A 111,341-nucleotide genomic window follows, 5' to 3' on the forward strand; every position below is an offset into this window, starting at 1 on the left:
GATCGACGATCTGAGCGCCGTTTCGGGGAAAGTGTCGGAAGAGCTGTTCTCGACCGCCATGTACGCGCTGCTGTTCGCGATGATCGCCATCTCGATCTACATCTGGGTGCGCTTCGAATGGCAGTTCGGCGTCGGCGCGCTGTTCGCGCTGTTCCACGACGTCGTGCTGACGGTCGGCATGTTCGCGCTGTTCCAGTTCGAATTCGATCTCAAGATCATCGCCGCGATCCTCACCATCATCGGCTATTCGCTGAACGACACGATCGTCATCTACGACCGTATCCGCGAAAACCTGAAGAAGTACCGCAAGATGCCGGTGCCCGAGCTGCTCGACCTGTCGGTCAACGAGACGCTGTCGCGCACGGTCATGACGTCCGTCACGCTGCTCGCCGTGCTGGTGGCGCTGCTGCTGCTGGGACCCGCCAGCCTGTTCGGCTTCACCGCGGCGATCACGCTGGGCATCTTCGTCGGCACCTACAGCTCGGTCTACATGGCTGCGCCGATCCTGATCTGGCTCGGCGTAACCTCCGACAGCTTCGTGCCCACGGAAAGCGCCGCCGACCGGCAGGAACGCGTCGCCAAGGGCGAGGCCTGAGCCGAGGGGCTAAGGCTTCAGGAGGCGGTCGTAGTACTCCGCCAAGGTTGCTGCGTGGGACTGCCAGCTGAAGCGTTCGGTCGTTGCTGCGACGGCTGAGGGCTGGGGCGGGTCGGCGAGGAGCGCGGCGACGGCGCCGGCGATCGCTTGCGGATCGCGGGGCACGATGCGGCCGGCGATGTCCGACGTGACGAGTTCCCGCGCTCCGCCGGCGTCTGTGATGACCAGTGGGCAGCCGCAGGCGAGTGCCTCTACCCAGGCGTTCGCCAGGCCTTCGCTGGAGGAGGGCAGGACCATCGCGTCGCTGGCCGAGAGGACGACCGGCAGCAGCGTGTGATCGAGCGAGCCGAGGAAGTGGACCCGTCCGGCCACTCCCAGCGAAGCGGCCAGGGCGGCCAGCTTCGCCCGGTCCGCTCCGGTGCCGACGAGCAGCAGCCGTGCGCCGGGCAGGTGGGGCAGGGCGCGGATGACGAGTTCCTGGCCTTTGCGGGGGATCAGCGCGCCGACAGTGGCCAGCAGCGGCATGCCGGCGGGCAGATCGATGCCGAGGTGCCGCGCCAGCCGCCGGCGGCTTTCCGCACGGTCGAGCGGGCGGAACAAGTCGCGGTCCAGGCCGGTGTAGTGGATGGCGATCTTCTCGCCCGGGAGGCCGAGGGCCGTCATGTCGTCGGCCAGGGCGCGGGAGACCGCCAGCACTCCCGCCGCTTCGTTGGCCGCATGGCGCATCTGCCGGCGGGGATAAGCGCGTTTGCCAAAGTAGGAGATATCCGCGCCGCGCGCCTTGATGGCGAAGGGCAGGCCGAGAGCGCCGGCGATGCGGGCCGCCGCCGGCCCGTCGGGGTAGAAGAACTGCGCGTCCACGAGGTCGAACGGCGCTTCGGCGTGAAGCCGGCGGGCGAGGGGCAGCACCGCGCGGGCGATCAGGCGCGGGTTGAAGCGGCCGCCGACCTTCGGGATAAGGGAGAAGCGCGGGCGGTGCACGGTAACGCCGTGCTCTGTTCCGTCGACGGCTGCAGCAGCGAGCGCCCTGTACCGGCCGAAGGCGACCGGCGGGACGCCGATGGGGTTGACGACCGTGACCTGCCAGTCGCCGCGCGCTGCCAGCGCCTCCAGGCTGCGCGCGACGAATGTGCCGAAGCGCGGCGTGTGGGGGTTGGGGTAGAGCGTCGCCAGCGACAGCAGGCGCTTCACAGCCGGCGGACCAGCATTTCCGCCACTGCCAGCCACTGCGGCTTGTCGACCACGACCTGCCGCTGTCCGGCGCCGGGGGGCAGCAGGCCGACCAGCGTGCCCTGGCGATCGATCAGCCGGCCGAAGGCGAAGCGTCCGCCGCTGCGGGGCACGAGCACGTCGCGGTTGACGATCTTCGGCGCCTCTTCTGGATCGACCTGCCGCAGCCACAGCTGGTCGCCCGCGCGGTATTCGCCCTGCGCGGCGTCGATCGTGACGCAGACGAGCCGGGCGCCAGCGTCGAGCTGGGTCGGCAGGATGGCGTCGCGCGGATTGGGGAGGGCTTCCGGGCCGCTTTCGGTGAGCCGGGCGACGATCTGCGGCTGGGCCGAGTCGTTGCCCCGCAGCAGGGTCTCCGGCTCGACGCGGAGCGCGGCCGCGATGCGGTTCATCCAGTCGAGCGAGAGATTGCGCATGCCGGTTTCGAGGCGGCCGATCGTCTGCGCGGTGGTCGGCGGATCGCAGGCGGCGCCGACTTCCGCCAGGGTCATCCCCTTCTCTTTGCGCACGTCGCGAATACGATTGATCACGCATTTTCCCCTATAACCAAAACGGTAAAAAGTTCTTTCCTATTCGAACCGTGATTGTCAAGAGCTGCTGTCGCGAATCGCAGGAGAACGGAAATGCACAGGGAACTGGCGGAACGTGAATTGACCAGCGAAGGGCCTCGCCGGGGCGAAGGAACCGGCCCGCGGAGGCGGAGCGTGACCGTCAACCTGGCGGAGTCGCCGATCGCCTGGCTCCACGCCCGGGGCCACCTGGACGAGCGCCTGTTCGACGCCGGCGAGCGGCTGCGCGCCGACTACGAGCATGCCGGGATCGCGCCCGGGGTGACGATGCGCTGGGAGCCGGTGCGGATCCGCGGGAGCGCGAGCTCGGGCCTTTCGCCTCCGGAGCGCCAAATCGCCGCCCGGCAACGCTTCGACGGGGCGATCCGGGCGGCGGGGAAGGGGCTGGAGGACATCCTCTGGCGCGTGGTCTGCGCCGGCGAGACGCTGGCCGGCGCGGAGAGGGCGCTTTCCTGGCCGACCCGAAGCGGCAAGCTGGTGCTCCGGCTGGCGCTGGAGCGCGTGGCGGATTTCTATCGGATCCGGTGACGGGTTGGTGTGGGGGCGCGGTTGTTTTTCACGCGGAGACGCGGAGACGCGGAGTGTTTTGCGCTTGCGGAGGCGGCTTGGCCTGGACGAACGGTGGAGCCAGGCCTCGCCCCCTCCGTCAGCCCTGCGGGCTGCCACCTCCCCCAGGGGGGAGGATTTTTTGGGCACGCAAAGGCGCTAAGGCGCGAAGGGAGCTTCGTCGTCCTCCAACACTCCATCGTCACCCTGAACTTGGTTCAGGGTCCATCCCGCCGCCGCGGAGGTGCCTGCGGGCTGGGCATGGGCGAGCCGCTGGTGCCCGCCGGCAGGGGCAGGTCGAGCCCGAGAAATGGATGCTGAAACGAGTTCAGCATGACGGAAGTGGAACCAGAGGCTCCCCCGGAGGGGGAGGATTTGGAGGAGTTAGCCTTAGCCTCGGCCGGCGCTGTCTCTAGCGGAGAGTTCGCGGCCGGTGCGCCAGGTTTGCACGAGGAACACCGCCAGCATGATCGCGGCGCAAGTGGAGACGAAGAAGTCGAAGCCGCTGAAGCCGGGCACGAGCTTGGCGCCGGGGGCATCGAAGTACATCGTAACGGTCAGGCCGATCAGCAGCAGGCGCATCTCGGTCGGGCCGGCGCCGAGGTGGGAGAGCGGGAAATCGCCGTTGACCTTCGCGATCAAGAAAGTGTGGACCGCCAGCAGCAGGTATGCGGCGACGGCGAACAGCGCCACGTCGACGCGCACGAAAGGGCTAGCGCCGATCCCGGCGAGGATCAGCAGGATGGCCAGACCGTCGCAGCTGTGGTCGATGAAGTAGCCGTAGCGCGGCCGCTCGATGGCCCGGTAGCGGGCGAGGCTGCCGTCGAGGGAATCGCCGAACCAGTGGCCGACGTAGCCGGCGACCGCCAGCCACAGCCAGTCGCGATCGGCGTTGCTCAGAGCATAAGCGAGGAAGACCACCGCGGCCGAGACGAGCGCCAGGAGGGTGAGCTGGTCGGGCGTGGTCCAGCGCGGCATTCGCCGGCACAACCAGTCGAGCAGGCGGCGTTCGCCCCTGGTGAGCACGGTCTGCTGGATTCGCCTTACGGTGGGCGCTGCCCGAGGGTGACTCATCTACCGCTCATCGCTTGCCGGCCGGCCTACGGCAAGGGATTATTGCAGTTTCGTGTCAGCCCTCGACCTGTTCGGCGAGCTCCAGCCAGCGCTCTTCGGCCGCCTCCTTCTCCGCCCGGGCGGTCTCGATGCCCTTGCTGATGGTGGCGAATTTCTGCGGATCGCGGGTGAACAGGTCGGGGTCGGAGAGGATCTCCTCGCCGCGCGCGATCGCCGCCTCGAGCTCCTCGATGCGGGCCGGGAGCAGTTCGTAGTCGCGCTGGTCCTTGTAGGAGAGCTTGACCTTGCCCGCCCCGCTGGCGGGAGGGGGCTGAGGGGTGGGCGTGTTCTTGGGCCCACCCCCGGCCCCTCCCGCAGGCGGGAGGGGGGATTTGCTCTTCTCGGGGCGTAGCCGCAGCCGCTCCGCGCGCTTGGCCTGCCAGTCCTCGTATCCGCCGGCGACGATGTCCACCACGCCGCTGCCGTCGAGGCCGAGCGTCACGGTGACCGTGCGGTCGAGGAAGTCGCGGTCGTGGCTGACGATCAGCACGGTGCCGTCGTAATCGGCGACGACTTCCTGCAGCAGGTCGAGCGTTTCGAGATCGAGATCGTTGGTCGGCTCGTCCAGCACGAGGAGGTTGGAGGTGCGGGCGAATTCGCGCGCCAGCAGCAGGCGCGAGCGTTCGCCGCCCGAGAGCGTGCCGACTTTGGTATCGACCAGGCCCGGATCGAACAGGAAGTCCTTGAGATAGCCTTGGACGTGCTTGCGCACGCCGCGCACGTCGATCCAGTCGCCGCCTTCGGCGAGAATGTCGCGCACCGTCTTGCCGGGCTGCATCAGCGAGCGCTGCTGGTCGATCATCACGCCGGACAGGGTCTTGGCCAGCGTGACTTTGCCTTCGTCGGGCTCCAGCTCTCCGGTGAGCAGCTTGAGCAGCGTGGTCTTGCCGGCGCCGTTCGAACCGACGATGCCGATCCGGTCCCCGCGCTGCACCCGCAGCGAGAAGTCGCGAATGATCGTGCGGTACTCGACTCCCTCTCCCGTTCGTCCTGAGCTTGTCGAAGGGCGGGCGTCGCGCGGGGTTCGTGGTTCGACAGGCTCACCACGAACGGCTTGGGGTTCACCAGGAACGGCTTCGGGCTCACCACGAACGGCTTGGGGTTCACCAGGAACGGCTTCGGGCTCACCACGAACGGTGAGGGGGAAGCGCTTGGTGACGTGCTCGGCGACGATGACCGACTTGGTCTTGCTGTCGTCGCTGGCGATGGCGAGCTTGGCGGTGCCGCCGGGGGTGAGCATGGCCGCGCGCTGGGCGCGCATCTCGTAGAGCTTCTCCAGCCGTCCCTGGTTGCGCTTGCGCCGTGCGGTGACGCCGCGTTCGAGCCAGTGCGCCTCGAGCTTGAGGCGGGCGTCGAGCCGTTCCGCCGCGCGGGCCTCTTCGGCATAGACCTGCTCTTCCCACGCCTCGTAGCCGCCGAAGCCGATCTCCTTGCGCCGCAGCGAGCCGCGGTCGAGCCACAGCGTCGCGCGGGTTAGGCGCTTGAGGAAGGTGCGGTCGTGGCTGATCGCCAGGAAGGCGCCGTTGAAGCGCTGCAGCCAGCTTTCGAGCCACTCGATCGCGGAAAGGTCGAGGTGGTTGGTCGGTTCGTCCAGCAGCAGCAGGTCGGGGTCCATGGCCAGGGCACGGGCGAGGGCGGCCCGGCGCCGCTCGCCGCCGCTGGCGCTGTCGGCCGGGCGGGCCATGTCGATTCCGAGCTGGCCGGCGATCGCCTCGACATCGTGCGCGGCGGGAGCGCCGGGGCCATGGAGGGCGTAATCCATCAGGGTGTCGTAGCCGCTGAAGAACGGATCCTGCTCCAGGATCACGATCCGCGTGCCGGGCTGGATCGAGCGGCGGCCCTTGTCCGCCTCGATCTGGTCGGCGATCAGCTTGAACAGCGTGGTCTTGCCCGCGCCGTTGCGGCCGATCAGGGCGAGCCGGTCGCGCGGGGCGATGTGCAAGTCGAGGTCGCGAAACAGCCAGCGGCCGCCTTGCTGCAGGCCCAGGCCTTCCCAGGAGAGGATCGGTGCTTCCGCCATGGCGCGCCGCCTAGCCGCTGGTGTAAGGCGGAACAAGCCGGTTCACCGGGGCGTCATCGGCCCGGGCGCACCCGGTGCCTCGAAGGAGATGGTCCTATGATCCGTTACGCTCTTCCGCTGCTTCTTATCACGGCGCTCACCAGCCCCGCCGCCGCCGCCGAAATCCAGATCGCCGCGACCGGCCCGGTCGTGGAGCTCACGATCAACGAGAACGTGGAGGCCGAGCCGGATATCGCCACCGTCAGCGCCGGGGTGACCACTCAGGCCCGCACCGCGGTGGAGGCGATGCGCACCAACGCCAGGGCGATGACCGCCGTGGTCGACCGGATCAAGCAGCTCGGCGTGGCGGAGCGCGACATCCAGACCAGCGGGATCAATCTCGGCGCGATGTACGATTACGACCAGCCGAACCAGCGCCAGGTGTTCCGCGGCTACCAGGCCTCCAACCGAGTCAGCGTGAAGCTGCGCGACATCCAGCGGACCGGCGAAGTGCTCGACGCGCTGGTCGCCGCCGGAGCGACCGACCTCGGCGGACCGGACTGGTCGATCGACGACGATACCGCCGCCCGCGCCCAGGCGCGCCGTGCGGCGATGGAGAAGGCCCAGGCCCAGGCGCTCGATTATGCGCGCATGGCCGGTTACGCGAACGTGCGCCTGCTGGAGATCAACGAGTCGATGATCTCCTCCCGGCCGATGCCGATGGTCGCGCAGATGGCGAGGGCGGAAGCGGCGGACGCCTCCACCCCGGTGCAGCCCGGGATGGTCCAGGCGGGGGTAGTCGTCACCGTGAAGTACGAGCTGACACGCTAGCTGAACCGATGTCGGCGTGCCTATTCACAACTTGTTCAATGCGCGGGGGCTAGGCATCATCGAATGATGAGCAAGCCGTTCTTCTCCGTAGTCGCCGGTGCGGCGTTGGCCTTGGGCCTCGCCGCGCCCGCGCTCGCCGAACAGAGCCGCGGCGACCAGGCCAGCGCGCGCAAGGAGATGCGCGCCGGCAACGTGAAGACCCTGCGGGAAATCGAGCGCATCGTCGTCCCGCAGATCGAGCGACGCGGCAACGTGGAATACCTCACGCCCGAGTGGGACGAGGTCGCCCGCGCCTATCGCCTGAAATTCATCGACAACGCCCAGGGACAGGTTATCTGGGTCGATGTCGATGCCAGAACCGCCCGTATTCTGCGGGTTTCGAAATAGCGCATGGGAAACACCCCGGCTGTTGACGCGTTTATGAACAAGGCCCAGTTACGGGTCGCGTCACAGCAGGGGACCCGTGAATGCGCATCTTAATCGTCGAAGACGAGCCGACTCTCGGCCAGCAGCTCAAGGGCACGCTGGAGCAGACCGGCTATGCGGTGGACCTTTCCACCGACGGCGAAGACGGCCATTTCCTCGGCGCCACCGAAGACTACGACGCGGTGATCCTCGACCTCGGCCTGCCCGAGATCGACGGGCTCACCGTGCTGGGCATGTGGCGCAAGGAAGGGCGCAATTTCCCCGTCCTCGTGCTCACCGCGCGCGACAGCTGGTCCGACAAAGTGGCCGGGCTCGACGCCGGGGCCGACGATTATCTCGCCAAGCCGTTCCAGACCGAAGAGCTGATCGCCCGCCTGCGTGCGCTGATCCGCCGCGCTTCGGGCAACGCCAGTTCCGAACTGATCGCCGGGGACGTGCGGCTGGACACGCGTTCCGGCCGGGTCACCCGCGCCGGGGAGCCGGTCAAGCTGACCGCGCAGGAATACAAGCTGCTGAGCTACCTGATGCACCACAAGGGCAAGGTGGTCAGCCGCACCGAACTGATCGAACACATCTACGATCAGGATTTCGACCGCGATTCGAACACGATCGAGGTTTTCGTGACCCGGATTCGCAAGAAGCTGGGCGCCAATGTCATCACCACCATCCGTGGCCTCGGTTATAGCCTCGACGACCCCGACGAAGCCCCGCGCGAGTAACGCCTCGCCCGATGGCGCCGGCCAGGCTGTAACGCCCGGCGGGGCGGCGGACGAGCAGGCGTTGGGCGCCGGGCCGGGCACGCCGCACACCGGCAGCCTGGCGCGGCGCATGATCCTGATCGCTGCGGGATGGATCTCCATCCTGCTGCTGGTCGGCGGCGTGGCGCTGGACCGCACGCTCACCTCGCTCGTCACGCGCCAGTTCGACGAACAGCTCGGCTATGTGCTCACGGCGATGATCGGCTCGGCCGAGATCGGGCCGGAGGGCGAAGTCTATTTCAACCGCCCGCTGGGCGACCAGCGGTTCCTGGAGCCGAACAGCGGCTTTTACTGGCAGATCAGCGCCGAAGGGCAGGAGGACTGGCCTTCGCGCTCGCTGTGGGACCGGCGGCTGGAGCCGAGCGAGGAGCCGGCGGGTTCGGAGCCGAAGCACTACGATTCCGACCAGTTCGAGGACGAGCCGCTGCGCGTGGCCGAACGGACGATCCGCCTGCCGGGCAGCGATACCGAATGGCGCTTCCTGGTCGCCGGGTCGCGCAAGGAGCTGGACGAGCAGATCGAGGAGCAGCGGTCGATCCTCGCCTGGTCCTTCGCCGTGCTGGGGATCGGCCTGTTCCTGATCGCCATTCTGCAGACCTGGTACGGCCTTAGCCCGCTGCGCCGCATCCGCAAGGCGATCGCCCGCATCCGGACGACCGGGCGGGCGCGCGTGACGGACCCGCTGCCGCTGGAAGTCCAGCCGATGGTCGAGGAGCTGAACGCGCTGCTGGCCCACTCGGAAAAGCAGGCCGAGGAGGCGCGCACCCATGCCGGCAACCTGGCTCATGCCCTGAAGACCCCGCTGACCGTGCTGACCAACGCCGCCCATGCCCATTCGCCCGATCTCGATGAGACCGTCCTGCGCGAAGCGTCGGTTATGCGCCGCCAGGTCGATCACCACCTTGCGAGAGCACGCGCCGCCGGGCGCCGTGCCACCGGGCTCGCCCGGGCCGACGTGATGGAGAGCGCCGAGGCCGTCGAGCGAGCGGTCGGGCGGCTCTATCCGGACGTACGCTTCGATCTCGACGGAACGGGCCGCCCGCGGGTCGCGCTCGAGCGGCAGGACCTCGACGAGATCCTCGGCAACCTGATCGAGAACGCGGCCAAGTACGGCGGCGGCAGCGTGTTCGTCACCGTCGATCCGGAACCGGGTGCGGAGCTGTGCACGATCTGGATCGAGGACGACGGCGCGGGGATATCCGAGGCCGATCGCCCGCGCATCTTCTCGCGCGGCGCGCGGCTGGATACAGAGAAGCCCGGCACCGGGCTCGGCCTGGCCATCGTGCGCGACGTGGTGGAAATCTACGGGGGTGCGGTGGAGCTCGACGAGAGCGAGGACCTCGGCGGACTTCTGGTGCGGCTCAAGCTGCCGAGGGCGAACGCGCCCTGACCAACGAAGGTTCAGCGTGGGTTTAGGCCGGTTGTGTTAACCGTTTGGTCAACAACAACTTTGCTGCCGGAGAGTCGCCATGCCTGCCACCCTGTTCCGCCCCGCCGCGCTGCTGGCGGCGACTTTGGCGCTCGGCGCCTGTTCCACTTACGGCAACGGCTATGGCGGCGTCTCGATCGGCTACGGCGGCTATGGTGGGTACGACCGCTACGGCTACGATCGCTATGACCGTTACGGCTACTATCCGTACTACGGCTGGTACGACGGGTTCTACTACCCGGGCACCGGGTATTACCTCTACGACCGCTACGGCAGCCGTTATCGCTGGGACGACCGTCACCGGCACTACTGGGAGTCCCGCCGGGGCCGGCGCGACGTTCGCGACAACTGGAGCGGTTATCGCCAGGAGGCGCCCCGCGAAGGCAACCGCGGATGGCGCCGCGATCCGCGCGATATGAGTCGCGACCGCGATCGCCGAACCCAGAGCATGGGCCAGGCCCGTTCGGAAGCCCTGCGGTCGCGCAGCGAGAGCCGGCGCGAGGCGCAGGCTCAGCGGCGCGAGAACCGCAGCGAGCGCGCTGAAGAACGGCGGGAGAACCGCGGCTGGCGGACCGAGCCGCGCGACTGAGCGGGGCTAAAGCCTAGCCGGCCTGGGCCCGCTGGTGGTGGCGGATCACTTCCTCGATCACGAAGCGGATGAACTTCTCGCTGAATTCGGGATCGAGATCCGCCTCTTCGGCAAGGTTGCGCAGGCGCTTGATCTGGCGCTCTTCCCGCGCAGGGTCGGCGGGCGGCATGGCCATCTTGGCCTTGTACTCGCCGACGGCCTGGGTGATCCGGAAACGCTCCGCCAGCATGTGAATCAGAGCGGCGTCGATGTTGTCGATGCTCTTCCTGTAGGAGGCGAGCACCTCGTCGGAATCGCGTCGGTTTTGCGGGTCTTGTGGTTGAGTGGCCATATGCGAAGAACGGTAGCATCTATTCCGCGCTTGCCAACCGCGCCGTGCGCACCTTAGGGCCGCGGCATGAGCGCCGAGGTCATTCCGCTGCCCAAAAGAGGCGAGGGCAAGGAGCCGTCCCTGGCTCCGATCCTCAATCTTACCGCCACGGCGATGAATTCCGTCAATGCGATCATCCTCGATCGCATGCAGAGCGAAATCCCGCTGATCCCTTCGCTCGCCGGCCACCTGATTGCGGGCGGCGGCAAGCGCATGCGCCCCATGCTGACGCTCGCCGGCGGGGAACTGGTGGGATACAACGGCACGCGCCACCACAAGCTTTCGGCCGCGGTCGAGTTCATCCACACCGCCACTCTGCTGCACGATGACGTCGTCGACGGGTCCGAGCAACGCCGCGGCAAGTCCGCCGCCAACATCGTGTTCGGCAACCCGGCGACGGTGCTGGTGGGCGATTTCCTGTTCGCCCGCGCTTTCGAGCTGATGGTCGAGGACGGGAGCCTGAAGGTGCTGAAGATCCTCAGCTCCGCGAGCGCGATCATCGCCCAAGGCGAAGTCGACCAGCTGACCGCCCAGCGCAAGATCGAGACCAGCGAGGAACGCTACCTCCACATCATCGGCGCGAAGACTGCCGCACTGTTCGCCGCCGCCAGCCGCATTGCCGCCGTTGTCGCCGAATGTTCCGACGCAGAGGAGAAAGCTCTCGACGATTACGGACGCAATCTCGGCATCGCTTTCCAGCTCGTCGACGATGCGATCGATTACGACACGGGCACCGCCGACATGGGCAAGGACCGTGGCGATGACTTCCGCGAAGGCAAGATGACTCTGCCGGTGATCCTCGCCTATGCTCGCGGCTCGGAGGAGGAGCGGCGCTTCTGGCAGGACGCCATCGCCGGCTTCCGCACCGAGGACGAGGACCTGGCCCACGCGGTGGAGCTGATCCGCAGGCACGGAGCGATCGAAGCCACCCGCGAACGCGCCCGCCACTTCGCCCAGCGTGCCTGCGACGCGCTGTCGATCTTCCCCGACGGAAGGGCGCGACAGGCCATGGTCGAAGCGGCGCAGTTCGCGGTGAGCCGGGGTTATTGACCGGGTCCAAAGCTCGTTACCCCGAACTTGTTTCAGGGTCCATGGTGCCTCACAGACCGACCCTCACCAGGAGGCGAGATGGATGCTGAAACGAGTTCAGCATGACGATTTTGGTATGCATGAGCTTTCCAATCCCCCGTCACCCTGAACTTGTTTCAGGGTCCATGGTGCCTCACAGACCGACCCTCACCAGGAGGCGAGATGGATGCTGAAACGAGTTCAGCATGACGGGTTTGGTGTGCATGACCAGGGTTGGTGCGGGGTGAGGGTTTGAATTGAGCGAACTTCCCATCCATGCCGTCCTGCCGGACCTGCTGGCCGCGTTGCGCGCGCGGACGGGGGCGGTGCTGGTCGCGCCGCCGGGGGCCGGCAAGACCACCGCCGTCGCACCGGCGCTGCTGGACGAGCCGTGGTGTACAGGCACGGTGATCCTCACCAGTCCGCGCCGGGTCGCCGCGCGCGCGGCGGCGGAGCGGATGGCGGAGCTACTGGGGGAGAAAGTCGGGGAGCGGGTCGGTTACCTGACCCGTCTGGACAGCAGGCAATCGGCCGCGACGCGCATCCTGGTGGTCACAGAAGCGATCTTCGTCAGCCGCATTCTCGGCGATCAGGAACTGACCGGCGTGTCCGCGGTGCTGTTTGACGAGGCGCACGAGCGGCACCTGGACAGCGACCTCGGCCTGGCGCTGGCGCTTGAAAGCCAGGCGGTGCTGCGCGAGGATCTGCGCATCTGCGTGATGTCCGCGACGATCGACGGGGCGCGTTTCGCCGGCCTGATGGGCGAGGGCACGCCGGTGATCGAAAGCGAGGGCAGGGCCCACCCGCTGCGGATCGAATGGCTCGGCAGCCGTCCCGAGCTGCGCACCGGCGAGGCCGTGGCCGGCGCGGTGCTGCAGGCCTGGCGGGAAGAGCAGGGCGATGTTCTCGCCTTCCTTCCTGGCGTCGGGGAGATCGAGCGTGCCCGTGAGCGGCTGGAGGAGCGGTTGACGGACGTGCCGATCCTGCCGCTGCACGGCCAGGTCGAGCCTAGCGCCCAGCGTGCGGCGATCCGGCGCGATCCGCAGGGACGGCGGCGGATCGTACTGGCGACCGCCATCGCCGAGACTTCGATCACGCTTGAGGGTGTCTCGGTGGTGGTGGATGCGGGCCTTTCCCGCCGGGCCGAGTTCGATCTTGCCGCTGGCGTCACCCACCTCGTGACCCATCGGGCGAGCCAGGCGGCGGCGGCGCAGCGGGCCGGGCGCGCCGCGCGGCAGGGGCCGGGCGTGGCTTACCGCTTGTGGGAGGAAGCGGCGCATCCGGGGCGCGAGCGGTTCGATCCGCCGGAGATGCTCACCAGCGACCTCGCGCCGCTGGTCCTAGCGCTGGCGCAATGGGGCGTGGCCGATCCGCTCACGCTGCCGTGGCTCGATCCGCCCCCTGCCGCTGCCCTGTCCGCTGCCCGGGCACGCCTGGCAGCGCTCGGCGCGCTCGACGGGGAAGGGCGCATCACAGAACAGGGTCGCCGCATTGCCGCGCTGCCGATGGCGCCGTGGCAGGCGGCGATGGTGCTCTACGGCGCAGAGCACGGAGCGGCGGACCGCGCGGCCAGGCTGGCGCTCCTGCTGCAGGAACGCGGCCTCGGCGGGCGCGGCGAGGACCTGGCGCAGCGGCTCTCGCGCTGGGACGGCGATCGCTCGGCGCGGGCGGAGGCGAGCCGCAAGCTGGCGCAGGGCTGGGCGAAGCGGGCCCAATCCCTTGCAACCACCCCTCCCGTTCGCCCTGAGCTTGTCGAAGGGCGAGCGTCGCGCGAGGTTCGTGGTTCGACAGGCTCACCACGAACGGAGGGCGGGGTGCCTTTGGGCGTGCTCCTCGCAATGGCTCTCCCCGACAACATCGCGCGCCGGCGCGATCCTTCCGGGGAAAGCTGGATCAGCGCAGGAGGGCGCGGATACGTCCTCGACCCCACCTCGCCGCTGGCCATCGCCGAATGGCTCGCGATCGGCGACGCGCAAGGGCAGGCGAAAGGCGCGCGGATCACGGCGGCGGTGGCTCTGGCGACGCCCGAAGTCGAACAGTGGCTCTCCGAACGCATCGAGCGCCGCAGCGTGCTGCGCTGGACCGGGGAGCGGGTCGAAGCACGCCTGGAGCGGCGGATCGGGGCTATTACCCTGGCGAGCGGGCCCGATCCGCAGCCGGACACCGATGCAGTCACGGCTCTGCTTCTGGACAAGGCTGTGGAGAACCTTGCGGATATCCTGCCGACAGATCTTCTCGCCCGCGCCCGCTTCGCCGAGATCGCGGCGCTCTCGCCCGAGGAGCTGGCGGCGGAGGCGGACCAGTGGCTCGCTCCGCTCCTACACGGCCGCCGCGACCTCGCCGTGCCGAAGGGGCAGTTCGTCGATGCGCTACTCGGGCGGCTCGACTGGGATGCGCGGCAAAGGCTCGACAAAGTGGCCCCGCGCGAGTTCGTTACCCCCGCAGGCACGCACCATCCTGTCGATTATTCCGGCCCCGATGCTCCGGCGGTCGAAGTTCGCGTGCAGGCGCTGTTCGGGCTCGAACGCCACCCGATGATCGGCGACACGCCGCTGCTGCTCCGGCTCACCAGCCCCGCCGGGCGGCCGATCCAGTCGACCCGCGATCTGCCGGGCTTCTGGCGCGGAAGCTGGCGCGATGTCGCCAAGGAGATGAAGGGCCGCTACCCCCGCCACCGCTGGCCCGAGGAACCCTGGGCCGAGAAGCCCAGTTTGAAGACCAAGAACGCGTTTCACCGCACTTGATTCTTGCGGCGATCCGAACGAAAGGCAGCGCCATGCAGGCCCGTATCTACAAGCGCCCGAAGAACGCCATGCAGTCCGGCAAGGCGCACACCGACCAGTGGATCCTCGACTTCGTGCCGGCCGAGGCGAAGAAGCCCGACCCGCTGATGGGCTGGGCCGGCAGTGGCGACACGCGCTCGCAAGTCCAGCTCAAGTTCGCGACGTGCGAGGATGCGCAGGCCTATGCGGCGAAGTACGGCATCGATGCGATCGTCCACCAGCCGCCGCCGCGGAAGCTCAAACTGCAGGCTTACGCCGACAACTTCCGCTAAGGGTTCTTGCGCTCGCAGGGGTGCGCGTCTTTCCCTTGCAATCACGCGGCCAGCCAGCCATATGCGCGGCGGGAGTCGGGTGGACGTTCGCGTCCGCCAACCTGGTCAGGTCCGGAAGGAAGCAGCCACAACGGATGGCAGCGGGTCGCCCGGCTCCTTTTCTCCACACCATTGTTGCCATGACATTCGCGGGCTGAGCCCCTAACTTGCCCGCCATGATCGATTCAGGCGACATGTTCGGCGAGGGCGCGCCGCCGGAGGGCGACGAGGACGAGGCCCAGCCAAGCGCAGCGGAGCTCGAGGAGGCAGGCCAGGCGGCGATGTTCGGCGGTCCGGCCCTCACGGCGCCGGAGGCCCCGAAGCCGGTGGCGGCGACACCTTACCGCGTGCTTGCCCGCAAGTACCGGCCGCAGACCTTCTCCCAGCTCATCGGGCAGGACGCGATGGTGCGGACGCTGGCCAACGCGATCACCCGCGACCGGCTGGCCCATGCGTTCCTGATGACCGGCGTGCGCGGAGTCGGCAAGACGTCGACCGCCCGCCTGATCGCCAAGGCGCTCAACTGCGTCGGCCCGGATGGGCAGGGCGGCCCGACGATAGACCCTTGCGGCGTGTGCGAGCCATGCACGGCCATCGCCGAAGGCCGCCACATCGACGTCATCGAGATGGACGCGGCCAGCCACACCGGCGTGGATGACGTGCGCGAGATCATCGAGGCAGTGCGCTATGCGGCGGTCAGCGCGCGCTACAAGATCTACATCATCGACGAAGTCCACATGCTCAGCCGCAACGCGTTCAACGCGCTGCTCAAGACGCTGGAAGAGCCGCCGGCCCATGTGAAGTTCCTGTTCGCCACGACCGAGGTCGACAAGCTGCCGGTCACCGTGCTCAGCCGGACCCAGCGTTTCGACCTCAAGCGCATCCCCACCGGGCTGCTGCAGCAGCACTTCGCCAGCGTCTGCCGGATGGAAGAGATCGAAGCGGAGGAAGAGGCGCTGCACATGATCGCCGCCGCCGCGGAAGGCTCGGTGCGCGACGGGCTGTCGATCCTCGACCAGGCGATCGCCCATGCGGACATGGAGACCGGCGGGCGGATCACGGCCGAGCGGGTGCGTGACATGCTCGGGCTGTCGGACAAGGGCGCGCAGCGGCGCCTGTTCGCGGCCCTGCTGGAAGGCGATCCGAAGGCGGTTCTCGCCGACGTGGACCGGCAGTATGCGCTCGGCGTGGAGCCGCTCGCGCTGATGCGCGGGATGATGGACCTGGCCCATCGGATCACCGTCACCCAGATCGGCGGCAACGCGGCCGACGCGGCGACGCTGGAGGAGCGGGAGGCGCTCGAGGCCTGGGCGGGCAAGCTCACCGCCGGGCAGCTCCACCGCCTGTGGCAACTGCTGCTCAAGGGCTACGACGAAGTGCGCGAAGCGCCCGACCCGCTGATCGCCGCGCAGATGGCGCTGCTGCGGGTGCTCCACGCTGCCGACATGCCCGATCCGGGCACGCTGGCGAAGAAGCTGGAGGAGATGGCGGCGAACGGCCTTGCCGCCGGCGCTGGTTCCGGCGCGAACGGCGCGGCTGGTCCGACGGCCCAGGCGCCGGCGGTCGACTGGGAGCGGCTGGTCGGCCAGGTGGACCGCTCTGGTGCGCTGCGCGTGGCGCAGACGATGCGCGACTGGGTGCGGGTGATCGAGCTCGCCCCCGGCAAGTTGACCTATTCGCTCGCGCCCGGTCTGGCCGACGATCCCGGCCCGGAACTGCGCGATGCGCTGCTGAAGGCGACCGGAGAGCGTTGGCAGGTGATGCGTGGCGAGGGCGACGGCCGGCCGACGCTGCGCGAGATCGCGGAGGCCGAGAAGGCCGCCGAGGATGCCCGCATCCGCAGCGCGCCGCTCGTAGAAGCCGCCTTCGCCGTTTTCCCTGGCGCCGAACTGGTCGACGAGGCCGAGGTGGCGCAGGCAGACCGCACCTGGAACAAGAGAGCTTGAGGACGATCCGATGGACATGGAACAAATGATGAAGGCCGCGCAGGAAGCGGCGGCGAACATCCAGAAGCAGATGGGCGAGGCCCAGGCCAAGCTCGACGCGGTTGAGGTCGAGGGCACCGCCGGCGGCGGGCTCGTGAAGATCCGCTGCACGGCCAAGGGCCGCATCCTCGGCGTTGCGATCGACGACAGCCTGATGGAGCCGAGCGAAAAGCAGATGCTCGAGGACCTCGTCACCGCCGCGTTCAACGACGCGCGGACCAAGGCCGATCAGGCGGCCAATGCGGAGATGCAGAAGGTCCAGCAGGGCATGGGCCTGCCGCCGGGCTTCAACTTCCCGGGGATGGGCTGAGGCGATTTCCACGCTCGGCTGACTGGCGCGCAATCAATCCTGCGGACGGCAGCACTCGCTTAACCACTCCTGGTCTAACCGGGGAGGCAAGGGGGCTTTCGGCGTGAACACGGCAACAGAGAGAGAACGCGCGCATCCAAGGACCAGCATGTTCGTGCTGGCGACCATGAGTGCGCCCGCAGTTTCGGGTTCGGTCAAGATCAGGAACATGTCGCTGCACGGCGCACTGATCGAAGGCGACGCGCTGCCTGGCGTCGGCGAGTCCTTGCGGCTGCGGCGCGGGGAGCTGACCGTGGCGGGGCGGATCGTCTGGCGCAATGCCGGCCGGGCCGGGCTGCGGTTCGAACAGGATGTGGAGGTCAGCCGCTGGCTGCCCACGGGCGGCAGCGGACAGCCGCAGGTCGACCGCACCTTTCACGACCTGAAATCCGGCACGGCCGAACCCGCGCCCCAGACCGCTGCGGAATTCAAGGCGCCGCCCGCTGGCCCCGGGGATGCGCTGAAGGTGGCAGACGCGCTCGACGCGCTGGCCGACGCGCTGTCCGAGGATGCGGGGGTGGTGGCCAGTCACGCGTCGAGGCTGCAGGCCCTGGACATCGCGTCCCAGCTCCTGCGCCGCTTCGCCGCCACGGGGCCCTGACACCGCGGCCGTTTGCGGCCCCTGGGGCCCTGCGGTCGCGCAAGTCCTGGGAGCCGATTTGCGATTGCGCGCGGCCGATGGTATTCGTTGCGACGGGAACCAATTCCGTTTGGCGGGGTTGATTGGCTCCTTGGGGAACCTTGGACAATCGCCTGTGCGACGTGGCCGTTTCGGCCCATCATCCTGGGGGCGCATGGGAGCATCAGTGGGGGCATGGCTACCAATCAGACTATCCCGACGCCGCATCAGCTGAGCGAATACGAGGCACTGATGGCCGCCGGACCCGGGGTCCTGTCCGCGATCCCGGGTGCGGTGTACTTGTGCGACGCAGAAGGCTCGCTGGTCCGCTACAATGCCGAGGCGGAAGCCCTGTGGGGCCGAACGCCCGCACTCGACAAGCGGGAGCGATTCTGCGGCTCGCACAAGCTCTACCTCATCGACGGCACCCCGCTACCGCACGAGAGCTGCCCGATGGCCGACGCGGTTCATGAAGGCCGCGAGACCCGCAATGCGGAAGTGGTCATCGAACGGCCGGACGGCACCAGGATGGTCGCGCTGGTCAACATCCGCGCGCTGCGCGGGCACGACGGGCGCATCCAGGGCGCCATCAACTGCTTCCAGGACATCACCGAACGCAAGCAGCTCCAAGACGAGCTGATGCGCAAGAACCGTGACCTGGAGGACTTCTTCGAGAACGGCGCGGTGGGCCTGCACATCGTCAGCGGCGAGGGCACGATCCTGCGCGCCAATCGCGCCGAACTGGAGCTGCTGGGCTACTCCGCCGACGAGTACGTTGGCAGGCACATCGCAGATTTCCATGCCGACGCCCCGGTGATCGACGACATCCTTCGCCGTCTGTCGGGCGGTGACAGGCTCGATCGCTATCCGGCCCGGCTGCGCGCCAAGGACGGCTCCATCCGCGAGGTGCTGATCACCTCCAACAGCCGGATGGAGGACGGCGCGTTCGTGAACACCCGCTGCTTCACGATCGACGTGACTGATTGGCGGAAGGCGGAGCAGGCCCAGCGCGAAAGCGACGAGCGCCTGGCCGCGACGTACGAGGCCGCACCGGTGGGGATCGCGGAAGTCGACGAGCAGGGCCGCTATGTCCGCGTCAACGATGCGTTCTGCAACATCCTCGGCCGCACGCGCGAGGAGACGCTTGCCAGCGGCATCATCGAGATCACCCACCCCGACGACCGCGCCCGCGAGACCGAACAGTACCAGAGCCAGGTCCGGGGCGAGATCGACAGCTACTCGATCGAGAAGCGCGCGATCCGCGCCGACGGCTCGATCGCTCATCTCGAGGTGTCGAGCTCGTCGGTTCGCGACGAGAATGGGCGGTTCCGCTTCGGCGTCCGGGTGATGCAGGACGTGACCGAGCGGAAGCGCATGCAGGAGGCGATCCGCGCCAACGAGCGCCGCCTGAGCGAGCTGCTCCAGGCCTTGCCGGCGGCGATCTACACGACCGACGCGGAAGGCCGCATCTCCTTCTACAACCAGGCGGCGGCGGACCTCGCCGGGCACGAGCCCAAGTTGGGCAGCGACGAATGGTGCGTCACCTGGAAGCTGTTCCGGCCGGACGGGACTCCGCTGCCCCACGACGAGTGCCCGATGGCGGTGGCGCTGAGGGAGAACCGCGAGGTTCGCGGGGAGGAAGCGATCGCCGAACGGCCTGATGGAACGCGAACCCCGTTCATCCCTTACCCGACGCCCCTGCGGGATGCCGATGGCCGCCTCGTCGGCGCGATCAACATGCTGGTCGACATCACCGACCGAAAGGCCGCCGAAGCGCGGCAGAAGGTCCTGATCGACGAGCTCAACCACCGGGTGAAGAACACCCTGGCCACCGTGCAGTCCCTGGCGCGGCAGACTGCGCGGCACGCGCGCGATGTCGGGGATTTCCGCGAGACTTTCGAGGCGCGGCTGCTGGCCCTGGCCAGGGCGCACGACCTGCTGACCGAGCGCAACTGGATGAGCGCTCCGCTCGAGAAGCTGCTCGACGACATCGTCGCGCCTTACAGCGGCGGAGGAGAGAGGCTGCGGCTGACTGGTCCGCATGTCGAACTCAACCCGCGAGCGGCGCTGTCGATGACCCTTGTGCTGAGCGAACTGGCGACGAACGCGGCCAAGTACGGCGCGCTGAGCAAGCATTCCGGCGTCCTGGCGGTGAACTGGAGCCTGGCCGGCGGCGCGGAGGGCGTGCTGGAACTGGACTGGCGGGAACTGGGCGGCCCACTGGTGGAAGCGCCGGAGCAGCACGGCTTCGGCACCAGGCTGATCGAGCGGTGCGTTCGCCGCGATCTGGAGGGGCACCTGGACCTGGACTTCGCCCAGACCGGCGTCGAGTGCCGGATCGCCATACCGCTGCGGGTGCTTGCCCCGGATGCCTGAAATTGCCGGCACGCGCGTTCTGATTGTCGAGGACGAGGGGATGGTGGCGATGCTCCTCGAAGAGATGCTCCAGGACCTCGGCTGCGTTGTCGCGGCTTCGGTGGCGACAGTGGCCCGCGCCGAAGAGGCGGTTCGTTCCACCGCGGTCGATGTCGCGCTGCTGGACCTGAACCTTGCCGGCGAAACGACGGTCGATTTCGCGCGCGAACTCACCCGGCAGCCGATCCCGATCGTGTTCAGCACCGGCTACGGCAGCAACGGCGTGCCCGCCGATCTCCGCGACCGGCCGATCCTGGCGAAGCCGTTCGAGCCGGGGGATCTGAAGCAGGCGATCGAATGCGTGCTGAAGGTGGCGGGCTGAACCACGCGGGCGGCCGCAAGGCCATCCACAAGGAATCCATGTTCGCCGTTGCGGGCGCGCGCGGCGGTTCCCATATTCCCATCCAAGAAGCCGCGTTGCACCCGTTTCGGCGTGCATGCGTTATGATGGACGGATGCAGACTTTCATGACTCAATTTCCCCTTCTTCCCCTGCGCGACGTGGTCGTCTTCCCCGGCCAGGTCGTGCCGCTGTTCGTGGGCCGCGACAAGTCGGTGAGCGCGCTGGAAGCGGCGATGGCGGGCAACAAGGACATCTTCCTGCTGGCCCAGCTCGATCCCGCCTGCGACGATCCGGTGCGCGAGGACCTCTACGACATCGGCGTGGTCGCCCAGGTGCTGCAGCTGCTCAAGCTGCCTGACGGCACCGTGCGCGTGCTGGTCGAAGGCCAGTCCCGCGCCCGCCTGCAGGATATCGCCGAGCAGGACGGCTATGTCGTCGCCGAGACCGAGCTGATCGAGGAAGAGAGCGTTTCCGGCACGCACATCGCGGCCATGATGCGCAGCGCGCTGGAGCAGTTCGCCGACTACGCCAAGCACAACAAGAAGCTGCCGGACGACGTCGACAGCGACCTCGGCGCGATCGACGACGCGGGGCGCCTGGCCGATGCCATCGCCGCCGCGCTGACGGCGAAAGTCGCCACCAAGCAGTCGCTGCTGACCGAGACCGACCCGCTGAAGCGCCTGGAAATGGTGTTCTCGGTGATGGAGGGCGAGCTGTCCGTGCTCCAGGTCGAGCGCAAGATCCGCGGCCGCGTGAAGCGCCAGATGGAGAAGACCCAGCGCGAGTATTATCTCAACGAACAGCTGAAGGCGATCCAGAACGAACTCGGCGGCGAGGAGGGCGAGGGCGACGAGCTCGCCGAGCTGCAGGAGAAGATCGAGACGCTGAAGCTCTCCAAGGAGGCCAAGGCCAAGGCCACCGCGGAGCTCAAGAAGCTGCGCTCGATGCAGCCGATGAGCGCCGAGGCGACCGTCATCCGCAACTACCTGGACGTGCTGCTCGGCCTGCCCTGGGGCAAGAAGTCCAAGCTCAAGAAGGACATCGCCAAGGCGCAGGAGATCCTCGACCAGGATCACTACGCGCTCGACAAGGTCAAGGACCGGATCGTCGAATACCTTGCCGTGCAGGCGCGGACCAACAAGCTGAAGGGGCCGATCCTGTGCCTCGTCGGCCCGCCCGGCGTGGGCAAGACCAGCCTCGGCAAGTCGATCGCCCGCGCGACCGGGCGCGAGTTCATCCGCCAGTCGCTCGGCGGCGTGCGCGACGAGGCCGAGATCCGCGGCCACCGGCGCACTTACATCGGCTCGCTGCCGGGCAAGGTCGTTACCAACTTGCGCAAAGCGGGGACCAGCAACCCGCTGTTCCTGCTCGACGAGATCGACAAGCTGGGCCAGGATTTCCGCGGCGATCCGGCTTCGGCTCTGCTCGAAGTGCTCGATCCGGAGCAGAACTCGAAGTTCCAGGACCATTACCTGGAGCTCGACATCGACCTGTCGGACGTGATGTTCGTCACCACGGCCAACACTCTCAACCTGCCGCAGCCGCTGCTCGATCGGATGGAGATCATCCGGCTCGAAGGCTATACCGAGGACGAGAAGGTCGAGATCGCCCAGCGCCACCTGATCGCCAAGCAGATCGAGGCGCACGGGCTGAAGGAAGGCGAGTTCGAGCTGACCGAGGACGGGTTGCGCGACCTGATCCGCTACTACACCCGCGAGGCGGGCGTGCGTACTCTGGAGCGTGAGATCGCCCGGCTGGCGCGCAAGTCGCTGCGCCAGATCCTCGAGAAGAAGGTCGAAAGCGTCGTCATCACGCCGGAAAACCTCGGCGACTTCGCCGGCGTGCGCAAGTACCGCCACGACATGAGCGAAGAGGAAGCGCAAGTCGGCGCGGTCACCGGCCTGGCCTGGACCGAAGTCGGCGGCCAGCTGCTGACGATCGAGAGCGTCACCACCCCGGGCAAGGGCGAGGTCAAGACCACCGGCACGCTCGGCAACGTGATGAACGAGAGCATCGCCGCGGCCTTCAGCTTCGTGAAGGCGCGGGCGCCGGCCTATGGCATCAAGCCGTCGATCTTCCAGCGCAAGAACGTCCACATCCACTTGCCCGAAGGGGCGGTGCCGAAGGACGGCCCGAGCGCGGGCGTCGGCATGGTCACCTCGATCGTCTCGACCCTCACCGGCATTCCGGTGCGCCCGGACGTGGCGATGACCGGCGAGGTCACGCTGCGCGGCCGGGTGCTGCCGATCGGCGGGCTGAAGGAGAAGCTGCTGGCGGCGCTTCGCGGCGGCATCAAGAAGGTGCTGATCCCGGAGGAGAACCAGAAGGATCTCGCCGAGATTCCGGACAACGTCAAACAAGGCCTTGAGATCGTGGCGGTGAGCCATGTCGACCAGGTTCTCGAGCACGCGCTCACCTCGGTGCCGACGGCGATCGAATGGACGGAGGCGGACGACATCGCCAGCCAGCCCGTTCCGGCGCCCGCCGCGCCCGGCAACGGACCGACTGCGCACTGAGCAGGCGCAGCAACAGTGCTGCGCCGCAGCGACTCGCGATGGTTGCTGCATGGTTACCCGGCCGTTAGCCATATCGCCGCCGGAGCTCGTGCTCCGGCGGCGGCGAATTTGCCTCCGGATCGGCTGGAAAGCGCGGAATTGCGCGGCTTTTGGCTTTGACAGCGCAGGGAAAAGTCGCTCAACTCCGCGCCAATCGCGAGGCGATTCCACACCCGATCCGGACAATCACAACTGAGGGGGATTCTCGGAGTATGAACAAGAACGAATTGATCGGCGCAGTCGCCGACGCGAGCGGGCTGTCGCGCAGCGATGCCACCAAGGCGGTGGAAGGCGTGTTCGACACGATCACCAGCGCGCTGTCGAAGGGCGACGAAGTGCGCCTGGTCGGCTTCGGCACTTTCTCGGTCGCCAAGCGCAAGGCCTCCACGGGCCGCAACCCGCGCACCGGCGAACCGATGACGATCAAGGCCTCGACCCAGCCCAAGTTCAAGGCCGGCAAGGGCCTGAAGGATTCGGTGAACTGATCTCGCGCGGCCGGCCTCCCGCCGGCCCCTGATCGCAAAAGGGCCGCTCCGCAACCGCGGGGCGGCCCTTTCCCTATGGGGCGGAAGAACCCGATCCTCCCCGGAACGGGGAGGGGGACCGCCCGCGAAGCGGGTGGTGGAGGGGGCTCGCCGCACGCGCTGCGCCAGGAGGCGGGCCCCCTCCGTCAGCCCTGCGGGCTGCCACCTCCCCGTCCCGGGGAGGATCTTTGTCAGACTGGCATCCAAATCCTCCCCGGAACGGGGAGGGGGACCGCCCGCGAAGCGCGTGGTGGAGGGGGCTGGCCGCACGCGCTGCGCCAGGAGGCGGGCCCCCTCCGTCACCGGCCTGCGGCCGGCGCCACCTCCCCGTCCCGGGGAGGATTTTGGCCTCGCACTACCCCTTCAGCAATCGGTGCCAGCGGTCGGACCAGCTGCGCTGCGGGGGCCATTCTTCGTCGGCCGGCTTGATGCGCAGCAAGGCGAGCCGGTTGAAGCCGCTGCGGATGCCTTCGATCGTGACCGGGTGATCGACGTACTTCCGCAGGTGGCAGCTCGGTTCCAGCTCCCATTCCCCGCCGCCGAATACGGCGACGACGAAGCGCCCGCCTTCCCGCCGCCTGATGATCCCTGTTACGACATGCGATGTTCCGAGCGGCATTCCCGCACTCCCCGGAAGCCGATGGCGGTGCGCCCCCGCTGTTCGACTTCACACCATGAGCCCTGGTGATCGGGGAGGTAGTAAACCGAGGTAAGTCGGCCCTGCGGCCTTTAGGCCCGAGAGCCCTGGACATACGCCGCAGGCTCCCCGACCATAGGTCACGGAGTGTGGCGCTGTTACGGTCAGCACCAACCGCTTACCTCGGGGTTACTACACCCCCAGAGCCGTGCGTGGCGGCCCCACAGCCTGTATGGAAGCTTTCGGGCGCTTACTCAACGGCCAGATTTGGGGGCCCCTAATCCTCCCCGGCACGGGGAGGTGGCAGCGCGAAGCGCTGACGGAGGGGGCCCGCGGCCTGGTTCGACCGTTCGTCCAGGCCAAGGGCCCCCTCCACCACGCGCTGCGCGCGCGGTCCCCCTCCCCGTCCCGGGGAGGATTTATCTCAGCGCCTCACCCAATCCTCCCCGGAACGGGGAGGGGGACCGCCGATGGCGGTGGAGGGGGTTGGCCTGGAGGAACCGTCGAGCCAGGCCATGCCCCCACCGTCATCGCTGCGCGATGCCACCTCCCCCAGAGGGGGAGGATCTTTGTCAGACTGGCATCCAAATCCTCCCCGGAACGGGGAGGGGGACCGCCGAAGGCGGTGGAGGGGGGCTGGCCTGGACGTACCGTGGAGCCGGGCCGGGCCCCCTCCGTCAGCCGCTACGCGGCTGCCACCTCCCCCAGAGGGGGGATCGGAAGTCGAGGTAGGAGTCAGCCGGATCTGGTCGCCACGGCGTAGAGTGCGATGGCGGCGGCGTTGGAGACGTTGAGGCTTTCCATCGCTTCGCCGATGGGCAGCCGCGCGAGGGCGTCGCAGTGCCCGGCGATGTTGTGGCGCAAGCCTTCGCCTTCGGCGCCGAGCACCAGCGCGATCGGGCCGGCGGGAAGGGCTTCGGCGAACTTGGCGTCCGCTTCGCCGGCCAGGCCGATTCGCCAGTATCCGGCTTCGGCCATCTCCTCCAGCGCGCGGGCCAGGTTGACCACCCGAACCCACGGCACGATCTCCAGCGCGCCCGAAGCGGACTTGGCGACGACGCCGCTCTCCGGCGGGGCATGGCGGTCTTGCGTGACGATCGCGGCCGCGCCGAAAGCCGCCGCCGAACGCAGGATCGCGCCGACGTTGTGCGGATCGGTGACCTGGTCGAGCACCACGACCGGCCGGTCGGCCTCGCCGTTCAGCACTTCGTCGAGGTAGACGTCGGGCAGGGGATCGCACTCCAGCACCAGCCCCTGGTGCGGCGCGTCGCGGGCGACGAGCCGGCCGAGATCGGCGACTTCCGCGTATTCGATGGGAAAACCTTCCGGCAGCTCTCCATCAAGCGAGGCCACGCCCTCCCGCGTGGCCCACAGCTTGCGGTGCTGGCGGAGCGGGTTCTTCAGCGCCGCTTCGACCGCGTGGCGGCCCCACAGCCGCACCTGGCCATGCGTCGCCCGGCCGGAGCCGCGTCCGCCCTGCATGCGCCCGGCGCGTCCGCGCAAACCCTTTTTACTGCTACTTTTTGCCATGACACTCCTTGTTCGGCCCCTCCCTGCCAGCGGCACCATTGACAGGCAAGCGCCGCTTCGCCATGGACCCCCGCACTCGGCCGGAGCCCTTGCGACAAGGGCTGCAATCGGACGGTTTCGACCGTCGCCGGCACCAGGGTGGACAGGTGGCCGAGTGGTTAAAGGCAGCAGACTGTAAATCTGCCCGCGCAAGCGTACGCTGGTTCGAATCCAGCCCTGTCCACCACCGCCCTTCCCGGAGCGGCCCGCCGAAACCCGTAGAAACCGCAGAACTCCTAGGGTAACGTGCCCGTGCAGGCCCGCCTGTACCCGCCGCTTATCGCCTGCAGCCAGGCCGAAGTGTGGGGGAAGTGTGGGGGAAGATGGGCTTTCCCCCACATTCTGATTCCCCGGTGTGGGGGAGAAAAGTGTGGGGGAAGATTATGGGCAAACTGACCGCGGTGGCCGTGAAGGCGGCTCTGGCGAATCCAGGGACCTACCAAGATGGCGATGGGCTGTTCCTGAAAGTGGACAAGCGGGGTGGCGCTTCCTGGACTTTACGACTCCAGCGCGACAGCAAACGGCAGGACATCGGACTCGGGTCCGCCAAGCTGCTGACATTGGCCGAGGCCCGTGAGAGAGCCGGGAGCCTGCGCAAGGCGGTGAAGGTCGAACGCCGCGATGTCCTGACGGAGCGGAAGGACGAAGCTGCCGCTAAAGTGACGTTCCGCGAAGCCGCCCTCCAGTATCATGCCGAGAACGAGGCAGGGTGGAAGAGCGCCGTCTACACCCGCCAGTGGCTTGCCGGCCTGGAGAACTATGCCTTCCCCAAGCTGGGCAACCAGCCGACCGGCAGCATCACGGCGGCGGACATTATCGCGGTCCTGGCTCCGATCTGGCAGGAGATCCCCGAAACGGCGCGCCAGGTCCGTAATCGGATCTGTGCGGTGCTGGACTATGCCCATGCGAAGGGCTGGCGCTCCACCGAGGCTCCCTCGGGCAGCGGCAGCCTCAAAGCGGGCCGCGGGCTGCCCCGGCAGGTCAAAGCCCGGGAGAACCGGAAAGCCATGCCGTACGTGGCCGTTCCCAGCTTCCTCACAGCATTGCGCCGCAAACCCTCTTATGGAAAGCTGGCGCTCGAGCTGCTCGTCCTCACCGGGACACGCAGCCAGGAGGTGAGGCTGGCGACATGGGACGAGTTCGACCTCGAAGCTCGGCTGTGGACGATCCCGGCCGAACACATGAAGCGCAGCAAGGCCCACATCGTGCCCCTGTCCGATGCAGCCCTGGCGGTGCTCGCGAAAGCGGCGGCCTTGAAGCGGGAAGGGGCCGTCCAGGTCTTCCCCGGCGCAGCCGGCGGTCCGATGTCCGACATGACGCTGCTGAAGGTCCTGCGCGACATGAGCGAGCCCTACCACGTCCACGGGTTCCGTTCGGCCCTAACGGACTGGGCGGCGAACGAGGGGCACCCAGATGCCGTCGTAGAGGCGGCCTTGGCGCACAAGACGCCCGACGCAGTGCAGGCCGCCTATCGCCGCACAACCTATCTCGGCACCCCGGACCAGCCGGGCCAGCGGGTGAGGCTGATGGCGGAATGGGGACGCTACTGCAGCGCTGCTGCTGCTGACAGCGCAACGATCGTGCCGATCGGAAAGGGGAGGGGAGGGAAATGAGTGAGACACTAGAATTGCCAAGTGAGCCCGGCGACTTCGCCGATCAGGAAGCGGCGGCGCGGACACTCGCCGACGGGAAATGGATCAGTGCCAGCGAAGCACTTGATATGGTCTCGCAAGGACGGCGAGACGAAGGAGAACCAGGAGATGCAATCTGCTTCCGTGCGGAAAACGGGGAAGTTCGCGCAAGGGCGCGGCGGTGGATAACAATCGAGAATGGCCGCACGTACGAGTGGCTCGACGAGTTGATCCCGCGCGACTTCTGGTGCGATCGCGACATGAGGAAAGACTGGTCACTCGGGGACTTCAAAAGCACGATCTACCTCGAGGGGGCCGAATTTGAGGTCACGGCGCTAGGCGTCACTTTCGAGCTGTCGGACATCGAAGCCATCTCTGGAGCACTCACATCCGGGCGCTCTTTGACGGTGAGCAAGCGGGGGCGGCCAAAAGGCAGCGGCGGTCACGGTGCAGTGGACGCCATCATTGTCGAAAAAATGCGGCAGTATTTATCCAACAATCCCGGCAAGACGGTCTACTCCACAGCGGGGCTATTCGCCGGCCAGGCCGCCGGGGGTGGCTGCTTCGAAACGAAGCAACGGCGGTTATGTGCTGCCTACAAGAAGGCGTTCCCCAGCTAGCCGGCTTTTCCTGACAATAGTCGTCATTTTTTGACGATGACCAGGCATGCTCCTGCACGCAAGATTCCGCCACGGCTCGTGCAATCCCGTGCCAGCCGTGACGGAGTATCCCTCGATGGAGCCTATCCTCTGTTCACAAGCCGAAGCCGGAAAGATGCTGGCGATCGGCAAAACCAAGCTGGGCGAACTCATCGCCCAAGGAGAACTTGAATCTGTCCGCATCGGCTCGCGCCGGCTCGTTAAGATCGCGAGCATTAGGCAGCTGGCCGGCTTCGATCACGCTCGGCAGGGAGAGGCGGAATGACTGCCCCCACATCGCCAGCCGCGCAGGTCGCATCTGTCGCATCGTTCTTCCGCATGCACCTCCCTCGCACCGGGCACATCTGCATCGCCAACCATGCCGATGGCAGGTTCTCTCCCTCCTTCTGCTCTGACGCCGAGAAAGCCGCGGCGCGTGCCATCACGCTCGATGCGGGGCGGCGGGGGCAGGTCTACTTCGGGTGCGCCGTTTATGCTGATCCGGCTTCCGGTCGGAAAGGTCACAACGTGGCCGCGGCTCGCTCCCTCTGGCTCGATATCGATACGCGAGAGTGGAAGGACGACGCTCCTTACGCTGACAGACCGGCAGCCAAGCTCGCTCTCGCCAAGTTCTGCTGCGAGATCGGACTGCCTGACCCAACGGTCGTCGACTCCGGCAACGGCTTGCATGTCTATTGGCCTTTGGACCGTGACCTGAAGCCGGCAGAGTGGCGGGGGCTGGCTCAGTTGCTCAAGCTGGCAACCCTCAGGTCGGGCTTGGTGATCGTGCCGGATAGGCTTCTTTGCACCGCGGGTGAACTACGCTGTCATGCTGCCTCCGGCATCGCCCTGATCGTGCTTGGGCTACGGGATCTACCTGTTCCTGCTGCCGAGGTTACGACGAAAGCAGAGACGTCAGCGGATCGCGGCGCGCAATCTTCGGGAGCTTGTCACTCGAGATTGCTGATCGGGCGTGCTTAGCGAAAGATCAGACCTCGTCGTCAGGCATGAGCAAGTCGATATGCGGCACCTCGAGCGCCTGAGCCAACTCAAAGAGCGTTATCACCGTCGGGTTGCGCCGCCCGCGCTCAAGGCTGCTGAGATACTGCTGGCTGAAGCCGGAGCGTTCGGCAACCTCCTCCTGCGTCAGACCCTTCTCGCGCCGCAGACGAGCGACATTTCTCCCCACGAGCTTGCGCATATCCATGGACTGCGCGTCGCAGTTTACACATTTTAAGTTTATCAACTTTAGTATGTTCTGAGCGGTCAGGTGACTGTGCGGACGAATGGATCGCGAGCGTCTCACTCTCGTGATCGTGTGAACAGGTGTTTGGTCTCGCGATCTGGTGCTCGCAGGTTTAATCAAGAGGAGGTTTCATGGCGATTGACGGTCACGACTCACAGTCTTTCCACCAAGGGTTCAACGCGGCAGCCTTCGTCGAGCTCTGCACTCTCGCATACCTAGAGGTAATATCTGGAGCGGTCTTTGTCGTGCTTACGCTGGTCCTTGTTGGGGTTTATGTCAGCCGACATAGATAGCGACGCACCATGCCGCGATGGCAGTCGCTCAGCCATCGGAAATCGCCGAGCCGCAGTCATGCGTTGCAACTGAGCATCCGCGCCGCACCTGTTGCGCAGGGATCTCTGCCAGATGTCTCGCAACTGACGGTTCGGTGACGGCCGATTACCTTCGTGTCTTGGTGGTAGGGGTAGCGCCTTCCGCCGCGACGTCGCCGCCCTGACGACCGACCTGCCTCCTGTGCGAGCAGCGGAGACGTGATCAGAGCATCCGGGGACGCCAAAATCGTGTTTCTTGGATAGTCCCTCAGGAAAAATTGGCGAAAATTTTTTGAGGCACCATGAAAGCGCCCCATGCGTTCGCTCGAGCTCCCCCATGGCACCCGCTCCAGGGCAAAGAATTCTTCCTTAAGTGCCGCCCGCCCGCTCAGATACACACCCGACCTTCGGTCCGCGCTGACCACAGGAGAGGGCGCGTCAACACCGATGCCTTCGGGCACTACAGAAATGTGGGAGGAAATGGGGGGGAGACAAAACCCGACTCCAGATCTCATAACTGAAACAGCCAGCTAGGCTGAAAGTTCGATACAAGCCCTGCCACCACCGGTGCCCCACCCAAGCGAGCATCGCGCTCGGCCCGAGGCGGCATCCCCCAAAAGCATAGGCGCTTCCGCGTTCCGGAGCGGCATGATATGCATCTGTCGACGGGCAGATGGGGATCAGGCGTGACACTCTCGTTCGGCAGCGAAGCTCTCGATTTTGCGGCGAGACGTCTGCGTATGCTGCCGTACCCGAGAGGCTGAGCGGTGTTCTTCGCCCACTTCCGCGATGGCGAGGGCTGCAAGTCCTACATCGTCGGTTGCGAGGAGACCTGCGCGGCGGCGATCATCGATCCGGCGCTCGACCTGGTCGATCGCTATGTCGGGGAGATCGGCAAGCACGGGCTGCGCGTCCGCTACCTCATCGACACGCATACCCACGCCGATCACTTTTCGGGTGCGCAGGCGCTGCGCAAGGCGTTCGGCGCACCGATCGTGATGCACCGATACTCGCCGGCTCCCTATGTGGACCTGCATGTGGAGGACGGGCATTCCCTGCCGCTGGGTTCAATGCGCATGCACATCCTGCACACGCCCGGCCATACACTCGACTCGATGGCCGTCCAGGTCGAGGACCGGGTCTTCACCGGCGACACCCTGCTGATCGGCGGCACCGGCCGCAGCGACTTGCCGAGCGGCGATCCCGATCAGTTGTACGACAGTTTGTTCGGCAGGCTTCTCGCGCTGCCGGACGCCACGCTGGTGTATCCCGCGCACGACTACAAAGGGCGCGAGAGCTCGACGATCGGGGAAGAGCGCCGCTCCAATCCGCGGCTGGCGAAGACCGAGCGGGCCGACTTCGTGGCGCTGATGACCAGCCTCAATCTTTCGGCGCCGACGCATCTCACCGAAGCGCTGCGCACCAACATGTCCGGCGGGAAGACGGTGCGCCAGCTCCTGGCCGAAGCCGGCGCGCGCGTGCCGTTCATGTCGATGGAGGAGCTTCGGCGCCGGCTCGCGGCCCGGGCCAACGACTTCGTCATCCTCGATGTTCGCGAGCGGGAGGCTTACGCCGAAGGGCACGTCGCGGGCGCCGTTCACCTTCCACGGGGGCAGCTCGAACTGCGGGTCAATCAAGTGTTGCCGGACCCGGGCGTGGAGATCCTCACGATCTGCGAGTTCGGCAAGATCTCGACACTCGCCGCGGCCACCTTGCGCGAGCTGGGCTTTCAGCGCGCCACCGCGCTGGACGGCGGCATGGCGGCGTGGCGCGAAAGCGGGAACGCGGTCCAAACGGCGATGTGAACAGCCAGGCGCCGGAGCTTGCGGGCAGTCCTCAACTAGGAAATACTTGGCTCGCTAACGACAACAGGGGGTAGCTCGACATGCGCACGATATTCACACCGGTCCTCGCGGCCGCGCTGGTTGCCGCTCCGGCGGCGGCACAGGCCGGCGAGCGGACCGCGGCCTCTTTCGAGCAGGGCGAACGGATCGCCGGCAATCCGTGGATCCCGCTGCTGGTCGGCCTGGCCGTGGCGATCGCCATCGCCGTGGTGGTGTTCGACGATGACGACGACGAAGCGGTCAGCCCCTGACGCTGCCTGTTTCCGCTCACCACGCTGCTTCGGGAGCAGCCGGATCACGGCGCAGCGGGTCGCCTGCCGAAGCGCTTGTGACGCCCGCGGTTACGCCCTAGATGCAACCTCATGGCCGGTGATTTACTAGACAACCGAGGCCGGGGGCATGCCGAATGGGGCTGGCCGTCGATCCATCCGGAAGGGCGGAAGTTCGGGCTCGCGGCGGTCGGCGTATCGCTGATCTTCCTGCTGTTGTTCGACTGGGAAATCGTCGGCTGGCCGCTGCTGCTGCTGTCGCTGGGCGTGTTCGCGTTCTTCCGCGATCCCGAGCGGGTGGTGCCGCAAGGGCAGGACTTCATCGTCTCACCGGCCGACGGCCTGATCACCCAGATCGGCCAGGTCGCGCCGCCGGTGGAACTGCAGGGGCTCGACCCGCAGGACGGCATCGGGCTCGGCAGCGAGCCGGTGACGCGGATTTCGATCTTCCTGTCGGTGTTCGACGTGCACATCAACCGCGCCCCGGTGGGCGGCACCGTGCGGCGGGTGGTCTACATCCCCGGCAAGTTCACGAACGCCGATCTCGACAAGGCGAGCGAGGAGAACGAGCGCCAGCACGTGCTGATCGAGCGCAGCGACGGGACGGTTCTCGCCTTCACCCAGATCGCGGGCCTCGTGACGCGCCGGATCGTGCCGTTCATCAAGCCGGGCGACATTCTCGCCGCCGGGCAGCGGGTCGGGCTGATCCGCTTCGGCAGCCGCGTGGACGTGTACCTGCCGCAAGGAACGGACCCGAAAGTCCTGCTGGGGCAGAGAGTGATCGCCGGTGAAACGATCCTGGCGGAAATCGGCCGCCAGGGCCTGATAGAGGGTGTCAGCCAATGACCAACGGCCGCGACTATGACGAGGAGCGGCCGATCGACGCCGGTCCTGCCTGGCTCGGACCGCGGGCGGGAGAGGGCGACATGCCGGCATCGCGCCGGCTGGGCGGCGGCCTGACATTGCGGGCCGTGCTGCCGAACGCGATCACCGCGGCGGCGCTGTGCTCCGGGCTCACGGGCATCCGCTTCGCGATCGTCGGTGACTGGGAGAAGTCGCTCTTCGCGATCATCCTCGCCGGCGTGCTCGACGGGATCGACGGGCGCATTGCCCGCCTGCTCAAGGCGCAGTCGCGCTTCGGCGCCGAGCTCGACAGCCTGGCGGATTCGCTGAGCTTCGGCATGGCGCCGGCGCTGGTGCTGTTCCTGTGGTCGCTGCAGGACCTGCCGCGGTTCGGCTGGTTCGCCTCGCTCGCTTTCGCCATCTGCTGCGCCTTGCGCCTGGCCCGCTTCAACGCCCGGATCGACGAGGACGAGCAGCCGCACAAGTCGGCCGGGTTCCTCACCGGCGTGCCCGCACCGGTCGGCGCGGGGCTCGCGTTCCTGCCGATGTACCTGTGGATCGCCAGCGGGGAGCCGGTCTTCCGCGAACCCTGGCTGGTGGCCGTCTGGGTCGCGGCGATCGCGTTCCTGATGATCTCCAACCTGGCGACGCTGAGCTGGGCATCGATCCGCCCGCGTCGTTCGATCAGGCTGGAGGCGATCGCGCTGGCTGGGCTGGTGTTCGCTGCCCTGCTGACCGAGCCCTGGTGGACCCTCGTCGCGATCTGCGTGGTCTACCTCGCGCTGATGCCGCTGGGGATCGCCAAGTACGCGAAGGTCAGGCGGCAACGAGCCGCCGTTGTCCAGCCGCACGCGGAGCCGCTGTCCGGAGAGTCCGCCGCGATGCGCGCACCGGACTGAAGCCTGGATCGACGTACGGGTGGGCGAGCGCCCGTCCGTGCCTGATCGTCACCCAGCGTTCGTCCCGGCACTCGGCGAGTTGCCGGCGCAGCGATGCCGCGGCGGCGATCCCCTTCGCCAGCGATGCCGCGATGACGGTGACGGCCAGCAGGGCGGCGGCGGTGAAGGCAACGGTCAAAAACGCTGTGAACATCGATCTGCTAACCTTGGCTTTGCTCCCGAGCCGAAGGCGGCTGTGGGGAGGCCTGTGGAGAACTTGTGGACGAATCACCGTTCGGTTCGTTCCTTGTTCCCTGTTTGTTCCTATTTATCAAGTCTGCAGACGGCAGGGTATGCGCTGTGGTGCTGCCTCAACGGCATCACCCGTCTCTCCTTCTTTCCTTCTCGTCACCCTGAACTTGTTTCAGGGCCCATTTCGCCGCTGGGGCGGAGCTTCCCAAGGGCATGGCGCGACCGCTCGCACCCTTGCGGGAGCAACGGTCCAGGCTGAGCTATGGATGCTGAAACGAGTTCAGCATGACGGAGGAAGCGAGGGGGAGGAGAACCTTCATCATCCCGCCCAAATTGCTCGAGCGTCCATGGGGCCTTCCGGCGCAGGTCCGCACGGGTGGAGCAATGGGCCCTGAACCGAGTTCAGGGTGACGGCTGCGAATTGAGGGTGGATTTCCCGCGCGATCGCCGCTACAGGCGGCCCCGCCCAAAGGTCCGGTTTCCGGCCCCGGAGGCAAATTCACATGGAAGGCACGTTCACACCGGTGCCCCAGCGGGACGCTCCGCAGGGTTCCAGCGCTTTCCAGAGGCATAACCGGAAGGAATTTACTTATGGCGGCTCCCACCGTCTCCATGCAGCAATTGATCGAGGCCGGCGCACACTTCGGCCACCAGACCCACCGCTGGAACCCGCGCATGAAGCCGTACATCTTCGGCGCGCGCAACGGTGTCCACATCATCGATCTGTCGCAGACCGTGCCGCTGTTCGCGCGCGCTCTCGACTTCGTGCAGTCGACCGTTCGCGCGGGCGGCAAGGTCCTGTTCGTCGGCACCAAGCGCCAGGCGCAGGAGCCGATCGCCGAGGCAGCCCGCCGCAGCGGCCAGCACTTCGTCAACCACCGCTGGCTCGGCGGCATGCTGACCAATTGGAAGACCATTTCCGGTTCGATCCGCCGCCTCAAGAGCCTCGAAGAGCAGCTTTCGGGCGACACTTCGGGCCTGACCAAGAAGGAAGTCCTCCAGCTCACGCGCGAGAAGGACAAGCTCGAGATGTCGCTCGGCGGCATTCGCGACATGGGCGGCATTCCGGACGTGATGTTCGTGATCGATGCCAACAAGGAAGAGCTGGCGATCAAGGAAGCCAACGTGCTCGGCATCCCGGTCGTCGCCGTTCTCGACTCGAACGTCGATCCGTCGGGCATCGCGTTCCCGATCCCGGGTAACGACGACGCCAGCCGCGCCGTCCGCCTGTACTGCGACGCGATCGCCGAAGCCGCCACCAGCGGCCGCGGCGCGGGCGTGGTCGATTCGGGCGCGGACTTCGGTTCGATGGAGCAGCCGCCGGCCGAAGCAGTGGCCGCGGAAGCCCCCGCCCAGGCCTAAAGCCCGGCCGCATTGCGATCCGTGCGCCGGGCCCCGAGTTCGAGGCCCGGCGCACGACCATTTCTATTTCAAGAGGACAGTATCATGGCTGCTTACACCGCCGCTGATGTGAAGGCCCTGCGCGAGAAGACCGGCGCGGGCATGATGGACTGCAAGAAGGCGCTCGCCGACACCAATGGCGACGTGGAGGCCGCGGTCGACGCGCTCCGCGCCAAGGGTCTCGCCGCCGCCGCCAAGAAGTCGAGCCGCACCGCGGCCGAAGGCCTCGTGGGCGTGGCCGTCAACGGCACCCGCGGCGTCGCGGTCGAGGTCAACTCGGAAACCGACTTCGTCGCCAAGAACGACCAGTTCCAGGATTTCGTGCGCAAGGCCACCGAAGTCGCGCTGACGCTCGGCTCGAATGACGTCGACGCGCTTAAGTCGGCTGCTTATCCCGACGGCGGCACCGTCGGCGAGAAGCTGACCGACAACGTCGCGACGATCGGCGAGAACCAGCAGATCCGCCGGATCAAGAGCGTATCCGTCTCGCAGGGCATGATCGTGCCTTACATGCACAACGCGCAGGCCGCGAACCTTGGCAAGATCGGCGTGCTCGTTGCGCTCGAGAGCTCGGCCGGCGCCGACGTGCTCGAGCCGCTCGGCAAGCAGCTGGCGATGCACATCGCCGCCGCTTTCCCGCAGGCGCTCGACGCCGACAGCCTCGATCCCGAAGTGATCGAGCGCGAGCGCAAGGTCGCTGCCGAGAAGGCCGCGGAGAGCGGCAAGCCGGCTGAAGTGCAGGAAAAGATGGTCGACGGCGCGGTGAAGAAGTTCGCCAAGGAAAACGCGCTGCTCAGCCAGCTGTTCGTGATGGACAACAAGACCGCCATTGCCGACGTCGTCGCCAAGGCAGGCAAGGATGCCGGCACGGAGATCGTGCTGAAGGACTATGCCCGCTTCCAGCTCGGCGAAGGCATCGAGAAGGAAGAGAGCGACTTCGCCGCGGAAGTCGCCGCCGCGGTCAAGGGCTGAGCCCTCTTTCAGCGACAGGCTTCAGGAAGGCCGCCGGACTTCGGTTCGGCGGCCTTTTCCGTGCATGGGCCCACTTGGCACTGTGATCGCGCGCTCTATAAGGGCGCAGCCCAGCGCCCCGGAGGTCTCCCCGTTCATGCCAATGCCGCCAGTCAAACGCGTTCTGCTCAAGCTCTCGGGCGAAGTGCTTATGGGCGATCAGCAATTTGGCATCGATCCGAAGTTTGTGAGCGAATTGGCCAAGGAAGTGAAGGCGGCCAAGGAAACCGGGCTGGAAATCTGCCTGGTGATCGGCGGCGGCAACATCTTCCGCGGAATGGCCGGCGCGGCACAAGGGATGGACCGCGCCCAGGCGGATTACATGGGCATGCTGGCCACGGTCATGAACGCCCTCGCGATGCAGAGCGCGCTGGAGCAGCTCGGCGTGCCCACCCGGGTGCAGTCGGCGATTCAGATGAACGAGGTCTGCGAGCCGGTCGTGCGCCGGCGGGCGGAGCGGCACTTGGAGAAGGGCCGCATCGTGATCTTCGCCGCCGGCGTCGGCAGCCCTTACTTCACCACCGACAGCGGCGCCGCCCTGCGGGCCGCGGAAATGCGCTGCGACGCGCTGCTGAAAGGCACCAGCGTCGATGGGGTCTACGATTCGGACCCGAAGAAGAATCCCGCTGCCAAGCGTTTCGATACCGTGAGTTACGATCGAGTCCTGGCAGACAACCTCAAGGTCATGGACGCCTCCGCCGTGGCGCTGTGCCGCGATAACGCCATTCCCATCGTGGTCTTCTCGATCCGCGAGAAGGGCAACCTGGCGCGCGTGCTGGCGGGCGAGGGCGTTCAGACGATAGTGCAGAAGGAAGCCTGACAATGGCGAAGTACGACAAGGCCGATATCGAACGGCGCATGCAGGGCGCGGTGGAAAGCCTCAAGGGCGATCTCGCCGGCCTTCGGACCGGGCGGGCCAACACCCACTTGCTCGATCCCGTGCAGGTCGACGTTTACGGCGCGATGATGCCGCTGAACCAAGTCGCGACCGTCTCCGCGCCGGAGCCGCGCATGCTGAGCGTGCAGGTCTGGGACCGGGCCAACGTCAGCGCGGTCGAGAAAGGCATTGCCCATGCCAACCTCGGCCTCAACCCGATGATCGACGGCCAGACCCTGCGCCTGCCGCTGCCCGACCTCACGGAGGAGCGCCGCAAGGAGCTCGCCAAGCTCGCCGGCAAGTATGCGGAGAACGCCAAGATCGCGATCCGCAACGTCCGCCGCGACGGCATGGAAGCGCTCAAGGAAGACGAGAAGAAGAAGGTCATCTCCGAAGACGACCGCAAGCGCGCCGAGGACGACGTCCAGAAGCTGACCGACAAGTACGTCGCCGAAGCCGACGCCGCCGCCGCGCAGAAGGAAAAGGAAATCCTCACCCAGTGATGGAAGGGGCAGGCCCAATCCCCTCCTCTTCAGAGGAGGGGCAGTGAGACTTGGCGAACCGAAGGTGAGCCTAGTCGCAGCGGGGTGGTGCGCGGCGCAAACCGACCTCTCTGCGGTAAGCCACCACCCCCCGGCCCCCTCCTCTGAAGAGGAGGGGGAGTGATGACCGGCACCCAACCGACCACGGCCCGGCACGTCGCCATCATCATGGACGGCAATGGCCGCTGGGCGAAGCGGAACCGTCTTCCGCGCGTCATGGGGCACCAGCGCGGCGGAGAGGCGGTGCGCCGCCTGGTGCGCGCGCTCGGGCCGACAGGGCTCGAGTGCCTGACGCTCTACGCTTTCTCCTCCGAGAACTGGAAGCGGCCGGACGAGGAGATCCGCGACCTGATGGAGCTGATGCGCCGGTTCATCAAATCGGACCTGGACGATTTCGTCGCGAACGGCATCAAGCTGAAGATCATCGGCGATTACAAGGCGTTCGAGCCAGACATTGTCACGATGCTCGAAGACGCGCTGGCGCGCACCGCCGACGGCAGCCACACGCTGGCGGTGGCGCTCAACTATGGCTCCCAGCAGGAAATCGCCCGCGCCGCCGCCAAGGCGGCCGAGCAGGGGGCGATCACCACGGAGAGCATCGCCGCCAATCTCGACACCGCGGACCTGCCGCCGCTGGATCTGCTGATCCGCACTTCGGGGGAGCACCGCCTGTCCAATTTTCTGCTATGGCAATCGGCCTATGCCGAGTTCTGGTTCACCGATGTGCTGTGGCCCGATTTCCAGCCCGAGCACCTGATGCAGGCGCTGAGCGACTTCGCCGGGCGGGAGCGGCGCTATGGCGGTCGCTAGGGTAATCCTCCCCGGGACGGGGCGCTCCGCTATGGAAGGCGCCAGTCAAATCCTCCCCGGGACGGGGAGGGGGACCATCCGAAGGATGGTGGAGGGGGCCCGGCGGGACCTCCGAGGTCGCGCTGGGACCCCTCCGTCAGCCGCCTGCGGCGTCTGCCACCTCCCCGTACCGGGGAGGATCTGATGAAGGACGAGACTCCGATCACGCCCCCTGAGCGCCGCCGCGACCGGCTGAAGCGCCACATGGCGGTGCCTTACGCGGTGCGGACTTCGGACTTGCCGGTGCGCGTCGCTTCGGCGGCGGTCATGCTGCTGCTGGCCGGGGCGGCGTTCGCCTTCGGCGGGGAGGTGCTCGACACGTTCATCGTGGTCGTCGGGCTCGCCTGCTTCGTCGAGCTCGTCCTCCTCGTCTCCCGCGCGACGCCCAGCGTGCCTTATCGGCTCGCCGCCATCACCGCCGGCGCGGTCTACATCGCGCTTGCCGCCGGCATCCTGACCGGGGCCGGGGACTTCCTGATCGTCCTGGTGATCGGCGTCACCGTGTTCACCGACACGTTCGCCTATTTCGCCGGGCGGGCGATCGGCGGACCCAAGATCGCGCCGCGCATCAGCCCGTCCAAGACCTGGGCGGGGCTGTTCGGCGGGATGGCTGGCGCGGCCTTGTGGGTCGTGCTGTGGGTCGTCGCCATCGAAGGGAACATCGTGGGCCCGCGCTTCGAGCTGGGCCTGACGCTGGACCGCGGCAACCTCGGCCCCGCCGCCCTGCTCGGCGCCGGGCTGGCAGTCCTCGCGCAGGCGGGCGACTTCTTCGAAAGCTGGCTCAAGCGCCGCGCCGGCGTGAAGGACAGCTCGCGGCTGATCCCCGGCCATGGCGGCGTGTTCGACCGGGTGGACGGCATGCTGCCGGTGGCCATCGCCGTCGGTCTGATCGCCACGGCCCTGACGCAATGACCCGCTCGATATCGATTCTCGGGGCGACCGGCTCGGTCGGTTGCTCGACGCTCGACCTCGTGCGGCGCAACCGCGATGACTGGCGGGTCGAGGCGCTGACCGCCAATGGCAACGTCGCCGAACTGGCCGTGCAAGCCCGTGAGTTCGGCGCCAGGCTGGCCGTCGTGGCGGACGAGGCGCGGCTTCCCGCGTTGCGCGAGGCGCTGGCCGGCAGCGGGATCGAGGCCGCCGGCGGCCGGGCCGCGCTTTGCGAGGCGGCGGCGCGCGGGGCGGACGTGACTGTCGCCGCGATCGTCGGCTGCGCCGGGCTCGCCCCGGTGATGGCGGCGATCGAGCAGGGCGGGACCATCGCCCTGGCCAACAAGGAAGCGCTCGTTTCCGCGGGCGAGGTGATGACTGCGGCCGTCGCCCGCCACGGCGCGACGCTGCTGCCGGTCGACAGCGAGCACAACGCAATCTTCCAATGCCTCGCCGGCGGGGACATCGCCGACGTGCGCTGGATCACGCTTACCGCCAGCGGCGGGCCGTTCCGCACCTGGACCGCGGAACAGATCTCCAAGGCCACGCCCGCGCAGGCCGTCGCCCACCCGAACTGGGACATGGGCGCCAAGATCAGCGTGGATTCCGCCACGATGATGAACAAAGGGCTGGAGGTGATCGAGGCGCACCACCTGTTCCCAGTCGGGCTCGAGCGGATCCGCATCGTCGTGCATCCCCAAAGCGTTATCCATTCGCTGGTCGAGTACCGCGACGGATCGACCCTGGCGCAGCTCGGCCCCAGCGACATGCGCGTGCCGATCGCCTCGTGCCTCGCCTGGCCGCGGCGCATGGAAACGGCGCTGAAGCCGCTCGACCTGCCGGCCATCGGCACCCTCAGCTTTTTCGCGCCGGACGAGGAGCGCTTCCCGGCCACGCGCCTGGCGCGCGAGGCGGCCCAGGCCGGCGGAGCAGCGCCCGCGGTGCTCAACGCTGCCAACGAGGTCGCCGTCGCCGCCTTCCTCGCCGGTCAGATCGCGTTCACCGATATTTCGGCATTGGTGGCGCAGACCCTTTCCGGCACTCTGCCGCCGGCTCCCCGAACCCTCGAGGACGTTTTCGCGGTGGATGCCGAGGCGCGGGCGCGAGCCGCGGCACAACTGGAGCATGCCTGAATTGTTCGAAACCGTACCCTGGTGGATGTGGATCGTCGGGTTCCTGCTGGTCCTCGGCCCGCTGGTGACGCTGCACGAGCTCGGCCACTACCTCGTCGGCCGGCTGTTCGGCGTGAAGGCCAATGCGTTCTCCGTCGGCTTCGGCAAGGAACTCGCCGGCTTCACCGACAAGCGCGGCACGCGCTGGAAGCTCTCGGCCCTGCCGCTCGGCGGCTATGTGCAGTTCGCCGGCGACATGAACCCGGCCAGCCAGCCTAGCGAGGAGTGGCTGTCCCTGCCGCCGGAAGAGCGGGAGAAGACCTTCCAGGCCAAGCCCCTGTGGCAGCGCGCCCTGATCGTGTTCGCCGGCCCGGCGATGAACTTCGCGATCGCCATCGCCATCCTTGCGGCCTTCAACTTCGCTTACGGCAAGCTGGAGGTCCCGCCCGTCGTCGCGGCGGTCCAGGAAGACAGCGCGGCCGAACGGATCGGCCTCGAGCCCGGCGACCGTTTCGTGGAAGTCGACGGCCAGCCCATCGAGAGCTTCAACGAACTGCGCTCGATCGTCGCGCCGAACCCGGGCGAAACGCTCGACATGGTCATCCAACGTGGCGACGAACTGCGGAAAGTACGCTTCGAAGTCCCGACACTTGTCGAGCGCGACCGGTTCGGCAACGAATACAAGATCGGGCTGCTCGGCGTGGCGTCGGACGGCGGCGAGCTGGTGCCTGTTGGGCCCGGCGAGGCGCTCGTCCTGGGCGTGCAGCAGACCGGCGAAACTGTCGAACTGATGGTGCTGGGGATCTGGCAGATCGTCACCGGCCGCCGTTCGGTGGAGGAACTGGGCGGCCCGATCAAGATCGCCAAGTATTCGGGCGAGCAGCTCAGCCTCGGCTGGCGCCAGTTCGTCAGCTTCGCCGCGCTGATCTCAATTAACTTGGCATTCATTAACCTGTTGCCAATCCCGGCGCTCGACGGCGGGCATCTGGCTTTCTACGCGGCGGAGGCGGTTCGCCGGAAGCCGGCAAGCCCGCGCAGTCAGGAATGGGCGTTCCGCACCGGTCTGGCTTTCGTGCTGGCGCTGATGCTGTTCGTGACGATCAACGACATCGTTTCGCTGCCGATCCTCGGCGGCTAGGCGGGGATAAGGAAGCACACGGCGCGCGCTACACCGGCATGATCGCTTGATTGGCCACGCCGCATCGGGCAATGGCGCGGTCTGCCACGCCGCCGCGGGATCGAGCCCGCGCGGGCGCGGCGCGGAAATGCCGCGAATGGCGCGCACAGTGTCGAACGAATGGACGGGTGTATGAGCCGCAGGGCCGAGACGATCGCAACCACGCAATTCGCTATGGCCCTTCTGGGGGGCACGATCCTCGCCGGGGTTCCGGCCCTGGCGTTCGCGCAGGAAGGCGGGCAGCAGCCTGCCGCCCAGCCGGCTCCCGCCGCGCCGCAGGCCGCCGCGCCGGCGCTGCCGCAAGGTTCGGTGATCCGCACGATCTCCGTCAGCGGCGCCCAGCGCCTGGAGGCGCAGACGATCCTCAGCTACATCCAGCTGCGCCCCGGCCAGGTCTATACCCCCGCCGCCGCCGATCAGGCCCTGAAGGACCTGGCGGCGACCGAGCTGTTCTCCGACTTCTCGATCGTCAACAACAATGGCGACGTGGTGATCACGGTGGTCGAGAACCCGGTGATCAACCGGATCATCCTGGAGGGCAACAAGCGGATCAAGGAGGACAAGATCCTGCCGGAGATCAAGCTCGCGCCGCGGCAGATCTTCACCCGCTCCAAGGTCCGCGCCGACGTGGCGCGCATCATCGAGCTCTACAAGCGCCAGGGGCGCTACGCCGCTTCGGTCGAGCCGCAGATGGTGCAGCTGAGCCAGAACCGCGTCGATATCGTGTTCGAGATCACCGAAGGGCCCAAGTCCAAGGTCCGCGCGATCAACATCATCGGCAACGAGCACTTCTCCGAAGGCGATCTCAAGGACGAGATGCTGACGAAGGAATCCGGGCTGCTGAAGATCTTCAGCTCCGGCACCAGCTACGACCCGGACCGCCTGGCCTTCGACCAGCAGAAGCTGCGCCAATTCTACCTGACCCAGGGCTACGCCGATTTCCGCGTGGTTTCTGCCGTCGCCGAGCTGACGCCGGACCAGCGGGACTTCATCATCACTTACGTGGTCGAGGAAGGCGAGCGCTACAAGTTCGGCGAGGTGGGCGTGGAAAGCCAGATCCGCGACTTCAACAGCGAGCGCCTGACCGCCCAGCTGCCGATGAAGACCGGCGACTGGTACAACGCCAAGCTGGTCGAGGACACGGTCGAGCGCCTATCGGAAACGGCCGGCGCGTTCGGCTACGCCTTCGCCAACGTGCGGCCGCAGTTCCAGCGCAGCCGCGAAGACCTGACGATGAACGTCACCTTCGAGATCGCGGAAAGCCCGCGTACTTACGTCGAGCGGATCGACATCAACGGCAACACCCTGACCCAGGACAAGGTGATCCGCCGGGAGTTCCGCGTGGCGGAAGGCGATGCGTTCAACTCGCTGGCGGTCAAGCGGACCACCAACCGGATCAACTCGCTGGGCTATTTCCAGGAGAACTTCGAGGTCACGCAGGTGGAGGGCAGCGCCCCCGACCGGATCGTGCTCGAAGCCAATGTCCAGGAACAGCCGACCGGCCAGCTGACGCTGTCGGCCGGCTTCTCGAGCCTCGAGAGCTTCATCTTCCAGGGCTCGATCCAGCAGAACAACTTCCGCGGTCGCGGCCAGACCGTGGGCCTGAGCGCGAACTATTCGCGCTACTCGCGGTCCGGCTCGCTCAACTTCACCGAGCCGAACCTGTTCGACAAGAACATCTCAGCCGGCGTCGAGGTCTACCGCAAGGACTACAACAACGGCTATTTCGACCGCGACAGCGCCACCTACGAACAGGCGCAGACCGGCTTCGGATTGCGCGTCGGCGTGCCGCTGTCCGAGTACACCTCGCTGCTCGGCCGCTACACCTTCAACCACGACAACATCACCCTGGACGAGACGCAGTTCTTCGGCGATTTCGACGAGGACGGCGTGCAGGAGTGCGAGCCGCTGCTCGCCGGACGTTACTTGTGCGAAGCGATCGGCAAGCGAACCAGCTCGATCCTCGGCATGTCGCTGATCTACAACAACGTCGACAGCCGCCTGCGCCCGACGCGCGGCAGGACCGCGAGCGCCAGCCTGGACTTCGCCGGGCTGGGCGGCAGCACGCGCTATGTCCGCCTGACCAGCAACGCGGCACAGTACTGGCCGCTCGGCGCCGGCTTCATCTTCTCGCTGCGCGGCGAGGCGGGCGTGATCAAGGGGCTGAAGGACCGCGGCCCTGGCGCCACGGACGTCCTTCTCACCGACCGGTTCTTCCTCGGAGAACCGCAGATCCGCGGGTTCGACATTCGCGGAGTCGGTCCGCGGGTGATCCGGCGCTTCTACATGGCCGACGACGATAACGATCCGTCCACGGCGCCTCCTCTGACGCCGATCGACAGCGACTCGAGCACCGACGACGCGCTGGGTGGCACGGCCTATTACGTCGGCAAGGCGGAGATCGAGATCCCGCTCGGCTCCGGAGCCCGCGAGCTTGGCCTGCGTCCGTCGGTCTTTCTCGACGTCGGCGCCGTTTATGGCATCGAGCGGCCACAGCTGGAGGACAGCCCCTATCCTGATGGAACTTTCCTTCCGACGACCAATGAGGACGGCGCTCCTCTGTACAGCCAGGACGTGCGCGACAGCTCCGGTGCCGTGGTCGGACAGGAGGTTACCACGAACCCGCAGGCGCCGAACGGGGAGGCCAACGATCCGATCGGCCGGACCCTGCCGCCGTTCAAGGAAGAATTCTACGGAAACACGTACAAGCCGCGTGTCTCGATCGGCGTGGGCGTGAACTGGAACTCGCCGTTCGGTCCGTTCCGTATCGACATGGCGTACCCCCTGCTGAAGCAGAAGGGTGACGACACGAAGCTGTTCACCTTCAATGTAGGAACCCAATTCTGATGAAGATCATACTGAAGCCCGCGTTTGCCGCCGGCATCGCTTTCGCCTCGCTGACCGCTCCGGTGGTCATGGCTCCCGCTTCGGCACAGACCGTAAAGGGCATCGCGGTCGTCAATGTTCCGGCCGTGGTCGCGAACTCGAACGCCTTCCGCACTGCCCAGACGCAGCGCCCGACGACCTACAAGGCGCAGATCGACCAGGCGAACACCCGCCGCCAGGCGATCGCCGCCCAGCTGCAGCCGCTCTACACCCAGTTCCAGACCGCGCAGCAGGCACAGAACCCCAACCAGCAGACGCTGCAGCAGACCGCCAGCCAGATCCAGCAGATCGAAGCCGCCGGCCAGCGCGAACTGCAGCAGATCCTGGCGCCGGTCCAGCTGAGCCAGGCCTATGTCGAAGAGCAGATCAACGACCAACTGGTCACGGCGATCCAGAACGCCGCGCGCAAGCAGAACGTCACGATGGTGATCAGCCCGGACAGCGTGCTCTACGCCGACAATTCCTACAACATGAATCAGGCCGTGCTCGACGAGCTGAACACGCTCATCCCGTCCGCTCAGCTGGTCCCGCCGGCCGGCTGGCTCCCGCGCGAGATGCGCGAACAGCAGCAGGCGCAGCAGCAGGCCGAAGGCCAGGCGCAGCCGGCCCAGCAGCCTGCCGCAGCTCCGGTCCAGGGCCGCTGAGGCCAGTAGGGGGCAGGGCATGAGCGAAGCGAAAACGTACGATATCGCGGCGGTTCTCAACGCCCTGCCTCATCGTTACCCTTTGCTGCTGGTCGACCGGGTAGCCTCGCTGGAGATCGGCGAGGAGATCCGCGCGATCAAGGCGGTCAGCTTCAACGAGCAGTTCTTCCAGGGGCACTTCCCGGGGCGCCCGATCATGCCGGGCGTGCTGCAGATCGAAGCCCTGGCCCAGGCCGCGGCGATCCTCGCGATCGAGACGCTCGAACTCGCCGGCAGCGGCAAGCTGGTCTACTTCATGGCCATCGAAGGCGCCAAGTTCCGCGCCCCGGTGGAGCCCGGCTGGCTGCTCGAGCTCAACGTCGGCTTCGTCCAGAAGCGCGCCCGCGTGTGCAAGTTCTGGGGTAAGGCCAGCGTCGGAGGCACGGTGACCTGCGAGGTCCAGTTCACCGCGATGATCGCCGATCCGCCTGCCGAAGCATGACAGGCTTGTAATCGCCCCGGCGCGGCGCTAAGCGCGCGCCTTTCCCGATATTGCCGGCCGGTCGGAACCGGTCAACGCACGAAGGACCAATGCCATGAAGGCCGATACGCATCCCGATTACCACATGATCACGGTCAAGATGACCGATGGCACGGAATTCCAGACGCGCTCCACCTGGGGCAGCGAAGGCGACACCCTGACGCTCGAAATCGACCCGACGAGCCACCCGGCCTGGACCGGCGGCAAGCAGCAGCTTCAGGAAGGCGGCCGCGTCGCCCAGTTCAACAAGCGTTTCGGCGGCCTCTCGCTCAAGAAGAGCTGAGCGGTACCTCCACCGGACAAGCGAAGGGCGGCCCCGCGAGGCCGCCCTTTTCGTTTGGGAAGGGGCTCGCTGGATGGCGTCTCACACGAAGGCTTCCTCGTGTGAGCCAAGGGCGCCTGGGGGAGCTTCATGCGCCTGCTAGCGGCCGTCTGTCGATGGCTGCCACATGGACCCTGAAACAAGTTCAGGGTGACGATGGATGTTGGGGTTTGGCCAGGTTAGGCCGGGCCCCCCTTCCGTCATCCTGAACTCGTTTCAGGATCCATCTCGCCCCAGGCGAATTCTCAGCGGAGGCGCGCGGAAGCGCATGATCGTCCCCTTGCAGTCGAGAATCTGGGGGTTCACTCGGCAACTTGTCCAACATCTCCGTTCGTGGTGAGCTTGTCGAACCACGACTGACGCGGCCTCTAGTCCTTCGACAAGCTCAGGACGAACGGAGCTGGGCGAAAACCTAATCCCTGTTCGGCACGAATCGCATCACGCCGGCATTGCGGTGCTGCCCGCCGTTGTCGTTCGGGTGGTTTTGGCCGTCGGTAACCGGCACTTCGGGCCAGCTATAGGGGCTCATCCCCTCCAGGCAGGCGGCGTTGATCCCGTACCTGTCGGGATGCGAGCGGGTCTGGTGGAAGGTGTGGATGCCGCAGCGTGAGCAGAACCGGTGCTTCGCCTCGTGCGTGTTGAAGGTGTAGAGGGTCAGCAGCTCCTCGCCTTGGTCGACCGTCAGGTCCGCCAGGGGCACGTCGATCATGACCACGCCCTTCATCGCGCAGATCGTGCAGTTGCAGCGCCGTGGACGCGGCTCGTCCCGCAGTTGCACCGTGAAGCGCACGCTGCCGCAGTGGCATGATCCTTTGCGTGCCTGCGTCTGGTTCATCCCCACAGCCTTTCTCGGTACCATTTGGTGATCACGTACTTCAGTCCTTTGCGTACCTTCATCGCGTGGTGGAGCGTGGCCGGGTTGAGGCTGCCGTCGGGGCGGTGGTTGTTCCATCCGACGAGCATCCCGCGGCGCGGCTGAAAGGTCTTGTCGATCACCTTGAAGCGGGTCGCCCCTCCGGCTTCGACATCGTTCAGGTAGGCCATGAACGTCCAGGTCCGCTGCCCGGCGACCGAGGTGTAGCGCTCGAAATCCTGGCCGGTGGGCTCAAAGTAATCGGTGTGCGCCTTGAATTCCTGGCCCGGTTCGTAGCGCTGCCCCTGGACCGGCTCGCCATAAGCTGCGTCGATCCCGGTCAAGGCCAGCAGCCGGCGCTCGAGGTCCTCTACGGCCGGCTCGTGCGGATCGAGATCGCAAGTCTCGCTGGTGCGGAAGTACGCATCCCCGTTCGGGTCGGCTATCGTGGAAGGGCGGCGGCCCTCGTCGATCAGCCGCATCAGCTCGTCGCACAGCGGGTCGGGCACAAAGCCGGGCACGAAGAACAGCTCGATGCGCGGGGAAGGCACGCGCCGCACGCCCGGGCTGGCCTGGAGGTGCTCGGCAGAAGTTGCTCCGGGATTCGCCATATGCGGTTGATAGCCCGCCGGTGCCGGGCGGCAAGGCCGAGCGCGCGCGTAATTTTGTTGCGCGAAGCCGGTATGGCGGCAAATTTCGCTTTTCAATTTTGCCGCCTTGTGCAACAGGCTCGCGCCCACGCATTCGCCGCTTGACCGGCGTGCGCAGCAGCCTAACAGCCGCCTCGCGGCATAGGCTTGTGGCGATTGTAGCTCAGTTGGTTAGAGCGCCGGTTTGTGGTACCGGAGGTCGCGGGTTCGAACCCCGTCAATCGCCCCATTTCCCTGCTATTTCGCCGCCGGATCTAACGGGATAGGCGAGCGCGATGGCATTCTGGACCGAAGCGGATTACGACGAGCACGAGCTGGTCGAGCTGGTGCACGACCGGGCTTCGGGCCTCACCGCCATCATCGCCATCCATTCCAGCGAGCTGGGCCCGGGCGCGGGCGGAACGCGCTTCTGGCACTATCCCCAGCCCGATGCGGCGCTACGCGATGCCCTGCGGCTGAGCCGCGGGATGAGCTACAAGAACGCCATGGCCGGCCTGCCGATGGGCGGCGGCAAGGCCGTCGTCCTGCTGGACAAGGACACCGGCAAGACGCCGGAGATGCTCGCGGCGTTCGGCGATGCGGTCAACGCGCTGGGCGGCCGCTACGTCACTGCGGAGGATGTCGGCGCGACCGAGGCGGACATGGTCGCGATCTCCCACCGCACCCCGCACGTCTGCGGCTTGCCGGCCGACGACGGCTCGGTCGGCGGCGATCCCGGCCCGTTCACCGCGATGGGCATCTATCACGGCATCAGGGCGGCGGTTTCGCACACGCTGGGCAAGGACAGCGTCGAAGGCGTGCGCGTGGCCTTGCAGGGATGCGGCAGCGTCGGCGGCGGCGTTGCCCGGCTGCTGGCGAAGGACGGCGCGCTCCTGACGGTGTCCGACGTTCATGCCGAACGCGCCAAGGCCCTGGCCCGCGACGTGGGTGGCGAGGCGGTTTCGCCCGAGGCGATCATGGGCGTCGCCTGCGACGTCTTCAGCCCGAACGCGCTGGGCGCCATCCTGAACGACGAAGGCATCGCCAAGCTCGATTGCGCGATCGTGGCCGGGGGCGCGAACAACCAGCTCGCCCGGCGGGAGCATGGCGCCCTGCTGGCGGAGCGCGGGATCCTCTACGCGCCCGACTACGTCATCAACGCCGGCGGGATCATCAACGTCGCGCTCGAGTATCTGTGCCGCCAGCACGGCGAGCCCTGCGATATCAACGAAGTGCGCAAGCGCATCGCGCAGATCCCCGACCGGCTCGAGGCGATCTGGCAGGAGAGCGAAGCGACGGGCCGCTCGCCCGACGTGGTCGCCGACGCCATGGCCCGCCGCCTGATCGGCCGGGACTGAGACGCATAGACCGGCCGTGATTGCGGCGGGCGTCGCCCGCTGCTAAGCGCGCCGCTTCATGCGCATGAGTCGCATTCAGGGGCGTCTGTTCCAATGAGCGCAGTCGAGGCCAAGGACGGTCGCCAGGCGGCGAAACTGACGCTCGCCGCCGGAGCGATCGGCGTCGTGTTCGGCGACATCGGCACGAGCCCGCTTTACGCGTTCCGCGAAACTTTCGTCGGCCCGCACCCGCTGACGCTGGACGATCTCCACGTACTCGGTGTCGTCAGCCTGATCTTCTGGTCGATGACCCTGGTGGTCTCGATCCAGTACGTCAGCATCCTCATGCGCGCCGACAACAACGGGCAGGGCGGCAGCCTGGCCCTGGTCGCGCTGCTCAGCCGCCATATCGGCAAGTCCAGTCACGGATGGCTGGTGGTGGTGCTCGGCGTGTTCGCCACGGCCCTGTTCTACGGCGACAGCATGATCACGCCGGCGATCTCGGTTCTGTCGGCGGTCGAAGGGCTGACGGTGGTCAACCATCGGCTGGACCCGTGGGTGATCCCCATCGCCCTCGTGCTGCTCATCTTCCTGTTCGTCCTGCAGAAGCGCGGCACGGCCAAAGTCGGGGCGCTCTTCGCGCCGGTCATGATGTTCTACTTCGTGGTGATAGCGGTGCTGGGAGTCACCAAGATCGTTTCGGCGCCGGAGATCCTCTGGGCTCTCAACCCGTGGTACGCGGTGCAGTTCTTCATCGTGGACAAGTGGCTGGCGTTCCTGGCCCTGGGCTCGGTCGTGCTGGCGGTGACCGGTTCGGAGGCGCTCTATTCGGACATGGGGCATTTCGGCCGCGGCCCGATGCGCTTGTCGTGGTTCGGCTTCGTGATGCCGTGCCTCCTGCTCAACTACTTCGGCCAGGGTGCGATGATCCTGGGGCTGGGAGATGCGGAGGCGGCCGAGGCGATCCAGAACCCCTTCTTCTTCATGGCGCCCGAGGACTTGCGCCTGCCGCTGGTGATCCTGGCCACTTGTGCGACGTTCATCGCCAGTCAGGCGGTCATCTCGGGCGCGTTCTCGATTACGCACCAGGCGATCCAGCTGGGCTTCGTGCCGCGGCTTTCGATCCGCCACACCAGCGACCAGCATTCTGGACAAATCTACATCCCGATCATCAACTGGGCGCTGCTGGCGGCGGTGATTCTGCTGGTGCTCACCTTCCGCAACTCGTCCAACCTCGCGTCGGCTTACGGGATCGCCGTTACCGGCGCGGTGACGATCGATACCCTGCTGATGGCGGTCCTTCTTATCGGCGTCTGGAAGTGGCGCTGGTGGATGGCGATACCGGTGGTGCTGCTGTTCGTGGTCGTGGACGGTGCCTACTTCGCCGCGAACCTGATGAAGGTGCCCGAAGGCGGCTGGTTCCCGCTGCTCGTGGGCGGGGTCGCGTTCACCTTGCTGACGACCTGGGCCAAGGGCCGCAGGCTGATGAAGACGCACATGGCGGAAGTCAGCCTGCCGCTGGATATCTTCGCCAAGTCGGGCCGCAACAGCACCGCCAAAGTGCCGGGCACGGCGATCTTCATGAACTCCGGTTCCAGCGGCACGCCTTCGGCGCTGCTGCACAACATCAAGCACAACAAAGTGCTGCACGAGCGCGTCGTCGTGCTGACCGTGGCGATCGGCGACATCCCTTATGTCGACGAGGCCGGGCGGGTCGAGGTGATCCCGCTCGGCGACGGGTTCTACCGCGTCATCCTGCACTACGGGTTCATGGAAGAGACCGACGTTCCGGCCGCGCTGGCCAGACTCGACATGTGCGGCGGTCCGTTCGAGATGATGCAGACGAGCTTCTTCCTTTCGCGGCAGACCCTGCTCAGCGCGGAGAAGCCCGGCATGGCGATCTGGCGGGAGAAGCTGTTCGCCTGGATGATGCGCAACGCGGCGACGCCGATGGAGTTCTTCCGCCTGCCCACCAACCGCGTGGTCGAACTGGGAAGCCAGGTCGAGATCTGACCTCGGCCGCCGCCGCCGTTCCTCACTCGGTCGGCGGGTTCTCGATCACCTTTGCTTCCTCTCCGGTGGAGAGGCCGTGCCGCAGCAGCATGGGGATCTGCGTGAAGGTGAACACGAAGGACAGCGGCAGGAACAGCCACAGCTTGGCGTCGACCCAGACCCCGAAGTTGCCGTTTTCGACGTTGAAGAAGTAGCGCAGCCCTTCGTTCAGCGCGGCGAGGACGAAGAAGAACAGCCCCCAGTTGCGCGACAGCTTGAGCCAGCCTGCGTCGTCCAGCCCCTCGAACGCTGCTTCCAGCGCCCATTGCAGCAGGGCCTTGCCCTTGTACCACCCGGCCAAGAGCACGGCGCCGAAGAAGGCGTAGAAGGCGGTCGGCTTGATTTGGATCCAGAACGGATCGGCGAGGACGATGGTCAGCGCGCCGAAGCCGATGATCAGCACGGTGGAGAGCGCCAGCATGCGCGAGATCCGGCCGAGCACGGTCTTCGAAAGGATCAGGGCGACGATCGCCGCAAGGATGAAGGCGCCGGTTGCCCTAAGGGCCGCGCCGATCACGGCGATGGCGTCGTTGGGGTCGCCGGGGGCGTGATACCGGTAGATGGCGAAGAACGTCAGCACCGGGGCCCAGTCGATCAGCAGGTTGAGCCAGCCCGACTTGGGCTTTTCGGCTGCGGCGCGGTTTTCGTGTTCCATCATGCCACTCCAGCGATGACCCGGGCGACCAGATCGGGATCGAACGGCCGCAAGTCGTCGATTTTCTCACCCACGCCGATCGCATGGATCGGCAGCCCGTATTGCTCCGCCGCCGCCACCAGCACGCCGCCGCGGGCGGTGCCGTCGAGCTTGGTCATGATCAGGCCGGTGACCCCGGCGACTTCCTTGAACACGTCGATCTGGTTCAGCGCGTTCTGCCCGTTGGTGGCATCGAGCACCAGGACCACATCGTGCGGCGCTTCGGGGTTGAGGCGGCCGAGGACGCGGCGGATCTTGGCCAGTTCGTCCATCAGCTCGCGCTTGTTCTGCAGGCGTCCGGCGGTGTCGACCACGAGGGCGTCGATGCCCTGCTGGGTAGCGGCCTTGACCGCATCGAACACAACGCTGGCCGGATCGCCGCCTTCGGGGCCGCGCACGATCGGCGCCCCGATCCGCTCCGCCCAGACGGCGAGCTGGCCGATCGCGGCGGCGCGGAAGGTATCGCCCGCGGCCAGCATCACGCCATAGTCCTGTTCCTGGAACAGGTGGGCGAGCTTGGCGATCGTCGTGGTCTTGCCGCTGCCGTTGACGCCGATCACCAGGATGACCTGCGGGCGCGGGAAGGCGGTGATCTCCAGCGGTATCGCCACGGGCTGCAGGATCGCGGCGATCTCGTCGGCCACGGCTTCCTTCAGCTCGCGGTCGGTGATCGTCAGCCCGAAGCGCTTCTCCGCAAGCCGCGCGGTTATCCGCGAGGCGGCAGAGGGGCCGAGATCGGAGAGGATCAGCGCGTCCTCGACTTCGTCCAGCGTCGCCTGGTCGAGCTTAGCCGTGCCGACGACGCCGGTCAGGTTCTCCGACAGGCGCTCGGACGTCTTGCGGAAGCCCCCGAACAGGCGATCCGACCAGCTTTGCTCGCTCACTGCAGCAGCCCTTTCTCGAGCTTCGTGGGGGTGAGGGTGATGATGGAGCCGCGGCGTGCTCCGGGCGGCGCCACGACGCGGGCGAAGTTCGCCGCATGGCCGGTGCCGTCGCTCTCGACCAAAACGCTCTGCGGCTGGCCGACGAGCGTCTGGAGCCACTCCGCGCGAGTTCGGGCCACCGTCTCGCGCAATTCGGCGGCGCGGCGCTTGATCGCCGCCTTGTTCACCTGCGGCATGCGCGCGGCGGGCGTGCGCGGACGCGGGGAATAGGGAAAGACGTGGCCGTGGACGATGCCGAGGTCGCTCACGATCGAGCAGTTGGCGGCGTGCATCGCCTCGTCCTCGGTCGGGAAGCCGGCGATCAGGTCGGCGCCGATGGCGATCTCCGGACGGCGGGCGCGGAGCCGCTCGACCAGGGTGATGGCGTCGGCGCGCGAGTGGCGGCGCTTCATGCGCTTGAGGATCAGGTCGTGGCCATGCTGCAGCGAGAGATGGAGGTGCGGCATGACCCGCTCCTCTCCCGCGAGCAGTTCGAACAGCTCCCCGTCGACTTCGATCCCGTCGAGCGAGGACATGCGCAGGCGCTGCAGGCTGGGGAAAGCATCGAGCACCGCGCGCACGAGCGATCCGAGCTTAGGCTCGCCGGGAAGATCGTGCCCCCAACTGGTCACGTCGACGCCGGTCAGCACGACTTCCTGGGCGCCCTGCTCGAGATGCAGTTCGATCTCGCGCAGGGCTTGCGCGACGCTGAGCGAGCGGCTCGGCCCGCGCCCCTGCGGGATCACGCAGAACGTGCAGGCGTGATCGCAGCCGTTCTGCACCGCCACGAAAGCGCGGGTGTGCGGTCCTGCGGGGAGGGGGCCCGGAGCGCGGCTCACGTTGTAGCGGCGCGCGTCGAGCTTCTCGGTGTTGGGCACCAGGCCGTCCACCTCCGGCATCGCGGCGAGCTGCTCGCGCTCGATATCGGCGGCGCAGCCGGTCACCAGCAGGCGGGCATCCGGCCGCTCGCGCCGCGCCTTGCGGATCGCCTGGCGGGTGTGGCGCACGGCTTCGGCGGTGACGGCGCAGCTGTTGACGATCACGAGATCGCGCTCGCCGGCGACGAGCGCACGGATACGCTCGCTCTCAGCGATGTTGAGCCGGCAGCCGAGCGAGATGACTTCGGCGGTGCCCGGTACTGCGTTCACGCGAAGGCGCCCCAGTCGAAGCTGCCGCGAAAGCTCTCGGTTGCCGGGCCGGTCATCGTGATCCGCCCGTCCTGACCCCAAGAGATCAGCAGCTTCCCGCCGGGGAGTGTCACCACGACCTCACGGTCGACCAGCTTGCGCCGCATTGCCGCGACAGCCGTAGCGCAGGCGCCGGTGCCGCAGGCCTGCGTCAGGCCGGCGCCGCGCTCCCACACCCGCAGCCGGATGGCGTCGCGCGCCTCGACCGTGGCCACGTTGACGTTCACCCGTTCCGGAAACAGCGGATCGATCTCGATTGCCGGGCCGAGCCGTTCGAGCGGGACCTTATCGCAATCGGGCACGAAGAAGATGACGTGCGGATTGCCCACGTTGACCGCGCTCGGCCGCTCGAGCTCTTCCCAGCCGACCGGCATGTCGAGTGTGTCCATTGCGTCGGCGAGGGGAATCTCGTCCCAGCCGAACGCCGGCTCCCCCATGTCGACCGCCGCTCCGCCATCCTCGGGCCGCATGGAGATGATCCCGCCGAATGTCTCGACGTTGGCCGGCTTGCCGTGGAGCAGGGCGACCGCGCGGGCGGCGTTGCCGCAAGCTTCCACCTCGCCGCCGTCGGAATTGCGGATGCGCATGCGGAAGTCGGCGACGCCGGAGGGTTCGAGCACGATCAACTGGTCGCAGCCGATCCCCTTGTGGCGATCCGCGATGGCGCGGGCGACCTGGTTCTCCAGCGGCGGGAGATTGCCGTCACGCCCGTCGAGCACGACGAAGTCGTTGCCCAGGCCATGCATCTTGACGAACGGTATGCGCATGCCCGCCAACTAGGGGCCCGGTCCCTGACTGGCAATGGCGCGTGTGAGCGGTCAGCCGACCTTGCGGGTCTCGCTAGGGAATTCCCGTGCGGCTTGCTCCATCAGCCGCCGCAGGGTCGCTTCGGCATCCTCGGGGCGGCCGTAAAGATAGCCTTGGCCCTTGATCTCGCCGAGCGCGCGCAGCGCTTCCAGCGCCTCGTCGGTCTCGATCCCTTCGGCCACGATCGGCAGGCCCAGTCCGCGCCCCAGCGCGACGATCGCCGAGACGAGCTCCGCATTGGTGCCGGCCTGGGCCAGTTCGGTCACGAAGCTGCGATCGATCTTCAGGCGATCGAAGGGCAGGGCGCGCAGTTGCGCCAGGCTCGAATAACCGGTGCCGAAATCGTCCAGGCTGATGCACACGCCCTGGTTCTTCAGGCTCGTAAGTATCGCGCGCACCACACCCATGTTCTCGTGCAGGCAGCTTTCGGTGATCTCGATCTCGAACCGCTGGGGCGGGAACCCGCTCTCCGTCAGTAGGCGCAGGAGCTTGTGCGCGAACCACGGATCGCGGAGTTGCAGGGGCGAGATATTGACCGAGAGAGTCAGTCCGTCGTCCCAGCTCCTGGCATCCTGCAGCGCCTGCGCGATCAGCCGCTCGGAAAGCTCGGCGATCACGCCCATCTCCTCGGCCATCGGAATGAACATGTCGGGGCCGACGATGCCGAATTCGGGCGACTTCCAGCGGGCCAGCATCTCGAATCCGACCAGCTTGCCGGTCTGGATGTCGATCTGCTGCTCGTAATAAGGGATGAATTCGCCCCGCTCGATCCCGTGGCGCAGCGCCGTCTGCAGGGCGCTGCGGAAGCGGGCGTCGCTTTCCATTTGCGGCTCGAACCAGGCGGAACCGTCGCGGCCGTGCTTCTTCGCATGGTACATGGCGATGTCGGCGCGGTGGATCAGCGTATCGGCGCTCGGCGGAGCTCCGTTCGTGCCGAGCTGCCCGCTGGTCGTGAGACCCATCGACACCGTCACGTCGACGATCAGGTCGTCCTCGCACGAAACCGGTGCGGAGATCGCGCCGAGGATGTCGCGCGCGACCCGGTCGGCATGGGCCTGGCCGTCCGCTTCGACGATCAGCGCACAGGCGAATTCGTCGCCGCCCATCCGCGCCAGGATCGCGTCCGGCGGCAGCATTCGGTGGATCCGCTCGGCGGTTTCGACCAGCACTGCATCGCCGATCTTGTGCCCGAAGCGGTCGTTGAGCGTCTTGAAGTTGTCGACGTCGATCAGCAACAGCGCGACTTCGCCTTTCCGTCTAGCGGCGACGTGAAGCATCTCCTCGATCGCCGGCGTTACGCTCCGCCGGTTGCGGCATCCGGTGAGCGGATCGCTTTCTGCCAGGCGCCGGGCATGTTCTTCCGCCTCGCGCCGGGCTTCGACTTCGAGGCGAAGCTCGGCATAGCGCCGCCAGCCGAAGATCAGCAGGGCGATATTGAGCAGGAGGGCGTTCGTCAGCAGGATGTCGGGCGGCTGGTCGATGCCCATCCAGTTGCGCAAGACCTGCGACATCACCCGCCCGCCGAGGCCGATAAACAGGATCAGGGCGGCAACGGCGATGCCGAGCGCGACGAAGTCCCGCTCCGCCCGATCGAGCGGTTCGGCGACAGTGCGCTCGCTGGCAATCGGCCTTTGGCTTGCAGGGTGCATGCAATCTCCCTCGTCGGCCACAGGCTAAGCCCTCATCCTTCATTTTCGGTTAATTGCGCACGATCCGTTGTGGCGTTAGGAGGCCCGCGGAAAGGACCCGCGGATGAGCAAACGCTACTGGCTGATGAAGAGCGAACCGGCGGCTTACGGCTGGGATCGGCTGGTCGAAGAGGGCGGGACCCTGTGGGACGGCGTGCGCAACCACCGGGCGAAGAACAACCTGCAGGCCATGCAGGTCGGCGACCAGGCGTTCTTCTATCATTCGGTGACCGGCAAGGAGATCATCGGCGTCGTCGAGATCGTCCGCACAGGTCTGACCGATCCGAAGGACGAGAGCGGCACCTGGGCGGCGGTCGAGATCAAGCCCGTGCGCAAGCTTGATCGGGCCGTCACTCTCGCCGAGATCAAGGCCGAGTCGGCGCTGGCCGAGGTCGAGCTGGTCCGCCTCTCGCGCCTTTCCGTGGCCGAAATTCGTCCCGAGGAGTGGGACAAGATCCTCTCGATGGCGGAAGCCTAGCCCTTCGCTCGAAGCCCGCTGACCGTGGCGCCGGCGGCGTTCAGCCGCTCGATATCGCTGATGCAGTGGATCAGGCGAACCCCGGTCCTGCCCAGCGCATCGTCGAGCGCCGCGCCGAACGCATCGGCGGTTTCGACCCGCGTGGCCCAGGCGCCGAATGCGCGGGCGAGGGCGGCGAAGTCGGGATTGGCGAGATCGGTCGCGCTCACCCGCCCGGGAAACTCGCGTTCCTGGTGCATGCGGATTGTGCCGTAAGCCGAGTTGTCGACCACGATCACGATCAGGTCGAGGCCGTACTGGGTGGCGGTGGCCAGTTCCTGGCCGTTCATCAGAAAGTCGCCGTCACCGGCGACGGCGACTACGCAGCGGTCAGGGAGGCGGAGCTTCGCGGCAACCGCGGCCGGGATGCCGTAGCCCATTGCCCCGCAGGTCGGCGCGAGTTGCGATGGCCAGCCGGCGTAAGGCCAGTAGCGGTGCCACCAGCCGGAGAAATTGCCCGCTCCGTTGCAGATCACGCTGTCGGCGGGGAGCTTCGCGCGCGCGGCGGCGAGGCAGAGGGGCAAGTCCAGCGCAGTGCCGTCGCTGGCGGGGGTGGACCACTCGAGCCAGGACTGATGGGCTTCGGCGCCAGCGTCGAACGGGATTACGTCGCCTTCGTCCCAGAGCGCGGCACATTCGGCGAATTCGCCGATGTTGGCGCAGATCGCCAGGTCCGCGCGATAGACGCGGTTCAGCTCCTCCGGGTCGGGATGGACGTGGATCAGCACCTGGCCGGGGTGATCGGGCGTGATGAGCGTGTAGCCGTCGGTGGTCGCTTCGCCGAGCCGTGCCCCGACGGCCAGGATGAGGTCGGCCGCCTTGATCCGCTCCACCAGTTGAGGGTTCGGACCATAGCCGAGATTGCCGGCGTACACGGCCGAGGAGGGCGGGATCGCATCCTGTCGGCGGAAGGCCGCGGCGACCGGAATGCCGAGCCGCTCCGCGAACGCGGTGAAGTACTCGCGCGCCTTGTTGTCCCACCCCGCGCCGCCGATGATCGCCACAGGCGACGCGGCGTCGCCGATCATCGCCAGCATCGCGCTGAGCGCATCGGGGCAGGCGGATTGGGCGGGACGGTGCACGAAGGGGCGGGGTGCGGCATCGCCGGCAGGATCGGACAGCATGTCCTCCGGCAAGGCGAGCACGACGGGGCCGGGGCGGCCGGAGATCGCCGTCGCATAGGCGCGGGCGATATATTCCGGGATGCGCGCCGCGTCCTCGATCTTTGCCGCCCATTTGGCGATGGGGCCGAAGAACGCGGGGAAGTCGATCTCCTGGAATCCCTCCCGGTCGCGCATCCCGCGCGCCACGTCGCCGACGAACAGGATCATCGGCTGCGAATCCTGGAACGCGACGTGAACCCCGATGCTGGCGTTGGTCGCCCCGGGTCCGCGGGTGACGAAAGCCACACCGGGGCGGCCGGTAATCGCGCCGTCGGCGCAGGCCATGAAGGCGGCGCCGCCTTCCTGCCGGCAGGTGACAGTCTCGATCGTGGCATGGCCGTGCAGCGCGTCGAGCACCGGCAGGAAGCTTTCGCCCGGCACGGTGAAGATCCGGCTGCATTCCTGTGAGTCGAGACATTCGACGAGAAGATCGGCAGCAGTGCGGCTCATGCTCGGCACCTCGCCCGCGAACGCAGGCGCCGCGAGCGTTCCGTCTCGCTTGTGGACAGTGGCTCGAAATCCGGGTGCCGAATGGTTAGCAAAGCGTTACCTCCGCATGATGCGCCGTACCCTGGTACTCACCGACATGCCGCCGCATGTTCGCCGTCAGCATACAGATGCTCCCCTGCCGGACAAGCAGGGGCGGGTCGGCCCGGCAGTCACGGCCGCGGACGTGCGCGAGTTCCTGATGGCGTACTGCTCCTGCCTGGTGGCGGCCACGGCGTTCCTGTTCTGATCAGGCTGCCGAGACCGAGGCGGCGGCGTGACGCTCCGCCTGGTGCAGCTTCCAGCCGAGCCAGGCCGAGAACAGGCACATCGCAGCGCTGAGCAGGACTTGCTCGATCAGCGGTATGCCGGCAGCGCTGAGGCCGCCGGCGAGCAGCGAGCCGATCACCATCGCACCCGAGTTGACGATGTTGTTCGCCGCGACCGTGCGCGCGGCGCGGCCGGGATCGACCTTGGTGGTGAGGAACGCATAGAGCGGCACCACGAACATGCCGCCCGAAACGGCGATCATCAGCAGCGAGAGCAGCACCGGCGCGGCCAGGGGCTGGGCAAGGAACCCGCTCACGTCCATCAAGTCGCCGGTGACTTGCGCGCTCCACAGCCGGCACACGACGTAGAAGCAGGCGACGAACAGCCCCATCGCCAGCACGGAGATCGGGGCATAGCGCGCCGAGACGTCGCCCTTGAGCAGGGCGTTGATCGATACCGAGCCGATCGCCACGCCGATGGAGAAGACCACCAGGAACAGGCTGGCGACCTCCTTGCTGGCCAGCAGCACGTTCTTGGCCAGCGGCGGGAACTGGATGAACAGCACCGCGCCGATCGTCCAGAAGAAGCTGATCGCCAGGATTGCGTAGAACACCTCGCGATCGTGCATCGTGTGCCTGACGAGGGCGAAGGAGGAACGGATCACGTGCCGGTCGATCGGCTGGTCCGGCACCATCGCCGGAGCCGGCGGCACGCTGCGGCTGGTCAGGTAGCCGAGAACCGCGATCACGATCACCGTCAGCGCCGCCGCTTCAACAGGGAGCCAACCGGCCAGGATCGTGCCCGCGAGGATCGCGATATAGGTACCCGCTTCGACCAGGCCGGTGCCGGCCAGAACTTCGTCCTTGCGCAAGTGCTGCGGCAGGATCGCGTACTTGATCGGGCCGAAGAAGGTCGAGTGCACGCCCATGGCCAGCAGCGCCACGAGCATGAGCGGGATGGCTACCGTGGTCGTCAGCATGTCGGCCCAGGCGAGCAGCAGGCCGGCGGCGCCGCAGATCATGATCGCGATCTCGGCCAGCTTGACCCAGCGGATGATCACAGCCTTGTCGCGCATGTCGGCGAGCTGGCCCGATAGTGCCGAAAGGACGAAGAACGGCAGGATGAACAGGCCGGACGCGATGGCCGAGAACTGCGCTTCCGCCTCTTCCGAATTGTAGACGCTGTACACCACGAACAGCACCATCGCGTTCTTGTACAGGTTGTCGTTGAAAGCGTTGAACAACTGGGTCGCGAACAGCGGCAGGAAGCGGCGCTGCCGCAGCAGGTGGGTCGAGGTCAGCATGCGGTGATTCTCGGTCTCTCCGTTTGGCGCGACGCTAGGGACCGGACCGGCGGCTGGCAACGGCGCGATCAGGCGGCTTTTTCATCGGGCGTTTAGGCGCTACTGCCAGCCCAGATGCTCACTCTGCCCAACATCCTCACTCTGTCGCGGATCCTCGCGCTGCCGCTGCTCGCCTTCCTGCTGTGGTGGCCGGGGTGGGAGCTCGGATACGGGCTGGCCTTCGTGCTCTACTGCCTGATGGGGATCACCGATTACTTCGACGGCTATCTCGCCCGGTCGAGCGGAGCGGTGTCGAAGCTCGGCGTGTTCCTCGATCCGATCGCCGACAAGATCATGGTCGCAGCGGTGATCCTGGTGCTGACCGCGCAGGGCATCCTGCGCGGTCCATATGTCGGCGACATGCATGTGATCGCCGGGCTGATCATCCTTGTGCGCGAGATCGCCGTCTCGGGCTTGCGCGAGTTCCTTGGTGGGCTGCAGGTCTCGGTTCCAGTCAGCAAGCTGGCCAAGTGGAAGACGACCTTCCAGCTCGTCGCCCTCGGCGCCCTGATCCTCGGCGGCGCGCTGCCCAGATGGAACGTCATGCTAGGTGAGGTAGTGCTCAACGTGCCCCACACCGTCGGCCTGACGACCTTATGGGCGGCCGCGATCCTGACCCTGCTGACCGGCTGGGATTACCTGCGGGTCGGTCTCAAGCACATGGATTGAGCGGCCGCGCGGCGGCGTTCAACCCGCGCGAAGCTCTTTTCCGAGCAGTCGGAATTCCTCCGCCCGCGGGCTGTTCTTGCGCCAGATCAGCGCGATCTCGCGGCTGGCGTTCGCCGCGCTGAGCGGCCGCGCGACGACATTGGTTTCGCGCAGGATGCCGGCGTCGATAGCCATCTTCGGCAGCATCGTCACGCCGAGGCCGTTGTCGACCATCTGCACCAGCGTGTGCAGGCTGGTGCCGATCATCGTGGCGCTGGCGCGCAGCTCCGGGCGGTTGCAGGCGGCCAGCACGTGTTCCCTCAGGCAGTGCCCGTCCTCCAGCAGCAGCAGGCGGCCTTCGTCGATCATCGCCGGAGTGATCTGCGCCGGCGGATCGCGGGGGTCGTCCTTGGGGAAGGCCACGAACAGCTCGTCCTGGCAGATCGTCTCCTTCTCCACCTCGCCGGCCGCGAAGGGCAGGGCGAGCAGCACGCAGTCGGCGCGCCCGTGATGGAGCGATTCGACCGCGGCGTCGCTCGTCTCCTCGCGCAGGAACAGCTTGAGGGCCGGGCGTTCCCTGCGGAGCCGCGGCAGGATGCGGGGCAGGAAGAACGGCGCGATCGTGGGGATCACGCTCATGCGAAGCTCCCCGCTGAGCGGCTTGCCGCTGGCCTGGACGAGGTCCGACAGCTCCTCCGCCTCGCGCAGCAGCCGGTGAGCCTTGTCCACTACGGCATTGCCCAGCGGGGTGAAGCGCACGACGCGGCGGCTGCGCTCCACCAGGGTGACGCCGAGGAGCGACTCGAGCTCGCGGATGCCGGCGGAGAGGGTCGACTGGGAAACGAAGCAGCTCTCCGCCGCACGGCCGAAGTGGCCATGCTCGTGCAAGGCGACGAGGTACTGCAGCTGCTTGATGGTGGGGAGGTAAGTGCTCATCGCGCGATCCTCCCCCTCTGGGGGAGGGGGTGCAAGTTTTGCGCACGCAGAGGCGCGGAGGCGCGGAGGAATCGTGCCTGCGGCGGAGCCGCTCTACACATCATTGTCCGCGTAGGACCGCTATGCGCGGTTGAATGCCTGCGGCGCATTCTCCTCCGCGCCTCTGCGCCTCTGCGTGCGTAATGAATCACTCAGCCGCCGGTTCGGCGTGGACTTGCGCGTCGCCGGAGGCCACGTCGTCGATGTGCGTCATCTTGAGGCGCCCGTTCTCGACCGCGAAAGCCAGCTTGCCCTCGACCAGTTCGAGCGCGTCGCGGCCGAAAACCTCATAGCGCCAGCCCTGCAGCACCGGCAGGTGACGGACCCCGGCGGCGAGCGCCTCGAGCTCGTCGGAGCGGGTCAGCAGGCGGCTGGCGACGTCGATCTCGCGGGTGCGGATCTTCAGCAGCAGCTTGAGGAGATCGGCCACGAGGGCCCCTTCCTTGCCCAACGGAGCGCCGCGCTGGGGCTTGTCGGGCAGTTCGTCGCTGGGCAGCGGCTCGGCCTTGGCCAGGACCTTCATGAGCCGCTTGCCGATGTCGTTTTCCTTCCACGCCTGGCTGAGCCCGCGCACTTTGGCGAGGTCAGCCTGCTGCTTGGGCGGCTGGCTGGCGAGGTCGGCCAGGGTCTCGTCGCGCATGATCCGGCCGCGCGGGATGTCCTTGTCCTGCGCCTCGACCTCACGCCAGGCGGCGAGGGCCTTCAGGCGGCCGAGCACGAGCGGGTTGCGGCTGGGCGCGCGGATCCGATGCCAGGCAGTGCCGAGATCGTTGGCGTAGTTCGCCGGATCGGCGAGCTTCTCCATCTCCGCATCGAGCCACGATCCCCGCCCGGTCTTGATCAGCTTCTTGAGCAAGCGCGGGAAGATCTTGGCGAGATAAGTGACGTCGCCGATCGCGTATTCGATCTGCCGTTCGGTCAGCGGGCGGCGGCTCCAGTCGGTGAAGCGCGCGCCTTTGTCGATCGTCTTGCCGAGCCAGCTTTCGACGAGGTTGGCATAGCCGATCTGCTCGCTCTGGCTGACGGCCATCATGGCGATCTGCGTGTCGAAGATCGGGTGCGGGGTCTTGCCGGTGAGGTTGTAGATGATCTCCACGTCCTGCCCGCCGGCATGGAAGACCTTCAGGATATCCTCGTTCTCGCAGAACAGGTCCAGCATCGGCGTCAGGTCGATGCCGGGGGCCAGCGGGTCGATCGCCGCGGCTTCCTCCTCGTTCCCGAGCTGCACCAGGCACAGCAGAGGATAGAAGGTGTTCTCGCGCATGAACTCGGTGTCCACGCAGACGAAATCGCCTTGCGCCAGGCGAGCGCAGAGCTCGGCCAGTTCTTCGGTCTTCGTAATCAGCGGGTGTATTTTCATCGTCGCTTTTCTATAGGGCGCTGGGGCGCTGCCCGATGGTGTGGGCAGGCCGGCTTGACAAGCGACCGGCCATCGCCTGTTAGCGCCGGCTCCCTAGCGCCATAAACCGCCTGACGGAAAGAGTCTTGATGCACGCCTATCGTACCCACAACTGTGCTGCCCTGCGCGAAGACGCCGTCGGGGAAACCGTGCGCCTGTCCGGATGGGTCCATCGCAAGCGCGATCACGGCGGCGTGCTGTTCATCGATCTGCGCGACCACTACGGCATCACGCAAATCGTTGCCGACACGGATTCGCCGGCGCTTCCGGTGCTCGAAGGCCTGCGGGTGGAGTCGGTCGTGACGATCGACGGCACCGTGAAGGCGCGCACGCCGGAGACGGTCAACGCCAATCTGCCAACCGGCGCGATCGAGGTCTATGCCCGTGAGATCGCCGTGCAGAGCCGGGCCGAGGAACTGCCGATGCCGGTCGCCGGCGAGCAGGAATACCCGGAGGACATCCGCCTCAAGTACCGCTTCCTCGATCTCCGCCGCGAGACCATGCACCGCAACGTCATGCTGCGCAGCCAGGTGATCGCATCGTTGCGCCGGCGGATGACGGAGCAGGGCTTCAACGAGTTCCAGACGCCGATCCTCAGCGCCTCCAGCCCCGAAGGCGCGCGCGACTACCTCGTGCCGAGTCGCCTGCACCCGGGCACGTTCTACGCGCTCCCGCAGGCGCCGCAGATGTTCAAGCAGCTGCTGATGGTCGCCGGGTTCGACCGTTATTTCCAGATCGCCCCGTGCTTCCGCGACGAGGACCTTCGCGCCGACCGCGCGCCGGAGTTCTACCAGCTCGACTTCGAGATGAGCTTCGTCACGCAGGACGACGTGTTCGCGACGATCGAGCCGGTCCTGGCGGGCGTGTTCGCCGAGTTCGCGAACGGCAAGACCGTGACGCCGGCGGGCGAGTTCCCGCGCATCCCCTACCGCGAAGCGATGCTCAAGTACGGCAGCGACAAGCCGGACCTGCGCAATCCGCTGCTTATCGCCGACATTTCGCATCATTTCGAGCAGTCCGGCTTCGGCCTCTTCGAGAAGATCGTTGGTTCCGGCGGCGTTGTCCGGGCGATCCCCGCGCCGAACACGCACGAGAAGAGCCGCAAGTTCTTCGACGACATGAACGACTGGGCCCGCAAGGAAGGCTTCGCCGGGCTCGGCTACGTCACCCGCAAGCAGGGTGAGTTCGGGGGCCCGATCGCCAAGAACCACGGCCCCGAGAACATGCAGAAGATCTACGACGAGCTGGGCCTCGGCGAGAACGACGGCCTGTTCTTCGCGGCCGGCAAGGAGAAGGACGCCGCCAAGCTCGCTGGCGCCGCGCGCACCCGCGTGGGCGAGGAGCTGGGGCTGATCGAGCAGAACGCGTTCCGCTTCTGCTGGATCGTCGATTTTCCGATGTTCGAGTACGACGAGGACCTGAAGAAAGTCGATTTCAGCCACAATCCTTTCTCGATGCCCCAGGGCGAGATGGAAGCGCTGGAAACGAAGGACCCGCTGGAGATCCTCGCCTGGCAGTACGACATCGTCTGCAACGGCTACGAGCTGTCCTCCGGCGCGATCCGGAACCACCGGCCGGAAATCATGTACAAGGCGTTCGAGATCGCCGGCTATTCGAGGGAGGAGGTCGACGCAAACTTCTCCGGCATGATCGAGGCGTTCAAGCTGGGCGCGCCGCCGCACGGCGGCTCCGCCCCCGGCATCGACCGCATCGTCATGCTGCTGGCCGACGAGCCCAACATCCGCGAGGTCATCGCCTTCCCGATGAACCAGCGGGCGCAGGACCTGATGATGAGCGCCCCCAGCGCCGTCAGCCCGCGCCAGCTTCGCGAACTGCACATTCGCCTGGCCGAACCGCCCAGGGCGAGCGAGGCCGAGAAGGCCGCAACCGACACTATCGGGCAGTGACCGGGGCACTTGCCAGCCCCTTCACCGTTCATTAGGGCGAAACCCAAATTCAACACCCCAATTCGAGAGGGCATCACATGAGCGATACCGCCGACCGCGTTAAGAAGATCGTTGTCGAGCACCTTGGCGTCGAGGAAGACAAGGTCACCCCCGACGCGAGCTTCATCGACGACCTGGGCGCAGACAGCCTCGACATCGTCGAGCTGGTGATGGCCTTCGAGGAAGAGTTCGGGGTCGAGATCCCCGACGACGCCGCGGAGAAGATCAACACCGTCGGCGACGCCAACAAGTACATCGAAGAGCACAAGGGCTGATCGCCCAAGGCTCATTCCCCGTTTCGCCCTGAGCTTGTCGAGGGGCCGACCTGTCTCCCGGCACAGCGCCAGGGGAGGTCGCGGGTTTCGGCAGGCTCAGCCCTACGCGGGCTGGGCCTGTTCTGTTATTGAGAGCAATGATTGATTTCCGGAGAGTAGCATGCGCCGTGTCGTCGTAACCGGATTGGGCCTGGTCACTCCGCTGGGAGCCGATGTCGAGACCACCTGGTCGAACATCCTCGCAGGGAAGAGCGGGGCGGGGCCGATCACGCGGTTCGATGCCTCCGACCAGAAGTGCCGCATCGCCTGCGAGGTGAAGCCGGCAGGCCATGAATATGGCTTCGATCCGAACCTGCGGGTGGACCACAAAGTCCAGCGCCAGGTCGATCCGTTCATCATCTACGGCATCGATGCCGCCGGCCAGGCGATGGAAGACGCCGGCCTGTGCGACATGGACGACGCGATGCGGCTGCGCGCCGGCTGCTCGATCGGCTCCGGCATCGGCGGCCTCCCGGGGATCGAGAAGGAATCGCTGATCCTGGCCGAGAAGGGGCCGAGCCGGGTCTCGCCGCACTTCGTGCACGGGCGGCTAATCAACCTCATCTCCGGCCAGGTCTCGATCAAGTACGGCCTGATGGGCCCGAACCACGCGGTCGTCACCGCCTGCTCGACCGGCGCCCATTCGATCGGCGACGCCGCGCGGATGATCAAGGACGATGACGCCGACATCATGCTGGCCGGCGGCGCCGAGGCGACGATCTGCCCGATCGGTATCGCCGGCTTCGCCCAGGCGCGCGCCCTCTCGACCGCCTTCAACGACCAGCCGGAGAAGGCCAGCCGTCCCTATGACGTGGCCCGCGACGGCTTCGTCATGGGCGAGGGCGCAGGCGTCGTCGTGCTCGAGGAGTACGAGCATGCCAAGGCCCGCGGCGCGAAGATCTACGCCGAAGTGGTCGGTTACGGCCTGTCGGGCGACGCCTACCACGTCACCGCGCCGCACCCCGAGGGATCGGGCGCATTCCGCGCGATGGAGATGGCGCTGCGCAAGGCCGGCGTCAGCCCGTCGGACATCGACTACATCAACGCCCACGGCACCTCCACGCCGCTCGGCGACGAGCTGGAGCTGGGCGCAGTGCGGCGGCTGTTCGGCAGTGCGATCGACTCCGTGTCCATGAGCAGCACGAAGTCGGCCATCGGCCACCTGCTCGGCGGCGCCGGCGCGGTGGAGAGCATCTTCTGCATCCTGGCGATGCGCGACCAGATCGCCCCGCCGACGCTCAACCTCGATAATCCCTCGGAAGGCTGCGAAGGCGTCGACCTCGTGCCGCACAAGGCGAAGGAGCGGAAGATCCGCGCGGTGCTCAACAACAGCTTCGGCTTCGGCGGCACCAACGCCAGCCTGGTGATGAAGCCGGTCGACTAAGATGACCCGTCGCGCGGGCCTCATCGGTGCCGCCGCGGCGGCCGTGCTGCTGGCCGTTGCGGCGGTCGTCTTCGCGGCGGGCTGGTGGGGCTCGGCCGAACTGGACGAGGAGCGCAGCTTCGTCGTGCCGAACGGCTCCACGCTGACCGCAGTGGCGGGCAAGCTTGAGGAGGAGGGCGTCATCTCCGACGCCGACGCCTTCCTGCTGCGCGCCAAGATCTTCGGCGGCTCGGACCCGATCAAGGCCGGGGAGTTCCTCCTGCCCGCCGGAGCGAGCCCGGCCACGATCCTCGACACCTTCCAGCACGGCGAGGTGATCCGCCGCTTCGTCACGATACCCGAAGGCCTGCCGTCGATCATGCTCTGGGAACGGCTGATGGCCGAACCGCTGCTGACCGGCCAGATCCCGGTCCCAGAAGAAGGCTCCGTCCTGCCCGAGAGCTACGATTTCGAGCGCGGCGAGACCCGTGCCGCGGTGCTCGCGCGGATGCAGAAGGCGATGAAGGACACCCTCGCCGAGCTGTGGCCGAAGCGTGCGCCCGACATCGCCGTCTCCACGCCGCGCGAGGCGGTCATCCTGGCGTCGATCGTGGAGAAGGAAACCGGCGTGCCGCGGGAGCGGCGCATGGTCGCCGGGCTGTACTCGAACCGGGTCAAGCAGGGCATGATGCTGCAGGCCGACCCGACGATCATCTACCCGATCACCAAGGGCAAACCGCTGGGCCGCCGCATCCGCCAGTCGGAGATCCAGGCGGTGAATGACTACAACACCTACTCGATGGTGGGGCTGCCGAAGGGGCCGATCACCAATCCCGGGCGCGCCTCGATCGCAGCCGTGCTCAACCCGGCGAAGACCGAGGCGCTCTACATGGTGGCCGACGGCACCGGCGGGCACGTGTTCGCCAGCACGCTGCAGGAGCACAACGCGAACGTCGCCAAGTGGTTCGCCATCCGCCGAGCGCGCGGGGAAATGTAAGGGAAGGGCGGCGTGAACGATCCCGCGCCGCTTATCGTCACTGCCGAACTGCCGCCGGACCTGCAGGCCTGGGCGGACGGGCTGCGGCGCGCGCACTACCCGCCGGAACGCAACCGGATCGCCGCGCACGTCACGCTGTTCCACGCCCTGCCGCCCTCGGCCGAAAGCGAGCTGCGCGACTGCCTCGCCGCCGCCGCCCGCGATCCCGCGCCGCTTCCCGCCCGTCTGGAGGGCCTCATGCCGCTGGGGCGGGGCACCGCGCTCGCGATCACCAGCCCGGCCTTGCTCGCGCTGCGCGACGACCTCGCCGATCGCTTCCACGGCCTCCTGACCCCGCAGGATGGGCACCGGCCGCGCCTCCACGTCACCATCCAGAACAAGGTCTCGATCGAAGCGGCGAGGGCCCTCCAGGCCGAATTGGCGCCGCAGGTGCAGCCTCACGATTTCCGCTTCGCCGGCCTCGCATTGCACCGATACCGGGGCGGCCCGTGGGAGTTCGTGAAGCGGTGGAGCTTTCGCGGTTGACCGCGCATTTCCCGCGCTATAAGTGCGCCGCCTGCCCCGCCGAAGCGGGCGCATGCCTTACGGGGCGGAGTAGCTCAGGTGGTTAGAGCAGCGGAATCATAATCCGCGTGTCGGGGGTTCGAGTCCCTCCTCCGCTACCATTCATCCCCCCGACAGCAGCGGGCATCAGGAACCGCTGCCCGATCAGGGCTTCCAGACGACCGATGATCTCGATTTTCGGCGGCGGCGTGTGACGATTTTGCGATTCGCCAGCCGGATGAAGCACGACCGTCTCGATCACCTCGCGAACGACCTTGGCGGCTTCGGTCTCGCCGTCGTGGCCGAGCGTTTCGTGGAGGCGGGCCACAGCGGTGAGGTAGCGTTCACGCGCACCGGAGTGAAGCACAACGACGCTGGGTGCTGCCGTTGCCGCCAGCCGCTGCCGCAACTCGTTCTCCCGCGCCAGCGTGGCTTGAAGCTCCGGCTGGGTGCGGACGGGATCACACAAGCCGTCCATCAGTAGGTTGTTGAGCCGCTCAGCCCGCGCAGAAGTCTTCGCCAGTTCCGCTTCCAGCGACGCCCGCTGTGTGGTCGATGACATCCGCAGCCGCTTCATCTCCGCCTCGTATGTTTCGAGGAAGTCGCGGATCGCATCGGGTTCTTGAAGCTCGCGACGCAGCAAGCCAAGCACCCGCTCCTCGATCTCGTCGATGTAATAGCTGCGAGGGTCGGGGCAGTCCCCGCTCTCTTTGTGCCGCGAGCACTGTAAGCGCGTGCGCCCAGTCTTATCCTTGCCCTTGGTGGACATGCCGCTGCCGCAAGCGCCGCAGCGAAGCAGACCGCTGAACACGCGCTTGGCGGCACGAGCACGCTGTGACGGCTCCTGCTGCTTCTTCGCCTTCCGCGCCGCAACGGCGTCCCAAAGTTCATCAGGCACGATGCGCAGTTGCTCGGCTTCGGCGCGAACCCATTCGACGGGGGCGTTGCGGCGAGATACCCGCTTGCCGGTGTTCGGGTTTACAACCATGCGGCTCTTATTCCAGACGATGCTACCGACATACAGTTCATTGTTCAGGATGCCGCTGCCGCGCGCGGCCTCGCCGTGGATACATGATGCCGCCCAACGCTTACCGCGCGGCGGCTTCACCCCGCGACGGTTGAGGTCGGCAGCGATGGCGCGCGGAGTTTCCCCCGCTGCGTAGCGTTCGAAAATCTCCAAAACGATCTGCGCCTCGTCTTCGACGATCAACAGGATGCCGCCACGCCGCTTCTCGTGCGCGTGGCGCGGTGCCGACCGATAGCCGTAGGCACGCCCACCTGCCGTAAAACCATTTCGCACGATGCCGTCGAGGCCGCGCCACACCATTTGCGCCGTCTGCTCTCGGGTGAGGTGCGCCACCAGCCCTTCACCGCCGCCCCCATGGGATCGAGAACAGTATTGGTCCCCGATCCGATGACAGTGATGCCGAGGAAGGTCAGATGCTCAATAGCCTTCTGGACATCGCCGTTGTTCCGCGACAGGCGCGAGATATTCTCGATATAAAGCACAGAGAAGTCCCCGTTGTAGGCGGCCTTCATCATCGCCTTGTAGCCGTCGCGAAGCAGGATCGACGCACCGCTCTTGGCGTAGTCGGTGAAGCGGTTCGCTTCGGGCACACTGTGCGCGTTGCCACTGGCCCGCCGCTCCGACAGTCCGATCTGGTCGGCGATTGAGGTCTCGTCCTGAAGGTCCGAACTGTAGCGCGCGTAGATCGCGCCGGTGGCGGGCATCATGAACGCGACTCCAGAGCTTCGGCTTCGGCAGCATAGTCGGCGGCGGCGATGATCTTCGCAAGTGCTCGTGCGAGGTCGCGCACGAACTCGCGGCGCGCCTCGTAGTGTTTGTCTGTATCGTTGAAGTTATCCATGCCCCTGATAATGACAAGGTTGAATAGTCTCCCGCCATAAATAAATCAGCACGAAGCGCAGATTGATTTATTGCACGCGCAGGATGGCATCTGGTATCTTAAGGCTATGAACAAAGTAGAGCTAAAGACAAGCTGGCTGGACTTCCTTTCCAGTCAAGACTTCAGTCACGCCATCACCTTCAAGCCTAACGACGCCAACTTCACGAAGTCGGTGGCCGCACTTCATCGGCTTTTCGTCAAAGCGCACATGCTGATCCAGCGCCGCCTGATCGGGCGCGGGTTCAACCTTACCCAAAACCGCGCGCGGCAGACACCGGCGCTGGGCATTGTAGAGGGTTCGTTGCTTACGGGCCATATCCACGGGGCGTTCAAGGTCGCCCCCGAGGACTGGGCGAAGTTCGAGGGGCTGTTCGCCGAGGAGAAGCGGCGTGGCCCAGATCGGAACATCTGGCGGACGCTGGTCGCCAGCGGAACTTGCGTCGTGGAACCGATCTACGGCGCGAAGGGGTGGCACAGCTACACCCTCAAGGATGTCTGGCAGACTGACGACACCGACAGGGTCGTCATGCTGCCGCTGTCGGCCTGACAACCGACCTCGCCGTTCGACCGTCGTCTGTTGCTACCAGCAGGACCGAGGCCGCCGTGAAATCTTCAGACGCCGAAGCTCTCCGTCAGGAGGGCAATGGAGAGTAATGCTCAAAGGAGAATGACATGCGATACATAGACATCATCGAGTCCATAGCTGACGACGCTACGAAGGAAGCAAAGAAGAGATTGAAGGCAAACCAGCAGATCGACAACGCACGAAGGAAGAGGGGCAATGCGGCCCAGAAATATCAGGACTCATTACGAACTGCTAACCAGTCGGAACAAGCTGCGAAGGCGAAGCTCAACTCCTCGAAGTGATCGCGTCCGTTGAGGTATACGGGATCGGGAAAGTATGGAGGCACTGAAAAGTGTTCCAAAAACCTTGATTTAAGGACCTTATTGGAACATACCGATTGAGTATTAGGCTCAGATGGAACACTTCAGATGTTGGTAGGCTATGGGAGGGTCAGCAGCGCGGATCAGGACCTGACAGTTCAGGTGGACGCGCTGAAGGATGCCGGATGCGAGCGCGTGTTCAGTGAGAAGAAGTCAGGTCGTCGCGCCGGGGATCGCGCGACGCTCGCAGAGGCGCTGGATTTTGTTAGGCAGGGTGACACCTTGCTTGTGACCCGCCTCGACCGATTAGCTCGTTCAACTCAGGACTTGCACAACATCTTGGCGATGCTCGACGCCAAGGGCGTCGGCTTCAAATGCCTCGCCCAATCGGGTGTCGATACAACAACAAGCACGGGGAAGCTCATGCTTGGCGTCCTCGGGGCCGTTGCCGCCTTCGAAGCGGACTTGCGCGCCGAGCGGCAGGCGGAGGGTATCGCGAAGGCCAAAGCTGCGGGGAAATATCGCGGGCGTGCGCCCAGCGTGGATTACAGCCAAGTTCGCAAGCTTCGCAAACAGGGCGTCAGCCCAACCGAAATATCAAGGCTGCTGGGCGTGGGCAGGACTACCATTTACCGGATCATAGCTGGGGACTAAGCGGCCCTCGCGCTGGCAGAGCGAAGGCGCGGCGCATACGCTCAGACCATGGATACTGTTCCTACATCTGTTGTCGAAGCGTCATTGCTAGGGATTGGTGCGGGCGATTGGTTGCAAGCACTTCTAACTGCGGCGTCGTTGCTGGTGGCGATTATCACGGCGGCCATCATCAGCCCAAAGCTCGCCGAGCGGAGCGCGCGCCGTGACCAGCGCGAGCGGCTGCTGCGGGTTCTTATCAGCACCTCGCCGCTGCCTGCCAACCCGGATTACCAAGGTGCAATCGGACTGATCCCCATCGACTTCAAGGGGTGCGAGCGCGTTCTCAAGGCCCGCTCCGACTATCTTGCGTTCGTCAGAACGCCATTCCCGGAGGATGACTCCGGACGGGCCGCTCACCTTCAGGAATCGATCAACCTGCAAGCCGATATGATCGCCGCGATGGGACAGGAGCTTGGATTTGACCTGACCCGCCAAAGCCTGATCGACGGCGCTTATGTCTCCCAAGGGTTTGTCGAGCGAGAAGAACTCAACATCGCGGCGGCCAGATCATGGCTGCGGATCGCAACCGCCTTGGAAATGAATAACGAGATGTTCGCTCGAACGCTCTCGCAGACCGGCAACGATGCGTCAGGAGCGCCGACGCGGTGAAGGCGCAACAACAATCACAGGAGGAGGGGTCATGATCTTTATGGGCGGCTCGCACGGGTGCATGTGGCGCTCGGATCACAACGGCGGATTCAGCGGCCATGGTGGTGATGTCAGCGGATGCATGTGGAGGTCGGACCACAACGGCGGCTTCAACGGATATGGGGGGAACGCGAACGGCCAGATGTGGCGCTCCGATGGGAACGGCGGCTGGAACGGCTACGGTGGCGATGCGAACGGCACCATGATCCGAACTGACGGCAACGGCGGCTTCAACTGCTACGGGGGCAACCGGAACGGCGAAATGTGGCGCTCCGATGGGAACGGCGGCTGGAACGGATTTGGTGGTGATGCGAACGGAAGAATGTGGCGGTCAGACGGTAACGGCGGTTGGAACATCTTCTAGCGGGGCACACTTCAGTTCATGCTGACTACTCGGACAGCAGCGTAAAGCATGTTCTCAGGGGGATCGACCGAGTCCCTCCTCCGCTACCATAACTTTCGCAGAGATCGGCGAGGGCCAAGCGGATCGCGAAGGCCCGGGGCACGAAGCCGGTGCCTAGCTGCCGAGCCGGTCTTGGCGCACACGGATCGTTACGACCAGGCCGCTCTCCTGCCAGTCGTAGGACAGCTCTCCGCCGAGCTGCCCTGAGACGCTCCGTGCGATCAACCGCCGCCCGAAGCCTTCAAGGACGGGCTCCTCGACGATGGGCGGGCCTCCCGTCTCGGCCCAGATCACGCAGAGGTGATCTCCATCAATCTTGCTCGAGACATCGAGGAACCCCTCGGCCGACGAGAGGGAGCCGTATTTCACCGAGTTCGTCGCCAGCTCGTGGACCACCATTGCCAGCGCAGTTGCAGCCCGCTCTCCCACGCCCATTCGGGCGACCGCCACGCGGATACGACCCGAAAACGCCGAGGTCTCGTCATACGGGGCGAGCAGGACCGTCAGGAGGTCGCCCAGCAGCGCGGCCTTGCCTTGCTGGCCCGGAAGCGGGCGGATGATGTCGTGAGCGCGACCTAACGCGGTCAAGCGCTCCATGAGCTCGCCAGTCATGTCGGCGACCGAGGATGCGGAACGCCCGGTGATCTGCGTCAGTCCAGTGGCGATGGCCAAGAGGTTCTTGACCCGGTGGCTCATCTCACCGGCGAGGAGTTCGCTGCCCTCCTCGGCCTGCTTGCGGCCAGTAACGTCGAGGAAGATGCCGAACATGGTTCGATCGACGATCCCGGCATCGGCACCCTGTCCGCGCGCGGAGATCCAGCGAATCTCGTCTCCCAAGCAGATGCGGAAGTCGATCTCGTAGGAGCCAGCCACGGAGCGGGTGGCAGAGAAGGCCGCCCGGACTCTGTCCCGGTCAGCGGGGTGGATATGCGCCGAGAGCTCTTCGAAGGTGACCTTGTCGGACCATGGCAAGCCCCACAGTTCGAAGGCGCGTTCGTCCATCTCGAATCGATCGTCGTCGACGTGCCAGGCCCAAAGGCATACGCACGCGGCCTCGACCGCGAGGCGAAGATGCTCCTCGCGCCAAACCGGCGCTATCGGCTTTCCGGCGACCAATTGTCTCTCCTGGCCAAGTTCATGCAGATAGCTCTGCGCACAGCAAAGCACATAAGCAAGGTCGGTAACGATCGGACTCTGAACCTTGGAGATCGTATTGCCGCCTGGTTAGACATGCGCCGGCTCCAGTCCGGATCCAGGGTGAGTAGCGGACCTCCTTCATTGTCGATCCGCCACATCGGGCACGAATTGCTCACGCGGAGTGCCATCGACATGCATAAGGCGCTCGGTAGGCAGCTTGATAACGAGCCCGCTATGCTCGAGCCGATGGTCGTAGATTGCGCGCAGCAGCCCGGCCATCCGCTGGCCGGTCACTTCCGCCCCGATGGCGTCGAAGCCGATTGCCAGCCCTTCACCCATGCTGCCGGTCCAGCGGCCGACCAGCACGCGAACGGGACCGGCATGGTGCTTCCCTGCTCTCGGCAGGACTTGCTCGATCCACTGGCGCGGAATGCCGGTAGCGAGCTGTTCGGCAGGGAGACTGTGAACTTGATAAGCACGGGGCCGGTCGACGAACCAGCCGAGTATTGCTCGCGCAACAGTCGTGTTGCCGCCACCGGGGGTATCGGTCAGATCGATCACCACCGGCTGTCCGGGGCGGACGCCTGCCATCGCCGCATCGAAGGCTGCAATGGTGGCGGTTTCTCCGAGGGCGTCATTGAAGCGGATTACGAGGCTGCCGTGTTGCTCTGTGACCGTGACGGGAGGGCGCTCCTCCCGGCGCATCGAATAGAGGCTGGGCAGTTCTACCAAACGTGCGGCGCCTCTGTCCTGCACCTCGATAAGCCGTGACCTGTCTCGCCGGCCAGCCGCAAGGATCCGCGCCGCGAAGGCCGCTCTCTCGCTTGTTACCGGCAGGCCGAGGTCGGCCCAGAAAGCCGAAACGGCGTCTTGGATCGGCATTCCATCGACGCCGACAATTCGATCCCCCGGCTTTATACCCGCTCCCTGCGCCGGGGAGCCACTCCGAACTGCATCGACCGAATAGACGCCGCTGGATTCGACGATCCACAAATCGGCGTAACTTGGGACCACGGCCCAGCTATCGGCCAGCGACGATCCGGTGATCGCATGATGGTCGGAAAGGGTGAGCAGAAGGCGCTCTGCATGCCGGAGCAAGGATCGGCGGTCGCTGACCTGTTCCGCCTCCCTGAGCAATTTCTCCGAAACTGGCAGGCTCGCAGTGTCGAGGCGATCAAGGTAGGCATAGGTGCGATCGATGAGCGGTCCGATCGCGCGGGCATCTTCGCGGAATGATGCAGCTTGCGGAGCTTCGACTTCGCTGGATCGAGCAGCTCCGGCTTCGGACGAAGCGTCGGGAACGGAGGCGGGAGACTCATCCGCCAGCGTCGTGCAGCCAACCAGAAGGGCTGTTATGTTGAGCAGCAATAGAGAGCGGTGCATGGCGGCCGGTGTAGCACAGAGCGGATCCGACGCCTCAACGATTGCTCAGCTAGAGGCCAGTCCCGGGCAGCGCCGCATGGCGTCGCAGGGCTTCAGCACGGAAAGGCCTCGACCGGCCGAATAACGTCCGCCTTTCGGAGTTCTACTCTGCGGTCGTGGGATCGATCGTCGCTCGAACCTCCGAGATCCTGTTGGCCGGGAAGCCGGCGGTCTCTGCGTGCTGCCGGATCAGATCCTCGCTTGGCGCGCGATAGAGGCAGTAGATCTTGTCATCGGTCACATAGCTATGGACCCACTGAACCTCAGGCCCAAGGTCGCGCAGGACCGAACAGGACTTCCGCGAAGCCCCTTTGAGGTCATCTGCATCGAGCCCGCCCACTCCTGGCATGTCTCTCTCGATGACAAACTGAGGCATCTTCTCTCTCCTTCCTGTTGCGGCCGCACTGTGCCTGCGCGGACCACCCTTGGGAAATGAAGTAGTGGATGCAGGCGGCCGGTTCGGCTCGGCTTTGCCGAAGTTCTGCCTCGATCTCGTTGCTGTCAATGCCAAGCGAACGATACAAGCTCCGCTTCGAGCGCTCGCTCCAGCGCGGGCAGATACCCGTCGATCTTTGCCGTCAGGTCGAGGCGGGCGCTTCCGCGACTGAGCCGTTCATGCGATACTGGCCCCCATCTCGCCGATGATGGCGCGGGGTGAAGGACAGGGCCGCCGTCGTCGGCCGGGGAGCACATCTGGGGACGTGGATATTTGGGGACCGGGGGGCAACGATGTTCAAGAGGATTGGGATGGCGATCGCTCTGCTGTGCTGCACGGCGGCAGCAACCGGCAGGACCGTCGAGCCTGAGGTTCACGCGTCGAATGGCGTTCCCGTTACGATCAGTGCAGACGATGCCGCCCAGCGGTACGAGTACACGGCGCCGGCGATCATGCTTTCGGACAACCGTGGGTTCTTCTTCGTGGCCGCCGTCGACCATGGTGGTGCGAAGACGCCTGTCCTGGTCAGCGGCACCCTGATGTACCGGGGCGGCTGGCGGTTCTATGACCAGGCTTTCCTTCCGGATGGTGAGGAACTGCCGGGCAAGTTCGACGGCAGGCACGCATTCTCTTGTGCCAGTGCGCAAGGCTGCATGCGCAGCGAGAACTTCCAGGTGGCGCCGACAGCGGCGCAGATCCAGAAACATGCCGAGAATGGCATCCTGCCGATTCAATTGCGCGCAGGGAGCCTGAACCCCGTGGTGATCCATGTGCCCGTTTCTTACTTCGACGCCGTGCGCGAGGTGCTTGCAGCGGAGTAGGCCAGCTGATGGTGGGGGAGAGAGCCCCCACCCATGGACTCATCCTGCGCTCAGGCCGCCTGCAGCTTGTAATCGTAGCGGCCGCTTCGCAGGGTTTCGGCGGGGACCCAGGTGCCGTGGAAGGTCGAGCGGACGCGGACGGGCAGCTTGATGGTGGCGACCGGGCCGGCGGCGAGATTCTGGGCGTCGAGCACGACGAGGTCGCTGCGCCACTGCGAGACCCGGGCGACGGGGACAAGAAGCCAGCCAACCCCTTCCGCAGCATCGGGGGTGCGGGGGACGAACTGGCATTCCTGCACGGAATCGCCGGGGCCGGGTGACCAGGTGTCCAGTACGCCGGTGTGCAGGTCGAGCCGGCCGGTGGCGCTGGAGCCATCGGCGGAGCGGTAGCAGATCATGTAGCCGTAGCGGTACTGGCGGCCCTGGTAGCGGTCGTCGGTGCGGGGCATCTCGCAACTGACGCCCAGCAGGCGCTGCTTTTCGAAGCCGCCGTCGTTACGGTCCAGATCAAGGGTGATGCGGGTCAGGAAGGGCGGGACGGGAGGGGTGGTCTCTCCATGGGGCGTGGTGAAGAAGGGGAAGCAGTTGCCTTCGTAGAGGCAGAGGTCGAGGTGAACTTTGTTATCTTCGTGCACAGCGTTCATCATGTGTCCGGCGCTGGTGGCGGGGCCGCGGAACCAGCGGATGCCGGAGGCGTCGCCGTGGCGCGGGACGAGGGCTACGTGAGTTTCCTGATCGGGATTCCACTGATAGAAGGGGCCGCCGGCCCGCACCACGTCCATGTCGGTAATCAGCGGGAAGAACGGGAAGACGATCCAATCGTCGGTGATCGCGAAATCGTGGACGCAGGCCGCGTAAGGCATCTCGAACCAGATCTCGTTGATCTTCTTGCCGTTTCCATCGAACGCATAAAACACGATGTCCTTCGTGCCGTCCCCGCGAGCCTGGTAGGCGAAGGCGAGCAGCTCGTTGGTGATCGGATCGACCTTGGGATGAGCGGTGAAGCAGGTTGCGGTGATCTGGCCGTCCATATCGGTGCGGCCGATCGTCTCCAAAGTGTCCGGATCCATCTCGAACGGGTGATCGCTTTCCTTCAGCGCATAAAGATGTCCGGCATGGAACATCGCCGTGGTGTTGGCCGTGCCCATGTCCACGCCGGCCGCTTCCGGATCGTTGGTGAAAGGGTTGCGATAGCGCCCGAAGAGCTGCCGGCGCGCCTTCTCCTGCGCCTTGAAGCGATCGGTGCGAACCCAGCGGCTCTTGTAGCTGACCTGCCCCTGTTCGAAGCGGAACATGTGGAACATGCCTTCGCCGTCGATGAAGATGTCGTCGGTCCGCCTGGACGGGTACTGCCAATCCGCGCCGTTGCGGTAGAGCGTGCCTTCGAGCCCGGCCGGGATCTCGCCTTGAACGACCTCGAGCCCGTCGATCGTGCTTTCGGCGCGCATCGGTTCGCCCCAGCCCTTGAACAGCGGGTTATCCGGAAAGCGGATCGGTTCCATGGTCTCTCTCCTCAGCGGGCATGGGCGGCGACGAAATCGCCAATGACGGGTTCGAGCGCGCTGCCTGCCGATCCGATCTCCAGCGCCGGAGACAGGTGGTTGTGGCCGGCGAGCCAGAGCATGCGCGGATAGCGTTGCCGCGCTTCGGCATAAGCGTTCACGAGGGCGGCGGCCTGGCGCTGGAAATCGACCACGTCGAACTCCGATACGGTGGCCAGCCAGGGGATCTGCGTGTCGATCAGGCCGCGCACCGTGGAGCACTCGGCATAGCGGCTCTCGTCCTCCCCGTAGTAGGCCTTGTGGAACGGGTTGGCATGCGCGGTGAGCACATCGTAAATGGCGGAGATCAGCAGCGCGCCGGCGATCCCGCCGCGCTCGGCCGTGTGGAAGCGCTGGTGGGCGACGTAGCTCGCGACGTGCACGGCGCCGGCGGACTGCCCCATCAGGAAGATGCGCTCCGGATCGCCGCCATGGGCCGCGACGTTCGCGCGCAGCCAGGCGACCAGCAGGCCGAGGTCCTCGGGACCGGCAGGCCAGGGATTGTCGGGCGCGAGGCGGTAGGTGATCGTCACGCCGACCATGCCATTGCGCGCGGCAAAATCGCCGACGTTGTCGTAGAACGGCAGCCCCGCGGGCGAGCGCTTGTCCCCCATCACGAACCCGCCGCCGTGGACGTAGACCAGCACCGGCGCGCCGCTGATGCCGTCCTGCCTGAACAGGTCGAGCCGGTGGCGCGGATCGGAGCCATAGGCGAGGTCCCGCTCGATCCGGGTCGCATCGTCGATGCCGCGGAAGGTCTCGACGAACAGCGCCTGGGTGCCGCCGATCATCTCGGGCGTGAGGTCGAGACCCAGAGACTCGATCTTGCTGCGCGTTTCGGGTCTCATGCGTGCTCCCCCTGCGGCATCAGCAGGACCGGCTTGATCACCCTGCCGCTCGCCGCATCCTCGAAGGCGCGGCCGATCTCTTCGAAACGGTAAGTCTGGATCAGCCGGTCGAATGGGAACCGCCCCTGGCGCCAGTAGTCGATCAGCTTCGGCAGGAAGAGTCGCGGAGCGGCGTCTCCGCCGAGGATGCCGCGCAGTTGCCGGCCTCCGGCGAGCATGGCGAACATCTTCGGCGCCCATTCCCCGCGCGGGGCCGCCACGAAGCCGGCGGTGCCGTTCATCGCCAGGGACTCGAGCGCGGCGGTGTGGATGTCCGGCACCGTGGTGGTGTTGAGCGTGAAATCGACGCCGCGCCCGGTCACGGCCCGCACGCGAGCGGCGACATCCCCTTCGCGGCTGTCGATCACGTCGGTGGCGCCGAGCTCGAGCGCCAGTTCCAGCCGCGCCGGACTGATGTCCACCGCGACGATCCGGGAAGCACCGACGAGCCGCGCCGCCATCACCGCCGAGAGGCCGACCCCGCCGGCGCCGAAGACGGCGAGCGTCTGGCCATAACCGACCTTGAGCGCCTCGATCACCGAGCCGGCCCCGGTGATCACGCCGCAGCCGAGCGGGGCGAGCGTGGCGAGCGGCAGGTCCTTCGCCACCTTCACCGCCGTGCGCTGGCGAACGATCGCGTGCGTTGCGAAAGAGGACTGGCCGAAGAAATGCGAATGCAGCGTCTCGCCGCCGCAGCACAGCGCGGTCGAGCCGTCGAGCCGCTTGCCGCCGAAGCTGAGCGGCATGGCGAGGTCGCAATAAGTCGGCCGGTTGGCCTGACAGCTCGGGCATTCCCCGCAGGAGCTGCCGCTCAGCAGGACATGGTCGCCCACGGCGAAGTCCGCGACGCCGGGACCCAGTTCCTCGACGACGCCGGCCCCCTCGTGCCCCAGGACGATCGGCTGGGGCGAGTGGCGGCCGGCCTGCTCGTGCAAGTCGGTGTGGCACACGCCGACTGCGACGATGCGGACGCGCATTTCGCCCGCGCGCGGGCTTTCCAGCTCCACTTGCTCGAGGGCAGGGGCGGGCGACCCGGCCCGGCTGACGGCGGCGGTGACTTGCATCAGGCGCGGGCCTGCGCCGGCGATGGCGCGGGGTTCGGCCGGCCTTTCATGACGATTTCACCCTTCCAGGGCACTTCGGACATGTCGGTCCAGGCGTTCACGCGAAGCTGCTCGAATAGCCATTTCCCGCCTTCCTTGCGGACGACGTCCTGCCGCGTGCCCACGCCGAAGACGAAGTTGTTCCGGTATTCGACGTTGAACTGCAGGATCTGGAAGAAGCAGCGGGAATCGACTTTGCCGTCGTCGCGCGGATCCATGATGAAGTGGTTCATCATGTGCTGGCGGCCGAACCACCAGCTTTGCCGATCGTACCAGAGCGATTCCAGGTTCTTGCGAATGGCCTCGTGGCCCTGCACGCGGCCCTGCCACAAGTGATCGAACCAGGCGTCCACGGTGAAGGTCGACAGGGCCATATCGGCGTCGGCGAGGTCGATGCCCCAGGCGTAGCGGGCGTAAAGCTCCTGGATTTCGAGCCGGTCCTCGGCGGTGAGCTTCCAATCGGTCATTTTAGTGTCCTCCGCCGGGTGTTCCGAGGTGATGATCGTTCTGGATGTCGGCGACTTCGCCGTGCTGCGTCAGCAGCGCCTTGCGCCTGACGAAGCGCAGGATCGATTCCGGCCCGGTGCGCGACCCGCCGAGGCCGGAGGCGCCGAAGCTGTGCGTTCCGATCGTGCGGTTCTTGGCGAGTGTCAGGAAGGTGTCCTGGATGAACACGGCGCCAGCGTTTACGCGCTCGGCGATCGGCAGCGCTTCTTCCTCGCTGCCGGCGATTACCGAAGCGGTGAGGCCAAAGATCGTGTCGTTGGCGAGGGCCACCGCCTCGTCCACGGTCCTATAGGCCATGACCGGCAGGCAGGGGCCGAAAGTTTCCTCCTGCATGATCTTCATCGAGTGGTCGACGCCGGTGAGGATGGTCGGGCGCATGTAGAGGCCGCCGCCGATCTCCTCGACCTTGCCGCCCGTACGGATCGTGGCACCCTTGTCGACTGCATCGGCCAGGTGACTCTCGACGATGCGGGCCTGCGGAGCGAAGGTGAATGGGTGCAAGTGGCCGGCGCGGGGATCGTCGCTGTTGAGGCGGACTTTGCCGGCCTTCTCGATCAGCAGCGCGACGAAAGCATCGTGGATGCTCTCGTGGACGTAGACCCGCTCTACCGAAAAGCAGACCATGCCATTGGCGTGGACCGCGCCGCGCAAGGCTGAGGTCGCCGCCCGTTCGAGATCGGCGTTTTCGGTGACGATCGCCGGATCCTTGCCGCCGAGCTCGAGGAAGCAGGGGATCAGGCGCTCGGCGCAGTGCACGGCGATCTTGCGGCCCGTCGGCACGCTGCCGGTGAAGCAGACCAGATCGACCTGGTCGATCAGTTGCTGCCCGGTCGCCCCGTCACCGATCACGTAGTCGAACACGCCAGCGAGTTCCGGCACGGCGGCCACGGTTTCGAACAGCGGCTTCACGAAGCGGGGCGTCACTTCCGAAGGCTTGAGCAGCACCGCGGCGCCGGCGAACAGCGCCGGCACGGCATCGAGCAGCGCCAGCATCATCGGCGCGTTCCACGGGCTGATCACGCCCACCAACGGATAGGGCACGAGCTGCGAGCGGACCTCGACCTGGGGCATCGCTTTGGAGGGGCCGTGGAAGCTGGCGCGTTCCAACGCGGCCTCGGCATCCTCGATCCAGCCGCCGATGTTGCCCATCGTGATGAAGCCCTGGAGGTATGACGTGTGGCAGCCGCCGGTGTCCTCCGCGTCGGCTTCGGCGATGGCGTTCGCGTGTTTGGCGACTTCCCCGAGCCAGCGGCGCATCACGCCGATCCGATCGCCGATGGATCTCTCCGCCCAGGCCTTCTGGTTCTCTCGAAGCCGTGCGGCCTTGGCGGCCAGTTCCTGTGGCGAAGTCACGCGGAGGGTCAGGTCGGTTTCCCCGGTGCGGGGATTGCGCACGGGCAGCGTGCGCACGTCGGCTTCCGCCATTCGCCTCTCCTTTCGACGAGGCTCTTCGCGGCCCCCAATTCATCCGACGTCGTTGTATATCAGCCCGGATGCGAGTCAAGCGGGCGGGGCGTCGCTAAAGGGCGGCGATGGCCCCGGGGAAGCGCAGCGCGGGGCTGTGGGTCTTCACGACCGCCTGCAATTGCCGGATCAGGATGGCCTGCTCGGCCGGCGCGAAGCCGCGCAGCACCGCCATTTCGGACCGATGCGCCAGCGGGTGCACCTCGGCGAGCGCCTGGCGGCCTGCCGGGGTGATCGTGAAAACGCGTTCGCGCCGGTCCTCATGCGAGCTGGCGCTGCCGATCAGGCCTCTTCCGGCGAGGCTGCGCATGATCACGCCGCAAGTCGACGGATCGAGGCCGAACAGCCGCGCGAAGGCCACCTGGGTCAGCGTCTCGCGCTGGCTGAGGAGGAACAGCAGGGAGAACTGCCGGAGCGTGAGGTTGAGGTGCGTGGCGTCGGCGACGAACTGCGCCTGGAAGACCTGCAGCGCGCGGCGCGCGAGGAAGCTGAGCGCCTTGTCCAGCACTCCGCCGGCCGGATCGCAGGCCGGCGTCCAGATCGGCCCCGGACCTCGCGCATCCGCGCCGAGCGTGTGCAGCATGGTTCTCAGCCGGCCGCGGTCCGCCTCGGCAAGCGGCGCGCCAAGCTGCTGTTGCAGCTCGGCGTAGCGGGGGGTGACCTCGCGCAGGAGATTGCCGCCTGCGCGAGTGAGGCTGACCTGGGAGCGGCGCCGGTCGTCCGGACATGGCGCCCGCTCCACCAGGCCGCGGCTCTCGAGATTGGCGACGACATAGGCTGTCGTGGACGTGTCCATGCCGGAAGCGTTCGCCAGCCTGATCTGCGGCATCGGCCCGAGCGCACCGACCAGCATCAGGAATTCGGCCTGCCGCAGCGTGGTCCCGCCGGGGGCGCCGGCGAAGAGCGCCGTGCTGATCTGGTCGACCCGCGCCAGGAGAAAGCCCGGCTTGTGGAGGAACGGCTCCATCAGCGCCGCATCCCCGGGGCCGGCTGGCAAGCCCGGGGAAGCCGAGGGCTGGTTCGGATCGGCGTCACCTTCGGGCATCGGGCGACATTAGCGGATGCCGCACGCAGCGGAAGGGGAGGATTGAATCTCACGCGAAGGCGCAAAGGCGCGAAGAGGTCGTGCTGCTTGCGAAGATGTCTTGCCGGGCCTTCAACTCCTCCCCGGGACGGGGAGGTGGCGCCGGCCCCTTCGACGCCGCCTGCGGCGTCGCTCAGGACAAGCTCCGGCCGGTGACGGAGGGGGCCCTCCGCCGGGCACAGCGATCGCGGAGGGCCCCCTCCACCGCGCTGCGCGCGGTCCCCCTCCCCGTTCCGGGGAGGATCTTGTTGGGCTCGGGGCGGGGCGTGGCGGCGGGTGTCTGTCCTGGCTGCCCGATGGGCCCTGAAACGAGTTCAGGGTGACGAGGAGGGTGGGGCTCAGTCAACCCCGTCATCCTGAACTTGTTTCAGGATCCATTCCGCGTCACGCGCGGAGCCGGCGGGATCGATTTGCGTCTGATCCTTCCCTTGCAGGGGAGCTTCTCGAGCCTGGCGTTATCCGACCTTCCGAGGCTCGCCCGCTCGGGCACAGCGACTGCGGAGGGCCCCCTCCACCGCGCTGCGCGCGGTCCCCCTCCCCGTTCCGGGGAGGATCTTGTTGGGCTCGGGGCGGGGCGTGGCGGCGGGTGTCTGTCCTGGCTGCCCGATGGGCCCTGAAACGAGTTCAGGGTGACGAGGAGGGTGGGGCTCAGTCAACCCCGTCATCCTGAACTTGTTTCAGGATCCATTCCGCGTCACGCGCGGAGCCGGCGGGATCGATTTGCGTCTGATCCTTCCCTTGCAGGGGAGCTTCTCGAGCCTGGCGTTATCCGACCTTCCGAGGCTCGCCCGCTCGGGCGCAGCGATCGCGGAGGGCCCCCTCCACCGCGCTGCGCGCGGTCCCCCTCCCCGTTCCGGGGAGGATCTGGGTGGGCTCGGGGTGGGGGCGTGGCGGCGGGTGTCTGTCCTGGGCTGCCCGATGGGCCCTAAAACAAGTTCAGGGTGACGAGGAGGGTGGGGCTTACCGAACATCGTCATCCTGAACTCGTTTCAGGATCCATTCCGCGTCACGCGCGGAGCCGGCGGGGTGTCCGACCTCGAACCTTCCCTGCAGGGGGTGCGGTCGGAGTTTAACCGCCGGCGGCGACACCCCTGCGTCAGCCATTCGGGCTGCCACCTCCCCTTGCAGGGCAGAATCTGGATTATGCGACCTTCGTAGGTTCGCCCGCTCGGGCGACGCGGATGGACGAGATCAGGCCGGCCTGGAGCGTGTAGTAGACGAAGACGCGCACTTCCACGGCTTCGCCTTTCGCCAGCGGGGCGACGACGAAGTCGGGTGCGTCGGCGAGGGCGGTGAAGCGGCTGGTCGTGTCGACGAAGATCGCGTCGTCGTCGGCCAGGAGCTTGTGGATGGTCAGGTGTTCGCGGACCCGTTCGAACATCGGGCGATAGAAGTCGACGATGCCCTGCTTGCCTTCGATCAGCGGCAGGGCGGTCAGCTTCAGGGTGACGTCGTCGGTGTAGAAGGCGGAGAAGCGCTCGTGATCCGCGTTGCTGAAGGCGGCGGTGTAGGCGAGGTAGGCGGCCTTCTGGCTCGGGTGGCCGCCGAGCCGCGGGGCCTTGGTGACGCCGTATTCCGGCGGCCAGGTCATCGAGTTGAGCGCGGCGATCTTCTCGTCGCGCAAGGTGTAGGTGACGTGGAACTTCACGGTGACGGTGTCGCCCGGGAAGAGGTGGCCGAAGGGGAAGTCCGGCCGCTCCTTCGTGGCGTGGAAGTCCATGTCCACGTCGGCGAACAGGACGTCGCCCTCGCGGGCATAGTGCTGCACGCGCATGACCTCGCGCACCCCGTCGTGGGCCCAGGCGAGAAAGCTTCTCAGCCCGTCCTTGCCGTGGTGGCGGCGGGTGCCGCCGGTGAAGGTGAGGTCTTCGTGATAGAAGCGCTCCACCAGCGCCTCGTCGTCGCCCGAATTGAAGACCTCGATGTAGTCGGGGTAGCTGAACCGGTGCATCAGAGCGCGACCGTGACGGCCTTGAGTTCGGTATAGGCCTCGATGCCGGCCTTGCCGTTCTCGCGGCCCCAGCCGGACTGCTTGTAGCCGCCGAGCGGCAGCGACGGGTCGACGCCGGCGCCGCCGTTGATGCGGACGGTACCGGCCTGCAGCCGCTTGGCCAGGCGGAGCGCGTTGGAGATATCGCGGGTCCAGATGGCCGAGGAGAGGCCGTATTCGCTGGCGTTGGCGCGCTCCGCGATCGCGTCGATCTCGTCGTCGCCGAAGCGCATCGCGCAGAGGACGGGGCCGAAAATCTCCTCGTCCACGACTTTCATGCCGGCGGCCGTGCCGGTGAGCACGGTGGGTTCGACGAAATAGCCCTGGCCGTCGATCCGCTTGCCGCCGGCGGCGATCTCGGCGCCTTCGCCGGCGCCGCTTTGGATGTAGCCGAGCACGCGTTCGAGCTGTTCGCCGCTGACGAGGGGGCCCATCTCGGTGCCGGGGGCGAGGCCGGCGCCGACCTTGAGAGTACGGGCGCGCTGCGCAATGCCCTCGATCACGCGGTCGGCGATCTTCTCGTGCACGAACAGGCGCGATCCGGCCGCGCAGACCTGGCCGGAGTTGCCGAAGATCCCGGCGGCGGCCGCGGGGATCGCCTTCTCGAGATCGGCATCCTCGAAGATTACCACCGGCGACTTGCCGCCCAGCTCGAGCGCGACGCGCTTGAGGTTGCCGGTGGAGGCCCGCACGATCGACTTGCCGACCTGGGTCGAGCCGGTGAAGGAGATCTTGTCGACGCCAGGGTGCTCGGCGAGGGCGGCGCCCGCGGTTTCGCCGAAGCCGGTGACGATGTTGACGACGCCGGCGGGCAGGCCTGCCTCGCGCAGCAGTTCGCCCAGGATCACCGCCGAGAGCGGGGTCTGTTCAGCGGGCTTCAGGACCACGGTGCAGCCGGCGGCGAGGGCCGGGGCGATCTTGGACACCGCCATGACGAAGGGGAAGTTCCACGGCACGATCGCGCCGACCACGCCCACCGGCTCGCGCAAGGTGAAGGCGTGCCATTCGCCGGGGGCGGAGGGGGTCAGGGTCTCGCCGGCGAGCTTGGTCGCCCAGCCGGCATTGTAGCGTAGCGCCCCGGCGGCGCCCATGACGCCGGCGAACTTGGCCATCATGAAGGGCATGCCGTTGTCGAGCGTTTCGGTGAGCGCGATCCGCTCGCCTTCGCGCTCGATCAGGCTGGCCAGCTTGAGGAGGATGTCGGCGCGGGCTGAGGGCGGGGTGGCGGCCCAGCGGGGGAAGGCGGCGCGGGCGGCGCTCACGGCGGCGTCGATGTCGGCGGCATCGCCGGCGGCGGCGCTGGCGAAAGTCTCGCCGGTGGCGGGATCGACCACGTCGAAGGTTTTGCCGGACAGGGCGGAGACGAACTCGCCGCCGATGAACAGCTGGCGGGGCTGCGATCCGAGCGTGTCGCGCAGCTTGTCGAGACCCTCGGGGGAGAACGGTGCATTCATGCTTCAGCCTTTCGAACGAGTGGTGCGGATGCGGGTGACGTTCCCGTCGTCTCCGATGGTGTGGAAGATAGCGCCGCGGGATCTTCCGCGGCCAGGGGCGCGCGGCCGAGGATCAGGTCGGCGGCCTTCTCGGCGATCATGATGGTCGGGCCGTTGGTGTTGGCGCCGGGTATCGTCGGCATGACGGAGGCATCGACCACGCGCAGGCCCTCGATGCCGCGGACCCGGAGCTGCGGATCGCAGACGCTGTCGGGAGAGCCGCCCATCGCGCAAGTCCCGACCGGGTGCTGGGTGACCCCGGCGTTCGCGCGGATGTAGGCTTCGAGCTCTTCCTTGCCGGTAAGCTCCGCGCCCGGGACGATCTCGCGCCCGGTGAGCTCCGCCTGCGGCGGGGTGCGGTAGATCCTGCGGACGATCTCGATCCCGCGGCGGGCGGTTTCGAAATCCTCCTGGTCGGAAAAGATGTTGAGGGTGATCGCCGGGAGGTCCTCCGGCCGGGAGGATTTGAGACTGACCCAGCCATGGCTGCGCGGGTGGAGCAGGATGACATCGGCGGTCATCCGGTGCTCCTGCCGCTCGCCGATGCCGGGGACCCAGATCTTGGCGTCCATCCGCACCGGGTTGGCCCAGATCTGCAGGTCGGGTTGGGCGAGGTCGGGCCTGCTCTTGATGATCGGGTTGCAGCTGTTCACCTGGGTGGCGAACACGCCTTTGCCCGTCAGGCCCCAGCGCAGGACCGACAGCGCCACTTTGTCGAAGCGCAGCTGGTTGAGGAAGCTGAGCGGCTTGGCCATCGCGAAATGGACCGGGATGCGCGGATGCTCCTGCAGGTTGCGGCCGACCATCGGGCGGTCCAACACGGGCTCGATGCCCAGCTCCCGCAGATGCTCCGCAGGGCCGATGCCCGAGAGCATCAGCAGCTGCGGGGAATTGTAGCTCCCGCCGCAGAGGATGACTTCGCGCCGGGCGTGGAACTGCTTTGTCGCGCCTTCGTGCGAGACTTCGATGCCGGCGGCGCGGCGTCCCTCCAGCAGGACGCGGTGGGTCAGCGCGCCGGTCAGGACCGTCAGGTTGGGGCGGGACAGCGCCGGTTGAAGGTACGCGCGGGCAGTGCTGGCCCTGCGGCCCTTGCGATCGATCGTCAGCTCGCCCCTGGCGAAGCCTTCCTCGACCTTCCCGTGGAGGTCGTCGGTCGTGTTGAACCCGGCCGCTGCCGCGGTTTCCATCAGGGGTTCGTGCAGCAGATGGTCGGTCTGGATCGGCTGGACCGACAGCGGCCCGCTGTCGCCGTGATAGGGCCCCGCGCCGCGCCAGCTGTTCTCCATCTTCTTGAAGTAGGGGAGAACGTCGGCATAGCTCCAGCCCTCGCAGCCCATCTGGCGCCAGGTGTCGAAATCCAGGCTGTGCCCGCGCATGAAGAACATGCCGTTCACCGACGACGAGCCGCCGAGCAGCTTCCCACGCGGGATCGGCAGGCGGCGGCCGTTCAGATGCGGCTCCGGCTCGCTCATCATCGGCCAGGTGAACTTCGGATTGAGGAAGGCGCGCATGAAGCCGAGCGGCATGGAGATCAGCCAGTGCCGGTCGCTCCCGCCGGCTTCCACCAGCAGGACGCGCTTGTCCGGATCGGCGCTGAGCCGGTTGGCGAGAACGCAGCCCGCCGATCCGGCGCCGACGATGATGTAATCGTAAGTCATGCGAATTCGGCCCACGAGGTGTTTCCGGCCATTGTCCTCTCCGCGAGCCGGCCTTCCGAGGCCGGCAGTCTCATCCAATCGCCGGCTGGCCTATTGATCCCGGTGCACCTGTCAATGCGGTCCGTGGCTGCAGAATGGAGTAACTGGCTGTTTCGGCGAACGCAACATTTCTTGATGTGTCAACAATCCTGCTCTAGGCCAGTCTTCGACCGATCGGCGCCCATCATGGCCGCCGCGGCGAGGAGGGGGAGCGATGACCAGAGAGGACTATGCCGACTATGTCGCATGCTTCAACGCCGACGACTTCGAAGGGTTCGGCCGCTACTACCATGAAGACGTGATCTTCAATCTCGGCGACAAGAAGCAGATCGTCGGGCGCGAGAACATCCTCGACTTCTATCGCGACGTGAAATCGAAGGTCCGCGAGACGCTCGAGATCCTCAGCGTCGCGGCGGACAGCGATGCCCTGGCGGTCCATGTCAGGACCGAGTTCTTCGGCCTGGTCGACTGGCCGGATTTCATCGCCGGCCCGCTGATGGAAGGCGAGACGCTGAACATCGAGAGCATCGGCTACTACTACCTCCGCGAGGGGAAGATCGCCCGCATTCTGGGGGCGCGGTATCGCACGATGCCGACCGCACCGGCCATTTCCTAAGGATCCGAAATCACGATGCAAGACAGCACGCCGGCCGCACCGCAGCCTTGCGATCACCCTTTCGCGCCGCAGCTCGAATTCGCCTTCACCGTCGACATCGCACTGACCAAGCCCGTGTGGGTGGAACCATCGAGCATGGGAACCACGCGCGCCGGCATCTGGGCGGCGGAAGGGACTTTCGAAGGGCCCCGCATCAAGGGGCGAGTGATCCCGATGAGCGGCGGAGACTACCCGCTCGTCCGACCGAACGGGGTGATCGATTTCGACGCCCGCTATTTCCTTGAAGCCGACGACGGCACGCCGATCTACCTGCAAAGCCGCGGATACCGCTGGGCCGAAGGCGACGCGATGGAGCGCATGGCCCGCAACGAGCCGGTGGGGCCTGGCGAGTACTACATGCGCGTCTCACCCAAGTTCGACGTTCCCCAGGGGCCGCACGAATGGCTCGGCAAGCATGTCTTCATCGGCGTGGCCGAGAAGCTGCCGCGGGCCAACCGCATCCATTACTTCATGGTGCTGTAGGCGGGATCGCCGGCACCAGGAGATGGCTGTCGTAGCGGCCGCCGGTGTGGATCACGTGGCGGCCGCGATTGCGCAGGTCCTCGTGCCGCGCGAACGGGAGGTTGGGCAGCGCGTCGCGGTAGATGTCCAGGCCCTTGATCACCACGCGCAAGGTCTCGCCCTGGCGGAACAGGGTCGAGGACGGCCAGATCTCGATCTCCACCGGGACGATCTCTCCCGCCGCCAGCTTCCGTTCGCGCAAGTGCGTATGGACCGGCTGCCACGGTGTGGACTTGTCCGCGTCGAGCTCGCGGTGGCTCGCCCGCAGCCATCCGAGCGCGGCGGGTCCGTCGTCGTAGAAGGCGTAGAAGTGGAAGCCGACCGGGCTGCCGTCGGCGTCGCGCTTCTGGATGGCCACGAACAGGTCCATGTCGTCGGCGGCTTCGGCTTCTACCCATAGCTTGAGCTTCATGTAGCCGGTCAGCTCGGTGTCTTCCTCGAACCGATAATCGAACACCGCTTCGCCCGCTTCGTCGCAAGGATCGTAGGCCGCCGCGGCCTCCGACGGGACGGGCATGGCCGACAGCGATGCGGATGCCGCATCCAGGTAGAGCGGGCGGTAGTCCGTCCGCGCCAGGGGCCATTCCTCCTCCGCCCGGGTGTGCCGGACATGGGCGCTTTCGCGCACTTCGACCAGGACCGGCGGCCATTCATCGAGGCCGCTGTCCAACCCTCTCAGGAAGTGGTCGAAGAACGCCTTCTGCTTGGCCCGGCTGGAGGGCATGTAGAAATGCGCCCACTTCTTCTGCCCGTGGATTTCCAGCCATTTCGGGTTGGAGGCCATGCGGCGCCAGGCTTCGATCGTGCCGCGCGTGTGCAGCCCCTGGTCCGACCAGCTCGCGACGACGTAGGCGGGCACGTCGATCGCACCCAGGTCGATCTCCTTGCTGCGCCAGTAATCGTCGTAGAGCGGGTGGGCGAGGACATTGCGGTTGGTGTCCTCCGTCCGGTTCAGGGAGAAGCGCAGGTTGTCGGACCCGCGCGGGACGAAGCCGGTTTCGCGAATGCCGCCGTGGTAGGCGAACTCGCGGTACCAGTCGGAGAAGCCTTCCCACGGATTGATCGCGGCCAGGTGCGGCGGCCGCAGCGAAGCGACCAGGTACTGGATCGCTGCGAGGTAGGAGACGCCGATCATGCCGACTTTGCCGTTGCTCCAGTCGAGCTGCGCGAGGAACTCGATGCAGTCGTAGCAATCCTCTCCCTCGCCGATGCCGTTGTGGCGCAAATCCCCTTCGGACAGCCATGCGCCGCGCGGGTCGGCGAAGACGACGGCATAGCCGTTCGCGCACCAGAAGGCGGGATCGGGCGCCTCGAACGCGGTGAAGCGCGACATCCAGCCTTTCTCGACTCCCGAGGGCGGCCACAGCGTGTCGGACAGGCCGTGCTTGCCGTAGGGGCTCCAGCCAAGGAGGATGGGCAGGTCGCGGTCGGGCCGGTCGGCGGGACGGTAGATGTCGACCAGGATGCGGATCCCGTCGCGCATCGGCACCTCGACATTGCGTTCGATCAGCAGGCCGTCCTCTTGCCAGCAGGCATAGTCGCGCGGCGGCAGCGGCGGCTTGTGCGGGGCCGTGGCGGGATCCACCCCTTCGCGCATGATCAGTTCGAAGCCTTCGGTCCGTTCGGCCATCATTCCTCTCCCGTTCGCCGCTGTGGATAGGCGGCAGCGCTCTTTTCTGGCGCGAGCCGGCCATTGCGCTAAAGCACCGGCTGCTGGCGTCAAAGGATTGTTGACGCATCAAGCTTGTCGTCAAGCGGCCGATGGCTACAAACCGGAACGGGAAGGCTGCCGCCGGTCGATCGGGCGGGATGGAGAGAGGTTCGAGAAGGCGTGAGAGACGAATACGACTACATCATCGTGGGCGCCGGTTCGGCCGGCTGCGTCATCGCCAACAGGCTGACCGAGGACCCTTCGGTGAAGGTCTTGATCCTCGAGGCCGGGGGCGAGGACAACCAGTTCTTCTATCGCCTGGCGCTGGGGTTCCACAGCTGGCGCTATCCCGAGACCAACTGGAGCTACGAGACGGAGCCGGAGCCGCACCTTGGCGGGCGGCGCCTGCCTTTGCCGCGCGGCAAAGTGCTGGGCGGGTCCTCCACGATCAACGCCATGCTCTATTCGCGGGGCCATCCCGGCGACTACGACCTGTGGCGGCAGATGGGCTGCACCGGCTGGGGCTTCGAGGATGTCCTGCCCTATTTCAAGCGGTCGGAATCCAACTGGCGGGGGGAGAGCGACTACCACGGCGGTTCGGGGCCGCTGCAAGTCAGCCGCGTGGCGATGGAGCGGTTTCTGGGCGAACCGGTGATAGAGGCAGCCCGCAGGCTAGGATACCCGATCACCGACGATCACCATGGGGAGCTGCCCGAAGGCTTCGGTGGCGGTGATACGACGACCGACGCACGGGGCCGCCGTTCGAGCGCAGCGCGGGCCTACCTTCATCCGGCGCGGTCGCGGCCGAACCTGACGATCGCCACCCATGCCTATGCCACGAAGCTGATCCTGGAGAACCGCACGGCCAGGGGCGTTGCCTATGTGCGGGACGGCCAGGAGCGGCAGGCTTTCGCGGCAAGGGAAGTGATCCTTGCCGGCGGCGTATACAATTCCCCGCAGCTGCTGATGCTGTCCGGCATCGGCCCGGCGGATCACTTGCGGGAGCTGGGGATCGCGCCGGTTCTCGATCTGCCCGGCGTCGGACGCAATCTTTCCGAGCATGCGGGGTACTGGACGCAGCATTCGACGCGCGAGCCGATCACCTTGCTGCGCGAGCTGCGGGCGGACAAGGCGGCGCTCTCGCTGGCCCGCTGGCTGGCGTTCGGCACCGGGGTGATGGCTTCGCAGTCCAACAGCTGCCATGCGGAGATCCGTACCCGCGAGGAGCTTTCCCAGCCGGACATCCAGATCTACTTCAACCCGGTCCGGCCGGACGCCAAACCCTGGTTCCCGGGGATCGTGCCGCAGCAGGAACACCGCCTGACTTCGGTCGTCTGCCTGCTTCAGCCCAAGAGCCGCGGCTGGATGGAGCTGCGCTCCGCCGATCCGCGCGACAAGCCCCGCATCACGCTGAACCTGCTGGCGGACCGGTCCGACGTCGACACGATGGTGCGCAGCGTGGCGATGGTGAGAGAGCTTTACGGGACCGATCCCCTGGCCGGGCTGATCGCCGACGAGCTGATGCCAGGCCCGGAAGTCCGCACCGCCGAGGAGATCGAGCAGTGGCTGCGCGACACGCTGATCACGACGCACCACTCGGTCGGCACTTGCGCGATGGGCATCGGCGAGGAAGCCGTGGTCGATCCGCAGCTGCGCGTGCGCGGCATCGAGGCGCTGCGGGTGTGCGATGCATCGATCATGCCGACGGTGCCGGGTGGGAACACCAATGCTCCCTCGATCATGGTCGGCGAGAAAGCATCCGACCTGATCCGCGGGCGCGAACTGCCGCGGGCCGAGCTCCACCGGAGCAAGGCTGCCGCATAAAAGAAGGGGCCGGAAACGACTTCCGGCCCCTTTCGATTTTGCCTGGAGCCTGCCTCAGTAGCGGACGCGGACCCCGACTTTGTAGGTCCGTCCGACCACGTCGTAGAGGACGTTGTTCGTGGGCCCGAAGCTGGACGGAGCATCGACCGGCGGGTCCTTGTCGAACAGGTTGTTGATCACGCCGAAGACGTCCACCTCGCGGTCCCCGTCGCGCCACAGGTTGTAGCTGGCGTTGAGGTTGACGTAAGTCCACGCGCCGATGTGGTTGTCGCTGATGCTGTTTGGCAGGGCGGGGTCATAGCCATCCTCGTCGGGGCCGATCAGCGAGGTGTTGTAGCGCCCTTCCGCAATATGCCGGACCTGCACTTGCGCCTCGAACGGGTCCGACGAGTAGGTCAGGTAGCCGTTGGCGATGTAGCGCGGCACGCCCGAAGGCTGCGACACCGGGGAGCCGTTCATCCCCGCCCGGTCCACCGAAGCGCCGCTGGAATCGACGGTGATCAGGTCGTCCACGATCGTGGTCAGCACGCGCAAGGAGAGGGTGCCGCCCATGTCCTCGGAGAAGGTCGAGAGCGGCAGGGAATAGGCCGCCTCCATGTCCCAGCCCCGCGTGATCAGCGTGTTGAGGTTCAGGTTGAAGTTGCGGACTTGCGTGATCGTGTTGTCGGCGCCGCGCGTAACGAACCCGCACAGGTCCGTCGCACCGCCGAAACAGCGATCGACGATCACCTGGGCGCCGAGCGTGGACACCGCGCCGTCGAGCTCGATGTCGTAATAGTCGACCGACAGGCGGAGCGACCCGGTGCCGATCTCCGGCTGCAGCACGACGCCGGCAGTCCAGGTATCGGCCCTTTCCGGCTGCAAATCAGGGTTGCCGCCCAGCAGAACGGAGGAGAGCACCTGCGCCCCGGTCTGCGGATCGAGGATCGACTGGAACGAGCTCTGCGGCGGGCCGAACAGCTCGAAGATGTTGGGTGCGCGGATGTCGCGCGAACGGGTAGCGCGGAGGCGGAGCCAGTCGGTCGGGGCCCAGTCCGCTCCGACCTTCCAGGTGGTGACGCTGCCGCTTGTGCTGTAGTCGGTCAGGCGGACGGCGCCGTTGAGCTCGGCATTGTCGCTCAGCGGAAGGATCGCCTCGACGAAGCCTTCCCACACTTCCACCTCACCGTCGATCCCCGCGCCGGGGCCGGTGTAGAAGTCGAGCGCCTGGGAGATCGCATCGGCGGTGCCGCTGGCGATGTCCTTGCGGAACTCGACGCCGGTGGCGATCGCCAGCGGCCCGGCCCACAGGTCGAGAAGATCGCCCTGTACCGCGACCGAGGCCACGTGCTGGGTCATCTCCGTGCTCTGGAATGCCGTTCCGGTGACGTAGTCGATCGCCGCGGGCGACGGACTGCCGTGGCCGAAGATGTTCAGCGGCTGGCACCCGGCGGCCGCCGCGTTGCCCTGCAGCACGGCCCGGCAGACCGGGCTGTCGGTCGCAGGATCGATCACCGCGTCGATCGCGAAGGCCATGCGCGAGTTGATCGTGGTGTTCTCGCCCGTCTGCGAATAGTTCGTCCGGCCGAACTGGTAATAGGCGTCGAGGTCCCACCCGGCGCCGAGTTCCGCGCGCGCACCGGTAACCGCGCGATAGGTCTCCCGCTCCACATGGCCGACTTGCGGGCCGATATCGTTCCAGATGCGTGCGACAGGGATGACGGGGAGCCCAAATGCGTCCATCCGCGCGGCCACGCTGGCGGGTAGGAACGCGTTGTCTCGCCGGATGATCCTCGGCGCGAGGTCGCGTCGCTGCGCGCCGAGCGTGCTGCCCTCCACCCGGCCGTAGGACCCTTCGAGGAACAGCGTCACGCTGTCGGAGACGTCGTATTCCGCATGGGCGAAGCTGTTGATCCGCTCGCTGGGCGAGGAGATCGGGAACCACTGGTAGAACGCCAGCTGCTCGTCGCCGCCGCCGCTCTGGAAGATGCCGGCGCCGAAGTATGTGCCGTAATCGTGCTGGAAGGTCGTTCCGTCGGGGTTGAATTCGGTGCCGCGGAGCGGACCGCCGATGATCTGGCCGTTGAAGGTCGCCGTCGCCACGCGGGTATGCGGCAGGATCAGCGTCGCCGGGTCGCCCTGCGAAACCCGGCCGAGCTGCGGCCTGGCGGGATCGATGAAAGGGTTGCTGACGGTGTTGTAGCTCAGCGCGCACCAATCGCGCGAATAGCAGTCGCCGGTTCCCTGGTCGTCGACATACTCGACCCCGGCCACGATCCGGCCGAGACCACCCGCGAAGCTGGTGCCGCCGGCGAGCGACAGGATCCACTCCTCGTCGTCCCCCTCATCGGCGATGCCCCATTGGGCGGAGGCGCGGATCCCTTCCAGATCGGTATCGAGGATGAGGTTCACCACGCCCGCGACCGCGTCCGACCCGTATGCGGCCGAGGCGCCGCCGGTGACGACGTCCACCCGTTCGATCAGCGACGTAGGGACCATGTTGAGATCGACGGCGCCGGCGGGAGCGAAGGAACTGCCGGCCACGGTTGCCGGAACCACCCTGCGCCCGTCGATCAGCACCAGGGTGCGGTTCGCGCCCAGGCCGCGCAAGTCGGCCGTGCTGGCGCCGATGTTGTTCATGAAGATGGCGGTGGTGGCAGGCGTCGATTGCGGGCGGAATGCCGGGATCTCGTTCAGCACTTCGGCCACGTTGCTCGCGCCCTGGCGGGCGATCTGCTCGCCGCCGACGACGGTGACCGGCGTGGGGGAATCGAAACCGGACCGGGCGATGCGCGAACCGGTGACCACGATCGGCTCGCCGGCCAGCGGCGAGGCATCGTCGCCCGCCTGGTCCTGCGCGACCGCGGGGAAGGCACAGCCGAGCGCCAGGCCGGCCGCCAGGGCTCTCGCACCCGAGTGCATCAGGCGTGTGCGGAACCTGCCAGTGGAATGCTTTCTCATCGTTCTCTCCCCCATCGCTGCAGGTCTTCCGCCTGGCTCATGCACTGTTTCGCAGGACGGCTTTCCCGACCTCCTGGTGATCGGACGAAGCTTCGTCTCTGCTCGCAGGCAGTCTCCGTCAGCTTTGTTGACTTGTCAACCAATCTGCGGATGGTGCGAAGAGGCGACGGCTGCGGCAGGCGCACCGGGGTTGACGGGATCGCGTGCGTCGGGCGTACGATCGCAACAGGTGGGGGCGAGGGGCGACGGATCGATGATGGAACTACCGGCAACCTGGCATCTGTTCGGGGAAGAACATCTGCCGCAAAGGCTTCTCCTGCTGGCGAAGATGATTGAACGCGTCGCGTCCAAACAGCTGCAGGTGGAGTTCGGCATCTCGGTGGCGCAGTGGCGCATCCTGGCCTTCGTCTGCACCGACGGGCCGGCGACGGCCAGTCACATCGGAAGCTCGGGAGAGATCGACCAGGCGGAGATCAGCAGGGCGGTCAAGGCCTTGGAGGGCGACGGGTACGTCAGCCGGGAATTCGCCGAAGGCAGCAGGAAGACGATGATCATCAGCCCCACCGCGAAAGGCGAGCAGCTTTTCCGCAAAGTGAGAGACCTCCGCCGGAACTACTTCTCCGCGATCACCAGAGACCTGGACCGCGAGCGCAAGGCGGAGTTCGACCGCACCCTGGAAGTGATCGCGAAAGCGGTGATCGAACTGCGCGAGACCGGGGCGCCGGCTTGAACGCGAGGCCCCGCCTGTGGAGGAGCCCGAGGCCGTGCAAATGCCACCGAGCGATAGCTCCGTGGCCGGAGCGAAATGCACGGGCCCTGCGCCGATGCGGAATTCAGCGTGCCGAACGTCTATCCGATGATAAGCTGCCGCAAGGGGGGGGATGGATTTGCAGGCTCATCGCATAGCGGCGTTCCACGATAGGGCGCTTGGTTCCGGTCCGGATCGGTTGCTGGTGGTGCACCCCGGGGGAGATTGCTGATGGATCTCGCGCCGTTCCTGTTGGATCAGTGGCTCACGGAATACGGATTTCGCACGCCACCGGTGCGGTATAACCTCGCGTCGAGCTGCGGGCCGCATTGGACGCTTGCCGAACTGCAGCAGTTGCCCGTGGGTACGCTCGACCTCGGCGCGATCGCCATCGATTACGCGCCTCCGGATGGGGCGCGGGCGCTTCGCGAGGCGATTGCCGCCCGGCATTGTGTGGACCCCGACTGGGTGATCGTGACGACCGGCGCATCGGAAGCGCTGTCGATCCTGTTCTACCTCGCTTCCAAGCCTGGTGGCGACGTCGTGTTGCCGGACCCTGGTTATCCGGCATTCGCCGCCTATGGCGAGGCATGGGGGCTGCGCGCCAGCACTTACACACCCGGCCGCGGAAGCGGCTTCAGGGTGAGCGCTGATCAGGTACTGGCCGCGACGAGCGGCGACACGGTGCTGGCGCTGGTCAACACGCCGCACAACCCGACAGGCGCCGTCTGCCCGAGGGCCGAGATCGAGCAGATTGCCGGCAGCCTCGCCGAGAAAGGCATCCCGCTCGTCGTGGACCAGGTTTTCCACCCGCTCTATTTCGGCGAAGCACAGGGATCGGCAGCCGGGATCGACAATACGATCGTGGTCGGCGACATGTCGAAAGCGATGTCGCTGGCGGGACTGCGCGTGGGCTGGATCATCGATGCGGACGCCGGGCGCCGGGAACGGATCGTCAACGCCCGCAGCTACTCCACCGTCAGTGGCTCTCCTCTCACGGAGGCGCTCGCGGCACATGCACTGAACAACGCGGAAACGGTGTTGGCGAGGCTGGCATCGACCACGTCCGCGAACCTGAGCCTGCTGGACGGCGTGATGGCGATCGCGGCGGGGATCTTGTCCTGGGTGCGCCCGGAAGGTGGGACGATAGCCTACCCGTGGTTCGTCGACGGGCGGGACAGCAGGCCGTTCTGCGAAGCCCTTGCGGAAGCGGGCGTGCTGGTCGTGCCGGGCGACTGCTTCGGGGCGCCGGAGCACATGAGGATCGGCTTCGGGGCGCAGTCGGTGGGCTTCGAGACGGCTGCCGGCATCCTGTGCGCCGCACTGCAGCGAGGGTAAGCGGATAGGCGGGCGGCCGGCGATGGCCTTGAGGGCCGAGACGACCCGTCTCGCCGCGTAATCCGCACCGCGCATGGTATTCGCGCGCGTTTCCAGGAAACCGAACGCGCCCAGCACGTTAACTTCCCTGGAACGAAGAGTGGCGCCAGGAGGCGCCGGAAGGATGCCATGATGGTCAGGCAGAACGCGGCAAGTGCAGGGCAGGGCAGCCACCCGACGCTGGCGATGCTGCGCGACAGCCTGGCGAAAGCCCTGCCCGCCGTGGACGATGGCGAGTTCGACGACCTGCTGCGCAAGCTCGACAGCCGCTACGCCGGCTCCCGGACCCTGTCCCACTGACGAAGGCGCTCGCGCCGCCCAAACTTTGCACTTGCATTTGCCCGGTCGCATGAGCCCCGCCACCCATCGCCCGCCACCCCCAACCCACACCCCACATTGACCCTCCCGCCCCGCGGCCTATGTGAACGGCGATGCAGTCCGCCGCCGCTCTTCCCGCGCCGCCCTCGCTGGCCGAGCTCTCGGCGCGCGGGGCGGTGGCGGTGTTTCTCGATTTCGATGGGACGCTGGTGGACATCGCCGGGACCCCCGACGGGATCGTCGTGCCGGACAGGCTGGCGGAGCGGCTCTGCGTGCTGTCGGAGCGGCTGGGCGGGCGGCTGGCGCTGGTCAGCGGGCGGGCGGTCGACAATCTCGAGCAGCACTGCGGGCCGCTGGGCGTAGCCTGCGCCGGCTCCCACGGCCTGTCCCGCTTCTCCGCCGCGCGCGAGCGGCTGGGCGCGGAGCCGCTCCCCCTGCCGCCGGCCGTGATGGAGGCGCTCGGCGGGTTCGCCGCGGCCGAGGGGTTCGGCTTCGAGCCGAAGGCCCACGGGGCCGCGCTGCACTACCGCGCCGATCCCTCGCTCGAGGCGCGCGGCCTCGCCTTCGCCGCCGCCCTGGCGGATGAGCACGGGCTGGTGGTCAAGCGCGGCAAGTGCGTGATCGAGCTCGTGCCCCCGGGCGGCGACAAAGGCTCGGCGGTGCGCGCCTTCATGCAGGAGCCGCCTTTCGCCGGGGCGCTCCCGGTGTTCATAGGCGACGATGTGACCGACGAGGACGGCTTCGCCGCCGTGCAGGACCTCGGCGGCCTCGGCATTCTCGTGGGCGACCTCGCGCCCAGCGCGGCGCGATACGGGCTTGCCGATCCTGCTGCGGTGCAGCAGTGGTTGGGGCTATGACAGGACACGAACCCAATCTCGAACTCTGGCCGGTCGGCAACTGCCAGGTCTCCGGCCTCATCGATCCCCAGGCCGGGCTGGTCTGGGGCTGCGTGCCGCGGGTCGATGGCGACCCGATCTTCTGCGAGCTGCTGAGCGGCGAGCGGCGCGGGGAGGGGGTGTGGCGGTTCGAGCTGGATGGCCAGGTCTCCGCGACCCAGGAATATGTCCGCAACACGCCGATCCTCGTCACCCGGCTCGAGGCGGCGGACGGCAGCGCTGTGGAGATTTCCGACTTCTGCCCGCGCTTCGAGCGGTCCGGCAGGATGTACCGGCCGGTCGCCTGGAGCCGCATCGTCCGCCCCGTCGCAGGCACGCCGCGCCTGAAGGTCGTGCTCAAACCGATGCGCGGCTACGGCTCGGAGCTGGCGGCGACGACCCACGGGACCAATCACATCCGCTACCTCGTCGGCGACCAGGCCCTGCGCCTCAGCACGGATGCTCCGGTTGGCTATGTGCTCGAAGAGCGCTGCTACCGGGTGGAGAGCGACCAGCACTTCTTCCTCGGCCCGGACGAGCCGTTCAGCGGCAACTTGCGCGCCGAAGTCCGCCACATGGAGGAGCAGACCCGCAAGTACTGGCAGCTGTGGGTGCGCGGGCTGGCGACTCCTTTCGAGTGGCAGGACGAGGTGATCCGCTGCGCCATCACGCTCAAGCTGTGCCAGCACGAAGAGACCGGCGCGATCGTCGCCGCGCTGACCACCTCGATCCCGGAAGCGCCGGGCAGCCAGCGCAACTGGGACTACCGCTTCTGCTGGATCCGCGATTCCTACTATACCGTGCAGGCGCTCAACCGCCTCGGCGCGCTCGACGTGCTGGAGAAGTACCTCGCGTACCTCCGCAACATCGTCGACAACGCCAAGGGCGGGCAGATCCAGCCGCTTTATTCGGTAATGGGGGAGGGCGAGCTCGACGAAGGCGTGGCCGCGAATCTCGCCGGCTATCGCGGCATGGGCCCGGTGCGGGTGGGCAACGCGGCCTACAAGCAGATACAGCACGATTGCTACGGCCAGATCGTCCTGCCAACTGTGCAGGGCTTCTTCGATCGCCGCCTGCTGCGTATGGCCGACGATCGCGATTTCGCGGCGCTGGAGCAAGTCGGCGAGATGGCCTGGGCGATGCACGACCAGCCGGACGCCGGACTGTGGGAATTTCGCACCCGGCAGGAAGTGCATACTTATTCGGCGGTCATGAGCTGGGCGGCATGCGACCGGCTGGCCAACGCGGCCAAGCACCTGGGCAAGCCCGGCCGGGCGGCCCTGTGGTGCGAGCGCGCCGCCGCCATTCGCGCGAAGATCGACGCCGAGGCCTGGGTCGGCGAGGGCGCGGAAGGCCACTACGGCGCCAGCTTCGAGAGCGACTACCTCGACGCAAGCCTGCTGCAGATGGTCGAACTGCGCTACCTAGCGCCGGACGATCCGCGCTTCGTTTCGACGTTCGCGATGGTCGAGCGGGAACTGCGCCGCGGCGAGCACATGCTGCGCTACGCCCACGAGGACGATTTCGGCGCGCCGGAAACGGCCTTCAATATCTGCACATTCTGGCTGATCGACGCTCTCGCGCGGTGCGAGCGGAAGGAGGAGGGGCGCGCGCTGTTCGAGGCTATGCTCGGCCACATGACCCGCTCGGGCCTGCTGTCGGAGGACATGGACTTCGAAACGGGCGAGCTGTGGGGGAACTTCCCGCAGACCTACTCGCTGGTCGGAGTGATCAACTGCGCGGCGCTGCTGTCGCAAAGCTGGAACATGATACGTTGACCGGATGCTAGACAAAGACACGCGCCTCGTGGTGATCTCCAACCGCGTCGCCGTTCCCAAGGCACGGGGCGCGGCGGGGGCGCAGGGCGGTCTTGCCGGGGCTCTCAATGCGGCGCTGACGCAGACCGGCGGGCTGTGGTTCGGCTGGTCGGGGGAAGAGCATCCCGATCCGGCGGTCGAGCCCAAAGTCGGCGTCTACGACGGCGTGACGATGGCGACGATCGATCTCCTCCCGCAGGACGTGGAGGAGTATTACAACGGCTACGCCAATTCGACGCTGTGGCCGCTGTTCCACTACCGCATCGACCTGACCGCGTACGAGCGCGACTTCGCGATGGGCTACGAGCGGGTGAACGAGCGGTTCGCCGTCAGCGTCGCCCCGCTTATCAAGCCGGACGACGTGATCTGGGTGCACGACTATCACCTGATCCCGCTGGGCGAGCGGTTGCGGGAGCGCGGGTTCAAGAACCGGATGGGGTTCTTCCTGCACATCCCCTGGCCGCCGACGCGGCTGTTCGTCTCGCTGCCCTATCACGAGCGCCTGGTGCGCACGATGCTGTCGTACGATCTGGTCGGCTTCCAGTGCGGCGAATGGCTGGAAAGCTTCCTGCACTATTGCCGCAAGGAGCTCGGCGCCAATGTCGACGAGCAGACCGGGCGGATCGACCTCGACGGTCAGACGACGATCGCCCGGGCCTACCCGATCGGGATCGACTACGATCACTTCATGGCCCAGGGCGTAACGGGCGAGGCTCGCCAGACCGCGCAGCGCGTGCTTTCCAGCACCCGCCGCCGCACGGCGATGATCGGCGTCGACCGGCTGGACTATTCCAAGGGTCTGCCCGAACGTCTCGACGGAATCGGCCGGTTCTTCGACAGGTTCCCCGAACGGGTCGACGACCTGGTGTTCATCCAGATCGCGCCGCCGAGCCGCGAGGACATCGGATCGTACCAGCAGATCCGCGCATTGCTCGAGCAGAAGACCGGGCAGATCAACGGCGCGCGATCGAAGATCGACATCGTGCCGATCCGCTACGTCAACCAGGGGCACACGACGGCCCAGCTCTTCGGCTGCTATCACGCCTGCAAGATCGGGCTGGTGACTCCCTTACGCGACGGCATGAACCTGGTCGCCAAGGAGTACGTCGCGGCGCAGGACCCGGAGGATCCCGGCGTGCTGATCCTGTCGATGTTCGCCGGGGCGGCGCAGCAGCTCGACGCCGCGCTGCTGGTCAACCCGCACAGCCCGGACGACATTGCATCCAACATCCGCCTGGCGCTGGAGATGGACCGGGCCGAGCGGAAGGAGCGGTGGGAGCAGCTGATCGTCACCGTCCGCGACGACAACGTGCAGCGCTGGACCGAGAACTTCACCGGCGACCTGGCGACCGTGGGGCGGCTGGTGGGCGGCGGCTAGAACAGCGCCAGCGCCGCCTGGACGATCAGCGCGATCAGCACCAGGCTCGAGAGCATGAACACGGCGAAGCGGACCATCACTTTGTTCACCGTCGCCTGAACCAGCGAGTGGATCACGCGCAGGGCGACATAGGCCCAGGCGAGCCAGGCGTTGAGCCCGTCGCCCTGGCCGACGATCGCCAGCACGATGGCGACGGCGTAGAACACGGTCGGCGCTTCGTGCAGGTGGTTGTAGTTGTAGGCCTTCCACTGGACGTGCGGGGGCAGCAGGGCGTCGAGCTTGCCCTGGTTGAGGGTCGAAAGCTCCGCGTCGCTGAGCTTGGCCTTGTTCATGGCCGGGATGCGCGTGACGTAGAGCCACAGCCACATGACCATCGTCCAGGCGGCCAGCGCGACCACCGGCTGCAGGATGTCCATTCCGATCATGCTGTCCTCCCCTGGTGCGCGGGGATGCTGCCGACCGGCGGGCGGGCTGTCAATCGAGCGAGGCGATCACCCGGGCGTAGGCCGCGGGATCGACATTGCCGCCACTGAGCATAATCGCGGTGCGCCCGTCGGTCGCCACTTTGCCGGCCAGCACCGCCGCGAGCGCCACCGCTCCGCCGGGCTCCAGGACCAGTTGCAGGCGCGAGAAGGCGAAGCGCTGCGCGGTGCGGACTTCGGCCTCCGAGACCGACAGGCCGGGGCTGGCCCGGTCTTTCAGGACGGCGAAGTTGATCGGGTAGGTGGCCAGGGTCTGCAGGGCGTCGCAGGCGGTCGGCGGCGGGTTCGGCCCCACCGGCACGATCTCCCCGGCGGCGAGGCTGCGGGCGAAGTCGTCCCATCCTTTCGGTTCGGCGATCACGATCTCGGCGTCGGGACAGGCGAGGGAGAGACCCGATGCGAGGCCGCCGCCGCCGCAGGGCGTGACGATCCGCGTCGGCGGTCCGCCGGCCAGCGCCGTCATCTGCGCCGCGATCTCGATGCCGGCGGTACCCTGGCCTTCGATGACCCAGGGATCGCCATAGGCGTGGACCAGCACTGCTCCGCGCTCGGCGCACAGCCGCGCCGCCACATCGTCGCGAAGCTCGCCGCCCGGGCGGTCGTAGAGGACCACTTCGGCGCCGAGCGCGCGCGTCCCGGCGAGCTTCACCTCGGGCGCGTCGTTCGGCATGACGATGGTCGCTGCAATGCCGAGCCGCTTGGCCGCCCAGGCGACCCCTTGCGCGTGGTTGCCGCTCGACACCGCTACAACGCCGCGTGCCCGCTCCTCCTCACTCAGCGCGGTGAGCCGGTGCCAGGCACCGCGCAGCTTGAAGGCACCGATCGGCTGCAGGCTTTCGGCCTTGGCCCAGAGCACCGAGTCGCCGATCTCGACCCGCAGCAGCGGCGTCGGCGGAAGGATTTCGGCGATCTTGCGCATCGCATCGGCGATGCCTTCGCGAGTCGGGGCGCGCGGGGCAGGGGGAGTGGTCATGCCTCCGGCGGTTGCATATTTACGGACGGGCCGCCAGCGCCTAAGGCGCGCCGCCCGAATGGGAACGGCCCCTGCCGCGGCCCGTTCGAGAGTCCAAGCCGGAGGACCTACCGAAATGACCGAATCCAAGATCAACGACACGCGCAAGGCCGAGCTGCTCTCGACCCAGGTCGAGCACATCGACATCAAGAGTTTCGATGCGCGTCCGCTGATCGACGCCATGGGCAAGATGAGCTTCACCAGCCGCGATCTCGCCCGTGCGACCCGCATCTACAACCAGATGCTCGAGGACCGCGACTGCACGATCTTCCTGGTTATTGCCGGTTCGACCAGCGCCGCCGGCTGCATGGACGCTTATGCGGAGCTCGTGCGCAACAACATGGTCGACGGCATCGTCGCCACCGGCGCCACGATCGTGGACATGGATTTCTTCGAAGGCCTCGGACACAAGCACTACCAGGCGCTGGAGATCCCCGACGACGACACGCTGCGCTCGCTCTACATCGACCGGATCTACGACACCTACATCGACGAGGAAGACCTCCAGCACGTCGACCACACGGTGTTCGAGATCGCCGAATCGCTCGAGCCGCGCGCTTATTCCAGCCGCGAGTTCATCCGCGAGATGGGCAAGTACCTCGTCGAGCACGGCAAGAAGGACAACAGCCTTGTCAAGCTCGCCTACGAGCATGACGTGCCGATCTTCTGCCCGGCGTTCGTCGACAGCTCGGCCGGGTTCGGGCTGGTCAAGCACCAGGTCGATGCGGCCAAGGAAGGCCGCCCGTACCTGATGATCGACGCGGTCGCCGATTTCCGCGAACTGACGCAGATCAAGATCGAGGCGGGCACCACGGGCCTGCTGATGATCGGCGGCGGCGTGCCGAAGAACTTCATCCAGGACACCGTCGTCTGCGCCGAGATCCTCGGGCACGAGGACGTGGCGGTGCACAAGTACGCGGTGCAGATCACCGTCGCCGACGTGCGTGACGGCGCCTGCTCTTCCTCCACCCTCCAGGAAGCGGCCAGCTGGGGCAAGGTCAACACCGGCATCGAGCAGATGGTCTTCGCCGAGGCCGGTTCGGTCGTGCCGCTGCTGACCTCCGACGCCTACCACCGCGGGCACTGGAAGAATCGCGAACAGCGCCGCTGGGCCAAGCTGTTCGACAAGGCCGGCTGATCGCCGTCCTTCCCACGAACGGGGGAGCGGGGCCGCCGACAGGCTCCGCCACCCTCAAGCCCTTCAGGGGCCGCGGAAATGCGCCGAAAACGGCCGAGGTTCTCGATGAGAGCCTCGGCCGTCTTCCGTCCTTGGGGATCGGCTGGTCGGTACAACGCCACGGCTTGGGCGTTTTCACTTGCAGTTCACACGTCTCGGAATATATGCGCCGCTCGCTGCCCCATGGGGGACTTCCAAACCGCAAGGCAGCTTTCTTCAATTTATGCCTTGGGGGTCCCTTGAATTGCACAGCTACCCTAACGCGTTGACTGTAGTCCGCGCACTCGCGCCGGATCAGCCCGTCATCCTCAATCGCCCGCATGCCGCGGCGCGTGCAGCCCGATTCTTCTCGGAAGGATTCCCGGGCAAGTCGATGTATGCGGTGAAGTCCAATCCGTCGCCGGATCTGATCCAGATCCTGTGGGACGCGGGGATTACCCATTTCGATGTCGCTTCGATCGCCGAAGTCCGGCTGGTGCGCTCGCTCCTGCCGCAGGCGACGCTGTGCTTCATGCACCCGGTCAAGACGAAGAGCGCCATCGCCGAGGCCTACAGTGAGCACGGCGTGCGCACGTTCAGCCTCGACACGCACGAGGAGCTGGCGAAGATCGTCGAGGCGACCAGCGGTGCGCAGGACCTGAACCTGCTTGTGCGCCTGCGCGTTTCCTCCGAGCATTCGGAACTCTCGCTCGCCGCCAAGTTCGGCGTCGACCTGGCCGACGCGGCGCCGCTGCTGCAGGCGACCCGCCAGCATTGCGACGCGCTTGGCATCTGCTTCCATGTCGGCAGCCAGGCGATGACGCCGTTCGCCTATGTCCAGGCGCTGGAGCGCGTTCGCGCGGCCATCGCCGAGGCGGCGGTGACGGTCGACATCGTCGATGTCGGCGGCGGCTTCCCGAGCTCCTACCCGGGCATGGAGCCCCCGCCGCTGGAGGATTACTTCGCCCTCATCGCGCGCCACTTCGAAGCGCTGCCGATCTCCTATTCGGCGGAGCTGTGGTGCGAGCCGGGCAGGGCGCTCTGCGCCGAGTACAGCTCACTGATCGTCAAGGTCGAGAAGCGCCGGGGCGACGAGCTCTACATCAACGACGGCGCCTACGGCGCGCTGTTCGACGCCGCCCACATCGCCTGGCGTTTCCCGGTTGTCGCGCTGGAGGACGATCTTCTGCAGCCGCTCGCCGAGTTCGCCTTCTACGGGCCGACCTGCGACGACGCCGACTACATGAAGGGCCCCTTCATGCTGCCGGAGGACATCCAGGCGGGCGACTACATCGAGATCGGCATGCTCGGCGCGTATGGCGCGGCGATGAAGACCGGCTTCAACGGCTTCGGCGAGGCGGTCGCGGTGACCGTGGAGGACGAGCCGATGGCCAGCCTCTACCGCGGCGACCGCGCAGACCCGCGCGCGAGCGACAACGTGGTGAGCCTGCGTTAAGCGGGACTGCGGCTGCACTAGGATCCTGGAAGCCCCCTCCTCTTCAGAGGAGGGGGTTGGGGGTGGTGGAGGCGCGGGCAACGTTTCGCCAGCCGCAGCACCACCCCGCTGCGACTAGGTTCGCCTCCGGCTCACCAAGTCTCGCTGCCCCTCCTCTGAAGAGGAGGGGAGGGCCTCGAAGCCGTCAGCCGTTGCCGCCGACGGCCACCTGCATGAACTGCGGGGCGCCCTTGGGCCCGTCCTGCTGCATCTGCTCCAGCGGATAGCTGCCCTGCGGCAGCGAGGTCAGCGGCATTCCGGCGGACGCGAGCGCGTAAGGCGAGACGCGGTGCCGGGTGCATAGGCCGCCGGCTCCGTCGCTGACCAGCGGCGTTTCGAACTCGACGGCGATGGTGGCGTCCTGGGAACGGCTGACGGTGCAGACCGCAAGCTGCCCGCCGCCGAGATCGAGCACGAGCCCGGTGCCGACCGGCACGCCCAGCAGCCCTTCGATGCGGGCGCCGGTCTTGGAAAGGTCCCGCATCACGGCCTGGTACCGGTGGTCGTCATGGATCAGGCCGATCCGGCGGAACATCGAACGGCGTTCCGCGCGATAGATTTGCGGGCCGTCCGGCTCGATCTTGAACTCGCCCGAGCCTAAGCGCGCTTCGATCTCCGCGAGCCGCAGGGCCTTGGAGTAGATCCAGCCCTGGACGAACTTGCCGCCCTTGGCGATCACCAGCTCGAGCTGGTCGAACGCTTCGACTCCCTCGACCGTCGTCTCCATGCCCAGGGCTTCGGACAGGCCGATGATCGCGGTGATGATCTTGGCGCTGTTCTCGTCCTTCTGCGTGCAGGTGTCGACGAAGCTCTTGTCGACCTTGATCCGGTCGAACGGGGCCGAGCGCAGGTAGCTGAGCGAGGAATATCCGGTGCCGAAGTCGTCGAGCGCCATGCGCACGCCGAGTTGCTTGAGGGCCTTGAACGTCGCGTCGATCGCTTCGCTGTCCCCCATGAATACGCCTTCGGTCAGCTCGAGTTCGAGCCGGTTAGGCGCGAGTCCGGTCTCCGAGAGGACGCTGGCGACGAGCTCCGGGAAGCCGGCCGCGGCGAACTGCACCGCCGAAACGTTTACCGCGACCCGCACCGACTGGGGCCAGTTCGTTGCGGCCCAGCAGGCCTGGCGCAGGGCCCATTCGCCGACGCGTCCGATCAGATTGCCGTCCTCGGCCGCCGGGATGAACACGCCTGGGCTGACGGAGCCGCGTTCCGGGTGCTCCCAGCGCATCAGCGCCTCGAAGCCGACGACCATGTTGTCGGCGGTGCGCACGACGGGCTGGTAGTGCAGCTCCAGCTGTTCGTTATCGAGCGCCTCGCGCAAGTCGTCGAGCAGAAGCGTGCGCTCCTGCTCCTCGTCCTTCAGGTCGGCAGAATAGAAGCGGAACTGGCCGCGTCCGCCGTTCTTCGCGGCGTAGAGCGCGAGATCGGAAGCGCGGACCATCTCGTCTCGGGCGAGCCCGTCGTAAGGGGCGACAGCGATGCCGATGGACGTTCCGATAATCGCCCGCTTCCCGTCGATGGGGTAGGGCTGGCAGACGATCTGGATGATCTTTTCGGCCAATGCGCCGAGCTTCCCGCGGTCGTCGAGGTCCGGCAGGATCACCTGGAACTCGTCTCCACCCAGGCGGCCGATCTCGCCCCGGTCGCCGATGATGTTGCGCAGCCGTTCGGCCACCTGGCGCAGGAGCTCGTCGCCTGCCGGATGGCCCATCGTGTCGTTGACCTGCTTGAAGCGGTCGAGATCGAGCATCATGAGGGCGCAGCTGCGCTTGGCGTTGCGGTATGCGGCGAGGGTGCTCTCGAGCCGCCGGGTCATGCGGTGGCGATTGGCGAGGCCAGTCAGCGAATCGTATTCGGCGAGGCGCGAATCCTCCAGCTTGCGCTGGTACTCCAGGGTTACGTCCTTGGCGCTGCCGCGATAGCCGCGGAATACGCCCTCACCATCGAACTTGGGGTGGCCGGAGAACGACCACCAAGCGGCGCGGCCGCGGCCCAAGGGCTCCTCATCTGCGAAGCGCAGAACGAGGTCGGTCAGCTTGTTGCGCGCGCTGAGCTGAAACTTGAGCGGCCGGTCAGAGCGCTCGTCGGGGTTGTCGGGATCGGTCTCGAACAGCTGGAACAGCGGCTGCCCGAGCAGGTCCTCGACCGTCCGGCCGAGCGTCTGTGCCGCGCCGGCCGAAATGTAGATCAGCCTGTTCTCGCTGTCGGTTGCCCAGATCCAGCCGATGCCGGCCTGCTCGAAATCGTCGAGCACTTCCAGCCGCCGCGCGGGATCCGCGGCAGTGATGATCACGGGCGGCCCGGCGACCGCTTCTTCCTGCCCCGACGAACCCGGGCGGACCCTGAAAATTCCGGACAAGTCCATTTCACTTCGACCATGGCTGGGCGCCGGACGCACTGCCGGCCTGCACCAACTTGGCGGAGTCTGGTTACGATAGCCCTAACGCGGGATGATCGGGCTCGATCGCCCGGTCTGCGGTGCGGCGCACCGGATGGGGTGTCAGGCGGCCTTGGCCAGTTGCAACTCCAGCCGGTCCCAGATCTCGACGAGCGCCGCCGTCAGGTCGCGCATCATCTCTTCGTTGTGGGCGGGGCCGGGGGTGAAGCGCAGGCGCTCCGTGCCGCGGGGCACGGTCGGGAAGTTGATCGGCTGCACGTAGACGCCGTATTCGGCCAGCAGGATGTCGCTGATCTTTTTCGCCCGCACCGGATCGCCGACCATCAGCGGCACGATGTGCGTGGTCGAATCCATCACCGGCAGGCCGGCTTCGCGGAACATGCGCTTGAGCGTCGCGGCGGCCGCCTGTTGTCCCTCGCGCTCAACCGAACTCTGCTTGAGGTGCTTGACCGCCGCGAGCACGCCGGCGGCGAGCACCGGGCTGAGCGAAGTGGTGAAGATAAAGCCGGGGGCATAGCTGCGGATCACGTCGATGATCCGCGAGTCGGCGGCGATGTAGCCGCCCATGACGCCGAATGCCTTGCCCAGCGTTCCTTCGACGATGTCGATCCGGTGGGCGGCTTCGTCACGCTCCGAGATACCGCCGCCGCGCGCGCCGTACATGCCCACGGCATGGACTTCGTCGATGTAGGTCAGGGCGTTGTACTTGTCCGCGAGGTCGCAGATCGCGTGGATCGGGGCGACGTCGCCGTCCATCGAATAGACGCTTTCAAAAGCGATCAGTTTCGGCACGTCGGGGCTTTCCGCAGCCAGCAGCTCTTCGAGATGGGTCACGTCGTTGTGACGGAAGACGCGCTTTTCGCAGCCGGAGTTGCGGATTCCGGCGATCATGCTCGCGTGGTTGAGCTCGTCGGAGAAGATCACGCAGCCGGGCAGCAGGCGGGCGAGGGTGGACAGCGTCGCGTCGTTGGAAACGTAGCCGCTGGTGAACAGCAGCGCGCCTTCCTTGCCGTGCAGGTCGGCCAGCTCGCGCTCCAGCTCCACGTGATAGTGGGTGTTGCCGCCGATGTTGCGGGTGCCGCCGGAGCCGGCGCCGACGTCGTGCAGCGCCTCTTCCATCGCCGCGACGACCTTCGGGTGCTGGCCCATCGCGAGGTAATCGTTGGAGCACCAGACGGTGATCGGCTTAGGACCGTTGTGACCGGCGAAGCAGCGCGCGTTGGGGAACGAGCCCTTGTTGCGCAGAATGTCGATGAACACGCGGTAGCGGCCCTCGGAGTGGAGCCGCTCGATCGCCTGGTCGAAGATGTGGTCGTAGTTCATCGGATCGCTCGTTCAGTGCCCCGTCGTCGCGCGGCCGGTGAGTCCCGCGCGGCTTAGGCGAAGCGTCGACCGGATTAAAGCACGGAGTTTGCGAGCGATTCTCAACTAGAACCGCTCGGCTCTCTCCAGCCCGAATCGCCGCAGCGCGGGCAGCAGATTACCGATGCGCTCTGGATCGCCCGTGAACAGCGCCAGGTCCGGCGCGGTGCGGGTGAATGCCTGGCCTTGGGTCAGCGATTGCACGCGCCGGGCGATGCCTTCGGCGCCATGGACGAACTGCACATCCCCGAGGGCCGCGCGCAGTTCCGGCTCGACGAGCGGGAAATGGGTGCAGGCAAGCACGACCGTGTCGATCTGCGCACCCCCTGGTTGCGAGCGGAGGCCTTGCGCGGCGGCTTCGAACACCGCCGGGTCCGGCTCGACGCCGCGCAGCTTGATCTCGGCGGCCGCGACCAGTTCCGGGCAGGCGTGGCGGATCAGGTGCTTGCCGTTCGCGAACTGCGCCTCGAGATCGTCGACATAGCCCTGGCGGATCGTTGCTGCGGTGCCGAGCAGGCCGATCGTGCCCGTCCGAGTGAGCGCCGCTGCCGGCTTGATCGCCGGGACCGTGCCGACGATCGGCACGTGGAGCACTTCGCGCACCATTCCCAGCGCGATCGTGGAGGCGGTGTTGCAGGCGATGGTGATCAGCCGCGGCGCGTAGCGTTCCGACAGCCGCCCGAGCAGCCCGGCGACACGGGCGGCGATCTCCGCCTCGGTCTTCTCGCCGTAGGGCAGGCCCGCGAGATCGGCGGCGTAGATCACCGGCGCCTCGGGCAGGAGCTTGCGCACTTCGGCGAGCACGGTCAGCCCGCCGACGCCGGAATCGAACAACAGGATCGGGGAATCGGCCTGCAAGCTTCACTCCACTTCGGTTCGGCCCGAGCTTGTCGAACGCCGGCCCTTTCAGTAGGCCGCCAACTGAAGGAAAAGCCCGGCTTCGACAAGCTCGGCCCGAATTGGAGAGTGGTTGGATGGCCTGGCTCTATGCCGCACTGCTTGGCTACCTGATCGGTTCGATCCCGTTCGGCCTGCTGCTCGCGCTGGCCGCGGGCAAAGGCGATATTCGCCAGATCGGTTCGGGCAACATCGGCGCCACGAACGTGCTGCGCACCGGCAGCAAGGGCTTGGCCGCCGCGACGCTGCTGCTGGATCTGGCGAAGGGCCTTGTCGCGGTCCTGATCGCCTGGCGCTGGTTTCCCGAAGCGGTGTCCGTCGCCGCGCTGGCCGCCGTGATCGGGCACTGCTTCCCGGTTTGGCTCAAGTTCAAGGGCGGGAAGGGCGT

The 111,341-nt window shown here is 66.8% G+C and carries 105 protein-coding genes, 3 tRNA genes, 1 other RNA gene and 2 pseudogenes (2 of these 111 running past the window's edge); 70 read left to right on the forward strand and 41 right to left on the reverse strand.

Features of this window, described 5'->3' with window-relative positions; genetic code table 11:
• Positions 1-595, forward strand: partial view of a protein translocase subunit SecF gene (gene secF / locus GRI75_RS06060; protein ID WP_160746077.1) — the 3' portion only. It extends 383 nt beyond the left edge of the window; only the last 595 of its 978 coding nucleotides appear in the window; its start codon lies beyond the left edge, outside the window; its stop codon occupies positions 593-595.
• A gap of 9 nt (positions 596-604) precedes the next feature.
• On the opposite strand, the gene GRI75_RS06065 is transcribed toward secF, so the two are convergent.
• Together GRI75_RS06065 and GRI75_RS14565 are read right to left on the reverse strand one after the other, a co-directional pair.
• Complete coding sequence (locus tag GRI75_RS06065) at positions 605-1,786, reverse strand: glycosyltransferase (protein WP_328597938.1); 1,182 nt, start codon at positions 1,784-1,786, stop codon at positions 605-607.
• On the reverse strand, positions 1,783-2,355 hold the full coding sequence (locus GRI75_RS14565) for a helix-turn-helix domain-containing protein (RefSeq protein WP_328597939.1): 573 nt from the start codon (positions 2,353-2,355) through the stop codon (positions 1,783-1,785). The genes GRI75_RS06065 and GRI75_RS14565 overlap by 4 nt, the downstream gene beginning before the upstream one ends.
• 93 nt (positions 2,356-2,448) lie before the next feature.
• On the opposite strand from GRI75_RS14565, the gene GRI75_RS06070 reads away from it, so the two are divergent.
• The gene (locus tag GRI75_RS06070) at positions 2,449-2,922 is read left to right on the forward strand and encodes a DUF6456 domain-containing protein (RefSeq protein ID WP_160746079.1); all 474 of its coding nucleotides are present in this window, start codon (positions 2,449-2,451) and stop codon (positions 2,920-2,922) included.
• Positions 2,923-3,330: 408 nt separating this feature from the next.
• On the opposite strand, the gene GRI75_RS06075 is transcribed toward GRI75_RS06070, so the two are convergent.
• Positions 3,331-4,014, reverse strand: coding sequence for a CDP-alcohol phosphatidyltransferase family protein (locus GRI75_RS06075; RefSeq protein WP_160746080.1), 684 nt, complete (start codon positions 4,012-4,014; stop codon positions 3,331-3,333).
• A gap of 55 nt (positions 4,015-4,069) precedes the next feature.
• Positions 4,070-6,073, reverse strand: coding sequence for an ABC-F family ATP-binding cassette domain-containing protein (locus GRI75_RS06080; RefSeq protein WP_160746081.1), 2,004 nt, complete (start codon positions 6,071-6,073; stop codon positions 4,070-4,072).
• 96 nt (positions 6,074-6,169) lie between these two features.
• Here GRI75_RS06080 and GRI75_RS06085 point away from each other — a divergent pair, with 96 nt between their 5' ends.
• From GRI75_RS06085 to GRI75_RS06105, 5 genes are all read left to right on the forward strand, one after another.
• Positions 6,170-6,883 (forward strand): SIMPL domain-containing protein, encoded by a 714-nt coding sequence (locus GRI75_RS06085; protein ID WP_160746082.1) that lies wholly within the window; start codon positions 6,170-6,172, stop codon positions 6,881-6,883.
• A 63-nt stretch (positions 6,884-6,946) separates the two neighbouring features.
• Entirely contained in the window at positions 6,947-7,270 is a 324-nt protein-coding gene (locus GRI75_RS06090) for a hypothetical protein (protein ID WP_235911371.1), read from the forward strand.
• Positions 7,271-7,350: 80 nt separating this feature from the next.
• A complete protein-coding gene (locus GRI75_RS06095) occupies positions 7,351-8,028 on the forward strand; it encodes a response regulator transcription factor (RefSeq protein ID WP_160746083.1) in 678 nt (225 codons plus the stop codon).
• On the forward strand, positions 7,979-9,457 hold the full coding sequence (locus tag GRI75_RS06100) for a sensor histidine kinase (protein ID WP_407925135.1): 1,479 nt from the start codon (positions 7,979-7,981) through the stop codon (positions 9,455-9,457). Before GRI75_RS06095 ends, GRI75_RS06100 begins: the two co-directional genes overlap by 50 nt.
• Before the next feature lie 79 nt (positions 9,458-9,536).
• Complete coding sequence (locus GRI75_RS06105) at positions 9,537-10,085, forward strand: hypothetical protein (RefSeq protein WP_160746085.1); 549 nt, start codon at positions 9,537-9,539, stop codon at positions 10,083-10,085.
• A gap of 13 nt (positions 10,086-10,098) precedes the next feature.
• On the opposite strand, the gene GRI75_RS06110 is transcribed toward GRI75_RS06105, so the two are convergent.
• Positions 10,099-10,416, reverse strand: a complete 318-nt coding sequence (locus GRI75_RS06110) for a chorismate mutase (protein WP_160746086.1) — start codon at positions 10,414-10,416, stop codon at positions 10,099-10,101.
• 66 nt (positions 10,417-10,482) lie between these two features.
• Here GRI75_RS06110 and GRI75_RS06115 point away from each other — a divergent pair, with 66 nt between their 5' ends.
• The 11 genes from GRI75_RS06115 to GRI75_RS06165 all read left to right on the forward strand — a co-directional run bounded on the left by GRI75_RS06115 (position 10,483) and on the right by GRI75_RS06165 (position 23,367).
• Positions 10,483-11,505 carry a polyprenyl synthetase family protein gene (locus GRI75_RS06115; RefSeq protein WP_160746087.1) on the forward strand — a complete coding sequence of 341 codons (1,023 nt, stop codon included), beginning with the start codon at positions 10,483-10,485 and terminating at the stop codon, positions 11,503-11,505.
• A gap of 275 nt (positions 11,506-11,780) precedes the next feature.
• Positions 11,781-14,267, forward strand: coding sequence for an ATP-dependent helicase HrpB (hrpB, locus tag GRI75_RS06120; protein ID WP_160746088.1), 2,487 nt, complete (start codon positions 11,781-11,783; stop codon positions 14,265-14,267).
• 32 nt (positions 14,268-14,299) lie between these two features.
• Positions 14,300-14,578, forward strand: coding sequence for an ETC complex I subunit (locus tag GRI75_RS06125; protein WP_160746089.1), 279 nt, complete (start codon positions 14,300-14,302; stop codon positions 14,576-14,578).
• A 68-nt stretch (positions 14,579-14,646) separates the two neighbouring features.
• Positions 14,647-14,741: signal recognition particle sRNA small type (gene ffs, locus GRI75_RS06130), an RNA gene on the forward strand.
• A 52-nt stretch (positions 14,742-14,793) separates the two neighbouring features.
• Positions 14,794-16,563 carry a DNA polymerase III subunit gamma/tau gene (locus GRI75_RS06135; protein ID WP_160746090.1) on the forward strand — a complete coding sequence of 590 codons (1,770 nt, stop codon included), beginning with the start codon at positions 14,794-14,796 and terminating at the stop codon, positions 16,561-16,563.
• Positions 16,564-16,573: 10 nt separating this feature from the next.
• A complete protein-coding gene (locus GRI75_RS06140; RefSeq protein ID WP_160746091.1) occupies positions 16,574-16,912 on the forward strand; it encodes a YbaB/EbfC family nucleoid-associated protein in 339 nt (112 codons plus the stop codon).
• Between the two features lie 103 nt (positions 16,913-17,015).
• Positions 17,016-17,552, forward strand: a complete 537-nt coding sequence (locus GRI75_RS06145; protein ID WP_328597940.1) for a PilZ domain-containing protein — start codon at positions 17,016-17,018, stop codon at positions 17,550-17,552.
• Positions 17,553-17,765: 213 nt separating this feature from the next.
• A complete protein-coding gene (locus GRI75_RS06150) occupies positions 17,766-19,946 on the forward strand; it encodes a PAS domain-containing sensor histidine kinase (protein WP_160746093.1) in 2,181 nt (726 codons plus the stop codon).
• On the forward strand, positions 19,939-20,307 hold the full coding sequence (locus tag GRI75_RS06155; RefSeq protein WP_160746094.1) for a response regulator: 369 nt from the start codon (positions 19,939-19,941) through the stop codon (positions 20,305-20,307). Before GRI75_RS06150 ends, GRI75_RS06155 begins: the two co-directional genes overlap by 8 nt.
• Positions 20,308-20,452: 145 nt before the next feature.
• Positions 20,453-22,843, forward strand: a complete 2,391-nt coding sequence (gene lon / locus GRI75_RS06160; RefSeq protein ID WP_160746095.1) for an endopeptidase La — start codon at positions 20,453-20,455, stop codon at positions 22,841-22,843.
• Between the two features lie 251 nt (positions 22,844-23,094).
• Entirely contained in the window at positions 23,095-23,367 is a 273-nt protein-coding gene (locus tag GRI75_RS06165) for an HU family DNA-binding protein (protein ID WP_160746096.1), read from the forward strand.
• A 394-nt stretch (positions 23,368-23,761) separates the two neighbouring features.
• Here GRI75_RS06165 and GRI75_RS06170 read toward each other — a convergent pair whose 3' ends face one another.
• Positions 23,762-24,025, reverse strand: a complete 264-nt coding sequence (locus GRI75_RS06170; protein ID WP_160746097.1) for a DUF5818 domain-containing protein — start codon at positions 24,023-24,025, stop codon at positions 23,762-23,764.
• Between the two features lie 753 nt (positions 24,026-24,778).
• Positions 24,779-25,573, reverse strand: a complete 795-nt coding sequence (gene rlmB / locus GRI75_RS06175) for a 23S rRNA (guanosine(2251)-2'-O)-methyltransferase RlmB (protein ID WP_160746098.1) — start codon at positions 25,571-25,573, stop codon at positions 24,779-24,781.
• Between the two features lie 140 nt (positions 25,574-25,713).
• Here rlmB and GRI75_RS06180 point away from each other — a divergent pair.
• The 5 genes from GRI75_RS06180 to GRI75_RS06200 all read left to right on the forward strand — a co-directional run bounded on the left by GRI75_RS06180 (position 25,714) and on the right by GRI75_RS06200 (position 28,862).
• A tRNA-Tyr gene (locus tag GRI75_RS06180) sits at positions 25,714-25,799 on the forward strand.
• A 196-nt stretch (positions 25,800-25,995) separates the two neighbouring features.
• On the forward strand, positions 25,996-27,225 hold the full coding sequence (locus GRI75_RS06185; RefSeq protein ID WP_160746099.1) for a tyrosine-type recombinase/integrase: 1,230 nt from the start codon (positions 25,996-25,998) through the stop codon (positions 27,223-27,225).
• Positions 27,222-27,863, forward strand: coding sequence for a hypothetical protein (locus GRI75_RS06190; RefSeq protein WP_160746100.1), 642 nt, complete (start codon positions 27,222-27,224; stop codon positions 27,861-27,863). Before GRI75_RS06185 ends, GRI75_RS06190 begins: the two co-directional genes overlap by 4 nt.
• Before the next feature lie 115 nt (positions 27,864-27,978).
• Positions 27,979-28,167, forward strand: coding sequence for a MerR family transcriptional regulator (locus GRI75_RS06195; protein WP_160746101.1), 189 nt, complete (start codon positions 27,979-27,981; stop codon positions 28,165-28,167).
• Positions 28,164-28,862: a hypothetical protein gene (locus GRI75_RS06200; protein WP_160746102.1), complete on the forward strand. Its 699-nt coding sequence runs from the start codon at positions 28,164-28,166 to the stop codon at positions 28,860-28,862. The genes GRI75_RS06195 and GRI75_RS06200 overlap by 4 nt, the downstream gene beginning before the upstream one ends.
• A 7-nt stretch (positions 28,863-28,869) precedes the next feature.
• On the opposite strand, the gene GRI75_RS06205 is transcribed toward GRI75_RS06200, so the two are convergent.
• A complete protein-coding gene (locus tag GRI75_RS06205) occupies positions 28,870-29,088 on the reverse strand; it encodes a helix-turn-helix domain-containing protein (RefSeq protein ID WP_160746103.1) in 219 nt (72 codons plus the stop codon).
• 1,117 nt (positions 29,089-30,205) lie between these two features.
• Between GRI75_RS06205 and GRI75_RS14750 the strand changes: the two genes are divergently transcribed.
• The 16 genes from GRI75_RS14750 to rpmE all read left to right on the forward strand — a co-directional run bounded on the left by GRI75_RS14750 (position 30,206) and on the right by rpmE (position 45,756).
• Positions 30,206-31,243 carry an MBL fold metallo-hydrolase gene (locus tag GRI75_RS14750; RefSeq protein WP_160746104.1) on the forward strand — a complete coding sequence of 346 codons (1,038 nt, stop codon included), beginning with the start codon at positions 30,206-30,208 and terminating at the stop codon, positions 31,241-31,243.
• 80 nt (positions 31,244-31,323) lie between these two features.
• Positions 31,324-31,533, forward strand: coding sequence for a hypothetical protein (locus GRI75_RS06215; RefSeq protein ID WP_160746105.1), 210 nt, complete (start codon positions 31,324-31,326; stop codon positions 31,531-31,533).
• A gap of 111 nt (positions 31,534-31,644) precedes the next feature.
• A complete protein-coding gene (locus GRI75_RS06220; protein ID WP_160746106.1) occupies positions 31,645-32,397 on the forward strand; it encodes a phosphatidylserine decarboxylase in 753 nt (250 codons plus the stop codon).
• Positions 32,398-32,477: 80 nt separating this feature from the next.
• Positions 32,478-33,293, forward strand: coding sequence for a CDP-alcohol phosphatidyltransferase family protein (locus GRI75_RS06225; protein WP_235911393.1), 816 nt, complete (start codon positions 32,478-32,480; stop codon positions 33,291-33,293).
• A gap of 822 nt (positions 33,294-34,115) precedes the next feature.
• A complete protein-coding gene (gene rpsB, locus GRI75_RS06230) occupies positions 34,116-34,886 on the forward strand; it encodes a 30S ribosomal protein S2 (RefSeq protein ID WP_160746108.1) in 771 nt (256 codons plus the stop codon).
• An 84-nt stretch (positions 34,887-34,970) separates the two neighbouring features.
• Positions 34,971-35,897, forward strand: coding sequence for a translation elongation factor Ts (gene tsf / locus GRI75_RS06235; protein ID WP_160746109.1), 927 nt, complete (start codon positions 34,971-34,973; stop codon positions 35,895-35,897).
• A gap of 136 nt (positions 35,898-36,033) precedes the next feature.
• A complete protein-coding gene (gene pyrH, locus GRI75_RS06240; protein WP_160746110.1) occupies positions 36,034-36,756 on the forward strand; it encodes a UMP kinase in 723 nt (240 codons plus the stop codon).
• Between the two features lie 2 nt (positions 36,757-36,758).
• A complete protein-coding gene (gene frr, locus GRI75_RS06245) occupies positions 36,759-37,316 on the forward strand; it encodes a ribosome recycling factor (protein ID WP_160746111.1) in 558 nt (185 codons plus the stop codon).
• 162 nt (positions 37,317-37,478) lie between these two features.
• Entirely contained in the window at positions 37,479-38,165 is a 687-nt protein-coding gene (gene uppS / locus GRI75_RS06250) for a polyprenyl diphosphate synthase (RefSeq protein ID WP_160746112.1), read from the forward strand.
• Positions 38,166-38,348: 183 nt separating this feature from the next.
• On the forward strand, positions 38,349-39,116 hold the full coding sequence (locus GRI75_RS06255; protein ID WP_235911372.1) for a phosphatidate cytidylyltransferase: 768 nt from the start codon (positions 38,349-38,351) through the stop codon (positions 39,114-39,116).
• Positions 39,113-40,267 (forward strand): 1-deoxy-D-xylulose-5-phosphate reductoisomerase, encoded by a 1,155-nt coding sequence (locus tag GRI75_RS06260; protein ID WP_160746113.1) that lies wholly within the window; start codon positions 39,113-39,115, stop codon positions 40,265-40,267. The genes GRI75_RS06255 and GRI75_RS06260 overlap by 4 nt, the downstream gene beginning before the upstream one ends.
• A complete protein-coding gene (gene rseP / locus GRI75_RS06265; protein ID WP_235911373.1) occupies positions 40,260-41,384 on the forward strand; it encodes an RIP metalloprotease RseP in 1,125 nt (374 codons plus the stop codon). The genes GRI75_RS06260 and rseP overlap by 8 nt, the downstream gene beginning before the upstream one ends.
• 171 nt (positions 41,385-41,555) lie before the next feature.
• Positions 41,556-44,270 carry an outer membrane protein assembly factor BamA gene (gene bamA / locus GRI75_RS06270; RefSeq protein WP_235911374.1) on the forward strand — a complete coding sequence of 905 codons (2,715 nt, stop codon included), beginning with the start codon at positions 41,556-41,558 and terminating at the stop codon, positions 44,268-44,270.
• Positions 44,270-44,953: an OmpH family outer membrane protein gene (locus GRI75_RS06275; RefSeq protein WP_160746115.1), complete on the forward strand. Its 684-nt coding sequence runs from the start codon at positions 44,270-44,272 to the stop codon at positions 44,951-44,953. Before bamA ends, GRI75_RS06275 begins: the two co-directional genes overlap by 1 nt.
• 19 nt (positions 44,954-44,972) lie before the next feature.
• On the forward strand, positions 44,973-45,434 hold the full coding sequence (gene fabZ, locus GRI75_RS06280) for a 3-hydroxyacyl-ACP dehydratase FabZ (RefSeq protein ID WP_160746116.1): 462 nt from the start codon (positions 44,973-44,975) through the stop codon (positions 45,432-45,434).
• Between the two features lie 94 nt (positions 45,435-45,528).
• On the forward strand, positions 45,529-45,756 hold the full coding sequence (rpmE, locus tag GRI75_RS06285; protein WP_160746117.1) for a 50S ribosomal protein L31: 228 nt from the start codon (positions 45,529-45,531) through the stop codon (positions 45,754-45,756).
• A gap of 451 nt (positions 45,757-46,207) precedes the next feature.
• Here the strand turns inward: rpmE and GRI75_RS06290 are convergent, their stop codons facing one another.
• The gene (locus GRI75_RS06290) at positions 46,208-46,630 is read right to left on the reverse strand and encodes a GFA family protein (protein WP_160746118.1); all 423 of its coding nucleotides are present in this window, start codon (positions 46,628-46,630) and stop codon (positions 46,208-46,210) included.
• Positions 46,627-47,259: a prolyl hydroxylase family protein gene (locus GRI75_RS06295; protein ID WP_160746119.1), complete on the reverse strand. Its 633-nt coding sequence runs from the start codon at positions 47,257-47,259 to the stop codon at positions 46,627-46,629. Before GRI75_RS06295 ends, GRI75_RS06290 begins: the two co-directional genes overlap by 4 nt.
• Positions 47,260-47,450: 191 nt before the next feature.
• Here GRI75_RS06295 and GRI75_RS06300 point away from each other — a divergent pair.
• The 3 genes from GRI75_RS06300 (at position 47,451) to GRI75_RS06310 (ending at position 50,627) form a co-directional block, all read left to right on the forward strand.
• Positions 47,451-47,527 (forward strand) — tRNA-His (locus tag GRI75_RS06300).
• Between the two features lie 46 nt (positions 47,528-47,573).
• Positions 47,574-48,635 (forward strand): Glu/Leu/Phe/Val family dehydrogenase, encoded by a 1,062-nt coding sequence (locus tag GRI75_RS06305; protein ID WP_160746120.1) that lies wholly within the window; start codon positions 47,574-47,576, stop codon positions 48,633-48,635.
• Positions 48,636-48,728: 93 nt separating this feature from the next.
• The gene (locus GRI75_RS06310; RefSeq protein ID WP_160746121.1) at positions 48,729-50,627 is read left to right on the forward strand and encodes a potassium transporter Kup; all 1,899 of its coding nucleotides are present in this window, start codon (positions 48,729-48,731) and stop codon (positions 50,625-50,627) included.
• Positions 50,628-50,649: 22 nt separating this feature from the next.
• On the opposite strand, the gene GRI75_RS06315 is transcribed toward GRI75_RS06310, so the two are convergent.
• Genes GRI75_RS06315 through GRI75_RS06335 form a run of 5 tightly spaced genes read right to left on the reverse strand, consistent with a single transcriptional unit; the run spans position 50,650 to position 55,926 of the window.
• Positions 50,650-51,324 (reverse strand): inner membrane-spanning protein YciB, encoded by a 675-nt coding sequence (locus GRI75_RS06315; protein WP_160746122.1) that lies wholly within the window; start codon positions 51,322-51,324, stop codon positions 50,650-50,652.
• Positions 51,321-52,244, reverse strand: coding sequence for a signal recognition particle-docking protein FtsY (gene ftsY, locus GRI75_RS06320; RefSeq protein WP_160746123.1), 924 nt, complete (start codon positions 52,242-52,244; stop codon positions 51,321-51,323). The genes GRI75_RS06315 and ftsY overlap by 4 nt, the downstream gene beginning before the upstream one ends.
• Positions 52,241-53,431: a MiaB/RimO family radical SAM methylthiotransferase gene (locus GRI75_RS06325; protein ID WP_328597941.1), complete on the reverse strand. Its 1,191-nt coding sequence runs from the start codon at positions 53,429-53,431 to the stop codon at positions 52,241-52,243. The genes ftsY and GRI75_RS06325 overlap by 4 nt, the downstream gene beginning before the upstream one ends.
• A complete protein-coding gene (gene dapF, locus GRI75_RS06330) occupies positions 53,428-54,237 on the reverse strand; it encodes a diaminopimelate epimerase (protein ID WP_160746125.1) in 810 nt (269 codons plus the stop codon). Before dapF ends, GRI75_RS06325 begins: the two co-directional genes overlap by 4 nt.
• A gap of 51 nt (positions 54,238-54,288) precedes the next feature.
• The gene (locus GRI75_RS06335; RefSeq protein ID WP_160746126.1) at positions 54,289-55,926 is read right to left on the reverse strand and encodes a putative bifunctional diguanylate cyclase/phosphodiesterase; all 1,638 of its coding nucleotides are present in this window, start codon (positions 55,924-55,926) and stop codon (positions 54,289-54,291) included.
• Between the two features lie 103 nt (positions 55,927-56,029).
• Between GRI75_RS06335 and GRI75_RS06340 the strand changes: the two genes are divergently transcribed.
• A complete protein-coding gene (locus GRI75_RS06340; RefSeq protein WP_160746127.1) occupies positions 56,030-56,443 on the forward strand; it encodes an EVE domain-containing protein in 414 nt (137 codons plus the stop codon).
• Here the strand turns inward: GRI75_RS06340 and GRI75_RS06345 are convergent.
• On the reverse strand, positions 56,440-58,095 hold the full coding sequence (locus tag GRI75_RS06345) for a thiamine pyrophosphate-binding protein (protein ID WP_202389628.1): 1,656 nt from the start codon (positions 58,093-58,095) through the stop codon (positions 56,440-56,442). The genes GRI75_RS06340 and GRI75_RS06345 overlap by 4 nt on opposite strands.
• Before the next feature lie 106 nt (positions 58,096-58,201).
• On the opposite strand from GRI75_RS06345, the gene GRI75_RS06350 reads away from it, so the two are divergent.
• Positions 58,202-58,381 carry a hypothetical protein gene (locus GRI75_RS06350; protein WP_160746129.1) on the forward strand — a complete coding sequence of 60 codons (180 nt, stop codon included), beginning with the start codon at positions 58,202-58,204 and terminating at the stop codon, positions 58,379-58,381.
• On the opposite strand, the gene GRI75_RS06355 is transcribed toward GRI75_RS06350, so the two are convergent.
• Positions 58,382-59,704, reverse strand: coding sequence for an MFS transporter (locus GRI75_RS06355; protein ID WP_160746130.1), 1,323 nt, complete (start codon positions 59,702-59,704; stop codon positions 58,382-58,384). It abuts the gene before it with no gap.
• Between the two features lie 114 nt (positions 59,705-59,818).
• On the opposite strand from GRI75_RS06355, the gene pgsA reads away from it, so the two are divergent.
• Positions 59,819-60,412: a CDP-diacylglycerol--glycerol-3-phosphate 3-phosphatidyltransferase gene (pgsA, locus tag GRI75_RS06360; protein ID WP_160746131.1), complete on the forward strand. Its 594-nt coding sequence runs from the start codon at positions 59,819-59,821 to the stop codon at positions 60,410-60,412.
• An 18-nt stretch (positions 60,413-60,430) separates the two neighbouring features.
• On the opposite strand, the gene GRI75_RS06365 is transcribed toward pgsA, so the two are convergent.
• Together GRI75_RS06365 and rnd are read right to left on the reverse strand one after the other, a co-directional pair.
• Positions 60,431-61,327 carry a hydrogen peroxide-inducible genes activator gene (locus GRI75_RS06365; RefSeq protein ID WP_160746132.1) on the reverse strand — a complete coding sequence of 299 codons (897 nt, stop codon included), beginning with the start codon at positions 61,325-61,327 and terminating at the stop codon, positions 60,431-60,433.
• 187 nt (positions 61,328-61,514) lie between these two features.
• Positions 61,515-62,726, reverse strand: coding sequence for a ribonuclease D (gene rnd, locus GRI75_RS06370; RefSeq protein ID WP_160746133.1), 1,212 nt, complete (start codon positions 62,724-62,726; stop codon positions 61,515-61,517).
• Between the two features lie 128 nt (positions 62,727-62,854).
• Between rnd and aspS the strand changes: the two genes are divergently transcribed.
• The 7 genes from aspS to GRI75_RS06405 all read left to right on the forward strand — a co-directional run bounded on the left by aspS (position 62,855) and on the right by GRI75_RS06405 (position 68,412).
• Complete coding sequence (gene aspS / locus GRI75_RS06375; RefSeq protein WP_160746134.1) at positions 62,855-64,672, forward strand: aspartate--tRNA ligase; 1,818 nt, start codon at positions 62,855-62,857, stop codon at positions 64,670-64,672.
• Between the two features lie 77 nt (positions 64,673-64,749).
• Positions 64,750-64,986 carry an acyl carrier protein gene (locus GRI75_RS06380; RefSeq protein WP_039094202.1) on the forward strand — a complete coding sequence of 79 codons (237 nt, stop codon included), beginning with the start codon at positions 64,750-64,752 and terminating at the stop codon, positions 64,984-64,986.
• Positions 64,987-65,146: 160 nt separating this feature from the next.
• A complete protein-coding gene (fabF, locus tag GRI75_RS06385; protein ID WP_160746135.1) occupies positions 65,147-66,409 on the forward strand; it encodes a beta-ketoacyl-ACP synthase II in 1,263 nt (420 codons plus the stop codon).
• 1 nt (position 66,410) lies between these two features.
• A complete protein-coding gene (gene mltG / locus GRI75_RS06390; protein ID WP_160746136.1) occupies positions 66,411-67,385 on the forward strand; it encodes an endolytic transglycosylase MltG in 975 nt (324 codons plus the stop codon).
• 12 nt (positions 67,386-67,397) lie between these two features.
• Positions 67,398-67,910: a 2'-5' RNA ligase family protein gene (locus tag GRI75_RS06395; RefSeq protein WP_160746137.1), complete on the forward strand. Its 513-nt coding sequence runs from the start codon at positions 67,398-67,400 to the stop codon at positions 67,908-67,910.
• 63 nt (positions 67,911-67,973) lie between these two features.
• Positions 67,974-68,050 (forward strand) — tRNA-Met (locus GRI75_RS06400).
• Between the two features lie 116 nt (positions 68,051-68,166).
• On the forward strand, positions 68,167-68,412 hold the full coding sequence (locus tag GRI75_RS06405) for a hypothetical protein (RefSeq protein WP_160746138.1): 246 nt from the start codon (positions 68,167-68,169) through the stop codon (positions 68,410-68,412).
• 165 nt (positions 68,413-68,577) lie between these two features.
• On the opposite strand, the pseudogene GRI75_RS14815 reads toward GRI75_RS06405, so the two are convergent.
• The 3 genes and pseudogenes from GRI75_RS14815 to GRI75_RS06425 all read right to left on the reverse strand — a co-directional run.
• Positions 68,578-69,252 (reverse strand): annotated as a pseudogene (locus tag GRI75_RS14815) (recombinase family protein); the annotation flags it as partial.
• Positions 69,135-69,662, reverse strand: a complete 528-nt coding sequence (locus tag GRI75_RS06420) for a recombinase family protein (RefSeq protein ID WP_160746139.1) — start codon at positions 69,660-69,662, stop codon at positions 69,135-69,137. The gene GRI75_RS06420 and the pseudogene GRI75_RS14815, both read right to left, overlap by 118 nt.
• Positions 69,659-69,796, reverse strand: coding sequence for a hypothetical protein (locus tag GRI75_RS06425; RefSeq protein WP_160746140.1), 138 nt, complete (start codon positions 69,794-69,796; stop codon positions 69,659-69,661). Before GRI75_RS06425 ends, GRI75_RS06420 begins: the two co-directional genes overlap by 4 nt.
• Positions 69,797-69,902: 106 nt before the next feature.
• Between GRI75_RS06425 and GRI75_RS06430 the strand changes: the two genes are divergently transcribed.
• The 5 genes from GRI75_RS06430 (at position 69,903) to GRI75_RS06450 (ending at position 72,425) form a co-directional block, all read left to right on the forward strand.
• The gene (locus tag GRI75_RS06430) at positions 69,903-70,382 is read left to right on the forward strand and encodes a hypothetical protein (RefSeq protein ID WP_160746141.1); all 480 of its coding nucleotides are present in this window, start codon (positions 69,903-69,905) and stop codon (positions 70,380-70,382) included.
• 125 nt (positions 70,383-70,507) lie between these two features.
• Entirely contained in the window at positions 70,508-70,702 is a 195-nt protein-coding gene (locus GRI75_RS06435; RefSeq protein ID WP_160746142.1) for a hypothetical protein, read from the forward strand.
• A gap of 126 nt (positions 70,703-70,828) precedes the next feature.
• Entirely contained in the window at positions 70,829-71,374 is a 546-nt protein-coding gene (locus tag GRI75_RS06440; RefSeq protein ID WP_160746143.1) for a recombinase family protein, read from the forward strand.
• Between the two features lie 48 nt (positions 71,375-71,422).
• The gene (locus GRI75_RS06445) at positions 71,423-72,022 is read left to right on the forward strand and encodes a DUF6680 family protein (protein WP_160746144.1); all 600 of its coding nucleotides are present in this window, start codon (positions 71,423-71,425) and stop codon (positions 72,020-72,022) included.
• A gap of 31 nt (positions 72,023-72,053) precedes the next feature.
• A complete protein-coding gene (locus tag GRI75_RS06450; protein ID WP_160746145.1) occupies positions 72,054-72,425 on the forward strand; it encodes a hypothetical protein in 372 nt (123 codons plus the stop codon).
• A 153-nt stretch (positions 72,426-72,578) separates the two neighbouring features.
• Here GRI75_RS06450 and GRI75_RS06455 read toward each other — a convergent pair whose 3' ends face one another.
• From GRI75_RS06455 to GRI75_RS06465, 3 genes are all read right to left on the reverse strand, one after another.
• Positions 72,579-73,580 carry a sensor histidine kinase gene (locus GRI75_RS06455; protein WP_235911375.1) on the reverse strand — a complete coding sequence of 334 codons (1,002 nt, stop codon included), beginning with the start codon at positions 73,578-73,580 and terminating at the stop codon, positions 72,579-72,581.
• A gap of 159 nt (positions 73,581-73,739) precedes the next feature.
• Positions 73,740-74,984, reverse strand: a complete 1,245-nt coding sequence (locus GRI75_RS06460) for a S41 family peptidase (protein ID WP_160746146.1) — start codon at positions 74,982-74,984, stop codon at positions 73,740-73,742.
• Between the two features lie 142 nt (positions 74,985-75,126).
• Complete coding sequence (locus GRI75_RS06465; RefSeq protein ID WP_160746147.1) at positions 75,127-75,399, reverse strand: DUF4242 domain-containing protein; 273 nt, start codon at positions 75,397-75,399, stop codon at positions 75,127-75,129.
• 371 nt (positions 75,400-75,770) lie between these two features.
• On the opposite strand from GRI75_RS06465, the gene GRI75_RS06470 reads away from it, so the two are divergent.
• Complete coding sequence (locus tag GRI75_RS06470) at positions 75,771-76,280, forward strand: hypothetical protein (RefSeq protein ID WP_160746148.1); 510 nt, start codon at positions 75,771-75,773, stop codon at positions 76,278-76,280.
• 50 nt (positions 76,281-76,330) lie between these two features.
• Here the strand turns inward: GRI75_RS06470 and GRI75_RS06475 are convergent, their stop codons facing one another.
• The 9 genes and pseudogenes from GRI75_RS06475 to GRI75_RS06515 all read right to left on the reverse strand — a co-directional run bounded on the left by GRI75_RS06475 (position 76,331) and on the right by GRI75_RS06515 (position 88,022).
• Complete coding sequence (locus GRI75_RS06475) at positions 76,331-77,782, reverse strand: carotenoid oxygenase family protein (RefSeq protein WP_160746149.1); 1,452 nt, start codon at positions 77,780-77,782, stop codon at positions 76,331-76,333.
• 11 nt (positions 77,783-77,793) lie between these two features.
• Complete coding sequence (locus GRI75_RS06480) at positions 77,794-78,669, reverse strand: alpha/beta hydrolase (RefSeq protein WP_160746150.1); 876 nt, start codon at positions 78,667-78,669, stop codon at positions 77,794-77,796.
• Positions 78,666-79,772: an NAD(P)-dependent alcohol dehydrogenase gene (locus GRI75_RS06485; RefSeq protein ID WP_160746151.1), complete on the reverse strand. Its 1,107-nt coding sequence runs from the start codon at positions 79,770-79,772 to the stop codon at positions 78,666-78,668. Before GRI75_RS06485 ends, GRI75_RS06480 begins: the two co-directional genes overlap by 4 nt.
• The gene (locus GRI75_RS06490; protein ID WP_160746152.1) at positions 79,772-80,278 is read right to left on the reverse strand and encodes a nuclear transport factor 2 family protein; all 507 of its coding nucleotides are present in this window, start codon (positions 80,276-80,278) and stop codon (positions 79,772-79,774) included. Before GRI75_RS06490 ends, GRI75_RS06485 begins: the two co-directional genes overlap by 1 nt.
• Position 80,279: 1 nt before the next feature.
• On the reverse strand, positions 80,280-81,743 hold the full coding sequence (locus GRI75_RS06495) for an aldehyde dehydrogenase family protein (protein ID WP_160746153.1): 1,464 nt from the start codon (positions 81,741-81,743) through the stop codon (positions 80,280-80,282).
• 346 nt (positions 81,744-82,089) lie between these two features.
• A pseudogene (locus GRI75_RS06500) lies at positions 82,090-82,827 on the reverse strand (MarR family transcriptional regulator); the annotation flags it as partial.
• 1,180 nt (positions 82,828-84,007) lie between these two features.
• A complete protein-coding gene (locus tag GRI75_RS06505) occupies positions 84,008-84,817 on the reverse strand; it encodes a nuclear transport factor 2 family protein (protein WP_160746155.1) in 810 nt (269 codons plus the stop codon).
• Positions 84,817-86,310: an aldehyde dehydrogenase family protein gene (locus GRI75_RS06510; RefSeq protein WP_160746156.1), complete on the reverse strand. Its 1,494-nt coding sequence runs from the start codon at positions 86,308-86,310 to the stop codon at positions 84,817-84,819. The genes GRI75_RS06505 and GRI75_RS06510 overlap by 1 nt, the downstream gene beginning before the upstream one ends.
• On the reverse strand, positions 86,307-88,022 hold the full coding sequence (locus GRI75_RS06515; protein ID WP_202389629.1) for a GMC family oxidoreductase: 1,716 nt from the start codon (positions 88,020-88,022) through the stop codon (positions 86,307-86,309). The genes GRI75_RS06510 and GRI75_RS06515 overlap by 4 nt, the downstream gene beginning before the upstream one ends.
• A 238-nt stretch (positions 88,023-88,260) precedes the next feature.
• On the opposite strand from GRI75_RS06515, the gene GRI75_RS06520 reads away from it, so the two are divergent.
• Both GRI75_RS06520 and GRI75_RS06525 read left to right on the forward strand, forming a co-directional pair.
• Positions 88,261-88,662: a nuclear transport factor 2 family protein gene (locus GRI75_RS06520; protein ID WP_160746157.1), complete on the forward strand. Its 402-nt coding sequence runs from the start codon at positions 88,261-88,263 to the stop codon at positions 88,660-88,662.
• A gap of 15 nt (positions 88,663-88,677) precedes the next feature.
• Positions 88,678-89,184, forward strand: a complete 507-nt coding sequence (locus tag GRI75_RS06525) for a DUF3237 family protein (RefSeq protein WP_160746158.1) — start codon at positions 88,678-88,680, stop codon at positions 89,182-89,184.
• On the opposite strand, the gene GRI75_RS06530 is transcribed toward GRI75_RS06525, so the two are convergent.
• A complete protein-coding gene (locus GRI75_RS06530) occupies positions 89,171-90,856 on the reverse strand; it encodes a CocE/NonD family hydrolase (protein WP_160746159.1) in 1,686 nt (561 codons plus the stop codon). The genes GRI75_RS06525 and GRI75_RS06530 overlap by 14 nt on opposite strands.
• 198 nt (positions 90,857-91,054) lie before the next feature.
• Between GRI75_RS06530 and GRI75_RS06535 the strand changes: the two genes are divergently transcribed.
• Positions 91,055-92,698 carry a GMC family oxidoreductase gene (locus tag GRI75_RS06535; protein ID WP_160746160.1) on the forward strand — a complete coding sequence of 548 codons (1,644 nt, stop codon included), beginning with the start codon at positions 91,055-91,057 and terminating at the stop codon, positions 92,696-92,698.
• A gap of 54 nt (positions 92,699-92,752) precedes the next feature.
• Here the strand turns inward: GRI75_RS06535 and GRI75_RS06540 are convergent, their stop codons facing one another.
• A complete protein-coding gene (locus GRI75_RS06540; RefSeq protein WP_160746161.1) occupies positions 92,753-95,638 on the reverse strand; it encodes a TonB-dependent receptor plug domain-containing protein in 2,886 nt (961 codons plus the stop codon).
• A gap of 253 nt (positions 95,639-95,891) precedes the next feature.
• Between GRI75_RS06540 and GRI75_RS06545 the strand changes: the two genes are divergently transcribed.
• The 6 genes from GRI75_RS06545 to GRI75_RS06570 all read left to right on the forward strand — a co-directional run bounded on the left by GRI75_RS06545 (position 95,892) and on the right by GRI75_RS06570 (position 102,151).
• Complete coding sequence (locus tag GRI75_RS06545; protein WP_160746162.1) at positions 95,892-96,368, forward strand: MarR family winged helix-turn-helix transcriptional regulator; 477 nt, start codon at positions 95,892-95,894, stop codon at positions 96,366-96,368.
• Between the two features lie 249 nt (positions 96,369-96,617).
• Entirely contained in the window at positions 96,618-97,724 is a 1,107-nt protein-coding gene (locus GRI75_RS06550; protein WP_160746163.1) for a pyridoxal phosphate-dependent aminotransferase, read from the forward strand.
• 168 nt (positions 97,725-97,892) lie between these two features.
• Complete coding sequence (locus GRI75_RS06555) at positions 97,893-98,063, forward strand: hypothetical protein (RefSeq protein ID WP_160746164.1); 171 nt, start codon at positions 97,893-97,895, stop codon at positions 98,061-98,063.
• Between the two features lie 131 nt (positions 98,064-98,194).
• Complete coding sequence (gene otsB, locus GRI75_RS06560) at positions 98,195-98,938, forward strand: trehalose-phosphatase (protein WP_160746165.1); 744 nt, start codon at positions 98,195-98,197, stop codon at positions 98,936-98,938.
• Positions 98,935-100,734: a glycoside hydrolase family 15 protein gene (locus GRI75_RS06565; protein ID WP_160746166.1), complete on the forward strand. Its 1,800-nt coding sequence runs from the start codon at positions 98,935-98,937 to the stop codon at positions 100,732-100,734. The genes otsB and GRI75_RS06565 overlap by 4 nt, the downstream gene beginning before the upstream one ends.
• A gap of 4 nt (positions 100,735-100,738) precedes the next feature.
• Positions 100,739-102,151, forward strand: coding sequence for an alpha,alpha-trehalose-phosphate synthase (UDP-forming) (locus tag GRI75_RS06570; RefSeq protein ID WP_160746167.1), 1,413 nt, complete (start codon positions 100,739-100,741; stop codon positions 102,149-102,151).
• On the opposite strand, the gene GRI75_RS06575 is transcribed toward GRI75_RS06570, so the two are convergent.
• Both GRI75_RS06575 and GRI75_RS06580 read right to left on the reverse strand, forming a co-directional pair.
• Positions 102,148-102,576 (reverse strand): MAPEG family protein, encoded by a 429-nt coding sequence (locus GRI75_RS06575; RefSeq protein ID WP_160746168.1) that lies wholly within the window; start codon positions 102,574-102,576, stop codon positions 102,148-102,150. The two genes, GRI75_RS06570 and GRI75_RS06575, sit on opposite strands and share 4 nt — an antisense overlap.
• A 49-nt stretch (positions 102,577-102,625) precedes the next feature.
• Positions 102,626-103,606 carry a threonine ammonia-lyase gene (locus GRI75_RS06580; protein WP_160746169.1) on the reverse strand — a complete coding sequence of 327 codons (981 nt, stop codon included), beginning with the start codon at positions 103,604-103,606 and terminating at the stop codon, positions 102,626-102,628.
• 115 nt (positions 103,607-103,721) lie between these two features.
• Between GRI75_RS06580 and GRI75_RS06585 the strand changes: the two genes are divergently transcribed.
• Positions 103,722-104,783 carry a 1,9-bis(guanidino)-5-aza-nonane synthase gene (locus tag GRI75_RS06585; protein ID WP_160746170.1) on the forward strand — a complete coding sequence of 354 codons (1,062 nt, stop codon included), beginning with the start codon at positions 103,722-103,724 and terminating at the stop codon, positions 104,781-104,783.
• A gap of 262 nt (positions 104,784-105,045) precedes the next feature.
• Positions 105,046-106,257, forward strand: coding sequence for a type III PLP-dependent enzyme (locus GRI75_RS06590; RefSeq protein ID WP_407925136.1), 1,212 nt, complete (start codon positions 105,046-105,048; stop codon positions 106,255-106,257).
• Between the two features lie 184 nt (positions 106,258-106,441).
• Here GRI75_RS06590 and GRI75_RS06595 read toward each other — a convergent pair whose 3' ends face one another.
• The 3 genes from GRI75_RS06595 to murI form a co-directional block, all read right to left on the reverse strand.
• Positions 106,442-108,661 (reverse strand): putative bifunctional diguanylate cyclase/phosphodiesterase, encoded by a 2,220-nt coding sequence (locus GRI75_RS06595; protein ID WP_160746172.1) that lies wholly within the window; start codon positions 108,659-108,661, stop codon positions 106,442-106,444.
• Between the two features lie 135 nt (positions 108,662-108,796).
• The gene (gene hemA, locus GRI75_RS06600; protein ID WP_160746173.1) at positions 108,797-110,017 is read right to left on the reverse strand and encodes a 5-aminolevulinate synthase; all 1,221 of its coding nucleotides are present in this window, start codon (positions 110,015-110,017) and stop codon (positions 108,797-108,799) included.
• 105 nt (positions 110,018-110,122) lie between these two features.
• The gene (gene murI / locus GRI75_RS06605; protein WP_160746174.1) at positions 110,123-110,914 is read right to left on the reverse strand and encodes a glutamate racemase; all 792 of its coding nucleotides are present in this window, start codon (positions 110,912-110,914) and stop codon (positions 110,123-110,125) included.
• A gap of 116 nt (positions 110,915-111,030) precedes the next feature.
• Between murI and plsY the strand changes: the two genes are divergently transcribed.
• On the forward strand, positions 111,031-111,341 hold the 5' portion of the coding sequence (gene plsY / locus GRI75_RS06610) for a glycerol-3-phosphate 1-O-acyltransferase PlsY (protein WP_160746175.1). 274 nt of this gene lie beyond the right edge of the window; only the first 311 of its 585 coding nucleotides appear in the window; its start codon is at positions 111,031-111,033; its stop codon lies off the right edge, out of view.

This window comes from Croceibacterium soli (assembly GCF_009828065.1).
Classification (GTDB): domain Bacteria; phylum Pseudomonadota; class Alphaproteobacteria; order Sphingomonadales; family Sphingomonadaceae; genus Croceibacterium_B; species Croceibacterium_B soli.

Bases quoted from the DNA above. Each gene is read 5' to 3' on its own strand.
- GRI75_RS06485 (WP_160746151.1), bottom strand. From the start codon at position 79,772: ATGCAAGTCACCGCCGCCGTCAGCCGGGCCGGGTCGCCCGCCCCTGCC.
- GRI75_RS06520 (WP_160746157.1), top strand. From the start codon at position 88,261: ATGACCAGAGAGGACTATGCCGACTATGTCGCATGCTTCAACGCCGAC.
- otsB (WP_160746165.1), top strand. From the start codon at position 98,195: ATGCAGTCCGCCGCCGCTCTTCCCGCGCCGCCCTCGCTGGCCGAGCTC.
- GRI75_RS06220 (WP_160746106.1), top strand. From the start codon at position 31,645: ATGGCCGGTGATTTACTAGACAACCGAGGCCGGGGGCATGCCGAATGG.
- GRI75_RS06345 (WP_202389628.1), bottom strand. From the start codon at position 58,095: ATGAGCCGCACTGCTGCCGATCTTCTCGTCGAATGTCTCGACTCACAG.
- GRI75_RS06550 (WP_160746163.1), top strand. From the start codon at position 96,618: ATGGATCTCGCGCCGTTCCTGTTGGATCAGTGGCTCACGGAATACGGA.
- GRI75_RS06525 (WP_160746158.1), top strand. From the start codon at position 88,678: ATGCAAGACAGCACGCCGGCCGCACCGCAGCCTTGCGATCACCCTTTC.
- pgsA (WP_160746131.1), top strand. From the start codon at position 59,819: ATGCTCACTCTGCCCAACATCCTCACTCTGTCGCGGATCCTCGCGCTG.
- GRI75_RS06305 (WP_160746120.1), top strand. From the start codon at position 47,574: ATGGCATTCTGGACCGAAGCGGATTACGACGAGCACGAGCTGGTCGAG.
- GRI75_RS06275 (WP_160746115.1), top strand. From the start codon at position 44,270: ATGAAGATCATACTGAAGCCCGCGTTTGCCGCCGGCATCGCTTTCGCC.
- mltG (WP_160746136.1), top strand. From the start codon at position 66,411: ATGACCCGTCGCGCGGGCCTCATCGGTGCCGCCGCGGCGGCCGTGCTG.
- GRI75_RS06505 (WP_160746155.1), bottom strand. From the start codon at position 84,817: ATGCACCGGTTCAGCTACCCCGACTACATCGAGGTCTTCAATTCGGGC.
- GRI75_RS06440 (WP_160746143.1), top strand. From the start codon at position 70,829: ATGTTGGTAGGCTATGGGAGGGTCAGCAGCGCGGATCAGGACCTGACA.
- GRI75_RS06430 (WP_160746141.1), top strand. From the start codon at position 69,903: ATGAACAAAGTAGAGCTAAAGACAAGCTGGCTGGACTTCCTTTCCAGT.
- GRI75_RS06460 (WP_160746146.1), bottom strand. From the start codon at position 74,984: ATGCACCGCTCTCTATTGCTGCTCAACATAACAGCCCTTCTGGTTGGC.
- GRI75_RS06490 (WP_160746152.1), bottom strand. From the start codon at position 80,278: ATGACCGATTGGAAGCTCACCGCCGAGGACCGGCTCGAAATCCAGGAG.
- GRI75_RS06110 (WP_160746086.1), bottom strand. From the start codon at position 10,416: ATGGCCACTCAACCACAAGACCCGCAAAACCGACGCGATTCCGACGAG.
- GRI75_RS06590 (WP_407925136.1), top strand. From the start codon at position 105,046: ATGCCTTGGGGGTCCCTTGAATTGCACAGCTACCCTAACGCGTTGACT.
- GRI75_RS06155 (WP_160746094.1), top strand. From the start codon at position 19,939: ATGCCTGAAATTGCCGGCACGCGCGTTCTGATTGTCGAGGACGAGGGG.
- GRI75_RS06080 (WP_160746081.1), bottom strand. From the start codon at position 6,073: ATGGCGGAAGCACCGATCCTCTCCTGGGAAGGCCTGGGCCTGCAGCAA.
- GRI75_RS06215 (WP_160746105.1), top strand. From the start codon at position 31,324: ATGCGCACGATATTCACACCGGTCCTCGCGGCCGCGCTGGTTGCCGCT.
- GRI75_RS06290 (WP_160746118.1), bottom strand. From the start codon at position 46,630: ATGAACCAGACGCAGGCACGCAAAGGATCATGCCACTGCGGCAGCGTG.
- GRI75_RS06510 (WP_160746156.1), bottom strand. From the start codon at position 86,310: ATGAATGCACCGTTCTCCCCCGAGGGTCTCGACAAGCTGCGCGACACG.
- GRI75_RS06450 (WP_160746145.1), top strand. From the start codon at position 72,054: ATGATCTTTATGGGCGGCTCGCACGGGTGCATGTGGCGCTCGGATCAC.
- GRI75_RS06335 (WP_160746126.1), bottom strand. From the start codon at position 55,926: ATGCACCCTGCAAGCCAAAGGCCGATTGCCAGCGAGCGCACTGTCGCC.
- GRI75_RS06200 (WP_160746102.1), top strand. From the start codon at position 28,164: ATGACTGCCCCCACATCGCCAGCCGCGCAGGTCGCATCTGTCGCATCG.
- GRI75_RS06090 (WP_235911371.1), top strand. From the start codon at position 6,947: ATGATGAGCAAGCCGTTCTTCTCCGTAGTCGCCGGTGCGGCGTTGGCC.
- GRI75_RS06105 (WP_160746085.1), top strand. From the start codon at position 9,537: ATGCCTGCCACCCTGTTCCGCCCCGCCGCGCTGCTGGCGGCGACTTTG.
- rnd (WP_160746133.1), bottom strand. From the start codon at position 62,726: ATGAAAATACACCCGCTGATTACGAAGACCGAAGAACTGGCCGAGCTC.
- GRI75_RS06425 (WP_160746140.1), bottom strand. From the start codon at position 69,796: ATGGATAACTTCAACGATACAGACAAACACTACGAGGCGCGCCGCGAG.
- GRI75_RS06075 (WP_160746080.1), bottom strand. From the start codon at position 4,014: ATGAGTCACCCTCGGGCAGCGCCCACCGTAAGGCGAATCCAGCAGACC.
- GRI75_RS06070 (WP_160746079.1), top strand. From the start codon at position 2,449: ATGCACAGGGAACTGGCGGAACGTGAATTGACCAGCGAAGGGCCTCGC.
- GRI75_RS06205 (WP_160746103.1), bottom strand. From the start codon at position 29,088: ATGGATATGCGCAAGCTCGTGGGGAGAAATGTCGCTCGTCTGCGGCGC.
- GRI75_RS06445 (WP_160746144.1), top strand. From the start codon at position 71,423: ATGGATACTGTTCCTACATCTGTTGTCGAAGCGTCATTGCTAGGGATT.
- aspS (WP_160746134.1), top strand. From the start codon at position 62,855: ATGCACGCCTATCGTACCCACAACTGTGCTGCCCTGCGCGAAGACGCC.
- GRI75_RS06575 (WP_160746168.1), bottom strand. From the start codon at position 102,576: ATGATCGGAATGGACATCCTGCAGCCGGTGGTCGCGCTGGCCGCCTGG.
- GRI75_RS06420 (WP_160746139.1), bottom strand. From the start codon at position 69,662: ATGATGCCCGCCACCGGCGCGATCTACGCGCGCTACAGTTCGGACCTT.
- GRI75_RS06195 (WP_160746101.1), top strand. From the start codon at position 27,979: ATGGAGCCTATCCTCTGTTCACAAGCCGAAGCCGGAAAGATGCTGGCG.
- rlmB (WP_160746098.1), bottom strand. From the start codon at position 25,573: ATGGCAAAAAGTAGCAGTAAAAAGGGTTTGCGCGGACGCGCCGGGCGC.
- GRI75_RS06570 (WP_160746167.1), top strand. From the start codon at position 100,739: ATGCTAGACAAAGACACGCGCCTCGTGGTGATCTCCAACCGCGTCGCC.
- GRI75_RS06540 (WP_160746161.1), bottom strand. From the start codon at position 95,638: ATGAGAAAGCATTCCACTGGCAGGTTCCGCACACGCCTGATGCACTCG.
- GRI75_RS06190 (WP_160746100.1), top strand. From the start codon at position 27,222: ATGAGTGAGACACTAGAATTGCCAAGTGAGCCCGGCGACTTCGCCGAT.
- GRI75_RS06165 (WP_160746096.1), top strand. From the start codon at position 23,095: ATGAACAAGAACGAATTGATCGGCGCAGTCGCCGACGCGAGCGGGCTG.
- GRI75_RS06095 (WP_160746083.1), top strand. From the start codon at position 7,351: ATGCGCATCTTAATCGTCGAAGACGAGCCGACTCTCGGCCAGCAGCTC.
- bamA (WP_235911374.1), top strand. From the start codon at position 41,556: ATGAGCCGCAGGGCCGAGACGATCGCAACCACGCAATTCGCTATGGCC.
- GRI75_RS06580 (WP_160746169.1), bottom strand. From the start codon at position 103,606: ATGACCACTCCCCCTGCCCCGCGCGCCCCGACTCGCGAAGGCATCGCC.
- hemA (WP_160746173.1), bottom strand. From the start codon at position 110,017: ATGAACTACGACCACATCTTCGACCAGGCGATCGAGCGGCTCCACTCC.
- dapF (WP_160746125.1), bottom strand. From the start codon at position 54,237: ATGCGCATACCGTTCGTCAAGATGCATGGCCTGGGCAACGACTTCGTC.
- GRI75_RS06255 (WP_235911372.1), top strand. From the start codon at position 38,349: ATGAAGGACGAGACTCCGATCACGCCCCCTGAGCGCCGCCGCGACCGG.
- GRI75_RS06310 (WP_160746121.1), top strand. From the start codon at position 48,729: ATGAGCGCAGTCGAGGCCAAGGACGGTCGCCAGGCGGCGAAACTGACG.
- tsf (WP_160746109.1), top strand. From the start codon at position 34,971: ATGGCTGCTTACACCGCCGCTGATGTGAAGGCCCTGCGCGAGAAGACC.
- GRI75_RS06405 (WP_160746138.1), top strand. From the start codon at position 68,167: ATGAAGCACGACCGTCTCGATCACCTCGCGAACGACCTTGGCGGCTTC.
- rpmE (WP_160746117.1), top strand. From the start codon at position 45,529: ATGAAGGCCGATACGCATCCCGATTACCACATGATCACGGTCAAGATG.
- GRI75_RS06435 (WP_160746142.1), top strand. From the start codon at position 70,508: ATGCGATACATAGACATCATCGAGTCCATAGCTGACGACGCTACGAAG.
- rpsB (WP_160746108.1), top strand. From the start codon at position 34,116: ATGGCGGCTCCCACCGTCTCCATGCAGCAATTGATCGAGGCCGGCGCA.
- GRI75_RS06545 (WP_160746162.1), top strand. From the start codon at position 95,892: ATGATGGAACTACCGGCAACCTGGCATCTGTTCGGGGAAGAACATCTG.
- GRI75_RS06465 (WP_160746147.1), bottom strand. From the start codon at position 75,399: ATGCCTCAGTTTGTCATCGAGAGAGACATGCCAGGAGTGGGCGGGCTC.
- GRI75_RS06565 (WP_160746166.1), top strand. From the start codon at position 98,935: ATGACAGGACACGAACCCAATCTCGAACTCTGGCCGGTCGGCAACTGC.
- GRI75_RS06365 (WP_160746132.1), bottom strand. From the start codon at position 61,327: ATGAGCACTTACCTCCCCACCATCAAGCAGCTGCAGTACCTCGTCGCC.
- frr (WP_160746111.1), top strand. From the start codon at position 36,759: ATGGCGAAGTACGACAAGGCCGATATCGAACGGCGCATGCAGGGCGCG.
- GRI75_RS06295 (WP_160746119.1), bottom strand. From the start codon at position 47,259: ATGGCGAATCCCGGAGCAACTTCTGCCGAGCACCTCCAGGCCAGCCCG.
- fabZ (WP_160746116.1), top strand. From the start codon at position 44,973: ATGAGCGAAGCGAAAACGTACGATATCGCGGCGGTTCTCAACGCCCTG.
- GRI75_RS06085 (WP_160746082.1), top strand. From the start codon at position 6,170: ATGATCCGTTACGCTCTTCCGCTGCTTCTTATCACGGCGCTCACCAGC.
- GRI75_RS06585 (WP_160746170.1), top strand. From the start codon at position 103,722: ATGACCGAATCCAAGATCAACGACACGCGCAAGGCCGAGCTGCTCTCG.
- GRI75_RS06595 (WP_160746172.1), bottom strand. From the start codon at position 108,661: ATGGACTTGTCCGGAATTTTCAGGGTCCGCCCGGGTTCGTCGGGGCAG.
- GRI75_RS06185 (WP_160746099.1), top strand. From the start codon at position 25,996: ATGGGCAAACTGACCGCGGTGGCCGTGAAGGCGGCTCTGGCGAATCCA.
- GRI75_RS06475 (WP_160746149.1), bottom strand. From the start codon at position 77,782: ATGGAACCGATCCGCTTTCCGGATAACCCGCTGTTCAAGGGCTGGGGC.
- GRI75_RS06140 (WP_160746091.1), top strand. From the start codon at position 16,574: ATGGACATGGAACAAATGATGAAGGCCGCGCAGGAAGCGGCGGCGAAC.
- GRI75_RS06355 (WP_160746130.1), bottom strand. From the start codon at position 59,704: ATGCTGACCTCGACCCACCTGCTGCGGCAGCGCCGCTTCCTGCCGCTG.
- GRI75_RS06115 (WP_160746087.1), top strand. From the start codon at position 10,483: ATGAGCGCCGAGGTCATTCCGCTGCCCAAAAGAGGCGAGGGCAAGGAG.
- GRI75_RS06170 (WP_160746097.1), bottom strand. From the start codon at position 24,025: ATGCCGCTCGGAACATCGCATGTCGTAACAGGGATCATCAGGCGGCGG.
- GRI75_RS06470 (WP_160746148.1), top strand. From the start codon at position 75,771: ATGGCGATCGCTCTGCTGTGCTGCACGGCGGCAGCAACCGGCAGGACC.
- GRI75_RS06380 (WP_039094202.1), top strand. From the start codon at position 64,750: ATGAGCGATACCGCCGACCGCGTTAAGAAGATCGTTGTCGAGCACCTT.
- fabF (WP_160746135.1), top strand. From the start codon at position 65,147: ATGCGCCGTGTCGTCGTAACCGGATTGGGCCTGGTCACTCCGCTGGGA.
- GRI75_RS06350 (WP_160746129.1), top strand. From the start codon at position 58,202: ATGATGCGCCGTACCCTGGTACTCACCGACATGCCGCCGCATGTTCGC.
- GRI75_RS06480 (WP_160746150.1), bottom strand. From the start codon at position 78,669: ATGAGACCCGAAACGCGCAGCAAGATCGAGTCTCTGGGTCTCGACCTC.
- GRI75_RS06555 (WP_160746164.1), top strand. From the start codon at position 97,893: ATGATGGTCAGGCAGAACGCGGCAAGTGCAGGGCAGGGCAGCCACCCG.
- uppS (WP_160746112.1), top strand. From the start codon at position 37,479: ATGACCGGCACCCAACCGACCACGGCCCGGCACGTCGCCATCATCATG.
- GRI75_RS06260 (WP_160746113.1), top strand. From the start codon at position 39,113: ATGACCCGCTCGATATCGATTCTCGGGGCGACCGGCTCGGTCGGTTGC.
- GRI75_RS06135 (WP_160746090.1), top strand. From the start codon at position 14,794: ATGATCGATTCAGGCGACATGTTCGGCGAGGGCGCGCCGCCGGAGGGC.
- lon (WP_160746095.1), top strand. From the start codon at position 20,453: ATGACTCAATTTCCCCTTCTTCCCCTGCGCGACGTGGTCGTCTTCCCC.
- GRI75_RS06340 (WP_160746127.1), top strand. From the start codon at position 56,030: ATGAGCAAACGCTACTGGCTGATGAAGAGCGAACCGGCGGCTTACGGC.
- rseP (WP_235911373.1), top strand. From the start codon at position 40,260: ATGCCTGAATTGTTCGAAACCGTACCCTGGTGGATGTGGATCGTCGGG.
- GRI75_RS06495 (WP_160746153.1), bottom strand. From the start codon at position 81,743: ATGGCGGAAGCCGACGTGCGCACGCTGCCCGTGCGCAATCCCCGCACC.
- GRI75_RS06150 (WP_160746093.1), top strand. From the start codon at position 17,766: ATGGCTACCAATCAGACTATCCCGACGCCGCATCAGCTGAGCGAATAC.
- GRI75_RS06315 (WP_160746122.1), bottom strand. From the start codon at position 51,324: ATGATGGAACACGAAAACCGCGCCGCAGCCGAAAAGCCCAAGTCGGGC.
- GRI75_RS06530 (WP_160746159.1), bottom strand. From the start codon at position 90,856: ATGATGGCCGAACGGACCGAAGGCTTCGAACTGATCATGCGCGAAGGG.
- GRI75_RS06225 (WP_235911393.1), top strand. From the start codon at position 32,478: ATGCCGGCATCGCGCCGGCTGGGCGGCGGCCTGACATTGCGGGCCGTG.
- GRI75_RS06125 (WP_160746089.1), top strand. From the start codon at position 14,300: ATGCAGGCCCGTATCTACAAGCGCCCGAAGAACGCCATGCAGTCCGGC.
- pyrH (WP_160746110.1), top strand. From the start codon at position 36,034: ATGCCAATGCCGCCAGTCAAACGCGTTCTGCTCAAGCTCTCGGGCGAA.